We start from the raw sequence: 115,343 nt of genomic DNA, 5'->3' as shown, positions 1-115,343 counted from the left end.
ATGGCAATAATATTCCAGTGCGAATGGCTGGAACTCATAAAGACATTACTAGCCGAAAAATCACAGAAAACGAACTCAAGCTATCATCGCAAGTCTTGTTTAGTATGAACGAAGCCGTTGTCGTTGGTGAACTAGACTATCAAATACGCTCAATCAATCCAGCTTTTAGTCGCATTACTGGCTTTAAACATCGTGATGTTGTCGGTAAGCATTTCTTGTTTTTAACCATGGGAAAGCAGTCGCGCGAGTTTTATAACTCAGTTGAAACCCAGCTATTAAGACACAAACATTGGGCCGGTGAAATTCACATTAGAACTCGCAACCGTCGCGGCATTCTTGCATGGCTAGAAATTAACCAAGTTATCGATAATAAAGGTGAAACGAGTCACTTTGTGGCGGTGTTCACCGATATTACTGCCCGTAAAAAAGCCGAAGAAGATTTACGAGTATTGGCTAACTTTGATCCACTGACCGGACTGCCTAACCGCACTTTATTCCAGGACAGGCTCAACCAAGCCGTGACGAAAGCACACCGTGCCAATAGCATCGTAGCATTGTTATTTTTAGATCTTGACCGATTTAAACATATCAATGACTCAATGGGCCACCACATCGGTGATTTACTGCTTAAAGCCGTCGCGCATCGCCTGCAAAATGCTGTACGAGATGGCGATACCGTTGCACGCTTAGGCGGAGATGAATTTACCATTATTTTAGAAGGTGTTGCCAAAACGAAAGCCGCCACCATTATTGCCGAAAAAGTGTTACATGCTTTTCAAACACCTTTTTTACTTGACGATAAAATACTGACTATATCACCGTCGATTGGTATCAGTTTGTACCCAGAAGATGCAGATGATACCACCTCATTGATTAAGTATGCTGATACCGCCATGTATCACGCAAAATCACTGGGGCGCAATAACTTCCAATTCTATACCGAGCAATTAAACCAATATGCTACACGTCATGTTCAGTTAGAGGCCGGACTTAAAAAAGCGATTCAAGACAATGAGCTATATTTGGTTTATCAACCTAAATACGATGTAAAAACTGAAAAAATTATCGGACTGGAAGCGTTAATGCGCTGGGAAAGCCCAGAACTTGGCTTTATTTCACCGGTTGAGTTTATTCCGCTAGCGGAAGAAACAGGCATCATCAATCAGATTGGTCAATGGGCTATTCAACAAGCCTGTAACCAACTGGCGCAATGGCATCAACAAGGTTTTGAGCATATATCTGTCGCCGTTAACCTTTCAGCCAGACAATTGAAAGCCGATATCATTTCGACCATAGAAGTCGCATTAGCGGTATCTGGATTACCGGCAAGCGCCTTAGAACTCGAATTAACCGAGTCGATGATTATGGGTAACCCACAGGATTCCGTTGCCGTGCTATCGCAACTCAAAGCATTAGGCTTAACCATTGCGATTGATGACTTTGGTACCGGATACTCAAGCTTAAGCTATTTGAAACGCTTCCCAATTGATACCTTGAAGATTGATCGTGAATTTGTACGTGATATAACTGAAGATCCTGACGATGCTGCCATCACTAGCGCCATTATAACCTTGGCACACAGTTTAGAGCTTAACGTTGTTGCTGAAGGTGTTGAAACCCAAGCGCAATTGAATTTCTTACGTGAGGGGGGGTGTGATCAAGTACAGGGCTTCTTGCTCAGTAAACCACTGAGTGCGGTTAATTGCCTTGCATTATTAACGCAAGACAAAGTTAAGATTAGTCATTCATAAGGCAAAATAAAAGCTCCATTTAGGAGCTTTTATGTGTATTTTACTGATTGAATAAACTATAAGCTATAAGCTATAAGCTATAAGCTATAAGCTATAAACTACGGTGCAACACGTTCAACGCGTTTTACCCAGCCTTGCGGTGCAGTAACGTTGCCTTTTTGTAGCTCAGTAAACAGCTTATAAATACGCTGAATATTAGGACCTACCTTACCGTCGCCAACGGTCAAAACCCGACCATCTTCGAAGATATATGAACTGACAGGCGATACCACCGCAGCAGTACCAAATCCACCCGCTTCAATAATTTCACCCGCTTCAATATCAGCAATGAATTTATCTAACATCACCGTTTCTTGTCTCACTTCACAACCCAGCATATCCCCAAGTTCCATAATGGACTGAGAGGTAATGGATTTTAAAATGGTGTCTGTGAATGTCGGAATAATCACAGTGCCATCTTTTAAAATGTGAAAGTGATTCATCGCGCCAGCTTCTTCAATTTGAGTATTAGTTGAATCTAAATACAATACCTGCGATGCGCCATATTCTACAGCGGCTTTACCTGCACGCAGTGAAGCAGCATAGTTACCAGCAGCTTTTGAAGCACCAGTACCACCAGATACTGCACGGTGGTACTTAGTACTGATTAACAAGCGAATACCATTATTAACCCCAGAGGCATAATACGCTCCAGATGGGCTTAGCATGACGCAGAATGTATATTGCTGACTAGGGCTAACAGACAAACGATCTTCTGTTGCAAAAATAAAAGGTCGAATGTATAAACACGCACCTTGTTGCTGTGGGAACCACAAACGGTCAACATCAATAAGGGCATTAATTGCCTTTACTTGCATACTTTCATCGATATTCGGAATACACACGATATCGGCAGAACGGTTCATGCGCTCAGCGTTTTTATTTAAGCGGAAGGTGTAAATCTCGCCATCTTCGTGCATAAAGGCTTTAGCGCCTTCAAAAATTGATTGGCCATAATGCAATGACATTGCACCGGGTGCCATTTCAAACGGGCCGTAAGGAACTATGCGCGGATCGCACCATTGACCATCACGATAATCCATCAAAAACATGTGATCAGTACGAAGCTTACCGAAACCCACATCGCCTTCAGGCTTAAATGGCTCTGTGCGGCGCTCTGACGCTGATTTTAAATTATATTTTATGTCCATTGCATACCACCTTAAAAACTGAGCTTGCAGACTATGGAGGCTAGAGAATAATGTCAAGTCGCAGCCCTAGATCCTAAATCAAAATACGTCAATTGAACGTAACAAGCATCAATATATTTATTCATACTGCAACAGACAAACTGTCAGTGCATATCTCATTCTGTCACTAGCCTAATCACAACGCATCAATCAAGATTAATCAAAGTTATGTCACCAAGAATGATTATCCATTTATGGCTAACTTGCCACTGCTGCAATCACCGAAATTTCAACCAAGTATTCAGGTTCGGCAATCGCTGCTTGTACACAAGCTCTTGCTGGGGCATGCCCTTTGGGTAACCAGTTGTCCCACACTTGATTCATTGCATCGTAATCAGCCATATCTTTAAGGTAAATAGTGGCTGATAAAATATGATCGCGTCGACTACCCGATTGTACGAGCAAGCTTTCGACCTCTTCAAGCATGGTAATAGTTTGGGTATTAATATCGGTGAACTTATCTTTAGCCACCTGGCCGCACAGATAAACGGTATTGTTGTGGATCACAATACTGCTCATGCGAGTGTTAACATCGAGTCGGGTAATTGTCATAAAAAGGTCTTTTACTGTCTTGGTTAGCAGATGAAAATAGCGCGATCTGAGATAAAGCACAATATAGTACGATTTATTGAATATATTTTAGCCACTTAGTTTTAAAGGCTATTCCTATAGGCCTTGTCACTGCTAGAATCGGGTTTCCATCCAGAAACGTATAGGACTCCCCATGAGCCTTGAATTATTGTCCCAACTGGAAACCAAAATCCAGGCAACTCTCGAAAATATTGAGCTACTAAAAATGGAGCTTGATGAAGAGAAGCAAAAGAACGAAGCGTTGCTTTCACAGCAACAAGAATTGACACAAAAAAACCAACAATTGCAGCAAGACCTAAACTCTTGGAGTGATAAGGTCAACGGCCTTGTTGGTTTATTGAATAACGAAATCTAAATGGATTGATACTGCTTTGATTGTATTTCAATCAAGGCATTTAATTCACTGATAGCCTGCTTAACTTTCGGCAGGCTTTTTTTCGTCTGTAAAAAGCGCCCTTTATCAAACTCGAGTAACCCTAAGTCTTTTACCCAAATCACGCCACTCAAAAAGATCCTAGCATGCTTAACTATCAATTTAGGTGCATAAACAGGGAACATTCTCATACGACTTCCTCCAAGAAAATACATGCACAAGGTGCAATGAAATAACGACGATAAGCCATGTATAAGTCGGAAATGTAAATGTTCAAAGCAGATATAAACCACTATTCACTTTCTTGTTAAGCACAACTTCAATGTCATCAAGTTTGACCACATGATGCCGAAAGAGTTTCATTAACATCCTATTTTTTATTGTTCTGATAAATCCCATAAATCTCAAGTGACACTTTAATGCCGCTTGCCAATATTTTGACGCCATGTTAAGATCTTTGATGTTACTCAGGGTAAAAAAGAGTCATTTGACTCATCTCCGTATCGTCTTTTATAGACATACGGTTTTTTTTTGCCTGCGATAAACTTCCATTCCGCGCAATCAACATCCCGCCTAAATCACAGCATCAGCCTCTTGTTTAAAAATATGAGTATTGTTTGATAACCTTTGCTGAAATTTAGACAACAAAAAAGGAGCCGAAGCTCCTTATTTAACAAACATAAGTTGTGTAGATTACTTTTTGTTCATTGATGTTAAGTAAAATGCGATATCAATTAATTCATCATAAGATTTAATCGAGCTGGTTTCGACGCGATATTTGCCGTTAACTACTAATGTTGGTACACCAGAAATTTTAGCATTTTCAGTATCACGCTTCATTTTCGACATCTGTGCGTTAACCATAAATGAACTTGCCGCTGCATCGTAAGCTTTACCATCTACGCCGTTAGCGATAAATACTGCTCTGATATCGTCTGCGCGAGTAAATTGCTGACGCTTGTCGTGGATAGCGCTAAATAAAGCTGCGTCCATTTTTTTCTCGACATTTAACTGCTGAGCAACCGCAAAAGCACGTGACATTTCTACGCCCATTTCACGACCGATAAACTCAACGTGGGACTGATTAAATGTGACACCTTCAGGTAAGTTCGCTTCAATTTTAGGCACTACTGTTTTAGAAAAATTAAAACAATGTGGACAATAGAATGAGAAAAACTCAGTAATTTCTGGCTTGGCAGTTTCAGGGCCGTCATTAATAACCGTGTAATGTACACCTTCTTTATAATCGGCAGCCATCGCAGCCATAGGCGCTAGCAGGAGTGCAGCAGCCATCAGTAATGCTTTTTTCATTTTACTTCCTTCTAAATAGGCAAAAATATAAATACGCTGGCTCTATCATAGTCTAGCGTTAGCCTGTAACTCAATCGCTAGTCAATTGTATTTGTAACTAAATACTATTAGGTAGTGATTATGAAATATTGTTAATTAAAACTAGGTAAACTCAATGGTGGCTCATTAAGCGCAGATAACTGCTCCTTAAACGCCAGAGTTTGTTGTTCCCAATACTTAATATCGCCAAACCATGGAAAATTCATCGGGAATGCAGGGTCATCCCAGCGCTTGGCTAACCACGCATTATAATGCACCATCCGGAAAGCCCTTAACGGCTCAATGAGTGCCAACTGTCTCGCATCAAAATCACAAAACTCTTGATATCCCTCTAATAAAATATCAATTTGTAATAATTGCTGCTGACGATCTCCGGTCAACATCATCCATAAATCTTGTACTGCTGGCCCTTGCCTGGCATCGTCTAAATCAACAAATCCAGGTCCATCTGGTGTCCATAAAATATTACTAGGGTGTAAATCTCCGTGCAAGCGTATAGAGGTAAAATTGTGCTGCTGCCATATCTGCTTGGCTTTCTCTAAAACTTGCTCTACTACGGTGAAAAAAGCTGTCTGCATCGAACTGGCAACAATACCACTTTCGCGTAAATAGCGATAAGACTCATCGCCCAAAATGGCAGGGGTCAGCGATTCACGGTATTTAAAAGGCTGCATTGCGCCATATTGATGAATTCGGCCAATAAAGCGGCCAACCGATTCAAGTTGTTCAAGATTGTCTACTTCAAATGCCCGCCCGCCAATAGACGGAAAAAGACCAAAACGATAACCTTGATACTCAAATAAGGTTTTACCTTCAATAACGACAGGAACGGCAATAGGAATATCTTCTGCCGCCAATGCCAAGGCATAATCGTGCTCTTCTTGAATTTGTTCATTGCTCCAACGATGCGGCCGATAAAACTTCACCACATAACGAATGCCTTGATCGCAGCGGAATTGGTACACCCTATTTTCGTAACTGTTTAATGCTAATAGCCCCGTCTCAGGGAAGACGCCGATGCTTTCGATGGCATCTAAAATGAGATCGGGTCTCAATGCCTGAAAATGAAACTCTGCGCCTGTACCGTTGTCCATGTATACCTTCTTAAGCAGTTTGAATATGTGGGGCAAGTAGCGTTAATAAAAACGCTAATACGTCTAACTCATTTGCGCTATCGGTGGAAATCCAACAAATATCACCATAAAACTCATAATGTAACCATAAAGGGCTGCCTTCAAAGTTGAGTAACCATTGATGACGATCTGCGCCCCATTGGCGCTCTCGAATATCACAATCAAGTGCAGCCGCTAGCGGTTCTGCAAATCGTTCAAATTGCTCAAAATCCACTTCAGCTTGAATAACAATACTCAATGCTGCGGGATCTAATTTGGCTGATAATAATTTCATAATCGACTCAGATAAAATACATCAATTAACTGCTACAAGACATTATTAAGCCTTGTCCCCATTTAGGTGGGCGTTTGGCAAAATCTTCCATCTCGGGTTGTTCGTCAAAAGGACGTTGCAAAAGTTGTTGAAGTTGCAATGATTTACTGTTGTCGCCATTTTCTTCAATCGCGATAATAGCTTCCTGGGCGAGGTAATTGCGCAAAATATATTTAGGGTTGGCACTATTACGATCACTTTGCCATGTATTCACATCCGCCACCTCACCGACTCGGTTTTGGTAAGCTTTATACCAAGTGTCAAAACCAGCAAGGTCGAGCATATCGTCTCGCAAACTAGAATGTGCGCTACTCGGGTCTAGTTGGCCAAAACGGCGTAAACTATTGGTATAATCAAGTTGGTTAGTTTCGAGTAATCCGGTTAATTGCCCCACAAGCTGCAAATCTTTGTTATCGAATTCGGCCTGTTCCTCTGCATTAACAACATTTGGGTTAATATTGGATTGAGAAAGGCCTAACTTAGCGCGCATGAGTAATAAATACTGCTGAACTAATTCAAATTGATACGTATTTAGCGCTGCGATTAAATCATCCGACTCGATAACAGGCGTTAATGTTTGCGCCAAACGCTTGAGGTTCCATAATCCAATTCCTGGTTGCTGGCCAAAGGCATAACGACCTTCGTGATCGGAGTGATTACAGATAAAGTCTTCTTTAAAGGTGTCTAAGAAAGCAAATGGGCCAAAATCGAAGGTATCACCAAGTATCGACATATTGTCGGTATTCATCACCCCGTGAGCAAAACCAACAGACTGCCAATGAGCAATCATTTTAGCGGTAGACTGCACCACCTCATAAAACCATTTTTTGTAACCTGCTGCATCGGTTGATAAATGTGGAAAATGCTGTTGAATGGTAAAATTAACTAATTGAGTCAGTTTGGCTGCATCGCCTTGCTCGCTATGAAAGAAATATTCAAAATGGCCGAACCGAATGTGACTTTTTGCCAAACGTACCGTTATTGCGGCCGTTTCTTGGCTTTCGCGCCATACGGGTAAATCGGAACCAATAACGGCTAACGCACGGCTGGTAGGTACATTTAGCGCAGCAAGCGCTTCGGATACTAAAAACTCTCGTACTGCTGAGCGCATTACCGCCCGACCATCACCTTGGCGAGAATACGGTGTTGGACCGCCGCCTTTTAACGCGACATCCCAAGCCCCATTTGGACCAATAGCTTCACCTAATATAATTGAACGACCATCGCCCAATCTTGGTGTATAGCCACCAAATTGATGGCCACTATAAACTTGAGCGTAATAACAGGCACCAGGAGCGGCATAGTTGGCCGATAATTGCATCAACAGTTCAGTATTGGGTTTTTCTAAACCAATTAATTGAGCCGCGTCATCACTCCAACCCAGCCAATGAGGATTACTGATGGGTAAAGGATAAACTTGCGAATAAAAGCCTTCTAGTTGCTCAAAAAAATCTTGCTTAAACTGCATTATGCTTTGTACCCACGACCTGATTCTCACACTGCAATTGTTGCTTTTCATCTATCTGACACAACTCGCCACATGCAAACGCTTGCTCTGCAGGCACTGACGAGGCTTGCAAGCGTAACATTCCAGCACCTTTAGCTTGGCATTGCTCCAATGAATCGTAAAAACCGGCAATGTGGTCTTGCAGTACTATTTGGGTCGGTATAGGCGTTCTGTCTGCAACATAAAATAGGGTCCATTCAGGTGTACGAATACAACCGGCAAGTAAAACTACTGTGGCAGTAAACAGCAATGTTTTTGTTAATGTACGAGTCATTAATGTCATTTTAAACCTTGAAAGCATTGGATTTGAAGCAACAAAAAAGCGAACCAAGGTCCGCTTTCCTTTTGAATATCATACCTGATATCCATCCAACAGTATTGATTAGCCTATTAGCTCGCTTTGGTTTTGGCCTTTTCTATCCGCTTTATGCGTCCTTCAAAGCCAGTGACAGTGCCGTCGGTTAGCTGGTATTCAAGCGCTTGCTCGCACACCTTAATCGCCTCATCAAACTGACCAACATCATTTAACAATGTCGATAACTGCATAAACGCTGGCGATTTGATTTCATCAGTGCTTTTTTGAGAGACATATTGTTGATGTAATGAGCGATATAACCCTACATAGGTTAATTGTAACGCCGCACCATATTGACAATAATCGCTCTGTTTACGCATTTTATAGCAATGATTAATCACACTGGCTAAGCCATTATGCTGGCTTTGAAGATCGTTAGCGTTATTGGCAGCATCAACCTGTTGCAGAAAACTTTCGCTGGCCCAATCGCCTTCAACACGGTTTAGACTCAAGGACAAGCCTTGATCACTTGGTGCATCAACCTCTGCAGTAGCAGATACTTTAGGCTCGGCATCTGCATTGCTCACGTTAGCATTGTTCTCGCTAGCATTGTTCTCGTTTGCCGTAGCAACATCCTTAGGGGCAACTTCAGGCGCAGAAACCACCTCAGTGACTATACTTTCGGATTTAGGAGTTTTGGGCTTAGTCGGTTCCGGAGCAATTTCGACAGCATCAACTGGCTCACTAAGCAGCTCAACTGGCGCTGTTGGCTTTTCGCTGAACTCGTCAACAGGATCAACATCAACTGAAATAAGTTCATCGGTCTTCACTGTAACCTCAGTTAATACCTCATCTGCTGCCGACTTATCCATAACGACATGCTCAGACTCTGCCATAGTCGTATCGTCTGCTGCCGTTAAAGGTTGATCAACCTCACTGGATGAATGCGATGTGGCATTACGATCGGTTTTATCACGTTCTTGTTTTGCCACCGCTTGAGTACGTCTGTACAAATACAGAGCAATTGCAATCAATATGACAGTTAAAATTACCTTCATTAGGCTTCCACCTTGCTGATTATGTGCCAGAGCACATTGTTTTAACTCACTCACAACAGCATTCATTGTGAGGCAATGTAATGGTTTAATGATACTGCGCTGTTTTTTTAAGCACTAGCCATTATTATTTCAATGTACACTATAAAATCAAGTATTTATCTATTTTAATCTGTAACAAGTCGTAGACCACTCGCCATTTCGCATCAGTTTTAATCATTTTTGCGATCTCAACCTCAAAAAAAGGACATTTTGAGCCAAAGATCAAAGTTAAATAAGCGGAGTTTGTCAGCCACTATTGCCAAGTTTACACTACTAATATCCGACTGTTTTACTAAGGTATTTAATAAGAGATAACACTATGGATGATACAGAACTATTAAGCGGTAAATTACTCTACGAATTTCGAACCATGCAAGCTATGGTCGAAATCTACTGTAAAGCACACCATCCTCTTAAACCCTCCCAGGGTGTATGCCTGCAATGTAGTGAGTTTTTAAGCTATGCCAATACTCGACTCGATCGGTGCCCCTACGGCCAAGACAAACCCACTTGTAATAAATGCCCGGTGCATTGTTACAAACCTCATATGAAACAAAGAGCACGTGAAATCATGATGTATGCAGGGCCAAGAATGCTGTTGCCTCATCCAATTTTTGCCATTAAGCATTTATTGGCAGAACGCAAACCGGCACCAGGCCTGCCGCCAGAAAGAGTTTCAAACAGACATTTACGTAAAGTAAAGCAAAGTTAATAACCGAGAACTACTCGGTTTACACAAAGTAGGTTAGTATTCACTATCGTCAAAGAGAGTGAAAATGAACCAATTTAACGATTTATTCATTCAAACATACTGGTGGCTCTCCTTGCTAGGAGGCATTCATTGTCTTGGAGTAGGCTTGTATGTTCATTATATTTACCAAAGTGCCACCCGCAGCCATAGCCTGTTGGCTGGGATCTTTTTACTTATCGGCTGTTATTTTTTAACCGGTTTACTTACCCCTGAAACCACCCCTATCCCGATACATTTAACCCTTACACTGTTTATCCCTATCTATTTTTTACTAATGCCAATGCTGTATTTATATTGTAAAAGCAGCCTAACAGCACAAGATTACCAACCACTGTTAATCAAACATTTTGGCTTTGCCATTATCATCGCCTTAGTGACCAGTTCAACCATATTATTTCATATTGGTATCGATCCAAAAAATTCCAATAACACCATTGGAACTCTGGGTGAAATAAACAGTATTAATCTATTAGCTGTGGTTTTACCCATCCTATTAATGCTACAAACCTTTGGCTATTTTGGGGCTATTTATCGTTTATTATCCCACTATCGCCCACAATATTTGGCCAATAGGCAGCCTAACTTACAAGTAATACGATTTCGCTGGCTAAGTGTATTAACTATCGGCATTCTCATTAATTGGATACTGCGTATCGTGTTGGTCTATTTACCGTTTTACTTAGGCGACTCCGTTTTATTATTAACCCAAGCGGTAACACGTTTAAGCCTATTATTAACCGTATATGTGTTGGCGTTATATGGCATCCAGCAAGTCACCCGATCGGCCTATTTGCGCGGGTCGCTCAATGCCTCCAACCAAGCTACGCCATCAAGCAAAGAGCCGCACACTGATCCACTGCTGGACGAGGAAGAAATAACTTACTTACATCATTTAATGGTCGATGAGGATGGGCGCGACCCAAACGATAATTCAGCTGTAGAGAGGGATAAAAAAAAGGGTGAGTAAGACAGAAAACTGACTGATTTCCCCGTACACATCACACTGAAAAAATGTTCAACCGTTTACCGATGCTCGCCGAGTATAAATGTTTATTAACTCGCACCCATTAGGGGTTATGCTACTCTATGGCGAGTTTTACCATGACAATTTAGTCACTGAGGTTATTTATGAAACGTTCAATTAGCTTAGTTTTTTCCAGTTTACTCGTGTTATTAAGCTTCGCGTTTTCAGCTCCTAGTTTTGCAAACGAAGATGCTTATAACGATGCCATCACTAATTTTAAAAAGGCCAATGAAAGCCGACATTTATTTAATACGGCTTATGGTTATGCAGTCTTCCCAACAGTAGCCAAAGGCGGTATCGGAATTGGTGCCGCATATGGAAATGGTCGTGTATACCAAAGCGATGCTTATATGGGGGATTCCACATTAACCCAACTATCTATTGGCTTTCAGTTAGGCGGACAAGCCTATAGTGAAATTATCTTCTTTAAAGATGCCAAAGCTTATAATGAGTTCACCAGCGGTAGCTTTGAATTTAGCGCGCAAGCGTCAGCAGTGGCAATTAACGTTGGTGCCAATGCGCAAGTAGGTACCACAGGTAATTCAGCTGGCGCAGGACAAGCAGGCAGTAATCATGCCGCTGCAGCAGCCTATATTAATGGTATGGCGATATTTACCGCCGCAAAGGGTGGGTTAATGTTTGAAGCCGCTCTTGCAGGTCAGTCATTTACCTTTGATGGCAAGTAACCACTGCGAGTCTTAACACTCGTTAAGTACATAACATTCAGGCTGCCATTGGCAGCCTGAATTATTTGGAATAATTGGTTTAATATCGCAGAGTCCAAACAATGGAATGAGCATATGCACAGTGGTCAAATTAACCTTGCTGATATATTTGTGGACAACCTTCTCGTCATCTCGGTAATGCTTTTGAGCCGGGATCTAGGTGTTTGTATTTATGGCCTGCGGCCACTAACGTCGTGGCCTTCGCCCACACCAGACCAAGAAGAAACCAATGGCTGTTCCCTCTTTACTTTTTTAAAAAAAATTAGCCCAACCGCCCCGCAACATTTTCGCTATTGACCAAAACAACAGTAGCGAAAAGGTCGCCATGGGGATTGATCCAGATTTTGACTGCACTTGGCTTCGGCCTCAGCCTTATTCGAAAATGCTAACGCTTCAGATGGTACATCCTGTACCGCGAAAGCTAGCCTGACGCCCTGTCAGGCTCACGCATTCTTTTATAAAGAGTCTTCAACGGTCTCAAGTTCAGAGTTGAATTTAGAAGTTTTGAATCAAAACCTCTAAGTCATTTATGGAAAAAGTGAGTTAGTTTATAGATCTATCCTATGATTCTTTGATTTTGAAGTTAACAGGGTAAAACGATGTTTTTCTTGGTTGGGTATATTTAGGCACTTTAGCCTCTTCAGTGTTATGAGGAGGTGCCCACTAAACTGAGAAGAAGATTACTTTAACACCATATTGATCACTGTGATTTTACAGGTTTTCTGTAAACCATTTGGCAATCTCGTTGTGAGCTTTTGCGGTGTTAGATGAAATGAAGTGATTGTCATCATAAATTACTAATTTATGCTCAATCTCTGTATCTTTTAGTGCTTTTGCAAATGTTTTAGAGTGAAAAACCGAGACTCGGACATCATTTTCGCCATGAATTAATAAAATTGGAACATCAGAAGGGAGTTTATCCACCCAATTGATAACTGACCTTTCAGCGAGTTTTTTGTTTTCGTTTCCTTTGTAATCTGGAATTCGGTGTTCATACACTTTTTCCATTTCAGGTCTCATTGTTAGATCTACATTTAGATCGGCATTTAGTGCAATCGTTGCAACTGCTTTTATATTATTAAGTTGTTTTAGTGCAAGAAATGATTGCATGCCACCTCGACTAGCTCCAAGCATACCTATTTTACTTGTATCAGCTCCGTCAAACTCTCCAATCAGATTAACTAGTTCAACAACATCTTGGACATCAGAACCACCAAATTGATCTTGTTCACCTTTATCTGGTGAGCCAAATGTGCCTCGATACTGGCTACCTACAATCACAAAACCCTTATTGGCTATAGGAAAAAGATTGTTCATCATTGCACCAAATACAACTCCACCGAAATTACCATTCCCGCCCCTATTGTAAACTATTACAGGTAGGTCAGTAGTTGACTCTTTAGGTTTTATGACAAAACCAAGCACATCAGTCCCGTCGACATTGTATGTAAAATTAGTACATGAAAGGTTGTTGCTGTAGGTATTAAATTCATCCTTATCAAATTGCTTCTTGAAGCCATCCATTTTATTTTTTAATAACTCGGGAGTTTTAATCTTTCTAGAAAATTTTCTCTCCATGAAATTTATCCAATTATCATAACTGGTAAATGGTCCTGAGAAACAATCCCTCTCATTGTATATCTTGCCATTTTTCTCAACTTCGTTGGCGCTAAGGGTTGTGCTTATAATTGATAGAAATATCAATGCTAAATATTTCATAAATTTCCTTATATCATGATTATATTCTTAATTTTAAATTTATAGACTCTATCCAATCGCTGTATACCCAACTAATCCAAGTGTTAATTTTGTCTATGAGAATTAAACTTGGACTCCAGTTTTAAAGCTGTACGCTTACTGTGTTTAAGTGGGGGAGTAGTGCGTTAATCTCATCAATTGAATATTTTCTGGGTAATCGTAATACCATTTAATTACGGTGCCTCTTCCTAAGACCTCGTAAACTAAAATATATTGCTCTAGCTTGAATTTTCTTACCTCTTCTTTTAGTAGTCAATAAAATCCGGCCACTATATTAGCCTACCTAACCCATTTATGGACATAAACGAGTTAGTTTTCTTTACTTGGAAATAGACGGGTTCAACTCTGAACTTGAGGACGTTGAAGAAAATGACGTGAGCTGGCCAAGGATGGCCAGCTAGCTTTCGAGGGGAAGGGACGCCCCATCGGAAGCGTTAGCATTTTCGAATAAGACCGAAGAACACTAAAATGAAGTTTAAAGCTGGATTAATTTCCGTCGCGACTTTTTCGCTGCTGTTGTTTGGTTAAAAAGCGAAAATGTTGCCGGAACGGCAGGGGTGATCCAAGAGGGGATTGCTGTTGATCCCCTTTTGGCCCGTACAGGGTGGAACCTTGCGATCTTAATTCAAACGAAGTTTGAAAAGTCTGATATCGGTGAAGCGCCACGACGTTAGTGGCCGCAGGCCATAACAAAACACAAGTAACCTTGCAGGTTACTCATATCCCCAAGGTGCTGGCGGTAATGCTACAGGCTTAGAGAGGTCAAACTCGACTTTAAAATCTCGATCCTCACGACTTAAACGATAAGTAAAAGTATGCGCTTCAATCATCATCTGCCACTCATTAGTGACCGACTGAGTTAAGCCATTTTGTTTAAAATTAGCAATAGAGTCTGCATCAACAGGAAAAGTCTGCATATTTGCGGTACCGGTATCGCGGGTCTCTCCACCATACATGGTCACTTTGTCATCGGAGCCATCTTTATGGCGATGATCATGCTTTAAGCGCAATCCGGTATCAGTTTGAGTTATCACCCAAGTGCGAGAGTGATCATCGCCAACATGAAATGGAATACGCAACTGATGATCGGTGCAATCTCTTACATGCATAATTAATGTTTTGCCACTAAAGCCATCTCCTTCACTGCCACCAGCAGTGATTTTACCGGCAAAAGCTTTGCCACACAGAGCGCTAATCGCTTCAAAAAATTGCTGTTGCTGTACCGAGTTTGCGGCATAAGCAGGATTAACCAACATAGCGCTACCACACAGTAATACACCACTAAGATATGCGCTAAGCCTAATTAATGTTGGCATAATGATCATTCCTTGTTTATCAAACCATTGAGTAATTTAATCAATAAAGTGCAGTTGTGTAACACAACGGCTACTGAGCAGACTAAATTAAAAGACGAAAGTACCGAACAAGATTACCTTGTTATTGAATCTATTGCTGCTAGAAAAACAAAACCCGCAAACGTTAATGCGGGTTTTTATGACAATAAGTTAACGTGTTAGCTTACTTAGCGTATTTAGACTTAGTCGCCCAAGTGGTCGCTTTAGCTGGACGCTTAGCGCCTTGGCTTGTGGGCGCTTGCCCTTTTGCCGCTTGGCCCGAAGCCTTAGCTGGAGACTTTGGTTTCTGCCCTACCGGCTTAGCACTGCCTTTATCCGCTTTAGTGTTACCTTTACGGTCTTCAAACTGATCTGCAGAAAAACGGGTCATGGCTTTTTGGCCGCTTTGTTCTTTCGCTTTAGCCGATGGCTTTTGGCCCCACTTCACTTTAGTTTGCTCGTTACGCGTTTCGGGTGGTACCAAATGATTTGGACCATTACCAATTAACGACTCTTTACCCATAGCAACTAAGGCTTCACGGATCATCGGCCAGCCCATTGGGTCGTGGTAACGCAACAAGAATTTATGCAATTTACGCTGACGACCTTTTTTAGGCACTGTCACTTGTTCACTATCATGCTTAATGTTTTTCAGTGAGTTAAGTTCGGTATGATAAATCGTGGTCGCATTTGCCATCGGAGATGGATAAAAGTTTTGCACCTGGTCGAGCTTAAATTTCTGCCCTTTTAACCATAATGCCAAATTAACCATGTCTTCATCGGTAGTACCAGGATGCGCCGAAATAAAGTACGGAATTAAAAACTGTTCTTTACCCGCTTCTTTAGAAAACTTATCAAACAGTTCTTTAAACTTGTCATAGGTTCCCATACCTGGCTTCATCATTTTACTGAGCGGGCCTTCTTCGGTATGTTCAGGAGCAATTTTTAAATAACCACCCACATGATGTTTAGCTAACTCTCTAATATATTCTGGGTTTTCGATAGCCAAATCGTAACGAACACCCGAAGCAATTAACACCTTTTTAATACCAGGTACTTCACGTGCCGCTTTGTATAAGTCGATGGTGTGTTTATGGTCGGTGCCTAAATGGCCGCAAATAGACGGGAACACACATGATAAACGTCGACAGGTTTTCTCCGCTTTCTCACTGGTACAACCTAAACGGTACATGTTCGCCGTTGGGCCACCCAAGTCAGAAATAACGCCGGTAAAGCCTGGCACTTTTTCTTGAATATCTTTAATTTCTTTGATGATCGACTCTTTCGAGCGACTTTGAATAATGCGTCCTTCATGCTCGGTAATCGAACAGAATGAACAACCACCAAAACAACCACGCATGATATTGATTGACGTCTTAATCATGTCGTAGGCAGGAATTTTTTCTTTGCCGTACACAGGGTGCGGGATGCGTTGATAAGGTAAATCGAATACTGCATCCATTTCGTCGGTGTTTAATGGCCACGCAGGTGGATTTACCCATACACCACGGTTGGCATCATGTGGCTGAAACAGCGCACGAGCACAGCCTGGGTTTTGCTCTTGGTGCAAAATACGCGAGGCATGGGCATACAAATACTTGTCTTCGCTGACCTTGTTATAGGCAGGAAGCAGTACATAGGTTTTTTCCCATGGCTTTGGACGAGGCGGTTGAACGCTAATGGCTTTAGGTGCCTCGTTATCAAAAATCTTTTCGTCTGTTGGACCTGACAAATTACTGCAACCAACATCATCAGCACCATATGGGCTAGGTAATGGCTCAATTTTATGTAATTGGTCAATTTTGCGTGAATCCATGCCACGCCAACCGGGCATAGGCTCTTTACGCATTGTTGCGGTACCACGAACATCGTCAATATCGCCAATGGCCTCACCCGCAGCAATACGGCGTGCAACTTCCATTAATGGTCGTTCAGCATTGCCGTAAATTAAAATATCGGCTTTGGCGTCAAAAATCACACTGCGACGCACTTTATCTGACCAATAATCATAATGGGCAATACGGCGTAGGCTGGCTTCAATGCCACCGATAACAACGGGTACGTCTTTAAAGGCTTCTTTACAACGCTGGGTATACACGGTCACGGCACGATCGGGGCGTTTGCCGCCAATATCACCAGCAGTGTAAGCATCATCATGACGTAACTTACGGTCAGCGGTGTAACGGTTAATCATCGAATCCATGTTGCCAGCGGTTACCCCAAAAAATAGATTTGGGCGACCTAGCTGCATAAAGTCTTCTTTGTTTGACCAATCAGGCTGCGAAATAATACCCACACGGTAACCTTGGGCTTCTAACATTCGCCCAATCACCGCCATACCAAAACTTGGGTGATCAACATACGCGTCGCCAGTCACGACAATAATATCGCAACTATCCCAACCTAAAATATCCATCTCTTTACGAGACATGGGTAAAAAAGGTGCTGTTCCGTAGCATTCAGCCCAAAACTTTGGATAATTAAATAACGTTGACTCAACTTGCATGTATATGACCTACATAAATGGGGAAAACCAGCCTAGCTGATCCGATGACAACATCAGCCTACGGCTGAATTTAACGGACGCGGAGTATAGCAGTAGAGCGACACTAAGTGTGACTAAAAAAACACCAAAAGTGAAATATTTTTATCCTTTTATAACCTTGTAAAACACGTGGGAATATTGCTATTCCCTTATGCTTTCAATGTTATAACCCAATAAAGAAGCCAATATTAGCAACCGCTAAGATTAATAGTATTATCCAAGTAATTAATACACCCCAAAAACGGCCGAAGTGATGGCCGCCTTGACCTTGGTTTAATCCAATAGCATGTAATAAACGCGCAACAATCCAAGCTGTGCCCAAACAGTGTATCAAGTAAACCGGCATGCCATTCAATTCAGCCAGTGCTAACAAAATGAGTACTATGGGTGCATTTTCAATTAAATTGCCATGAGCTCTGATCGCAATGGATAATCCTTGATGGCCACCATCACCGATACCTATTTTATTCACTCGACGAAATTTAACCACTTTGTAAGATAATGCTAAAACCAACAACGCTGTTAGGCCCGCATATAAACCCGATATCATCAATGTCATGTGTTATTCCTTAAGTCGTCTATATTATTGTTATTATACTAATCTTTGATTTGTTGATGTGATCACTACATTTTGAATCAGTTTGGCTGTAAACACACGCCTTAATCGGTTAATATTCGCGCCAAAATAAGCTCAATACCTTAACAAGAGTGACTACTGCCCAGTGGATAATCAGGATTTTTTAGAAAAACGTAGATTTATCATTAAACTAGGTAAGTACCTGCATAAATTTGGTACTCCTGCGTATCGCTTAGAATCCCACTTGCAAACGGTATGTAATACCCTTGGTATTGAAGGATATTTTTTAATATCGCCCACATCGATGACATTTGTACTCCAACATGACACTGAGCAAGAATACAATCACGTTGCACGCGTTAAACCTGGCGACTTAGATTTAGGCTCGTTAGCACGTACCTTTGAATTGGTTGAAGAGCTTAGTTCTGGGCAGCGAACCTTGCAAGAAGCATTAGAACGCTTAGAAGAAATCGCCAATAAACCCAATCCTTATGGCCATAAACTGACGCTGTTAGCTTTTGGATCCAGTGCGGGTGCTTTTGCCATGTTAATGGGTACCGGTTGGCATGACGTTTTTTGGTCAGCTATTTTTGGTTTACTGGTATACAGCTTAGTTTTTTGGGCTGAACGCTCAAAACGTATCGCAGAGATGCTCGAACCCATGGCGGCAGTAGTTTGCGCTATCTTAGCGTCAGGGATTGCGCAATTAGACCCGAGTATCAATTTACCCGTAACCATTTTATCGGGGATTATTATTTTTGTTCCCGGTCTTGCACTCACTCTCGGCTTAGCGGAACTTGCCGCCCGCGATTTAATCTCCGGTACGGCACGTATCATGGATGCTGTGATGCAGTTATTTAAACTGTATTTTGGTGCTGTGCTTGGCATGACCATTGGTAAAGCCATCTTTGGTGAAACTATCTATGTCGAACCAATACCATTACCTCGTTGGGCGATTTGGTCTGCGGTGCCGTTATTGTCGATGTCGTTGGTTATTATCTTTAAAGCACGCTTAAAAGATTCCCCTTGGGGCATATTTGCCGGAATTGTGGCATTTTTCTCTGCCATGTTAGGCGGGATTTATTTAGGTGAGTCTATTGGTATTTTTGTCGGTGCACTAGCCGTGGGCATCTATTCAAATCTGTATGCGCGTTGGATGAAAGCACCTGTGTCGATTGCGTTACTGCAAGGCATCGTTATTCTGGTCCCTGGTAGCAAAACCTATATTGGTCTCAATGCATTAATTTCGGGCGAAACCATGCTCAATCAAGCCCATTTAGGCTCACAAATATTCTTAATTTTTATGTCCTTAATCGCTGGGCTTATTTTTGCTAACGTTATCGTGCCCCCTCGCCGTTCGTTATAAATCTTACAAGTTAACATTACCTTCCTATCGGTATTAAAGGGCAGCTATAAACGCTGCCCTTATTTTTTAACAACTCAAATACCCACATAATTTAAATGGATTAATGAAATATTTATTCAAGCTAAATGCTTGACTATTATGTTATTCAGGTATGATATGAAACAAAGAGGCAACATAAAAAGTTCATATTGAAAACAATAGTTCTATTCTTACAGGCCTCTCAAAAACATAACAATAAAAATAAGGACGAAGCTATGCCAATCATATTTATGGCAGTATTTTTTTTCGTCATCCTGCTTTCTTCGTCTGCTGTTCAAGCAACTATTGCTGACAGTGAAGCACAGTTAAAAGCCAACGATGACTCTGTCACCACGCCCTCTAGTCCGTCGACAACGAATAAACATGATGTCGAAAAAGTCGCGAATATTGTAGTCGTTAGTCATCCTATTTTTGATGAGTCAGCTCCGGATGCTATTTTCCTTCATCGTTGGGCAAACTATCTGCATATCAATACCAAAGAGTCGACTATTCTCAATAGCTTAAGCTTTGAAAAAGGTGAAAAAATCACTCAGAAAGATCTTCAAGAAGCGCAGCGATTATTACGCTATGAACCTTACATTCGTGATGCTGATATCAACATTGCCAGAAAAGATCCACTCGCCGACGACAACGTTGAAGACGTGGTATTAGTCGAAACGTGGGATAACTGGTCATTACTGCCAACGGTCAGTTTGAGTAAAAATGGCGGCGACACTAAATACTCGTTTGGCATGAAGGAAGATAACTTACTGGGATTAGGGGTTAAAACTAAAATAAAATACCAGTCAAGTGCCGACCGCACCGGGTATAAGTTTGCCTTTGATGCTCCAGTAAGATGGATTAAACACGGTAATGTGTCGGTCGATTTTTACGACAACAGTGACGGCCAAGCGTCTGCTATCGCCTTTAATAAGCCCTTTTATACTCTTGATACTCAGAACATGTACGCCCTGTCATGGTTAACGGATACCCGCATCGACACCGTAAGACAAAATGGCCAAGACATTAACGAATTTGAACATGTTATCGATTATGCTAACGTCGGATTTGGTTGGTTAGTCGATAAAACGCCAGATCAATTGCACCGTATTAGCCTAGGGATAACCCAAGACCAACATCAATTCAATAACATCGACGAATACCCCATTTCACCGTTACCTTTTGATCGTGAGTTTGTTTACCCTTGGATCAGCTACGAATACCTGCAAGACCAATACACAGTGCTGAACAATATCCACCTGATTAATAATAACGAAGACTTTAACTTAGGTTGGCATCACACAGTAAGTTTAGGATTGGAAACCAATGACGTTGCCGACAATGCTGCTGTGGGCTATCACATAACGGCTTCAAGCAGTCGCGGTTGGCAGGAAGACAATCAATTATTGCTAATGACCGTTAATGCTCGAACAGATATTCAAACTGGCCAACAAGACTTTTATAATGTCGGTTTAGCCGCTGAATTCTTTCACCAAATCAGCCCTAAGTGGACCGCTTACTCCAAGGCGCGTATCGCAACCTCACACAATAACTATCTTGATCAAACGTTTGCTCTTGGCGACGAAACAGGTGTACGGGGATATCCCAACGACTACCAACATGGTGACAATCAATGGTTGCTCACGAGTGAAATCCGATACTATCCAAACATTAATTTATATCAATTGGCCGAGTTAGGTTGGGCTGTATTTGCCGATATAGGTCAAGCAAGCGGTGGCCCAGATGAACAAAATGAAGTTGATGGCCCTATTGGTAGTATTGGTATTGGCGCACGGATTTACTCTTCTAAATCCAGTTACGGTAACGTAGCCCATGTTGATATTGCCGTCCCGATCACTACGGGCAACGACATCAACGCTTGGGAGTTCAGATTTCAAGTGAAAGACCATTTTTAATTAGGTAAACCGTTCAATTGTTATCGTGTCTAACGAGAACGGCTGGCTAACGTGTGAAAAATGTAGATTAAACGCTAAAAACACACCAAGTGCAGCTGATCTTTAGTGATTACGATTCGCCAACAAAACGGTTTGCTTTATACAGAAATGCGCGACAAGGTTGCATAATCATTATTCACGAATCACTTGTCGTAAACTTTTACTACAAAAATAAGCAAAAACCGCTTAACAGACCTCTTCTAACTGAATTTATAGTTTCTTACTTCTGCGTTATCGCCTACTCCTACAGAGCAACGACATATCACGCGGTCAGATTTTTATATAATGACGACAAGCAGCAGTTAAATTCATTATGAAGATCTGTGGCTTTTAGTTAAGTGAATGATTAATATCTAACTGATTTAATGCAAAAAAGTAAAAAATGTAAATAATGTGTACTTTTTAATGATAATGAATATCATTACCTTTTATTCATTATTTGTTAATCGGTATCTCTATGTTATTCAAACCTAGCCAACTGGCTATTGCGACACATTGTGCATTATTTTTATTAGTACTCCCCGCCACTCATGCCAATGCAGAATCTTCAACACAAGCCACAGAAAACAAAGCCTCAATGGAGCGAATGATTATTACAGGCAGTCGCTCTGCTGAACGGATAGATGAAGTCCCTTCTTCTGTCACACTTATTGAACAACAAACCCTCGAACGAGATATGTTAGTCACCTCGCAGTTACAAAATTTACTCGCATTTCGCGTTCCTGGATTAGCACCAAGTACGGGCACATCAAGTAATTCTGGGCAAAATCTTCGTGGTCGCGCAGCGTTAGTGATGATTGACGGCGTGCCTCAGTCAACGCCATTACGTAATGGTCAATTAGGCATAAGCTCTATCGATGCCGGTGCCATTGAACGTATCGAAGTGATTAAAGGAGCCACCTCTATTTATGGCAATGGTGCCTCTGGTGGCATTATTAACTACATCACTAAGCGTGCCAGCGAAGATAAAGCACGAATTAATGTTGGGGTTTCCAGTAAATTTAGCGCAGTAAAATTACAAGATAGTGCCGGTTATCGAGTCGATACGTCCATAGACGGTACGATTGATGACTTTAGCTATGTATTTAGCGCCATTACTGAAAAAACAGGTTTAGAACGTGATGCCGAAGGCGACGTTATCGGATTGGTCTATGGTTTATCAGAAACTAAATCGAATAATTACTTTACTAAACTCGGCTATCAACTCGACGATGACAAGTCAATTCAACTGACTTATAACTACTACGAAGCCCAACAAGACGCAGACTTAATTGATGTTATTGGCAGTGTTAACTCTGGCGAAAAAACCTACGCCATTGAAAATACTAGCGGCATAGTAAAACCCGGTGTACCTCAAGGGCCGCGCGGTAATCATAACCTAATGTTAAAATACGTCGACCAAGAGATATTTATTAACACCCAATTAACCGTTGATGGTTATATGCAAAAAATAGAAAATATGTTTTTCTTCTCAACTGCGTTAGCTAATCCAAGTGAAGGTTACGAAGGAGGTCAATCAATCATCAAGTCCGAAAAGAAAGGCTTACGGATTAACTTTGCTAGCCAAATTGACTGGGATAACATCGAATCAACCTTTATCTACGGCATTGATGCACTTGAAGATGTTAGCTCACAACCTTTGGAAGATGGTCGAATTTGGGTACCAGAAATGGACATGCGCAACTTAGCGGCCTATTTGCAAACCAAGTTTGTTGTTGCTGATGATTGGGTTTTTAAAGCCGGTATTCGCCAAGACAGTGTCGACTTAAGTGTTGAAGATTATCAAACATTGAAACTATGCAGTACCGCAAGCACTTGCTCAGTACCTTTTGATGTTACAGGCGGCGAGCTTAACTATGACTCCACCACCTATAATGTTGGTTTGCGCTACAATATGAACCCGCTATTTAGCCCTTTTATTAGCTTCTCTCAAGGTGCTGACATATCAGATATCGGTCGCCTGTTACGCTCAGCCACGGTTAATGATATTGCCCTAATCCGCACCGAAGCATCAATTGTCGATAACTACGAAGTTGGCTTTTCAGGTCAGGTCGGTGATGTAACTTATGAAATTGCCGCGTACCGAAGTGAATCAGAACTCGGCACCAGTAATACTTTTGATGCAACTACAGGCGTGTATTTACCGGTTCGTGCACCGCAAAAAATTTGGGGCTACGAAGCACAGCTAGACTACCGTGTACAAGATAATCTGAGTACGGGTTTAAGCTATAGCTGGATTGAAGGTAAAGACACTGAAAATGATACCTATCTTGATGGTAGCACCATATCTGCGCCTAAATTTACTGCTTATGTAAACTGGCAGCCAGTTGAAGATGCGAATGTCGGCATTAATTACATGTATGTCGGTGACCGCAAACGCTTTGAGCAAGTTAATGGCCAATATGTTGGTAGCCAAGGTCCTATAGAACATTATAACGTTGTTAATCTTGCCAGTAGCTATCAGATCAATAACTGGCAATTATCACTTGGAGTAGAAAACTTACTCAATGAAGATTACTTTTCAGCAAGATCACAAGCTTATACTTACGGGGGATACAATACTAAATCTCTGGGCACCACCATTAATGTGGGCGTAAAGACCAGCTTCTAAAGCTGAAAAGTCACCATAAAAAAGGGCGTAAACAATAAATTGTTTACGCCCTTTTTTTAATTCAGCAAGACGTTAATACAACCCCACTAATAATTCGACATTAAAAGTGATGCGATACCTGCAACACCACTTCTCTCGGTGTGCCGGGGAAATGACCATTACGCTCAGAGAATCCGCTCACAGCATATTCTTTATCAAACAGGTTTTTCACATTTAGCTGAAACTGGGTATCTTGCCACGTAGTTGTCCAGCTCATATCAAACACGGTATAGGGTTTAACACGCTGCGCATCAGCACTCATTTGCTCACTGACATAATCTGCACCCAATGCAATAGCAGAATTCAAACTGTCAATGTCATAACGCGTCCACAAGCCCGCTTGATGACGCGGCGCATTAACAAACTTGCTGCCATCGGCATAGGTATCGCCAATATCGCCTTGAGTAACACGAGTATCGTTATAGGCGTAATTAGCCATAACAGTCCAATTAGGTGTTATATCTCCCACCAACGTAAACTCAAGTCCTTTACTTTCAACTTCTCCTAAGCTTACTAACGCAGGAATTCCGTCATCATTGCCCGTGTCAGCAGGATTATCCATGGCGACATCTTTTTTATTAATTTGATACACAGCTAACGTGGTCATCATGCTGCTATTAAACCACTGATTTTTTATCCCTATTTCAACTTGTTCACCCATTTCAGGATCCAAGCTACTGTCTTCACTCGCCGTTTCTTGATCGCCAAGCGAGGTCGGATTAAAACTTTCTGCATAATTAACATAAAACGATGTATCGGTGGAGTATTTATAAACAATACCACCACGCGGTGATACATGATTATCACTAAATTCAAATCCAGTTTCTTTATCAAAATCATTAAAGTGATCGTAACGTAGCCCCACCAATAACAACCATTTCTCGCTTAAACTGATTTGATCTTGAACATATAAACCCGCGCGTTCGGTTTTAGTGCCATCACGATCTTGATCTTGTAAGTTATAAGTCGAAGGATCAGTTTCACCGTAATTAAGATCAAAAATGTTTAGATTAGCGACACCATCAGCCTCATAACGGGCACGCCAATAATCATAATCGCTGTTTACATGATGGTAATCTGCTCCAAATAATAAGGTTTGCTCAATACCAGTATCTAATCGATATACAAAATCTGAAGTCACACTGACTTCTTGGTTAGCGCGATACTGTTTACGATATTCACGTTTAATGGTTTTATCATCAATATTGGCTTCGCCATCACCATTAACGTCAACCCAACTTTGTGATTCGTGATATCCCTGAACACGCTCGTTATCAAGGTAACGCACTGTGGTATTAACACTTAACTCATCGCTAAAATGATGCTGTAAGTCAGCTTGTAATATTGTTGCTTCAAGGTTTTGATAGTCGGATTTTTCATTAGCGTTATAGCTTGGATCAACCAAAAAGTTACCATCATCGTCAACGGGAACGCCACGCAAACGATTACCACCTAAGTCTTGTTTGATATAATCAATCGTTGTTGTGAGTGTAGTGTCATCGTCAAGTTGAAATAATAATCCACCTGTTAACTCAGTATTTTCAGAGTCGGCATTATTTCGAAAACTGTCTTTTTGCTCATAAAAACCGCCTAAACGATAAGCAATTGAATCCGTTAAACCACCTTTAGAATCAATTGACCCGCCCATACGGTCGTTATCGCCTGTGGTTAATGTCACTTCAGTATCTTGGACAAAACTCGGCTTTTTGCTGACATAATTAATCATGCCGCCAGGCTCACCACCACCGTATAACGCAGCTGCTGGACCTTTTAACACTTCAACTCGTTCAATATTAAATAACTGTGGTACACCGAAACCAGAAAAAGGGTCGCCTCTTACACCGTCATAAAACACATTACTGTCATCACGAAAGCCACGAAAGGTCACCCCTGAATAACTATAAGTGCTCACACCCGCAATAGAGCGGTATAAATCGGTGATTTCGCGTGCTGCTTGGTCAACTATTAACTGTTCATTCAACACCTGCACCGATTGCGGTAAATCCATAATATCGGTTTCAACTTTGGCACCCACAGACGTAGAAGATTCACGATAAAAGGTTTGTGCCCGGCCCATTACGGTAATTTTCTCAATCGACTCTGTCGAGTCTAGGTCGGTCGTGTTCTCGTTCGCACTGACACTCAGTACAGGTAGCAGTAGACTTAACATCCCAATATTAATGACGTTCAAATGCATAACAGCTTACTCATCGGCAACAGTAAAATTTGGCCGCAATATAGCACCAAACACTAATGAAAACCATTCTCATCTGATAATTTACATTTGTGCTTGTTTGTTAACGATAAAGTCAGTTTATGTTTAAAGGTTTTGTTGTTGAATGAGTATTTATTATCGACTAGATCAGGAAGAGCGAGGTGCATAGCTAACAATAGAGTTGAACACTCGTGTTAATAAATCATCCATTTGTAAATACTTAGCGTTCCGACGACGTTTACTGAACGGATGTAGTCAACTCCAACAGTAGATCGTCTGTCGCAAGTATTGGATAGTAATGAAGCTAAAACATAGAGAAACAATAACCAACATCAACTCGGGTTGACTATTATAAGGTTGCGACACCAATATTTTCGTACTAACGATAAAAAAAGGCCTCGCATTGCTGCGAGGCCTTTTTTATAAAGAGGTGAGTTGGCCGATAAGCCGGGTCCTGTCGTGGACAGTTATTCATCTAGGCCTGCAATCGCTCACAGGCTCAAGCAACCTACCCGGTTCCAACGCGAGCAGCGCCATGCGGAACCCTATTTGGTCTTGCTTCGGGTAGAGTTTACCTTGCTACGGACTATTGCTAGCCGCACGGTGCGCTCTTACCGCACCCTTTCACCCTTACCATCTTAGCCTAAGCCAAAATGGCGGTTTCCTCTCTGTTGCACTTGTCGTCGGTTCACACCGCCCAGGCGTTACCTGGTACCCCGCTCTTTGAAGCCCGGACTTTCCTCCCCGTACTTGCGTACGCGGCAACTGTCTGGCCAACTCGGCGCGGATTATAGCCTAAGCAGCGCAACAAACCAATGCCAAAGCGAGCGGCTTTTTATAAATCCAGTTCTAAACCGTATTTATATAGGGCATTTTTCTTTAAACCATGAATTTGCCCTGCTATAGCGGCGGCTTTTTTAAGCGGCAACTCTTCACAAAGTAACTTTAGGGTAGCAACGGCAACCGCTGGAATACCTTCTTCATCAGATAATGTAAAGCCATGGCACATAATGACCATTTCGCCTTTTTGCTGATTATCATCAGCTTCAACCAGCGCTAATACCTCTGCAGCGGTGCCAGATAAGAAGGTTTCGAAGGTTTTAGTGACTTCACGTGCCATTACCACTTGCCTATCGGCGCCTAAAACGTCAACAATAGCGGCGAGGCTATAAAGAATACGGTGAGGAGATTCGTAAAATATCAAAGTACGAGGATCTTCTTTAAGAAATTCAAGTTTATCGATACGGGCTTTTTCTTTTGACGGTAAAAAACCTTCAAAACTAAAGCGATCAGACGGTAAGCCTGATGCACTTAAGGCCGTAATCGCTGCACATGCCCCAGGCAAAGGTACGACTCGATGGCCAGCTTGACGAACATGGTTAACTAAATGGTAGCCGGGGTCAGAAATTAACGGCGTCCCAGCGTCAGAAATGAGCGCGATTGATTTGCCTTCATTTAATTGTTCTACTATCCATTGTGCTCGGTCACGTTCATTGTGATCATGTAATGCCGTTTTACGGGTTTCAATACCAAAGTGACTTAGCAGCCTTCCGCTGTGGCGAGTGTCTTCACAGGCGATTAAATCAACCTGTTGCAGCACCTCTATTGCCCGAGCGCTGATGTCGCCAAAATTACCAATTGGGGTGGGAACAATATACAGCGCGACCATTTGGTCCATAATTACCTCGATAATGAATCTACCTGATACTTTCGCCAAGCGTAAGAGCAGGTTAAACTAGTGACAGCATCTTACCAGAGTGAAGCCAAGTGTTAATAAGACTGAATACTACAAAATTCGTGTGCGCGTTGATTTTCTCTGTATTGGTGGTCGGTTGTGCCACCAAAAAACAGCAGGATAATGTTGACGCTAGCGCATCGCTCGTTGCCGCTGAACATCCAGCTAAAATTTATTTGGCTGAGGCAACGAATAGCAGTTTACCAGAAAAGCGTGATCGTTATTTATTACTCGCCGCTCATGCTTATATCAATGATGGTAACTTTAATTCTGCCGCTAATGTATTAACGTCAATGCAGAAGTCGATGGTGAACGTTCCCTCGCTTCAAGCGGAGCATATTTACTTGCGCGCTCGCATTGTCGAAAAAATCAATAGCAGCCAAGCCGCATTAGATATTTTACAGTATCCACCACATTGGCAACTACCACGCTGGCAAATGGCAAGTTATCACCAATTTAAAGCCAAGCTGTACAAAAATACTCAACAACCAATTGATCAGGTTAAGCAGTTAAGTCTATTAAGCAACTACTTACCAAAATCTGAAACCACAGCGATCAATAATGTTATTTGGAAGTTACTACAACCTTTATCCGAAGAAACTGTGCAGTCGTTTATGCGCGATCAATCGAATCCGATTTTTGCTGGTTGGTTACAATTAACCTTTATCGCTAAACATTACGCGGTTGAGCCGACGCAATTGGTGCGTTATTTAGGTGAGTGGCAGCGTAATAATCCTTATCATCCAGGCGCGGTGAAGTTACCTGCTGATTTAGAAAAAGCGCTTAATGCCAAACCGTTTAGACCGCAAAATATAGCAGTATTATTACCGTTAAGTGGCCCACGCGCTGTGGTTGCTGAACCTATTCGTCAAGGTCTTTTATCGAGCTATTTATCTGATTTTGATAGCAATGTCTCACTTAACTTTTATGATACTCAGCAAGGGGTTGCGGCCGCTTATCAACAAGCTGTAGCCAAAGGCGCAGAATTTGTCATTGGGCCATTGTTACCCAATGAAGTTGAAGAACTACAGAAAATTAACGATAAACAAAAGACCACAGTGCCACAGCTGTATTTGAACCAAACAGATACGTTTACGCCACAACCAAACCTGTTTTACTTTTCGTTGTCTCCAGCACAAGAAGCCAGTGACGCTGCACATAAGCTGTATAGCGATGGGGTAAAGTTGCCACTATTATTGGCCAGTAACGATCCGATTGGCAAACGTATGGCAGACAGCTTTAAGCAAACTTGGCAAACCTTAACCAGCAATGATGCCGAAGTGTATTTCTATGATGCTGGCGACCAAATGAAGGTAACAGTTCAAGAAGCATTAGGTGTAAAAGATAGTCAAGCGCGTATTAGCAGAATGCGTGATTTATTGGGTAGCCGCTTAGAATCAGATTTTCGTTCTCGCCAAGATATTGATGCGATTTACATGATTTCGGGTTCACAAGATTTAGCCCTGCTAAAACCCTTTTTAGACGTTAACTTTAGTGTGTTCTCTGAACCCGTAACCTTATATACCACTAGCCGTAGCCGTCTTGAAAGCGAGTCAGCGCAGTCGGCACAAGAGTTAAATAACTTGATCATTAGCGATGTACCTTGGCTAATGCAACCTAGCAGCGAAACACAGCTGGTTTCTGAGCTTTGGAGTGGTTGGAATAATAGCCAAAAACGCCTATATGCAATGGGTTTTGATGCCCTTGAATTGGTTAATCGTTTAGCGCAAATGCGCGCTTTTCCGGGATACCAATTTATTGGCCGCAGTGGTGCATTATCAGTGAAACCTAATGGAGTGATAGATCGTCAACTTTCTTGGGGAAAATATAGCCAAGGACAATTAACACCACTATGAACAGCGGACAATTAGCTGAGCAACGTGCGCGAACTTACCTTGAACAACAAGGTCTAACGTTTGTAGATGCTAATGTTCGATACCCATTTGGTGAAATAGATTTAATTATGCGCCAGCAAGATGTCTGGGTGTTTGTTGAAGTAAAATTTAGGTCGTCAAATCAGTTTGGTGGCGCCTTAAATGCGTTAACAAGTAAGCAAATTACCCGGATAAGATTAGCCGCTGAGCATTATTTACAACGACAAAAATTAAATCCACCTTGTCGCTTTGATGTCATTGCGATGAATATTGATGAAATAAACTGGCTACAAGGCTGTTTTTAAGCGGCAATTGATTACCATAACCTTGATTTATGGCATCATATAGTCAAATTACCGAGTCTGACTGATGAGCGACGATAAAAAAGCTGATCAGAGACATACGTAGACATAATTTAGCGTAAGGATTGTTGCATGTTAGAACGTATTAGAGATAGTTTCACCGAATCGATTCAGACTAAAATTGATGCTGCTGAAGCATTACCTGAGTCTATTGAAAAAGCTGCAGAGATGATGGTGCAATGTCTACTTGGCGGTAATAAAATTCTGTCATGTGGTAATGGCGGCAGTGCTGGCGATGCTCAACATTTCTCTGCTGAATTATTAAACCGTTATGAAATTGAACGTCCACCGCTGCCTGCTATTGCATTAAGCTGTGACACTTCAACGATTACTGCTATCGCCAACGATTATAGCTACGATGAAATCTTCTCGAAGCAGATTTTTGCACTGGGTCAACCAGGCGACATTTTATTGGCTATTTCAACCAGTGGTAACTCTGGCAACATTATTAAAGCCATGGAAGCAGCGTTAAGCCGCGACATGACTATTGTTGCCCTAACCGGTAAAGATGGCGGCGCAATGGCGGGCTTGATGAGCGCAGGAGATGTCGAAATCCGCGTACCGTCAAACGTTACTGCACGTATTCAAGAAGTTCACTTACTGGTTATTCACTGTTTATGCGATAACATCGACCGCACCTTGTTCCCGCAGGATGAACAAGCATGATAAAAAGGTTACTCATCATCTCAGTCCTGGCGATGCTGCAGGGGTGTGCTGGTGCAGTCATGGTTGGTGCCGTTAGCGGTGCCAAGATGGTTAATGATGAGCGCAGCATGGGCACTCAAATCAGCGATACTAATGCAGACTTTGTCATTGCTAGCGCGCTATCAAAACATGATGACCTTAATAATCAAACCAATATCGCCGCGGTTGTGATGAACAATAATGTATTGATGATAGGTCAAGCACCTAACTCAATGCTGCGTGATAAAGCGATTAAAGTGGTGCAAGATTTACAAATTGGCGGCAAAATACATAATCAAATTCGTATTGGCACGCCAACGTCATTTACCACTCGCAGCAACGACACTTGGGTAACAACCAAAGTCAAAGGCCGCATGTTAAATGAAAAATCGCTCGATATTACTCGAGTGAAAGTGATTACCGAAAACGGCGAAGTCTTCTTACTTGGGTTAATTGACCGCAAGCAAGCTGATTTGGCCGTTGATATCGCGCGAAATACTGCAGGCGTTCGCAAAGTGATTAAGGTTTTTGAATACACTGAATCTTAATCCTGCAGTACATTTTTATTATCGCGATTTAGAAATTCATCCTGCATTTTGCTCGATGAATTTTTTTTGGGATCTTTTGGCTTGTATCCACGGGATAATCAGCGACGGCAACACAATAAACCCAGCCCCAACCCAACTTAAACCATCAAGCCATTCATCAAAAAACAACCAACCAAAAAAGACACAAAATAATAGTCCTGTGTATTCAGCCACCACAATTTGACTGGCTTGTGCTTGGCGATAAGCCAACGCGCAAAACCACTGATACGCCAATAAAAACACATTACTCGACACCGCAATAGCCACTAAAGACCCACTGATTGCCTCTATGCCTTGCACCAATGCCATGACCAACACCAAAGGAATACTGAGTAAGTTATATAGCATTAACGTTACAACAGGGCTTTCGGTACTGGGGAGTTTGCGCAATGCCAACTGGTTTATCGCAAACATAAATGCAGAGATGAGTACTGCAATTCCAAACCAATTAATTTCACTTGGTCGTAGCAAAATAATGATGCCCAGAAATCCCAAAATAGCTGCCAGCCAATGTGCAGCAGTGACGCTCTCTTTTAAAAATAGAAATCCCATTAATACAATCATTAATGGCGCCGAATAAAACAACGAGCTTACAGTGGCGATAGGTAGCGCAATTAACCCCATAATTAAGCATACAGCTCCAATAGCGCCAGTATTAGCTCGCACTAAGTGCACCTTTATATGGCGACTGATTGGTTTTTTAGCTACAAACCACAATGGCAGTAACATTAATACTGATGTTAACTGTCTGATTAACAGAAATGTTGCAGCGCTACTGCCCTCTGGAAGCCATTTTATAGACACATCATACATAGCACTAAAAAAGTTACCGACAACTAATAACATCATGCCAATCGCTATTGTGGATTTCATTACACTTACAACCTTAGAACCTTAGAACCAATAATTGGCTGCATCATATAGTTATCAATTAATATCGAATAATGATGTTTTTAATCTATGCATGAGTTAAATTCATACCTCATAAATTTTAATAAAATAAATTCATATTTGAGGTGTATATGCGCAAACTGCCGCCACTGCGGGCACTACAAATATTTGAAGCGGCCGCAAGGCATGCTCACTTTTCTCGGGCGGCAACTGAGATGTGCATTACTCAAAGTGCGGTATCGCACCAAGTAAGACTGCTTGAAGCACATTTTGGCGAACGATTATTTATCCGCGAAGGTAGGCAGCTCTGCTTAACCAGTAAAGGCAATGTGCTTTACCATGAACTGGAGCGAATATTTAATGAGTTGAATGATTTAAGCATGCAAATCACTGGCGATTGTAATGATCAGCTCCGCTTAGCGGTATACAGTTCATTTGCCATTAAGTGGCTGATTCCTCGCTTAAGCGATTTCCATCGCTTACATCCACAGATTAAAATTCGCCTAGATATGATCACCGACGACCCACTGATGAGTGATAGTGTTGCTGATATGTTTATTACTGGTCAAAGTGGACAACCGGGTTATGTGCATCGCATGTTACACCAAGAGAGACTGATCCCAGTGATCTGCCCGGGGCTATTAAATACCGACCACTCGGCGCTGAGTGTATTACGGCAACATGCATTACTCACTGTAGATGAAGGGCCAATATGCTTTGATTGGGAGCGCTGGTTAAAGGTTAACAGCATCAGCATAGAGGCTACGCAACAACAGCATGTATTCAGCCATGTGTTGTTAGCTATTGAAGCGGCAATTGCTGGTCAGGGGATCGCGCTGGCATCAGATTTTATGGTAGAACGAGATATTAGTAAGGGAGCATTAGTCGCACTTGACTTACCCGCTATGTTGACTGGATTTGAATTCAATTTTAGTTGTAAACAGCGACGTTTAAAGGAGCCCGCTATCGCTGCATTTGTACAATGGTTAACCAAAAAATAAGCCAGCACGTTGCTGGCTTATAGATAACATTAGCTGAAATAATACTTACACAATAAGACCAATTTTTTCGTACACTTTTTTAATCGTGACTTCTGCACGAGCTTGAGCTTTTTCAGCACCTTCCGCCATGACTTGGTTTAGATATGCATTATCGGCGCGGTACTCTTTAAAGCGAGCTTGTAATGGCTCAAGCATTCCTACGACAGCTTCACCAGTAGCCACTTTTAAATGACCGTACATTTTGCCTTCAAACTCTGCTTCTAAAGACGCAATCGACTGACCAGTACAACCTGACATTAAGCTGAGTAGATTCGACACACCTGGCTTTTGTTCCATATCAAAACGCACTACTGGTGGCTCTTCGCTGTCGGTCATGGCTTTTTTCACTTTCTTTAAAATCGCTTTAGGATCTTCAAGTAAACCAATGACGTTATTACGATTATCGTCAGACTTAGACATTTTCTTAAGCGGGTCCTGCAATGACATGACCTTAGCGCCGTGTTCAGGAATAAACGGTTCTGGGATAGTAAACGTGTCGCCGTAAGCATTGTTAAAACGGGTTGCGATATCGCGGGTGAGTTCTAAATGTTGCTTTTGGTCTTGCCCAACAGGGATCTCATTGGCTTGATAAAGCAAAATATCTGCAGCCATTAGAACAGGATAACCATATAAGCCAACGTTAATGTTATTGGCATGCTTTAACGATTTATCTTTAAACTGGGTCATGCGGTTTAACTCACCCATTTGGGTGTAACAGTTTAATACCCATCCGAGTTGGGTGTGCTGCGGTACTTGCGATTGAATAAACACGGTGCTTTTTTTAGGATCAACACCGCAAGCAAGGTATAACGCTAGCGTATCTAAACACGCTTCACGCAGTGCTTTAGGATCTTGACGCACGGTAATCGCATGTAAATCAACAACACAATATAGGCAATCATGGCTATCTTGCATGGCAACCCATTGACGAAGTGCGCCCATATAATTACCTATGGTTAATTCGCCTGATGGCTGCGCACCGCTAAGAACTATGGGTTTGGTCATGTGTTTATTGCTCCAGATTATCTTTTTAAAATTCAAATTATTATGAAAGTAAGTATTGCTCTATATCAGCAAAGTTTTCGCATATCGCATGCGGGCTGCTAAGACCGATATCTTCGCCGTAGTTGTATCCGTAGGTCAAGCCAATAGACATAACATTCGCAGCTTTAGCCGCTAAAATATCATTCTTTGAATCACCTATCATCAGTAATTGCGATTCATCCAACTGCCATTGTTTAAGCAAATGTTGTAATGGCATTGGGTCTGGCTTCATTTTGGCCAATGAATCACCACCGAGAACTTCAGAAAATAGGTCATCAAGACCAAAAGCTGTTAGTAACGGCACTGTAAAACGATATGGTTTATTGGTAACGATAGCCAGTTTAAAACCTGCTTGTTTTAACTGCTGTAACGTGTCGACAACTCCCGGATACAAACGGCTATGTTTTTGTAAGTGTTCACCATAATGATGCATAAATTGCGGCATAATTGGCTCAAGCATTACCTGCAGATCAGGAGCATCTTCTGGCATAGCAGACACATAACTTAACGCACGTTGCATTAATACTTGAGCACCATTACCTACCCAGCTACGAACCAATGCTTCAGTCACTGGTTGGTATTGGTTCTGTGCTAATGTGGCGTTTGTGGCCGCTGCCAAATCAGGCACACTGTCGATTAACGTACCATCTAAATCAAAAGCGATTGCGCGAATATTTGACCATTGCATCATGTAAAGTCCCACTGGATATGGATAAAGAAATTATGATATCGAAGCGAGTTCGGCACGCATTTGATCAATCACCACTTTATAATCGGGTTGATTGAAAATTGCCGAACCAGCTACAAACATATCTGCACCCGCGGCCGCTATTTCAGCAATATTATCGACCTTAACGCCACCATCCACTTGTAAGCGAATATCAAAACCACTGGCATCAATAAGCGCGCGAACTTGGCGAAGTTTTTCTAGCGTATGTGGAATAAATGACTGACCACCAAAACCAGGATTAACTGACATCAATAAAATAACATCGAGCTTGTCCATTACATGATCTAAATAATGCAGTGGAGTGCCAGGATTAAAGACTAATCCAGCCTTACAGCCAGATTCTTTAATCAACTGCAGTGTGCGATCAACATGTTCTGACGCTTCTGGATGAAAAGTGATAATTGAAGCACCGGCTTTGGCAAAATCAGGAATAATGCGATCAACGGGTTTAACCATTAAATGTACATCAATATCAGCGGTGATCCCGTAATTACGCAACGCAGTGCATACCATTGGGCCTATTGTTAAATTTGGTACATAGTGATTGTCCATAACGTCGAAATGAACAACATCTGAACCCGCATCTAATACGGCTTTAACATCGTCACCTAAACGGGCGAAATCAGCAGACAAAATCGATGGTGCAATTAAAAATGGGCGCATAATCTTCTCTATTGGCAGATCAAAGTGACGACATTTTACCCTTTGCAGCCGCAAGCCTCTAGTCTAACAAGGGAAATAACCACTATCCTCAATAGAATTTAGTTAAAAACTAGACCATAAGTCGGATTTGCTATCTTTTATACAGAAACCAGTGTTCAATAACTAAGCTATTTTGCTATAATGTAAAAAGTTGTTATCTTAGTGGTCCAACTGAATATTTAATACCTGTTGTAGCATCAATCGAGTTTACACCATGGATAGGGCACCCTTTATGGTAAAGCAATTATTACGCAAGTTTTCTGGTCGTGATGGCAAATTATTGTCAGCACCGGTTTTTGCTGTATTTGCTACGTCTGCATTGGCGTTATTGTTAAGCCAAGTATTGATGGCCAACGAAAGTAATTCGGCCAATAGTAAGGCCTGCGTCTGCAACAGCACCACCAACTACAATGCAAGTTTACCCAGTAGTCACCCTACAAATCGTTGTGCAGAGCAGTCGAATGATGTCAGTTGGGGTAATTGGATTACGGGTAATAGCCGTTCAAGCCAGTTTCACTTTATTGATTTACTTGAGTTAATCCACGGTCACAAAGACAAACCTTTGAATGACATGCCAACCTCAGGCAACCCAACTCAGATATCGCGTTAATGTCTATTTGGCGGGTATTTAGCAGCACTGTAGCGGCCTTTTTTGGCGTGCAGACAGAAAAAAATCGCCAAAAAGATTTTCAAAATCAATCCCCATTACCGTTTATCATTATGGGCATTATCTTAGCCATTGCCTTAGTCATTTCCCTAATACTCATCGTAAACCAAGTATTAAGTTAACGGATAGCTTTCGTTATCCGCTCTTTGCAGCATTACTCTTCTTCACGATAATGATGATCATATAGCGCCATAATTTCATCCACTTTATTGCGTGAACCGCCTTTAGGGCTAATATTACGCTGTACCGAAATCGTTGAACAAGATGCACCACGATATAATTCTCGCGTTAACGGAATATCATGATTACTGATCAATACCGGAATATTTCTCTCATGGGCAATAAGCCGTGAATGACGAGCAAGTAATGCTTGATCATCTAAGCTAAAACCCGGACCTGCATAAGTGGTGAAACTGGCTGTAGTTGATAACGGCGCATAAGGCGGATCACAATAAATAACGTCACCGCTGTTCGCCATATCAAAGGCTTGTTCGTAACTGATACATTTAAAGGTCGCTTTTTGCGCTTTTAATGAAAAATAACGAATTTCAGTTTCTGGAAAATAAGGCTTTTTGTACGAACCAAACGGCACGTTAAAACCACCTTTGCGATTATATCGACATAAGCCATTAAAACCATGGCGATTCATGTACAGAAAATATACCGAACGAATGAAAGGATCGCTACAGAGATTAAATTCAGCACGAATACGGTAATAAGCATCTTTGTCATTCATATGATCGACAAACATGGCCTTTGCCGCTTGAATATATTTATCTGGCTGTTGCTGAACAATTTGATATAAATTGATTAGGTCTTGGTTGATGTCACACAATAAATAGTCATCAAACTGTGTATTGAGGAATACCGAACCTGCCCCAACGAAAGGCTCAATCAGTCTATTTCCAGCTGGAAGGTGTTTTGCTAGCTCATCAACGAGCTTATATTTACCGCCTGCCCACTTTAGAAAGGCTCTATGCTTTTTTATCATGAATAGGAATTATGCCAGCAAAATTAAAGCTGATGATTGTACTCTGTTTAACGACAATTATCATCGGATAAAGTAGATTTATTCGTTGATTTTTCATCCTATTGACTTGGATGCTGCAGAATATGAAGATTGTTAATCTTGTCGCTTATAATCACTTAAGTCAGCCCACTTTCTTACCCAGGGAGCCGCTAATCCATATTGTTTCTGAAGGCTTTTAGCTTTTACGGAGGCTGCCAATGCGGTTTCAAAATCACCCAGCAATATAACGTGGCGTTGTTTGTAACTCATTATGTAAACTTGCGGCTCTTTTGCCAGTTTAACTAAAATCGGTGTAAGTGAATCTTTGTCATTCACGCTGGCAAGTTGCAGCGTAAAACCTTTCACTTTTAGATTCGGGGTATTATCTCGCTCAACAATATCATTCGGCTTACTTACCGTATTAACTTGCGCTTTGGGTAACTTACCTTGGAAAGATAAGCCTTTTAATGATGAATTAACCACTATGTCAGTATGATTATCTGCAGGAATATTTTCTATGAGGTTAGTCTCACCTTGCTCTACTAGCGAACTGTCAGCAATGATTTGCTGCTCTATGATTAAGTGCGCTTGTTCATTGGCTCTCGACTTAGTTAAGGCCAATTGCCTATGGGCAAAATAAGCGCTTAATGAACTGTCGGCATAACCAATGACATATTGAGCTGCTTTAACACGCACAGCGGATTGTTCTGCTGTTAATACTGGCGACAATGATGCCGAAATAGGAGGAGGTAATTGTGTACTTATGCCCCACCAAAGCGACACACCAGCTAATATGGTGACAGAAGCAATCATCATTTTAATAGACGCAGACCAAGATGATTGCTCTGTTTGTGGCTCTTCTAATGCTAACGCTAATAATTGAACCACTTCAGCTGGCGTCCCCTGCTGCTTCTCTAATTGCTTATGGATAATTTCACGTGGAATAAACGGTGTTTGCCGACTCCGCAATAATAAACTTTGATAGAGGCCATCGCGCTCGGGTACAGATAAAGGTTCAATAGTCACAGGCAGTAATCTAGCACGAATATCATCAGTTAATTCAGCTACTAAGGTATGCCAAAAACTGGGGGTAACGGTCACTGTAACTGCAACAGGTTTACCTGCACAATGAATTTGGCTCAGCAGAATACACTCAGCCCAAATATCTTTAGGCAATAAATCGGCATCATCGATGATGATATGTAATGGTTTTTTTAAACTAGATTGGATTCTCAGTACGGTGTCCATCAAAGGACGTTCATCATCAAAAATTGGCGCGGAGATTAATTGAACCAGAATTTTTCGACGAATTTCAGCGCTATCAGCGTGTTGAGGACAAATGATCAATGCTGAATTGTAGTCATCTAGCTCACTGGCTAATGCAGCCGTCAGTGTCGACTTACCTGAACCGTTATCACCACAAATAACCAACAACTGTTCGCTATAACTAGCAATATGCTGTAAACGCTGAATGAGCGCTTCTTGGGTAGGGAGTAGCAATAGTCCTGGAGTCGTCAATGATTCACCACACTATAATTTATAGCTAGCATAGTTATATGCGGAATAATTTATACGCAGCTAATAACCTGTTTCAATAAGTCTTCACTCACATCACTAAAGACATCAGCTTTGCCTATTTCTGTAGGTAATACTAAGCGGATTTTACCACCTAACACTTTTTTATCTCGACGCATATGCTTGATAAACTGTTCAAAACCCATCGACTCTGGAGCCGTTATAGGTAAATCAAACGCTTGCATCAATCGGCAAATACGCTCGACACTTTGCTCATCTAATAGATTGAGCTTACATGCTGTTTGAGCCGCTAAAACGGTACCAGCAGAGACAGCTTCGCCATGTAACCAAACACCGTAGCCCATTTCAGCTTCGATAGCATGCCCGAAGGTATGCCCAAGGTTTAATAACGCTCTTACACCTTGTTCAGTTTCATCTTGTGCGACAACATCTGCTTTAATCTGACAACATTTAGCAATAGCATAATTTAACGCGTCAGTTTGAAGCGATTTTAACGCATCTACATTTGCTTCAAGCCACTGGAAAAAGTCAGCATCCCAAATAATACCGTACTTAATCACTTCAGCCATACCTGCAGCAAACTCATTTGCGGGTAATGTCTGTAAGCAAAGCGTATCGATAATCACTGATTTAGGCTGATAAAATGCACCAATCATATTTTTCCCAAGAGGATGATTAACAGCCGTTTTACCACCAACTGAAGAATCAACTTGGGACAGTAATGTAGTTGGCACTTGAATAAACTCAATTCCACGCTGATAACACGCAGCCGCGAAACCAGTCATATCACCAACAACACCACCACCTAGTGCGACTAATACCGAGTCTCGGGCAAAGTTATGCTCAAGTAATGCGGTAAAAATATAATCTAGATGTTGTAAATCTTTAAATTTTTCGCCATCCGGCAAAATAACCGTTTCAATGCGCGCGCAAGCGCTCATCGCTTGTTGTATCTGTTGAAGATACAACGGAGCAATGGTGTCATTTGAAACAATTAAGGCTTTTTTGTTTGTTAGGTAGCGAGCAAATAGCCCGCTATCATTCATCAAATCCTGGCCAATATAAATGGGGTAACTTCTATCACCTAATTGAACCTGAATCTGTTGCATGTTGTTACCTAAAAGCCAAGTTGCTCGATAATTTGGTTTGCGACGATTTTCGCGCTTTGCTCATCAGTCTTAACGATAACATCCGCAATTTCCTCATATAGAGGGTTGCGAATTTCCGCTAAGCTTTCAAGCACTTCACGTGGATCATCTACTTGTAACAACGGGCGACGCTTATCACGCTGCGTGCGCGCGACTTGTTTGTCGATAGTTGTTTCTAAGTAAACCACTATACCTCGAGCAGAAAGATAGTTGCGGATATCTTTACTCTGAACAGAACCACCACCTGTCGCGAGAACGATACCTTGCCTTTCTGAAAGATCACCGATGACTTGAGCTTCACGTCTACGGAAGCCTTCCTCACCTTCGACGTCAAACACCCAGGCAATATCTGCACCGGTACGTTGTTCAATCTCATGATCTGAATCGTGGAAATCTAAATGCAGCATTTGCGCCAGATGGCGACCAATTGTGCTTTTACCTGCGCCCATAGGGCCTACCAGAAAAATATTGCGTTTTTCAGCCATTTCGTATACGTCTGAATCTTATATGAAAGAATGCCTTATCGACTTAAACTCAAGCCGACCTATAATTTAACCTTGCTCTAATGAGACTTGACGGAGGATTATCTCAGTTAAGGGCTACCGCTTGCAAGTCATCACAGCTATTTATCATGATTTTATTATGTCACTGATGTTTAAAACCTCAAATAAAAGGTAATATTTTCGATTAAGTCTTTGTTAATACAAAGACTATAGGCCGATTAGCACTGCACTATCTAATTAAAGTTAATACCTTAAAACTTTAAGGAAGTTGCCATGATTATCACTAAAACGATAATTTTTTCGATTGGAGTAACGTTTAGTGATGCACTATTTAACGCGTTTAGCCATTACTCCCCCATAAATCACTGTCATAAAAAAGCCAGCAATTAAGTAGCTGGCTTTTTATTATTGCTATAGCGTGTAAAAAAATTAACGTTTGTCAGCAACAATCTTAGGGGTTACAAAAATTAATAGCTCTTGGCGCTCATTTGTGTCGGTTGAATTTCTAAATAAGAAGCCAACTAACGGAATATCACCCAGAACCGGAACTTTGCTTACTCGGCTAATGAGGTTTTGCTGGTAAATACCACCTAACACAATCGTTTCGCCATTATCTACGAGTACCTGAGTACCAATACGCTGAGTATCAATCGCAACCGCTTCACCCGTTGCTGTGGCAACCGTTGTTCCTTGAGAATCTTGGGTAATTTCAAGATCTAGGATCACCCGGTCATCTGGAGTTATTTGTGGAGTCACACGTAGCGATAACACCGCCTTCTTAAAGGTCACTGTTGTTGCGCCGCTTGATGCTGACTCAACGTATGGGATTTCAACACCTTGCTCAATGTATGCCGACTTCTGGTTAGATGTGGTAATACGTGGGCTGGCAATGATCTCACCTTTGTTTTCTTGCTCTAATGCACTTAATTCTAAATCGAGTACTGTACCGTCTGCCAATTTAGCCACATGGAAAGCGATACTGGTCGCCGAGCTTGCTGCTGCCGGTAAATTAACATTGAGGCGATCGTCAATGCTTGGAATAGTACCGTTAGCAATACTCGTTGCTCCTCCAATGGTGCCAGATGTGCCCTTAGAACCTTGTTGATCGGTTATGCCCCAGCGAATCCCGAGATCTTCAGATACGTCGTCTTTCACTGTCACCATACGCGCTTCGATTAGCACTTGTTTAATAGGAATGTCTAATACTTCTATTAAGCGGTGTACGTTTTCTAAAATCTCAGCCGTATCTTTTACCAGTAACGTATTTGTACGTTCATCAACAGCAACACTACCACGAGATGATAATAACGTTGAATCCGTAGTTTTAAGTAACTCGGCAATATCGATCGCTTTAGCATAGTTTATTTGTAAGTATTCAGAATATAGTGGTGCTAACTCTTTTACTTCTTGGCGATTCTTCAGATCGTTACTTTCGCGAATGGCAAGCTCTTCACTCGGTGCCACCATTAAAATATTGCCTTCAATACGCTTGTCGAGACCTTTAGTTTGCAATATAAGATCTAAAGCTTGATCCCAAGGCACATCATCTAAACGTAAGGTAATCTCACCTTCAACGGTATCGCTGGTCACTAGGTTAAAGTTGTTATAATCAGCAATAATTTGCAACACAGTACGCACTGAAATATTTTGGAAGTTTAGTGATAATGAACGACCATTATATTTCTTTGCCTCTTTAGCGACAGAGACACGCTCAACTTTATCGACGCTAACTTTAAACACATTGCCATCTTGGCGATAGTTATAATCATAGTTGCCATCAACATCCACCAAAATACGGGCGGTTAAATCATCTTTAAATGTTTCAAAACTATTTACCGGTGTAGCAAAGTCTTGTACATCCATAACGTAAAGTAAGTCATTGCCAATATCGGTGTTATAAAGTTTTATTTCAAGCTTTGAACCAACTTGTTCTACATTCGCCGCTACAGAACGATTGCTAAGATTGAATAATATTTCTCCACCGCCGGTTTTATTGCGGCGAAAATCAATACTACTAATGCCATTAACAAATGGATTGTTTGCTTCTACCGGACCAGACACATCATCATTAATAGTTAATCTATAACTATTACCAACAATTTTACCTTGATATGGTTTTACGTTAGACATTGCAACAATGATTTGTAAATCGCCACCTTGTTGTTGTGTAGTTAACTCTATTACACCAACAGCGTTTATCGGAATTTTACTTTTATTTAAATTAGAAATAGTGTCTGAGAAATTCAACATAATTTCTGCTGGGTCTGCCGATAAATCCACAGACGGTGACACTATTGATGATTCAAAAATTAACTCTAATTCTAATTGGTGATCAACCATTGAATGATATTTGACGTCCATAAGACGATTAGCAGCTATCGCACTAGGTATTAAACCCATTAATAATACTGCGCCTAAAAACGCTCTAAAAAATAATAACTTTGTTATTGCTTTTTTTATCGCGGCAGAAGATTCCATTATTCTCTCATCCTTCGCACGTTATTTTCCTGATAATTCTAAATTGCTGGATCTTTCTGCCCAACAACCTGAACCATCAGGGATTAATTCTATAATTTCGATAAATTGCGGCGTTACTTTAGCAATTCGGCCATGATAAAGCCCTAAATACTCACCTACACCCATGCGATAAACATTGGCATCACTAGATTCGACTAAAGCCCAAATAGTACTCTCTTCACTCAATGTTCCGCGCATTCTTAAATTGTCTAATGCATAAGTTTCTAAGCGACCTTTGCGACGTTTCAAGTCTGGTTGTAAACAATCTCTAGATGTATCAATCACCTCTTCTGTCAATTCCCTTGATGGTGGAACAAAAGGACTGCGCATTAATTCAGCTTGATAAGCAAAATGTTCAAACTTCGGTGTTTGCTTTAATGGTGGTATACGGGCAACGTGTTGCGCCTTTGTAGTAGTAACAAATAGCTCTAAATCACTGCGTTCGCCAATACAACCACTCAATAAAAACACCATTGATAACAATAAAGGCAAAAATTTCATTATTTCTGCCCCTTATCGGCCTGTTTCGTTAATTCAGCCCCTTCTTTAAAACGATACGTTTTGGCGAGAATATCCATTGATAATCCACCGGCATCGTTCTGCTTGATAGTAAAATCATGCAAACTGACAATTCGAGGTAATTTGGCAACACCACTGACCATATTACCCATTTGATGATAATCACCTACTACTGACATCTTTATCGGAAATTCAATATAGAAATCACGTTCAATTTCATCATCCCAATCTAGGCTATTAATTCTGAGGCCAGCATCAGTTGCAACAAATGTTAAATCATCTAATAAACCTGGCATTTCATTTTCGGATGGTAGCATTTTAAGCAATTCGGCAAACTGCACCTCCATCACGTCTAATTGTTCACGGTATAGCTTAAGATTAGCTGCTAAACGATATTTAGTTTCAAAATCTTCACGAAGTTGAATTTCTTTTTGCTGTTCAGCTTCCATTTGATCGATCGAATCTGAAATAAACAAATAATAACTAGCACCGATAACACACACAGATAAAAATGCAGCAAAGACAATTTTTACCAGCTTGGGCCAACCACCAATATTTTCAAAATCGATATCGTTAAATTGATCTAGGTCGAGATTCATTTTCTCGCTCCTTGGTTCGGATCAACATTAGTGACTTGTGAATCATCACGGATAGTGACACGTAATTTAAACCGCTGTAACTGTCTTAATTCTTCATTTTGCGTCACAATCGATTGCATACTCGGATCGTTAAGATAAGAAGATGTTTTAACTTTTCTCATCATATTCGCGACGTTATTATTTGATTCGCTTCGTCCTTCGATTAATAACACGCTACCTTTTTTCTCTATACTTGAAAGATAAATACCCGGTGGCACTATTCGGACTAATTCATCTAAAACATGAGTAGGTAAATTACGCGACTGCTGTAAGTTGAGAATAATTTCAGTTCGACGTTCAATATCTTTTTTACGTTCGGTAATTTTTCTAATTTCTGCTATTTGGGTATCAAGTAAGGTAATTTCTGATACTAAATATGCATTACGCTGACGCTGATCTTCAGTGACAACCTCTAGAAAACCCAAAAATAAATATACTACAAGTGATGTCACTAAAAAAACTAACGCTAAAATACCGATAAAATCGCGTTTTTGCTTCTCTCTAGCTTCTTCACGCCAAGGTAATAAGTTTATGTTCGCCATTGAGCATAACTCCTTAGCGCAAGACCACATGCCACCATATATTTACTCATATTAGGTTGAAGTTGACTTTTCATAACATCATCTGCATGCAAACACCCCTGAAAAGGATCTGCAACTATGGTATGAGTGCCTAACTCGTTAGTTAGTAATTCAACCATTCCTTCTAGCTTAGCTGTACCACCACACAAAACGATATAGTCAACTTTTTCACGTCCACTGGCAGTACAATATATTTGTAAAGTTCGTTTAATTTGTTGTAACAATTGCATTTGAAACGGAGATAAAACTTCGAACATATAATTACGCGGTAATTGTCCAGTAATCTTAGCGCGTTCAGCCTCATCATGGGGCATCCCATAAAATGACACAATTGACTGAGTGAATAACTCACCGCCAAAAGCTTGCTCACGAATAAACGTCGTGTCACCATTTTCAACCACAGAGAATGTGGTCATATTGGCGCCGATATCAACCATGGCGATTGATTTATCTTTAGCGCCATCAGGTAACTGACCATAAATTAATTCTGCAGAGCGTCCAAGTGCATAAGCTTCCACATCAACAACTTTAACGTCTAGTTCAATGGCATCCAAAGAGTCTACACGTGAATCAATATTTTCTGTGCGGCATGCGCTCAGTAATACGTTAACTTTGGTTGGGTCGGTAATATTCGGGTTAAGCCTTTCAAAATCGATGCTGACTTCATCAAGTGAATAAGGAATAAGATTGTCAGCTTCAATTTCAATTTGAGCTTCCATCTCCTCTTCATTTAACGCTGCATCCATATAAATGACTTTAGTCATAACTGCAGAGCCAGAAACCGCGACAGCTGCAAACTTTAGGGATTTAGGTAAACCCCGTCGAATCTGTCTTAGCGACTCAATTACCGCTTCAGTATCACGAATATCATGATCGACCACAGCTCCCTTTCTAACAGGAACTGACGCATGATTTTGAATTTTATATCCATCCGCAGTCTTGCTCAACAAAATGGCTTTTATTTCATGAGACCCAATATCAATCCCAACCATCTGAGGTGCTTGACGCTTCCACAATTTAGAAAGCATAGTCCGTCATCACAATTCTATTTTTATTTTCTAAGAGATTAGCACATAATCAACTCGTTATAAGTATTTGTATAAAATGTTTCAGCATTTTACAAATTATATTTAGTTATTTCATGTTTTACTTCACCAAAAACTCTCCCGCTTATATACTACCGCTACTATTTTTGATTTATCTGGAATTATTGAGTGAAGTGGTTTAAACGTTTATTAATTGCATTTTTTAGCCTATCACTACTTGGCATTGCTGCTATAGCTGCCGCTTACTTTTATGTGCTACCTGACTTACCCGATGTTAATTCGCTAAAGACGGTCCAATTACAAACTCCGCTGCGTATTTACAGCCGCGATGGCAAACTGATTTCTCAATTTGGTGAGAAACGTCGCATACCTGTCGAGTATGAAGAAGTGCCCTTTCAGTTAATTAATGCCGTACTCGACACTGAAGATGCGCGCTTTTTTGAACATAATGGTATTGATCCGATTGGTATTATCCGCGCGGCAATCATATTAATAACAACAGGTAAGAAAAGCCAAGGTGCAAGTACGATTACACAACAGGTTGCCCGAGGATTTTTCTTATCTAACGAAAAAACATACATTCGTAAAGTAAAAGAAATCTTCCTTGCATTGAAAATTGAAAAGGCGTTATCGAAAAAAGAAATTTTAGCTCTTTATTTAAATCGTTCATTCCTAGGTAACCGCGCTTATGGTGTTGGTGCTGCTGCTCAAGTCTATTATGGTAAAGAACTGAGCCAATTGACACTACCAGAAATGGCAATGATAGCAGGCCTACCACAAGCTCCATCTGCAGCTAATCCAATTAGAAACCAATCACGTGCGATATCTCGTCGTAATTGGGTATTGAGTCGTATGCTAGAGAAACGCAATATTACTCAAGCAGAATATCAAGAGGCTATCAGTAGCCCGTCGACCGCGAAATACCATGGTGCTGAAATTGATTTATACGCTCCGTATGTTTCAGAAATGGCGCGTGATTACATGATCCAGAAATACGGTGAAGAAGCAGCCTATACTAACGGCTACAATGTCTACACCACGATATCATCCGAACTCCAATTGATGGCGCAGGAATCACTAAGAGACAACGTTTTTGCTTATGATCAACGCCATGGATTCCGTGGTCCTGTGACTGAATTATGGACTGATACTCCGCTCGACCATGATGAGATTGTCGCTACGTTAAAACGCACCGACTCAATGCAGGGCATTATGCCCGCTGCAGTTATAAGCGTTCAAGATCAACAAGCACAGGTAATGGATGACAAGGGCGAACTGATTACACTTGAATGGAAAGGCCTAAAATGGGCGCGTAAGTTTATAAGCGATAAACGCCAAAGCTTACCACCAAAACAAGCCAGTGATATTTTGACCGCTGGTCAACAAGTGTGGATCCGTCATAATGGTAAGTATTGGCAATTGTCTCAAATACCACAAGTCTCTAGTGCGACAGTGTCACTTGAACCTCATGACGGTGCGATTAAAACCCTCGTCGGTGGATTTAGCTTTAGTCAAAGTCAATTCAACCGAGTGACTCAAGCTAAACGCCAATTAGGTTCCAATATTAAACCTTTTATTTATGCTGCTGCGTTAGAAAAAGGTTACACACTGGCTACGCTCATCAATAACGCTCCGATTAACAAACCAGATACCCGTCAGGGCACTGCGTGGCGTCCTAAAAACTCACCAGACATTTACGGTGGTCCAACACGTTTACGTGTCGGTTTAGCTCAGTCTATTAACGTTATGTCAGTCAGAGCGATGCGCCACACAGGCTTAGATGACACTATCAAAAAACTAGTACAGTTTGGTTTTGATCCGAGTGATTTACCCCGAAATGAATCGTTAGCATTGGGTTCACCTTCAGTGACACCGTTACAGGTCGCCACTGCATTTAATAGCTTTGCAAATGGTGGTTATTTAGTTGAACCTTACTTTATCGATCGCGTGACCGACTCATACGACAACACGATTGAACAAACCATTCCCGCTATTGCATGTAGCAAACCAGTCCCCTCTGTTGAAGATGATGTGGTTATTGAAGATCCATTTGCTGCGATGGCTGAAGAATTCTCTCAGCAAACTCCAGAAGCATCAGTAGATACATTAGATGGAGAAGTTGAAGCAACGTCCATTACCGCTGAACAAAACATTTGCAGTAATCCACAAGCTCGCTTTGCTAAGCGAGTCGTTTCAGAACAAACTGCATTTTTGATCACTGAAGCGCTAAAGAGCGTAATTTGGGGCGGCGGCGACTGGAGCAAAGGTACTGGTTGGAATGGTACAGCTTGGCGTGCATCTAAATTAATTAAGCGTCATGACATTGCGGGTAAAACAGGTACAACTAACGAATCTCGAGACACTTGGTTCAGTGGTTTTAACCCTACACTTACAGCAACTTTCTGGGTTGGCTTTGATGACCATGGACGTCAGCTAGGACGCTCAAGCTGGATGGCTACCGGCGAACCAGATCAGATATCAGGTGCGGAAGCGGGTGCTAAAACCGCTGGTCCTGGTTGGAATGACTATATGAATAAGGCCCTGTCTGGTACGCCTGAACCTTCTGTTATCCCGCCAAAAGGAATTGTATCTGCACGTATTGATTTAGCGACTGGCAAATTGACTCGCAAGACAGACCACACTACCGAGTTTGAGTATTTTGTTGAAGGTACAGAACCCAAAGAATATGTTACTGAAACACAGCAAAGTGGCGATATTTTTATCGACAATGTTGCTGAAGATTTATTTCAATAATAGGGTTTAAAATAAATTGATTAAAAAAGCCATTCAGTCGAATGGCTTTTTTATTACTGATTTTATAGCGTATTTAATCTTAGACAATGGTGTTGGGTATCAGTAATTGATGCAGTTCAGTTAAATTACGAACCTGATAACTTGGAGAGATATCATCACTTATAGGTTCGTCATGATGATTTAACCAACAAGTGTCGATACCTGCATTGATACCGCCTAAGATGTCAGAATGTAAGTTATCGCCAACCATAAGTACTTGATGCTTCTCCGGCTTTCCCATTAAGCTAAAAGCATGATGAAAAATAGCAACATCTGGCTTTGCTATACCTAGTTGTTCAGAAATAACCACCGGATTAAAAGCATCTTCAAAGCCAGTACGGCTCAAGCGGATATTTTGTAGCTCGGTAAAACCATTAGTAATTATACCAAGGTTAACTTTACCGCTTAGAGAATCAATCAGTTCCCGGGCACCAGGCAATGGCTGACAAATATCGGCCATAGCCGCAAGAAACTGACTGTTTAGATGCTGTGGAGTAACAGATAGTTTGTTCGCCCAGTGATGGAATCGGGTATGTTGTAAATGCGTAGCACTAATTAAACCGTTTTGATACTCGACCCACAATGGTTTATTTACTTGCTGATAAACAGCAAAGTCATCAATATTAAAATCAACTTCAAAGCGCGAAAACATTAATTTCAATCCAGCAAAAGCATCGAAATGAAATAGCGTTTCATCGGCATCAAATAAAATCCATTTATATTTATTGAGCAAATTCGACATCTACGAAGTCCTTCTTTTGTTTAAATGAATAACTAACCTCAGATCAAAATAATGCACATTATTATAAAACTTTTTGTGCTGCTACTTATGGTAATAGGTATGATCTCAAGCTGAAGTGAGTTAACGATGGTGACTACGAGTTAAATAATGACATTAACTGCGCTTCTTGCTGCAGTAGACTTTGATAAATAGTTAACTGATTTATAGCGCGATCAAGATTGTGAGTTGGATACTTGATCCCAAAATATGTATCGCCATTTAAATAATCCGTTAAAAACCGTACCCCAAGCATTAATGGCATCACTTTAGTGCCGAGCCATAAACTACGTTTTTCGAGCGGAGTAATAATGTCAGCTAGAGATTCCATGTACGATGTTGTAGCTGCAATAATAATCTCAGGTCGGGCATATACATTGGTTAAATTAGTTGAGTCCTCTGGCTCTGGAGAGCAAAAAGCGCGCACCATATCACCAAAGTCATACATCAAATATCCTTTCATGCAGGTATCTAAATCAATAATGGCCATGCTGGACATATCTCGCCCATCAAACAGCATATTATTGATTTTAGTATCATTATGACATATTCGAACCGGTAATTCGGCTTCGTATTGTACCAATGTTGCCAGTAAATCTGTCTGTGACAAACACAAATCGACCCAATCTTTACAATGACTTAATCGATTATGAGTGTCAGCTGCCTTTGCATCACGCAATTGAGCGATACGTTGAGGTAAATTCAAAAAATCAGGGATAACATCGACAATGTAACTAGGGTTCAAATCACTTAATGCTGCGGCAAAATGCCCAAAAGCCTCAGCTGCCAACTTAGCTTGAGCTGGTGTATCAACCACTTCAATCGTGTTGCTATGAGGTAAGTAATCTATTGCTCGCCAAAAACCTTGTTCGCCTAAATCCAAATATAGTGCACCTGCTATAGTGGCTATTGGACTAACCACTTGTAATGGATAATGGTGCTGTTGGTGCTTAATCAATAAATGCTGGCTAATATTGGCAGCATTTTGAATGACCACCTTAGGTTCAATAAATACTTGGGTATTAATGCGCTGCAACACCAACGATTTTGATTTATCACTCACCAAGAAGGTTTGATTAATATGGCCATTACCCAATGGATAAAGCGTACTATGCTCACTACTAAAACCAAACTGAGGCAATACATTTTTACGGATAAAATTGACCAATCAAAAACTCCAAATCATGTTCATCAAAGCAAAGATAACCAACACATTTCTTCTGTTTGGTTACCTTAATAATGGTTACTGGCTTAGTATCATTTCAAATTGAGGGTTTTGCATTAATGTTGCTTGGCTGCCCTTTAAACTAAATTCATAACCACACAACTTAAAGCTACCTCTAAGCGCAACATGATTAACAATGGCATCTTTATCCAGTGGCGTAAATCGAGCTTCACTGGCACCATCATCTAGTAGATCAACCGTTATTGGTCGGTAACGGCTACCGTCATTAAATTCAAGGTTGGTACAGGTTTTATCACCTATTGCAGTCGCTAAACGCCATAAATTTTGTTTATCACCACTTTCACCTAACCAACGTACGATAAGGATTTCGCCCTCTAAAGCGAGCCAAAACCCATCAGGCAGTTTGATCATTTGTCGAATGCTGGCTTGTTGTTGATTACTCATATCATCAACATGCTCAGTTTGCTCTGTGCCGTCGCCAGAAAATACACTGATTAAAGTGAAAACCAAATACACAACCACACTAACAGCAATAATAGCCGCAGCAATTTTACCGATTAAAATCAACTTTGTCTGGTGTAACTTAGCCACATTCAGCCAAGACTTTGCAAGTTCAGTAATCGACCCTGACTGCAACGCATCTTGATCAACATAAAGCGGCTGATGACTACGTTCTTGCGACGTCGAAAACGAATTGACCGGATCATCTTCTGCTGCTGTATCGAAATGTTGATCCATGTGCGTGCCAGCTTGCTCGAAACTTGTTTGCGGCACAGCATCATCATTAAATGGATGTTTGTCTCTATCGGCAGAATCTGGATGAGTTACCCCCGTAAACGCTACTTCATCAGCTGGCTCTCTTGATGAAAAAGTGTTATCAGGCTGCTCATGAACAGGCATAACCTGCCCTTTCATTACCGGTTCTTGTCGATGAAAAACCGAGCCCGAAATGGATACTGATACCATGCTTGGTCCATAATATCCTTGCACATAGTTAATTGAATTTTTAGCCGGTAAGAATGCTAGGTAGCCACCACAAGCCAGGCCAAACAAAAACACTCCTGCTAGTGCGCCTAAAGGCGCCATTAAGTAGGTTAATATGCCAAAAACCAATACCGGAACAACACATACCATTGCCAATTTAATCGACTTATTGGCATCATTTAAGCGACGAACAGCCGATAAACCAACAACAGGCATTACTGCTAGCGTCACAATCCAATTAATTACACTTGCCGGAAATACAACAGCAGCGATTATTAGCAACAAAAATGCAGCTAAAATAACTCCCATTAACCTTAAGCCTGTGTCACGACCATCTCGGCACAGTAGGGTTTTTACAGACATCAATCATTCCTATTCATTTACAAAAAAATCAAAAAACAGCTGGCTACATAACAGAATGAGTCGGTGATTATCGTGCGTTATTACAACACAAATGGGTTGTTCTCATCATCAAAATCGACACCCGCTATTAATAGCGCAAAGCCTACAGAATTTATCTTATAAAGCCATACCCAACCTAGCTTTTGCGTTACTTTTTTATTCACTATCGCGTAAGTCACTTTTTATCAATCTACGAGCTGATTTTACTAATCTAATAGCAATAATACACAATACCAATATCTATCATTGCGCTAGCATAACCCTACAGTTAACGAGTATAATATTAAGCTTTCTTAATGAATAATCGGATGAGAAACCCTTTTTATGAGCACTCGTGGAAATCTTTTTATTGTGTCAGCCCCCAGTGGCGCAGGTAAATCATCACTTATATCAGCACTATTAAAAGATAAACCCAGCGATAAACAGGTTTCAGTGTCACATACGACCCGCAAACCTCGTCCAGGCGAAGTCGATGGCCAACATTATCATTTTATTACTGTGGAACAATTTAAAGCACTAATTGCCCAAAATGCCTTTATTGAATGGGCCGAAGTTTTTGGCAATTTTTATGGCACTTCCAAGCTCGTCATCGAACAAACATTAGATAAAGGCATCGATGTATTTCTTGATATTGATTGGCAGGGCGCAGAACAAGTAAAAAAATTAATGGAAACGGCGATTGGAGTGTTTATTTTACCGCCGTCTAAAACTGAGCTTGAACGCCGTTTAACCGGCCGAGGTCAGGATAGTCAGCAAGTAATTGATTCACGCATGGCACAAGCCGTTTCGGAAATGTCACATTATGCACAATACGAATTTATAATTGTAAATGATGATTTTGATAACGCGCTAGCCGATTTAAGCGCCATTATTCGCAGTCAAAGGCTAACCTGTGCTAGTCAGCAGCATGCGCAAAATGATATGATTGTTGATCTCTTGGCAGATTAATTGTCATAGTGTACAATTTTGCGTCATTTTTTCCCATAGATAACACTGGAGTTTCAACACATGGCTCGCGTAACTGTAGAAGACGCCGTAAATAAAATCGGCAACCGTTTTGATATGATCCTGGTTGCAGCGCGTCGTGCACGCCAAATCGCCGTCCAAGGTAAAGAACCTATGGTTGATGAGATGAATGATAAACCAACGGTTGTCGCTTTACGTGAAATCGAATTAGGTTTAGTCACCTCAAACACTTTAGATGCTGATGAGCGCCAAACTGTTCGTGAACGTGAAGCAGCTGAAATTGCCGCTGTCGCAGCCATTGCAGAAGGCCGCGTTTTATAAGGAGTAGCGCCACTTGTATCTGTTTGAAGGTCTAAAAGAGTCAGCATCCAGCTATTTAGAGCCGGATCAAGTAGAATTACTCAAGCAGGCCTATTTGGTTGCGCGTGATGCCCACGAAGGGCAAATGCGCACAAGTGGCGAGCCTTATATTACCCATCCGGTTGCGGTTAGCCGCATCTTGGCAGACATGCGTCTCGATCACGAGTCGCTTATGGCTGCCTTGCTTCATGACACCATCGAAGATACTCCTGTCACCAAAGAAGAACTCACAGAGTTATTTGGTGTGGCGGTTGCAGAACTGGTGGAAGGTGTTTCAAAACTTGATAAAATCAAGTTTCGTGATAGAAAAGAAGCCCAAGCGGAAAATTTCCGTAAAATGATGATGGCAATGACTCAAGATATTCGAGTTATCCTCATCAAGTTGGCTGACCGAACTCACAACATGCGCACACTGGGCTCACTTCGCCCTGATAAACGTCGTCGTATTGCTCGCGAAACCCTAGAAATCTACGCCCCAATAGCTAACCGATTAGGTATTCACAATATCAAAATCGAACTTGAAGACTTAGGTTTTCAAGCCTATTACCCTATGCGACATAGAGTGATACGTGATGTTGTCAAAGCAGCTCGTGGGAATCGTAAAGAATTAATTAACAGTATTGAAGTGGCCATTGAAACACGCCTTGAAGAAGCTGGGATCCCCACTAAAGTCAAAGGTCGTGAAAAAAACCTCTATTCGATTTATCGAAAAATGCGCAGTAAAGAACTTCAATTTCAAGAGGTTATGGATATCTATGCGTTCCGAGTTATCGTTGACTCTATTGATACCTGTTATCGCGTGCTCGGCGCTATGCACGGATTATACAAGCCGCGCCCAGGACGTTTTAAAGATTATATCGCTATTCCCAAAGCCAACGGTTATCAATCATTACACACATCATTATTTGGCCCTCATGCGGTTCCTGTTGAAGTGCAAATTCGCACTGAAGAAATGGATCAAATGGCCGACAAAGGTGTTGCTGCGCATTGGATGTATAAAAACAATACCGATACGGCTCAACAAAGCACTTCTCAAGTTCGTGCTCATAAATGGATGCAAAGTTTGCTTGAGTTACAGCAAAGTGCAAGCAGCTCATTTGAATTTGTTGAAAACGTTAAAACTGAATTATTCCCTGAAGAAATCTACGTATTTACCCCTGAAGGTCGTATCTTAGAATTGCCGGTCAATGCCACTGCCGTCGATTTTGCCTACGAAGTGCATACTGATGTGGGCAATACCTGTGTTGGCGCACGCGTTAATCGTCAAGCATATCCGTTGAGCCAACCATTAATTTCAGGGCAAACAGTCGAAATCATTACCGCAAAAGGTGCTCGCCCTAATGCTGCATGGTTAAACTTTGTCGTAACGGGTAAAGCTCGTGGTAAAATTCGTCAAGTATTAAAGAGTCTTAAAGGCGATAACGCTATCGCATTAGGTAAGCGTTTACTAAACCATGCCTTAGGTGATACTAAGCTTGAGACCATTCCGGCTGAATTACTTGAGAAAGTGATCAAAGAAACCAAACACACATCTTTAGACTCGCTGCTAGCAGATATTGGCTTAGGCAATGCCATGAGCATTGTGATTGCCCAGCGCTTGGTTGGTGAGCAGTTTGATTCGCAAGATAGCAATAAAGAAAAACCACAAATGCCAATTCGCGGTGCTGAAGGTATGTTGGTCACTTACGCTAATTGTTGTCGCCCAATCCCTGGTGATGCCGTCATCGCCCATGTAAGCCCAGGCAAAGGTCTGGTAGTGCACATGGAAAGTTGTGCCAATATTCGCGGCTATCAAGGCGAACCTGATAAGTATATTTCAGTGCATTGGGATAACGTAGAAGGCGCAGAATACCAAGCAAATCTACGCGTTGAAATTGTTAACCATCAAGGTGCATTAGCAAAAATTACTTCTATCATCGCATCTGCTGGATCTAATATTCATAATCTCAGTACCGAAGAACGTGATGGCCGAGTGTATTTGATTAATTTACGTATTTCAGTTAAAGATCGTGTTCACCTTGCAAACGTTATGCGCAGAATACGTGTTTTACCTGAAGTATTACGCACCTCGCGTAACCGCTAGTCACTGATAACCATTAAAGAGAGCACGCACAACATGGCCGAAAAAATTATCATCGCAACCGACAAAGCTCCACAAGCTATTGGCACTTACTCACAAGCAGTTAAAGTCGGCAGTACCGTTTATCTTTCAGGTCAGATTCCGTTAGATCCAAAAACCATGACCATGGTAAGCGATGATTTTGCAGAACAAGTCGTACAAGTGTTCGAAAATTTGACCGCTGTATGTGAAGCAGCAGGTGGAAGAATGAGTGACATCGTTAAGCTCAATATCTTCTTAACCGATTTATCTCATTTTGCCACTGTAAACGAAATTATGAGTCGTTACTTCCAACAACCTTATCCAGCTCGTGCCGCTATTGGCGTCAAAGAGTTACCAAAGGGATCATTGGTAGAAATGGATGGAATAATGGAAATATAAGGACAACTGTATGATATTTTCTTAAGGCGCCTAGGGCGCCTTTTTTATTACCTATGACTTTTTCAAAGTAGAGTATTTGCTCAATATCTATTGTTTATTCAGTAGATTCTGCTAACGTGTTTATAGTGTTATCTTGCACACATACTGTGCAATTGTTTGCGCCAGCGCACAAAAATGGCCATACTAAATTTATAGAGACCCACAATAACAATAAAGAACATGGAAGCGTCGATGGAAAATTTAATTAAAACTCCTGTTGAGATGTTGTCTCATTGGGTAGATACGCAAGGTGACAAAGTTTACCTTCGCCAGCCGATTGACGGTAAATATGTTGATTTCACATGGCGTGAAGTTCAGCAAAAGATGCAACAAATTGCAGGTTCACTGCGTCATTTAGGTTTAGAACGTGGCGATAAAATTGCTGTGTTGTCGAAAAACTGTGCCGAGTGGTTTATTGTCGATTTAGCATTAATGTACGGTGGTTACATTAGTGTGCCTGTTTATCCAACCGCTAATGCAGAAACTATTCGCTATGTACTTGAACATAGCGGCGCTAAAGCCATTTTTACCGGTAAACTCGATCATTGGGCTGAACAAGAAGCCGCTGTTGGCGGTGAAATTCTCCGTTTAGCCATGCCATATGACACCATGCCAGCACAATATCATTGGGATCACTTGTTAAAGCTGGGTCAGCCGCTCGTTGACGAGCCGTTCCCAACTGCAGATCAAGTCATGACCCTGATTTACACCTCTGGTTCAACCGGCAAACCCAAAGGCGCGATTCAAAGCTTTACCAGTTATGGCTGGGCGTGCGAAGCGGTGATTCGTGATTTACAAACCAATACTACTGACCGACTATTATCGTACTTACCACTAGCACACATTACCGAACGTGTGGCTATTGAAGGCTCGTCATTTTATTCAGGAGCAACGGTTTCTTTTGTAGAAAGCCTCGACTCATTTGTTGATGACATTCAACGCTGTCGCCCAACGGTGTTTTTCTCGGTACCGCGTTTATGGACAGTATTCCAATTAAATATCATCAACAAGATTGGTGAGAAAAAACTCAAAACCTTACTCAAACTGCCCATCATTAGCAGTATTGTTAAGCGTAAAATTAAGAAAGGTTTGGGACTCGACCAATCTCGCTTGAACGGCTCAGGCTCAGCACCCATCCCACCATCATTGATTCAATGGTATTACAGCATTGGCATCGATATTTGTGAAGCGTGGGGAATGACCGAAAACTGTGCTTACTCGATAATTAACTTCCCATTCAACGCCAAGAAGATCGGCACGGTTGGCCGGCCAGTTGAAGGCTGCTTAGTACGTCAAACTGAAGAAGGTGAGTTATTAGTTAAAAGCCCAGGCTTGATGAATGGCTATTACTTACAAGAAGAAGCCACCGCCGCAGCATTTACTGAAGATGGCTTTTTCCACACTGGCGATTTGTGCGAAATTGACGCAGACGGTTACATCGACATTACCGGCCGCGTTAAAGACAATTTCAAAACCTCAAAAGGTAAGTATGTTGCTCCAGTGCCGATTGAACGTAAATTAGCTCAGGACACTCATGTAGATTTAATTTGTGTTATCGGTTCAGGTTTACCACATCCGGTCGCGTTAGTGCAGCTTTCAGAAGGTTCAAAACTTCAGCCTCGCGAAGAAGTAAGAACATCGTTAAAAGAGACTCTCGATGGTGTTAATCCACATTTAGAGTCACACGAACATGTTGATGCCATTATCGTTGTTAATGATGAGTGGACCATTGAGAATGACGTGTTAACCCCGACGTTGAAAATTAAACGTCACGTACTTGAAAAAGCGTTTACCGCCAAAGTAGACGGTGTTCGCGGCGCCAAAGTACGTTGGGAAGACGAGTTGTAATAATCAGCTAACGATTATCTATCTTCAAAAAATACACGCAATATGCGTGTATTTTTTTGACATATTCTGTCAATATACCCGCCATTAACTATGCAGCGTTAACACTATCGTTGTACACCATTTATTAGGCAGAAACTCGAATGTTCATTGCGTTATCCATTATCGGCGGTTTTATTATTTTAACCATTGGCGCTGAAGCACTTGTGCGCGGAGCCAGTGCCGTAGCGCTACGTTTGGGCATTGCCCCACTTATTATTGGCTTAACCATTGTGGCATTTGGTACCAGCGCCCCTGAATTAGCCGTTAGTGTTAAATCAGCATTAGCAGGTAATCCAGGTATAGCCTTAGGTAATGTCGTCGGCTCCAACATTGTCAACATTGGTTTAATTCTAGCTATCACCGCTCTTATTCGCCCTATTACAGTGCAATCTCAAATGGTGAAGCGCGACATCCCTATCATGATTGCCGCTTCAGTATTAATGTGGTTTTTACTGCTTGATGGTGAAGTGAGCTTTATCGACGGTGCCATTTTATTCAGCGCACTTGTTGGCTATTTAGTTTTTAGTTATGTTAGTGCCAAAAATAACCCAGAAGATCTGGATGTTGATGCCAGCCCGCAACACCCTGGCTTATCTATCGCATTAATCATTGTTGGTATCGCGATGTTAGTTGGTGGTGGCATATTATTTGTTGATGGTGCCGTAGATTTAGCCAAACAGTTTGGCATTAGCGAAGTCATCATCGGCTTAACCATTGTGGCTATTGGTACCAGTATGCCAGAGCTTGTCACCTCGGTGATGGCAGCTCTTAAAGGTCAAAGCGACATTGCCATCGGTAATGTTGTTGGATCAAATATTTTCAACGTACTCGGTATTTTAGGCGCAACAGCATTAATCCACCCAGTTTCCGCGGCCGGATTTAACGAAATCGATTTTATCGCCATGTTGATCTTCGCCTTCATGGTATTACCGTTTGCTTGGAGTGGCTTACGTATTGGTCGTCGTGAAGGTAGTGTTCTGTTAGCTGGTTACCTTGGCTACACCAGTTATTTAGTGATGCAAGTGGTTTAAGTTATCGGAAAATATTACTCACAATAAAGACCGAATATTGATTCGGTCTTTTCATAAAAAATGCTAAATATTCACTCATATTTAACAAGCTCTACTGAAAATAAATGACATTTGTCATCTTCAATTGATGACCTTTGTATCTAAGAATATCCTTCGTCTATCGCCATACTACACCTATCCCAACAACATCTTGATTGGGGAAACGTAAATGGAGATAGCCATGAAAACCTTATTACTGATCACCAGCTTAACCTTAGTCAGCCACACTAGCTTTGCTAATATTAGCGATATTGATGCTGCAGCTAACACCATGAATATCACTGAACTGAGTCAATACAGTGAACAGGCTATTGATTATGAAAAAGCCTATGCTGATTATCGCCTAGCCATTACAGCCAACATCATCGGCCAACGTCAACTCGCTACAGATTCATTAAACAATGCCCAGCACACATTAGAATCCCTTTTAGTCCAAGATCCATCTGCAGACCAACAAGCTCTTCTTGCTGCGGTATACGGAATGCAAATCTCGTTTGATAATAGCAAAGGTGCTGTATTAGGAATGAAAACAGCGCAATTATTGCAACAAGCAAACGATCTCGAACCTAACAATCCGCGAGTCAGCCTAGTGCGAGCAATTAATGCATTTTATACCCCAAGCGTATTTGGTGGCGGCCTCGATAAGTCACAAACATTAGCAACCCAAGCAATTAGTCAATTTGAGCAGCCTTGTAACGAAATCTGTTGGGGACATGCAGAAGCCTATACTTGGCGCGGACTAGCGAAACAGGAACAAGGCGACTTAAAAGGTGCTTTACAAGATTGGCAAACCGCCACTGAGGTTGACCCTCAGTATGGATGGGCAACATATCTGTTAAACCAACAAACAGTAAAGCAGTAATCGACCAGTTAATTATTACTCGCATAGGTTTTAGTTAGCGCGCAGTTACTCTATGATTAACTGCGCTAGGAGGCACAATGACATCATGTTTATCATCTAATAATGAAAAAAGTTACGAGCAAAAAACCGCTTGGGTTTACCTCATAAACTTAGGTTTTTACTTTATTCCCTTGTATTTCATGGACGGTCAATGGTTAAAGATTACGATTGCGATCGGATTATTAGTGCCCTTTATTATTGGTTATTTCTGGGCTTATAACAGTAGCAAAGAGCAAGCCCTCAAACCCATTGGGTTAATGTTTTTCACAGCAATAGCGTCGTCATTCGTCAGTAGTGGTGCCATATCACTATTCAGTTTTTGCTGCTTCTTTGTTGGTTTTTTCTACTCACTTCGCACTGCTATATTGAGTTTTATCGGACTGAGTATTTTGCTTTTAGTCATCGATATCAGCATGGGTTACTCAGGCTACTTTTTTACTTTTTATGGTATGGGAATTTGCTTAGGTGTCGGAGTTTTTGGTGTGATTGAACAAAATCGCCAACGAATAAAACGCCAGCAACAACGATCAAAAGATGAAGTCGCCAATTTAGCCACCGCATTAGAGCGCGAACGTATTGGCCGCGATTTACATGATGTTATGGGACATCACTTAGCCGCCATCGCCTTAAAAGCAGAACTGGCAGACAAGCTCATTACCTCAGGTAAAATCGACCAAGCGCAGCTGCAAATTCATCAAGTTAGCGTGATAACTCGAGACTGTTTAAGCCAAATTCGCCACACGGTATCGGGTTATAAACATCAAGGGTTAACCCAAACGTTAAACACCTTAGCCAGCACGTTAAGAGATAACGCTATTGCTGTCAGCATAGAAGGCACATTCCCTAAACTCAGTGAACTCATGGAATCGCAAATCAGCTTGCTACTAACTGAGTTGATTAATAACACCATAAAACACAGCCAAGCGACACATTGCACCTTGTGTATTGAAACAAGCCAAGACCGGCTCAAACTCAACTTTATCGAGAATGTGCCGGTTAAAATTATCACCAAAGGCAACGGATTAACAGGCATTCAAGAGCGAGTAAGCTTGCTACATGGCACAATCGACTATCAATTAATTCCCCATTATAAAGTGAGTATCCAATTGCCACTAATTGAGCCCGTTAGATGAAAATTCTATTAGCCGAAGATCAAGCGATGGTAAGAGGCGCCCTCGCCGCGTTGCTCACATTAGCGTGTGATAGCTTAAATGAAATAGAGATTGTCGAAGTCGAAGACGGCGATAAAGCGATGCAACAACTTAAAACAGATTCATTTGACCTGTTGCTCACCGACATTGAAATGCCTGGAAAATCAGGTTTAGAGCTGAGCCAATGGTTACAACAACAGCGCAGCCAGACCAAAGTGATTATTCTGACCACCTTTGGCCGAGCCGGTTATATCAAACGCGCATTAGAATACGGTGTCGGTGGTTTTTTATTAAAAGACGCTCCGTCTGATGACTTAATTAATGCGATTAAACAAGTGATGGCGGGTAAACGGGTTATCGATCCAGAATTAGCTTTTACCGCTATTGGTGAAATAGACCCTCTCAACGACAAAGAGAGGCGTGCATTGCGCCTGGCAAGCGAAGGCTTATCAACCAGCGATATTGCCAGTCAGTTGTTTATTGCAGAAGGCACAGTACGAAACTATTTATCGGAAGCCATCAGCAAACTCAATGCCAGTAACCGAATTGATGCTGCCAGAATCGCTAAGCAAAAGGGTTGGTTGTAATTAACGGCTTAATATTGCCTTGTATTCAAAGTCTGCTAAGATACCTTAAACATCTGTATATAATTACAGTGATTCGAGATTGATAGCTTGAAATCGCTATGGTTTTTACATCTTTGATAATCAATTTAGGTAAGCACAATTTGCTACGACTGGATCTTGTTCCGATCACCGACCTTAAAGGCGTTGCTAAAAAGGTTGCGGAAAAACTGGCTAAGTTAGGTATTAAAACAGTACAAGATGTACTGTTTCATTTACCGCTGCGTTATGAAGACCGTACGCAAATCCATCCTATTGCCGCATTACCTCCTGGCAGTTATGGCACCATCGAAGCAGAAATTCAGTCGACTCAAATCATGCAAGGTCGGCGGCGCATGTTAGTGTGTAATGTCCGTGATCACAGCGGAATGATGAGCCTACGGTTTTTTAATTTCTCGATGGCACAACGTAACGCCATGGAAAATGGTGCCAGCATTCGGGCTTACGGTGAAATACGCCGCGGCAATCATCATAAAGAAATTGTTCACCCAGAATATCAAATTATTCATCCTGGTGAATCGGTCACATTAAGCGACACGCTGACGCCTATTTACCCGACAACTGAAGGGGTAAAACAAGCCAGTTGGATAAAGCTAACAGAGCAAGCCTTGGCGATGTTAGACCAGGGTGGATTACCCGAGTTGCTTCCCAGTAGATTACAACCAAACAATATTAGCCTGCGTGATGCACTGCATATTTTGCACCGTCCCCATAGCTCGGTGTCCCCTTTTGAATTAGAACAAGGTCAACATCCAGCACAACAAAGATTAATCCAAGAAGAACTGCTGGCGCATAATCTGAGCATGTTGCAAATACGCCAGCGCAGTAATCAAGATGCCGCGGTGCCAATGCCTGCTACCGGGCAATTGTTAAGTCCTTTTTTAGCGCAACTGCCCTTTAAGCCAACAGGAGCACAGCAACGAGTTGTTGCCGAAATCAACCAAGATCTTCAGCATCCAACACCCATGATGCGTTTAGTTCAAGGCGACGTGGGTTCAGGTAAAACCTTAGTGGCAGCACTAGCGGCATTACAAGCAATTGAAAACGGTTACCAAGTGGCCATGATGGCACCTACTGAGTTATTGGCTGAACAGCACGCAGCTAATTTTGCAACTTGGTTTGAACCACTTGGACTAAAAATCGGCTGGCTGGCGGGTAAACTCAAAGGTAAAGCCAGAAGCCAATCCCTTGAAGATATTGCCTCTGGTGCGGCACAAATGGTCATCGGTACTCATGCGATATTTCAACAAGCGGTGGTGTTTAACAAGCTGGCATTGATCATTATTGACGAACAACATCGTTTTGGGGTTCATCAACGCTTAGGATTACGAGAAAAAGGCGTCAGCCAAGGTTTTCATCCACACCAGCTAATCATGACGGCCACTCCGATCCCACGAACTTTAGCCATGACAGCTTATGCAGATTTAGACACCTCAGTAATTGACGAGCTTCCTCCAGGACGCACCCCAGTGACAACCGTTGCGATTGCCGATAGCCGCCGTGAACAAGTGATTGAGCGAGTCAAACAAGCTGCATTACACGATAATCGCCAAGCTTATTGGGTATGTACTTTAATTGAAGAATCTGAGGTGCTTGAATGCCAAGCCGCAGAAGACACCGCAGCTGAACTCACCATTGCACTACCTGAGCTCAAAATTGGCTTAATCCATGGCCGAATGAAAAGTGCTGAAAAGCAGGCGATTATGGCGCAATTTAAAGCGGGTGAGTTGAACTTATTAGTCGCGACTACCGTCATAGAAGTCGGTGTAGATGTAGCCAATGCCAGTTTAATGATTATCGAAAACCCTGAACGATTAGGCCTAGCACAGTTGCACCAGTTAAGAGGCCGAGTAGGCCGAGGTGCTGTTGCTAGCCATTGTGTATTACTTTATAAAGCGCCACTGTCACAAACCGCCACTAAACGTTTAGGTGTGCTGCGCAGCAGTAATGATGGCTTTGTAATTGCTCAAAAAGACTTAGAAATCCGAGGGCCAGGTGAAGTGCTTGGCACCAAACAAACCGGTTTGGCAGATCTTAAAATAGCTGATCTAATACGTGATCAACATTTAATTGCCCCAACCCAAAAATTGGCATCACACGTATACCAGCAAGTGCCTCAAAACGTAGATGCTATCATTCAACGCTGGATAGGTGATAGACAGCAATATGTCCAAGCTTAAATAGATCTTAATATATTGTTCATTATCATCAGTTATCACTAGACAAGTCTGCTGAATATTGCAGAATGGTATACTAATCGTATTCGTTATCTGGTCGTGCAGCGGGAATTCAAATGGCTGTAATCAGGGCGAAGGTTTGAAAGCATAGCCATTTTACGTTGAAAGGCTGCAACGCAGAGTTAAGTAATTAGAAACCCGTCCTTCGGAAGCGTTTCAAGCATTCAAGTACTGCATTGCATTAACTTAAAAGGGAACAACCATTCCTATATTAATACGCCTTGAATTGAAAAGCTTGAGACGCTCTGAACGGTTAAGATAACTGATGTGATTGATATTATGCAGTATTTTTCGACTCCACCAAGATATTTATATCGATTAGCAATAACCCCAAGGAATTGAAATGCAAGTTAATGAAGAAGACCGAATTACCCCACAAGCCGCTGAGAAACCAGGGTCTAACATGCTATTAATCGCTATCGCGGTAATCGCCCTGTTAGGCGCGAGCAGTTATTTCTATTTTACCAGTGATGACACTGAAGAATTTGAACCGGTTGTTATCACTCCAGTTGAGCTGCCAGAGTCAGTTCCAGAGACACCAATAGAACAAACGCCTATTGAAGAACCGCAAAACATTACCACCACAGATGATGTAGTACCCACAGGAGACTCTGAAAAATCTACGGAAGCTGTAGTTGCAGAACCACTTCCTGCATTAGCTGAGTCTGATGATTTTGTTGAAGCAAAAACATTAGCTATAGCCAACGGTATGAAAATAGCGCCGATGATCTTGAAAAAAGATATTGCCCGCCAATTTGTGGTGTTTGTTGATAACCTAGCCCAAGGCGATATTGTGCGTAAAGCTAGCCCGTTAAAAGGCCCTGACACGCAATTTACCGTGAGTGAAATAACCAACAAAACATATCTTAATCCAGACGGTTATCATCGCTATGATTTGTATGCTAATTTTATAGCAGGCTTGAGTGAAAAAGACTTAGTGACTACTTACACTGAGTTAAAACCACTATTTGCCGAAGCCTTTACTGAACTCGGTTACAGTGATATTGATTTTGATAAGCGTATGCAACAGGCTTTTAGCATGATTGCTAGCGCGCCCATTATTGAAGACCCTATTGAGTTATCGTCAATCAGTGTTAACTATAAATATGTCGATCCAAACCTTGAAGCATTACCTAATGCTCAAAAATTGTTGATCCGTATGGGGCCAGACAACACGCGAAAAATTAAAGAAGCTGTCAAAAAATTGCAACAAAGCTTTGCGAACAAATAAGCTTTTACATCAAGCGGTAAAGCTATTTTAGTAAGCTATCTGTTATCAGCGCGACGGTTACCGTCGCGCTTTTTTATTTAATGGTCACTTTGTTGAATTAACAATCAGCTATTAGGCTTTTTCGTCCATACAGCTTCTTATCTACATTAACTTAGGTGTACAATTAGCAAGGTTAACGAATATTCATTATTACATAATTATTGTTAACACTTAGAAAAGGATAGCCAAGCCGTTATAGAGGGAATGTAGTGCATTTAGAATTTGAGCTTCTATCATGGGGCGCATGGTCGCCGGACTTTCAGACACCTGAGAGTTGGCTACAATGGCAGCAGCCTAACAGCAACCCGTCACCTAAGTCTGACTCGCCAGCATTGAAGCATATTCCTGCTATGCAACGTCGTCGCTTTAGTCGCTTAACCAAAATGATGCTTACGGCGGCATACCAATGCCAACCACAGAATAATTGCCGCAGTATTTTTTCATCTCGCCATGGAGAGCTCACGCGCACCTTGGGCTTGCTCAAAGATATCACTCAAAAACAGGCGTTATCGCCAATGGCTTTTAGCCAATCCGTGCACAATACTGCCAGTGGAATTTTTGGTATTGTTAATAACAATACCGCTTCGTCTACATCGATTGCCGCTGGAGAACAAACTCTCACTCAAGCACTCATTGAAGCCTACGCGCAATTAGCGCAATCGCCACAACCAGTATTAGTTGTTTTTGGTGATGATCCGGTTCCACCGGTATACAGTGAGTTTACTCACGAAGTCGAGCTGCCCCTGGCCTTAGGTTTGTACCTCGCGCCATTCAATAGCCGTGCCCAACAAGCTAAAAAACAGCTTGCAGACATCATTTTACAACCTGCATCAGCTCAGCGAATAACCCTTAGCGTATCTGATCATCCGCTCGACAATCACAACCAAAACAACATCAGCTTGAGCGAATTGATCCACCATATTGCTAGTAAAAAGCATATCCAAGGTAAATTATGCCATTGGTATTGGTCGCTTGAACATCATGCCTAATCAACAACATACAGCACAAGCTGCTGACACTATTGAGCAAAAAAAAGCCTCAGCCCCAAAACTCAGCGGTTTACGTTATATACCTCGCTGGGTTGGTGGTGTGTGTTGTTATATTGCTTTTGGTTTAGGCGGCTTGTTGAGTTCATTAACTATTTTACCGCTATTACGATTTTGGCCGGGCGAGAAAACAGTGCGCGTAGCTCGGGCCCAAAAAGCCGTCAGCTGGATGTTTAAAGCATTTGTTGCCATGCTCAGTTTTGCTGGAGTGATAGCTGTGAGCACCAAAAATATTGAGGCACTACAGCAAACAAAAGGGAAAGTGGTCATCGCTAATCATCCGACATTAGTGGACGTGGTGGTATTGATTAGTCTTATGCCGAATGCGGGCTGTATTGTAAAACAAAGCTTATGGCGTAATCCGTTTATTCGCGGCGTGCTTGCCAGCGCAGGTTACATCCCTAATCGTGGCGCCGATTGGCTATTACATGACTGCCAGCAAGTGCTGCGCACCGATACTAATCTGATTATTTTCCCCGAGGGTACCCGAACATTAACCGGTAATATTGTTAACTCCTTTGCGCGTGGCGCCGCCAATATTGCCTTGCGCACTAAAACCGATATTTTACCTGTGGTACTGCGTACTGATGTTGCAGGCTTAACTAAGCAACAATCTTGGTACCAAATTCCACGGCAAACCATCAATATGTCAGTAGAAATTGGCACAAGCATGTCATACCTGCTGTATGATGCTAAACAAGGTAATGAAGCCAAAATGGCTCGACAGCTGACGCGCGACTTACAGCAATTTTACCTTGATACACTTAAACAGCCTATCAAGTCACATTGATAGCCATACTTATAAGAAAGACAAAAAATGAACTTACACAATCAAATAAAACAACTGATCATTGATTGCTTAGATCTAGAAGATGTCACTGTCGATGATATAGAAACCGATGCGGCCTTATTTGGCGAAGGTCTGGGCTTAGACTCGATCGACGCACTTGAATTAGGCTTAGCAATTAAGAAAGAGTTTGATGTCAAAATTGAAGCCAACTCTGATGCGACTAAAGCACACTTTTTCAGTGTTGCTAGCTTAGCTAGCTTTATTGAATCTCAACGTGTTTAGGAGTCAGCATGCAAAATCGTGAACAAATCCTTGAGATGCTAAGTGGCATTTTAATTGATGAATTTGAAATAGAGGCAGCAGATATCACGCTTGAAGCTTCTTTGTATGAAGATCTAGATTTAGACAGCATTGATGCGGTAGATTTGGTGATTAAATTGCAACAGCTGACGGGTAAAAAAATTCAGCCAGAAGCATTTAAAACCGTGCGCACAGTCAATGATGTCGTTGATGCCATAGAAGGCTTAATAAAAAGCTAATGCGGTTAATCCTGCAGATTATTACGACCTTGGTGATTATTGCTTACCCTATTGCGGTGTACTTTGGTTTGCAGTATTTACCACCAGGCACAATCGCTTTGCTGCTGTGTTTGTTATTATTGCTACGGTTTATGGTCACTAAGCAGCAAGTAAAATCCATGACATTGCCAATACTGGTGGGCATAGGATTAACCGCAGCCAGTTTCATTACTCAACGTAACGACTGGTTACTGTTTTATCCGGTGGTGATAAATCTGAGCATGTTGGGATTATTCAGTTATTCACTGATTAATGGTCCAAGCATGATTGAGCGCTTGGCACGTTTAAAAGAGCCGGATTTACCAGACTCAGCTATACCTTACTTACAAACCATCACTAAACTTTGGTGTGGGTTATTTGTTGTTAATGGTGCTGTGGCTGCCTATACCGCCATAGCAACAAGCATTGAAATATGGACGCTTTACAACGGACTGATCGCATACCTGCTTATGGGGTTGCTGCTCAGTGGTGAATGGATTTATCGTCGCTTTTGGTTGAAAAAACATGAATAAGCTTTTACTCAATTGGTTATCAACAGGACCTGCCACGCAGCAGTTAATCAGCTTTGACCATCATGACATCATGACGGGATCGTTGTTTTGCGCGCAAGTGGCCCACTTACATGCTCAGCTGATTCAAAGTGATGCTCAGCGCTGGCTGCTTGCTGCAAAGCACAGTGACTTATTTGCCGCTGGTTTATGCGCAGCCTTGTTAGCCGGTAAACAAGTGATATTGCCTGCCAACACCCAAAGCGGCACCTTGAGTGAGCTCAACCATGAGTTTGATGCCATTATTGCCGACACGCCGTTATGTGAGGTGCGTGAGTATATCGCGCTCAAAAAAGAACTCAGTTTACCCGCAGCAACTTGGCCTAAAACCAAGTCATTAGGTGAATTAGTGTTATTCACCTCGGGCAGTAGCGGCCTGCCTAAAGCGATCAAAAAAACACTGCAACAACTGGATGCAGAAGTCAGTATTCTTGAGCAAACATTTGCCGAACATTTGCCTCATTGTTCAGTGGTATCGACGGTTTCACATCAGCATATCTATGGTTTATTGTTTAAAATTTTGTGGCCTTTGGCCGCAAGCCGAGCATTCTTAAGTGAACAAATCGACTTTCCAGAAACCTTAAGCTACTACTTGGCCATCATGCCAAATTTGTGTTTAATCAGTAGTCCAGCTCAATTGACCCGCTTACCTGATGCACTAGATAATCAAAAACAACAACGTATCCCAAGCTTAATTTTCAGCTCTGGTGGTCCGTTAAACTTTGATGCAGCCCAGGCAGTTAAACAATGCTTTAATCAATTACCTATTGAAATATTTGGCAGCACTGAAACGGGCGGTATTGGATATCGACGCCAACAGCAACCCATGCAACCATGGCAAGCATTTACCCAAGTGAATGTCGATATGGACCCGCAAGATGGCGCGCTGATGCTGCAGTCTGTTTATTTAGACAATCCAACTCAATGGTTAAAATGTGATGACAAAATTGAACTGTTAGATGATGGCCAGTTCCGTTTATTGCATCGCCTTGACCGCATTGTAAAAATTGAAGAAAAACGCTTATCGTTAGCGCAAGTGGAGCATTTACTGCAAACTCATCCTTTTGTCAGCGAAGCGGCCGTCACGGTTTTAGAACAACCGCGTACCATGTTAGGTGCTGCAGTCTGTTTAAGTGAATTAGGCCAGCAAACACTCAAAGCGGAAGGGAAATTAGCGGTTAATAATGCCTTAAAAAACCATTTATTGAGCCAGTTTGAGCGCATCACCCTACCACGACGCTGGCGTTACCCGGCACACTTGCCACTCAACAGCCAAGGCAAGCGTACCCAAGCAGAAATTGTCGCTTTATTTAGTCATGATTAAGTCAGAATTACCGCATATTGTTAGCCATGAAGGCGGTAACAATCTCTATCAATGGCGTTTATTTGTCAGTGCAGATTTAGCCTTTTTCGATGGCCATTTTCCTCAGCAAGCCGTATTACCAGGTGTCACCCAATTAGATTGGGCGGTCAAACTTGGCTGTGAGGCGTTTGGTTATTCAGCCCAAGTGGCCACATTAGAAGTGCTTAAATTTCAGCAACTCATTTTGCCCGATACCTATGTTGATTTGATCATTGAACATCAGCCTCAAAAAGCAAAACTGCTCTTTAGCTATCGGGATCAAGATAAACGGTTTGCCTCTGGCCGTATTGTGCTTAAGCCAGCAGTAGTGACTACTGCGCCGACAGTCAATGAGATCGCCTGATGAAACTAGCCTTGGTTATTCCCAATTACAATCATCATATTGCCATTGAACAAACCTTAACTGACTTGGCAAAATTCAATCTGCCTTGTTATTTGGTTGATGATGGTAGCCAAGATGAAACCCGTTATATTTTACAAGCCATGGCAGAAAAATTTAGCTGGGTAACGCTCATTAACCATCCTTTTAATCGTGGTAAAGGTGCGGCAGTAACCAGCGGCCTACGCCAAGCTTACCGCGATGGTTTTAGCCATGTATTACAGGTTGATGCTGATGGACAACATAATTTAGACGATATCCCGTTAATGATATCGACTGCAGAACAACAGCCACAGGCATTAATATCTGGCCAACCGATTTATGATGACTCGGTGCCTAAAGGGCGTTTATACGGGCGTTACATCACCCATTTTTGGGTATGGGTTGAAACCTTAAGTCTCGACATTCAAGATTCTATGTGTGGCTTTCGGGTTTATCCATTAGAGGCAACCGAGCAGTTATTAAGCCAACAAGCTCTGGGCGAACGGATGGACTTTGATATTGAAATCATGGTCAAACTGCACTGGCAAGGCACTCCAGTGGTTCATGTGCCGACCAAAGTCATCTACCCAGAAGACGGTATTAGCCACTTTCAAGGCTTGCAAGACAATGTACGCATTAGCTGGATGCACACTAAGTTATTTTTTGCTATGTTGACTCGCTTGCCACAAATTCTGAATAAAAAAAGCCCCCATCAACATTGGTCATCAATGGGAGAGCGTGGCAGTTATTGGGGCATAAAATTACTGGCAGAATGTTATCGCTTAGGTGGCCACTGGTTGTGCCGAGCCATTATGTATCCGGTGATTGGTTATTTTTTTCTAACCGGTGCTTCTGCTCGTCACGCGTCGATGAATTTTCTTACCCGAGTGCAGCAACAAGTTCCAGATCATCCAGATTTACATCACCCCCCCCAGTGGCGCGACAGTCTAAATCACTTTATTGCTTTTGGTAATGCTGCTCTAGATAGGATCGATGCCTGGTGCGATCGTATCAAACTCAATCAAGTCGATTTTAACGATCGTCATATTCTGGCAAACCAAGTGGCTTCTGGTCGAGGAGCCGTGCTGATTGTGTCGCATTTAGGTAATTTAGAGTTATGCCGTGCGATTTCAATCCACCAGCAGAAAGTAAAAGTCAACGTTATGGTATTGACTCAACACGCCGAAAACTTTAACAAAGTATTACAACAGCTAAACCCACAAAGTAGCCTTAATCTTATTCATGTTAATGAACTTGATCCCAGTACTTCTATGCTGTTACAGCAAAAAATTGATATGGGCGAAATAGTGGTTATTGCAGCCGACCGCACCTCATCAAACAGCCAAGGTCGGGTGGTTTACCTCCCATTTCTCGGTCATGAAGCGCCGTTTCCGCAAGGACCATTTATTCTTGCTAGCTTGTTAAATTGTCCGGTTTACACCATGTTTTGCATTCGCCAACAAGGCCGTTATAAAGTACATGTCGAACACTTAAGTGATAGTTTAAAAGGCCCGCGAGCAGGGCGCATTGCACGCTTAACTGATGCAATGAAATTGTACAGCCAACGCTTAGAGTACTTTGCCAAACAGGCACCATTGCAGTGGTTTAATTTTTACGATTTTTGGCATAAAGACGAATTGATTGATCGTCCGCTGTCGCGCCCCGCTAGTGCTGTCAATACGGGTACAGCACCTAATACTAGTAGTGCACCTAATACTGGTAGTGCACTTAATACAAGTGCTGCGTCAAATACAAATACTGCACCCGCTAACAGCACCACTTCACCTAGTCAGGATAACTAATTCAATGAGCAACACTTCTTCACCGTCATCATCTGCCGAAAAAACGGTGCATTTAGGCCAAAGCTACCTGAGCCTTGAACAAGTGGTCGCAGTCGCCAAAGGCGCAACGGTCAAACTAGCGGATGCTGCAGACTATGTTGAATATATTCAAAAAGGTGCCCGTTTCATCGACAGTTTGCTGCATGAAGAAGGCGTAGTATATGGCGTCACCACAGGTTACGGCGACTCCTGCACAGTCAATGTCAGCTTAGACTTAGTCCATGAATTACCACTGCATTTAACCCGTTTTCATGGTTGTGGTTTAGGTGATGTATTCAGCCCAATGCAAGCCCGCGCGATTATGGCTTGCCGCTTAAACTCATTGGCGGTGGGTAAGTCAGGTGTCAGTTATCTGCTACTGCAGCGCATTGAATGGCTACTCAATAATGATATTACCCCGGTAATTCCTCAAGAAGGTTCGGTTGGCGCCAGCGGCGATTTAACCCCGCTATCTTATCTTGCCGCAGTACTTGTTGGCGAACGTGAGGTGATATACCAAGGTAAACGCCAAGCGACCAAAGATGTTTATCTGAAATTCGGCATAATGCCATTAACCCTGCGCCCTAAAGAAGGCCTCGCGTTAATGAATGGCACCGCGGTGATGACAGCACTCGCCTGTTTAGCCTATGACAGATCGCAGTACTTAACTCGCTTATCAAGCCGTATTACTGCCATGGCATCGTTAACGCTTAAAGGCAACGCAAATCATTTTGATGAAATTTTGTTTGCCGCCAAACCCCACCCAGGACAAAACCAGATTGCCAGTTGGATCCGCGAAGATCTAAACCATCATGCGCATCCACGTAATTCTGACCGCTTACAAGACCGCTATTCTATACGCTGTGCACCGCACATCATTGGCGTACTGCAAGATGCTTTACCCTTTATGCGTCAGTTTATTGAAACCGAACTCAATAGCGCTAACGACAATCCGATTGTCGATGCCGAGGGTGAACATATCCTCCATGGCGGTCACTTTTATGGCGGCCACATTGCCTTTGCCATGGATGCGATGAAAAATGCGGTGGCCAATATCGCCGACTTAATTGATCGTCAAATGGCCTTAGTCATGGACCCTAAATTTAACAATGGTTTACCGGCTAATTTATCTGCCGCAGAAGGCCAACGTCGCGCCATTAACCATGGCTTTAAAGCGGTACAAATCGGTGTTTCAGCTTGGACTGCTGAAGCATTAAAAAATACCATGCCTGCCAGTGTGTTTTCACGCTCAACTGAATGCCACAATCAAGACAAAGTGAGCATGGGCACCATTGCCGCTCGCGACTGCATGCGGATATTACAACTGACTGAACAAGTCGCTGCCGCCGCATTACTGGCCATGAGCCAAGGTATTCAGCTGCGGGTGATACAGAAAGAATTGGACCCTAATTCGCTAACACCTTCACTTGCCACCACACTGGCTCAAGTCAGTGAAGATTTTGAACTGCTAACCGAAGACCGTCCATTAGAAGCAGTACTACGCCAAACAGTAGACAAAATTCAACTGGGTCTGTGGGAGGTGTGTTAAATGAAAGGTTTATTACTCACAGAAATGGAAATGGTGATCCCGTTTCACGATGTCGACTCGATGGGCATTACTTGGCACGGTAATTACTTACGCTATTTTGAGGTTGTGCGTTGTCAATTACTGGATAAACTCGGTTATAACTATCGCACTATGCAAGAGTCCGGTTATGCATGGCCCATTGTCGATGTGCAAGTAAAGTATGTTAAAAGCAGCACCTTTGACCAAAAAATCAAGGTTATTGCCGCCATTGTTGAATGGGAAAACCGCTTACGCATTAACTATCAAATTGTTGATGCCGACACCAACGCACGCATCACCAAGGGCTATACCATTCAAGCTGCAGTTGAGATTGCTACCCAAGAATTATGCTTTGTTACTCCAGAAGTGTTTCAGCAAAAAATTCGCCCATTACTCGATGCGAGCCAAGTGTAATGAGTGCCCGCAGCAGAGTATTTTTGAGCCTATTTACTGGCATATTTATTAGTGTATTGGCGCGAGTAAGCAGCATCATTATGTTGTGTTGCCTGTGTATTGCGGCCACCTCAGCTAACGAACGTCCACCAGCAAGAAATAATCAAACACTTACTCCAGAGCTGACACAGCCAAAGCCTCAAGCTCTGACCAAAGATCAATTAGCAGATATTCAGACTCTGTATACTCAACCAGCCAGCACTGAGGCCCTCAGCGCGCTAGCGCAACGACTGAATCTACAACTTGATACTCGTGGTCAGTTTGTTCAATTACGCCATTTACAGGTGCTTAAAAAGCCCTTACTCAGCCAAGGACAGTTTATATTTAGTCCAACGCAAGGATTGGTATGGCAGCAGCAACGTCCGTTCAACACCTTGATGGTGCTTAAAGATCAGCAGTTGATCCAACAAAACAGCCAAGGCAAAATTCAACACTTTAGTTCTAGGGCTAATGGCAACCCGATTGCACAGCAATTACCGCGTTTATTACAAGCCATTATGGCGGGCGATATTGCTGCTTTAAGTGCCGATTTCAACTTATTTATGCCTGCAACTCAGTTAGCAACTCAGCCCGAAACTCAGCCCGAAAATAGGTCATGGCAACTGGGCCTGCAAGCTAAAGACCCACAAGTGCAATCGTCTATGGGTAACATTACCCTCAGCGGCGATACGCTTATACGTTCATTAATCATGATCAGTAACCAAGCGGATGTTCGCGACTATACCCAAATTCAATTTACCCAGACCCAACAAGGGCAACTGAGTGAAGCTGAACTGGCGCTTTTTAGTCTTGGAAATGAGTCCGCTAAATAATGCAGCCCATATCGCTAACCGCGTTGTTATCTCCTATTGGGCGTTTTGTCTTATGGGTATTATTGCTACTGACAATGTTAGTCACTGGCTTAATACAATGGCAACAGGGCGCGCATATTCAAACTGATATTTTGGCGATGTTGCCGCATTTACAACAAGACAAACTCACTGAAACAGCATTAAACAGAGTTGAACAGCAACTCGCTAACCAAGTGTATATTGCAATAAAAGCCGATGACGACAACCAAGCTATCAGTGCCGCACAGCAACTGATGGATGCACTAGATAAACAGCCACAACAGCCCTTTATTCACATTCGTAGCGGCGCGGATGATCATCTGCAAGACTTGGGTAAAGTGTATTTCGAACATCGCTTTACCCTACTCACTACCGAGCAAGCTAAAGCGATTGAAACAGATAATTGGCGCCAACTGCTTAACGCGGCCCAAAATCAACTTTATAGCGCATTTGGTTTTGCCAACAGCCAGCTGCTCAGCAATGATCCGTTACTGATGTTTCCAGCCAACTTACTGGCGTTATCACCTAATAGTGCGCTGCGTAGCCAACAAGGCATTTTACTCACCGATACTACCGATGGTGTGGCTGCGATTATCATGGCCAAAGGGCGCGACAGTGCTTTTAGCCCGACCGCTCAGCAACAGCAAATTCAAGCATTAGATGCTGCATTTAGCCAAGTGACTCTGCATGTCCCCGATGTCAGTTTCCTTAAAGCTGGTGCGCTTTTTCATGCGATTGCCGCCACCGAATCAGCCAAACAAGAAATCAGCCGAATTGGCTTAATTTCCATGTTAGGGATCATCTTATTAGTCTGGTTGGCCTTTCGGTCGATTATGCCGTTATTTGCCGCACTACTGACGTTAACCACTGGGGTGGTGTTTGCGTTTGTCGCCACCTTAAGTATTTTCGGTGAGTTGCACTTACTCACATTAGTGTTTGGCACCAGCTTAATTGGTGTCGCCATTGATTACAGCTTTCACTTTTATTGTGAAAAACAAGCTCACCCTAATAACAACGCCAGTGACACTTTAAAGCAGATTTTTCCGGCGCTCACTCTCGCACTTGCTACCAGTGCCAGTGCCTTTATCGCCATTGGCTTTACGCCATTCCCGGGAATGCAACAAGTGGCCGTATTTTGTGCTGCTGGGTTAATTGGTGCATACCTAACGTTGTTATTGGTGTTTCCATTACTGGGTAACCATGCGCTTAAACCAACGCCAGGATTAACCCTCGCCCAAGGTTATTTGGCGCTATTACAACGTATTTTCACCCCGAATAAATTGTGGCAAAAAATAGCTATAGCGGCTTTGCTCATTGGTTTGGCAACAATATTGTTTTTCGGTTTGTCACAAACGGATTCTAACGATGATATTCGTCAGCTACAGCAAAGCCCTGAAGCCATCACCACCGAAGAGAACCAACTACGGCAACTGCTCAGCGGCGGCACCGATAACCAATTTATTTTAGTCAGTGGTCCCAATGAACAAGCTTTATTACAAACGTTAGAGCAACTGACACCAGTACTGGATAAAGCCATAACTGATGCTGAGTTAGACCAAGCTATCAGTCTCAGCCGCTTTATGCCCAGCATTGCCAAACAACAACAAAACTATCAGTTACAGCAACAGCTTTATGGGCAACATTTAGACGAGATAATCAGTGAAATGGGTCTCGATGACAATATAAGCACCAGTCTAATGGCACAACTTAATCAAGCCGAATCACAATGGTTAACCCCAACCATGGTACTAGCCCAAGCCAATGATGATTTACAGACGTTATGGCTTGGCGCGATCACAACAACCGATCAAACCCAGCAATTTGGCGCCATAGTATTACTCGGTGGCATCCACTCATTAGCCTCTCTTGAACAACGATTGACTGAGCATGAATGGCCTTTAGGGCAAGTTCGGTTAATCGATAAGGTCGGTGATATATCCCATTTAATGGGCAAGTATCGCCAACTAACATTACAGCTATTGATGTGGGTATTTGCTTTAGCCAGCCTACTGTTTAGCATTAAATACGGTATTAAGTTGGCATTCGCTATCGTCGCTGTCCCCGCTTTATCAGTACTGCTCACGCTAGCTTGTTTAGGGCTTGTCGGCTCGAGCATTAGCTTGTTTCACGCCTTAGCGCTTATTTTGGTGTTAGGCATTGGTATCGATTACAGCCTATTTTTTGCCGAGGCCAAGCACACCAGTCGCGGAGTGATGATGGCAATCTTTATGTCAGCCTGTTCAACACTATTAGCTTTTGGTTTACTGGCGCTGAGTCAAACCCATGCTATTCACTTTTTCGGTTTAACGCTTCTTTTTGGGATCAGTTTTTCATTTTTACTGGCACCGTTTATTTCATTTATTACTAGGAAAACTGTAAATGCCATCTAGTCATTCACATACAGTCAGCAACATGGACGTTGACGTTGCCATCATTGGTGCAGGCCCTTCTGGCGCCATTGCCGCAAGCCTTTTACGCCAACAAGGTCATCAGGTTGTTGTTATTGAAAAACAGCATTTTCCACGTTTTTCGATTGGCGAAAGTTTACTGCCTTGTTGTATGCAATTTCTCGAACAAGCAGGCATGCTGGACGCCGTTAATCAGGCTGGATTTCAATTTAAAAATGGCGCAGCATTTCAACACCTAGGGCGATACACCACCTTCGACTTTACCGATAAATTTACCCCAGGCCCTGGGACTACGTTTCAAGTTCAACGGGCGGATTTTGATAAACTTCTAGCCGACACAGCTATCAGCCAAGGGGTTGAGATCCGTTTTGGTCATCAAGTTGATGCGATTGATTTGACTCATAATCCTCGCTTAACGGTAACGAATGACCGAGGTGCACAATATCAAATGAATGCTAAATTTGTGCTCGATGCTAGTGGTTTTGGCCGAGTATTACCGCGATTACTGAATTTAGAACAACCATCAAATTTACCGCCACGCAGCGCCATTTTCACCCATATTGAAGACAACATTAGCGATCCCCATTTTGATCGTAATAAGATCTTAATCAGTGTTCATCCTCAACATAAGGATATCTGGTACTGGTTAATCCCTTTTAGCAATAACCGTTGCTCAATTGGCGTGGTGGCTGAGCCACATTTACTCGAGCATTTATCCGGTAGCCTTGAACAACAATTGTTAGCGGTGATTAATGAAGAGCCTGAGCTACAGCAGTTGCTGAGTAATGCCAATATTGTTCAGCCTTGTGCCACGCTCAAAGGTTATTCGGCTAATGTCACCACCTTAGCAACCAATCAGTTTGCTTTACTGGGTAATGCTGGCGAGTTCCTTGACCCAGTATTTTCATCAGGGGTGACAATTGCCATGCAGTCAGCATCAATGGCGGTTGCCAGTTTGAATAAACAACTTAATGGCCAAACAGTTGATTGGGATAGCGAATACTCTGCGCCATTAATGCAAGGAGTTAACACCTTTAGAACCTATGTCCAAGCTTGGTATGACGGACGCTTTCAAGATGTCATTTTCTATCAACAAGCTGACAACAAGATTAAACAAATGATCTGCTCAATTTTAGCAGGTTACGCTTGGGACATGAGCAACCCGTTTGTAAAAGAGTCCGAACGACGCCTCAATACCATTGTTGAATTATGTCAGGAGCCAAAGCCCAATGTTGCTTAATCTGCTGGGGCGTTCTGCGGGGATTATATTGCGTCGCGTGGTGGCGCTATTACTGCTAAGCCTATTAAGTGCTTGTAGCCAACAAATCGAGCGGCAAACTTGTGTCCCACTCGCCAGTGAAGCACAATATTGCCTAAGCTCAGCCTCTGCGCTGTTAACAACGTCATCGCAGCAAGACATCAGCTTAAGCCAAATGGTCAGCTTTACCCATGGGCAAGAAAATCATGAGTTATTAACCCAGCTGGAGCTTAATTCACTACAGATGACGTTAGTGGGATTAGCGCCACTTGGGCAAGCATTATTCACGTTGGTGTACGATGGCCAAACCCTGCAAAGTCAGCAAAGCCTGTTATTAGGTGAGCAATTTAAAGCAGAGTATTTAATGGCAATAATGCAGTTGATTTACTGGCCAACGGAGCAAGTTAATCAACATTTAACCGGCGGTGAATTAGTCACTATGGCATGTGATATGCCGTTATGTAAGCAACTTATTGATGCCAGTGGAGCCTTAATCACGATAACGTATAGCGATATCGACCCGTGGTTAGCGCAAGTGAATGTAGACATCGATGCCGCCGATATTCATATGCAAATAAACCCAATTGACTAACTAATTGACTAACTGATTGAATAACAGATTGATAAACAAGTGCTCCAGCATAATCCAATAAACCGAGATAAATAGGCCATCAAACTAAACATGAACAGTCGCATAGCAATAACTCACATCGGATTGTGTACACCTCTTGGCAACTCGCCAGAAGAGGTGCTGCCGCGTCTCATTAGCGGTGATATCAGTGCTATGCAATGGCGCGATAATTTATTGTTCGATGCGCCTACATTAGTCGGTTGCGTCGATGACAAACGGTTAATAGAAATTGCCGATCATCTGAGTTTATTTGCTTGCCGTAATAATCGTTTATTAAACACTGCCGCCCAGCAACTTGTGCCCGCAATAGAGCAAGCTAAGCAGCGTTTTGGTTCCCATCGCATCGGAGTGGTTTTAGGCACCAGCACCTCTGGCATTTCCAAAGGCGAAGCGGCATTAAAGTATCAGCTTGAACATGGCCATTTCCCCCCGAGTTACCATTACTCGCAGCAGGAACTGGGTAGCCCCAGTGATTATTTAAAACAGTTGTTTGAACTGTCAGGCCCTTGTTATACCGTATCTACAGCGTGTTCATCGAGTGCAAAAGTGTTTGCCAGTGCTCAGCGGTTACTCAATGCGAATATGTGCGATATGGTAATTGTGGGGGGTGTAGACAGTTTGTGTCAGTTAACCGTTAATGGCTTTGCCGCATTAGAATCGGTATCCAAAGGCCATTGCAATCCGTTTAGTCGCCATCGTGATGGAATTAATATTGGTGAAGGGGCTGCTTTATTTACTTTAGAGCGTGGCCAAAGTGACGTCATGTTGGCGGGGATCGGCGAGTCTGCCGATGCTCATCATATTTCAGCACCACACCCGCAAGGATTAGGTGCTATTGCCGCTATGCAACAAGCCCTGGCAGAAGCCAACATTGCTGCCGAAAAAATCGATTATCTCAACCTCCACGGTACCGCTACTCCCAAAAATGATGCCATGGAATCGCGTGCGGTCACTGCAGTATTCAGCCATTCATCACCAGCCTGCAGCTCAACCAAGCCGCTCACGGGCCATACTTTAGGCGCAGCTGGCGCGATTGAAGCTGCCTTTTGTTATTTGTTATTAAGCCCACTTAACCATGAAAAGCGTTTGCCGCCGCACATCTGGGATGGGCAGCAAGATACTAATGACCCGAATATCGCTCTCGTTAGTGCCAACAACAATACTGGCCTTAGCCAACTCAACTTTATTATGAGCAATTCATTTGCCTTTGGCGGCAGTAATGCCAGCCTGATTTTTTGTCGAAAGGATGCCTAGTTCCATGTCAATAGTCACTGCAACGCCGGCGATGTTAGCGCAAGATATAAGTACTTTTATTCCGCATCGAGCACCGATGATCTTGATTGATAATGTCTTAGAACATCGCCCAGACTGCTTAATCACCGCAACCCATATTAGCCCTAATAGTGCCTATTTCGACGCTCAACTCAATGGCGTGCCTAATTACGTTGGCATCGAGTATATGGCCCAAAGTATTGCTGCATTAGCGGGTGTTGAAGCCTTACTGTGCGACGATACTATCCGAGTCGGTTTTTTACTCGGCACCCGCAAACTGCAAATGCATATCGACACCTTTACCTTAGGTGAGTCTTATCGCACCCAGGTGACTCGGCTGTACCAGGAAGAGTCTGGATTAGCGGTATTTGACTGCCAAATTTATCATCACCAAACGTTAGTGGCGGCAGCTAATGTCAATGTATTCCAACCACAAGACACCCAAGCCTATATTGATGAAAGCCAAGCTGACGGCTAAGCATGATCAACAAACCTTTTGACACCCCATTGGAGTTCCTCGAATCAATCACGGAGAGACATTTTGAATAATAGAGTATTAGTTACCGGTTCAAGCCGAGGAATAGGCAAAGCCATCGCAATTAAATTAGCCGAGAATGGTTTCGATATTGCGCTGCACTTTCACAGCAATCATGCTGCCGCAGCGCAAGTACAAAAAACCTTATTAGATCTTGGTGTGCAGGTTAGTTTACTGCAATTTGATATTGCCGACCGCCAAGCGGTCAAGCTTGCTATCGAAACGGACATTGCCGAAAATGGTGCCTATTATGGCGTTATTCTTAATGCGGGTATTAATCGCGACACCGCCTTCCCTGCGATGACCGAAGATGAATGGGACAGTGTGATCCACACTAACCTTGATGGTTTTTATAATGTTATCCATCCTACAGTGATGCCAATGGTGCAAGCACGTAAAGGCGGACGTATTATCACCCTAGCCTCAGTGTCAGGCATTGCAGGTAATCGTGGCCAAGTGAACTACAGCGCATCAAAAGCGGGAATTATTGGCGCAACTAAAGCCTTGTCGCTTGAGTTAGCTAAACGAAAAATTACCGTCAATTGTATCGCACCAGGGTTGATTGAAACCGACATGGTCACAGATATTTCAACTGATATTGTCAACCAAATAGTGCCGATGAAACGCATGGGCAAACCCAGTGAAATAGCCGGGCTAGCTAACTTTTTATTATCAGACGATGCCGCCTACATAACTCGTCAAGTGATCTCCGTTAACGGAGGCATGATATGAAGCGTGTAGTCGTTACCGGTATGGGCGGGATTTCCGCATTAGGCCAAGACTGGCAACAAATTAAAGCCAGCCTATTAGCCAAACACAACTGCGTTATTCGTATGGATGAATGGGATCGTTACCCAGGTCTAAATACTCGACTGGCAGCGCCAGTGACTGATTTTTCTTTACCTGCCCATTATTCACGTAAAAAGATCCGCTCTATGGGGCGAGTATCCATGATGGCGACACGAGCCAGTGAATTAGCGCTTGAAGATGCAGGTTTGTTGAACGACCCCATCCTTAATTCCGGTCAAGTTGGCGTTGCTTACGGTTCATCTACAGGCAGTACCGATCCAATTATGGGCTTTGGTGACATGTTAAAAACGGGCGAAATGTCGGGGTTAACCGCCACCAGTTATATCCGCATGATGGCCCACACTACCGCGGTTAATATTGGGGTGTTCTTTGGCCTGCAAGGCCGTATTCACACCACCAGCAGTGCCTGTACCTCTGCCAGTCAAGGCATTGGCTATGCTTATGAAGCGATTAAATATGGCATGCAAACCATTATGCTCGCGGGCGGCGGTGAAGAGCTTTGTCCTACTGAGGCGGTGGTATTTGATACTTTGTATGCCACCAGCACCCAAAATGAAACTCCAGAGCTAACGCCACGCCCATTTGACCAGAGCCGCGATGGTTTGGTTATCGGTGAAGGTGCTTGTACTTTGATATTAGAAGAGCTTGAACATGCTCAAGCCCGTGGTGCAAATATTTATGCTGAGTTGGTTGGTTTTGGCACCAACTCAGATGGCCAACACGTCACTCAACCCAATGCTAATACCATGGAAGTAGCGATTCGTTTAGCCTTAAAAGATGCCCAACTATCGGCACAAGACATCGGTTATATCAGTGCTCATGGCACCGCTACTGATCGCGGTGATATAGCTGAAACTGCCGCGACTCATGCAGTATTTGGCACAGAAACGCCAATATCGTCATTAAAGAGTTATACCGGTCATACCCTAGGAGCCTGTGGTTCATTGGAAGCATGGACTAGTATTAACATGATGAATGAAGGCTGGTTTGCACCAACACTCAATCTTAATCATGTCGACCCAGAATGCGCCCCGCTCGATTACATTAAAAACGATATTCGTCATATCGACACCGACTATATTATGAGTAATAACTTTGCTTTTGGTGGCATTAATACTTCATTGATTTTTAAACGTTGGCGTTAATCATATAAGGGTATAGCTCCTTTGCAGCCATATAATGCAGGCGAAAGCGATGCTTTCGCCTGTGTTTTTACACCTTGTAAGCCGCAGCTTTGGCTTGATAGTCTTGAGTAATCCGTTTCATTTCTACCGCGCCACCAGCCAGCTTTTGAACTTGCGCCGATAAAAGTACAACGGCTTGGGCGTTATCCAAAATCTCCGCACCTATTTGAGTCAATCTATCTGCTTGTTGTTGTGTACCATTTGCCACATTGTGGCTCAAGGTAGCCACTTGACCTATTTGGGCAGAACGTTGCTCAAGTCCTTGAGCAATGCTACTGGTGTGGACTACATTTTGCGTCGTACGTTGCTTGCCTTGATCCATCGACTCAACGGTTTTTAGCATGCTGACATTTAAACGACTCAGTACTTTTTCAATACCATCGGTAGACTGACTGGTACGCTTTGCTAAAGTGCGAACTTCATCTGCCACAACGGCAAAACCACGGCCACTCTCACCCGCTCTAGCCGCTTCAATCGCCGCATTCAACGCAAGTAAGTTAGTTTGATCTGAAATACTGCGAATGGCCTGCAACTGTGTGGTAATAGCACTAACATCAGTGGTTAAATCAGTCATTGATTCAGTTACTTCAGTCATATTAGTTTCTAGCGCCTGCATGTCTTTCATAATGCTTAATGCATTCTGGCGATCGCCAAGACTTGAGGTTGCCCCCTCTCTTGCTTGATCCGCTGAAATTTGGCTGTCATGAGCCATTTGCTGAAAACTGTCAATAACATGTTGAGTCGATTCGGCAATCAATCGCGCTTGGTTATTTTGCTGTTGTACCGCATGTTGAGCTTGATCGCTCAGGCTCATTAAGTTGTCGGAAGTACTTGCCATTTTCACAGCAATATCGCGATAGTCGTTAAACAATTGCGACAACTCTTCCAGCATCAAATTAAAGGACATTTCTGCCTGAGTATCGGCTGAAGGTAACCGAATCGATAAATCTTTATGCTGTGAAATATGTTGAATTGCACCAGCAATACGTTGATTGGCAACTGAGTCTGCACGCATAAATAAGGCAATACGAATTAAAATACCGGTTTCAGTTACGGCAAACAGCGCATGAACAATCATGATGCTCCAGCTACACTCGCCAGCAAAAATCATCACTGGCGTATCAAATAGTTCAACACCTTGTAATTGGATATAAGTCATTAAGACGTGATGTATCGCCACGGTCAACAAAGCGGCCACTAACGGCTGCCAACGCAGGTAAATAAGAAATATCCCCATGGTAGCAAAGATATGAAAGTGCATTTCAATCATGCCCATTTGGCTTTGAACTAATAGCCCCGATACTGTCATCATAATCACAGCTGCCACAATGCCAAACAACTCAGTACCTTTTAGCAAAACATAACTGAGCTGTGATATTACCAATACTGCTATCGCGGCGGTGATACTAAATGTCAGCATTTTAGCGCCGATAAAACCACTCGCTGCTAGCAGTGGAGCCTGCAGCAACAATAATCGATATATATATGAATCATTTTTTTTAAGCAGTGTTACTGTTTGATTATCATTCATACATATCCCTAGTGTTGAGTTGAAATAATATGGTTTAGGTCGATGAGCATTTTGGATGTTGAAAGCTGCTTAGCAGTGTAAATACGCGCGATTTTTCCGTAAAGGTCCAACAAAAATAGATTACCTACATGATTTATAGTTGCGAGTTGTCGATTGATATTGTCAGATAAGCGTAACTCAAGTTGATGTAAATCTGACTCGGACAATGACGCACTGACAAAACGTTTAGATCGTGCATCGATCACCGCTTGGCGCACGGCTAATGTGTCGTTATCAGGATCGATAGTCACAAACATAAATTGAACCTCAGCTTTATTTATCGAAGCATCCTGCTCTATTCGTTGCTCAAGTTGATCTAATTGCTCAATGCGTATTGGACAAATTTCTGAGCACAACAAAAAGCCTAAAAATAAGTAGGTATATGTTCCCGCGGACGCAGGGTACTGGTGAACTTGTTGATTAACGTCTTGCCACCGAAAATGAATCTGTTGGCCGTCATTTCCGGTAATGCCATAAGCCTCTGTATCTGAAGCCCACTGATTGATCAGCATCAATATAGGCATAAGACTCAAAGCGAGCAAGATTAATACTGACGCGATGACAATTTTTCTGAGTTTCATAAAAAATAAATGACAGTATGACGGCTTTTCAACGGTAAACCCGTAGGCTTTTGTTAATGAAACTACATTTTTGAAAAGTAAAATTGGCATCAATCTAGATACTTGTTTTATTAATTATACGCAGTAAATACTTTTTTGGATTAATAAAATAACAACAAAACACAAAATAAAAAAACGCTTAATGAACCTTTAAATGTCAAAGGTTCATTAAGCGTTAACTATACGAATTCGTGGCGTTATCTAAACATCTATAAAATGATTAGAGTGCTATTGCATCAATATCAAGCTTAGCTTGGCTAATACCTGCTTCGGCTGCATCTGGGCCCATATTTAATGATTCAGCATAAATGGTTTCGACGTTGTTAATTCCAATGAAGCCCAACACAGTTGTTAAGTAAGGTACAACATGATCTGTAGACCCGCCTTTATGCGCTCCACCACGAGTCGTCACAATAATGGCACGCTTACCTTTGATTAATCCAACGGGTCCGGTATCGGTGTAAGTAAACGTTACACCGGCACGAGCAATAAAATCGATCCAATTTTTTAACGTTGTCGGTATGCCAAAGTTGTACATCGGCGCTGCGATAACAATGGTGTCATGATCGTTAATTTCAGCGACTAATTCATTCGATAGTGCCACTGCAGATAATTGACGTTCGGAAAGATTATCGCCGCCACGTAAACCAGAAGCTAGCTCACCATCTAACATTGGCAAGGTATTTTTACCTAAATCACGCACTGTCATTTGTGCACCTTTACTGCTCCATTGCTGATTTAAATAATCAACTAATGCTGAAGACTGTGAATAACTGCCTAGAATGCTTGATTTTAAAATTAATACTTTTGCCATTGTTAAGTCTCACCCATATGTTTGTTGGGTCATATGCTATGTGCCTGACCAATGCAGCTAGTATATTGACCTATAAAAAAGAATAATAGCGCAATAATTATGCAATTATATTCGATAAAATCGAAATATATTCACTTGTTCAACGCGAATATGTTAATCAACGCGACCATTTTTTGGCGGTAAAGACACAAATTGGCCGGTAAACGTAGCACACATAATGTCATCACAATATAACGCCACTTCTAAGGTGATTTTGACTCGCCGGCCTCGGTTTAATGGGTTCAAATCAGTATAGGGCCAAATAACTTTGGCATAGGGCTGTTTAGTCACCGGTTTTAAATACCTGACTTTTGCATCAGCTAATACAATATCACCATGGGCTTGTGACAATTGCTGCTGTAACCACACCATTCCCCAGCCTGTTAATGTCATTAAGGTATAAATACTGCCAGCAAACATGGTGTGATGTAAGTTAACGTTGGGCTCTAAAGGTGCAGTGACTTGTAGGCTATCTCCATTAAACAACACTGGTTTAATGGCCATAAATTGACTAACAGGAATCGTACTATGCCAAGTTTCACACAAGGTCTGCAGTAAAGCATTGACCTTGGCATCTGATTGCGCTTCTGTGAATGAAATATCAAACATAACGGCATCCCTCCGATGATGACTGGTTAACCTCTACTGACAATAATAGAATGGTAATAAATTAAGGCCTTATACCTGCAGATTAAAGGTCACTGGGCCATCATTGACCAACTCGACCTGCATATCTGCACCAAATTGTCCTGTCTGTGTCATAACCCCTTGTTGGCGACAATATTCGACAAAAGCCAAATAAAGGCGATCGGCTTGTTCAGGAGTTGCAGCGCTCGAAAAACTGGGTCTTAAGCCTTTGCCGGTATCTGCTGCTAAGGTAAATTGCGACACCACCAATAATTGTCCACCGACTTGAGCCAGATTAAGATTCATTTTTCCGTTTTCATCACTAAACACCCGATAATTAATGACTTTTGTAGCTAACTTAACCATTTTATCAATATTATCTTCGCGCTCTATGCCTAGTAATACTAACAAGCCTTGGTCAATTTTACCGACTATTGTATTGTCGACCGCCACTGACGCGCGTTTAACTCGTTGAATTAATGCAATCATAACTGCCTTAAACTATGCTATTTGATGATGCTTATTGAAGAAAATAAAACAAGCCCAACTGAGAGACCACAGGTAGCAACATAACTTGCTACTTGTGGCCCATACAGACTAGTTGTTACTGAATACATTGGCGTAGAACACCAATGCCACTTAAGATTTATCAGACGACGAAATGGATTTATCGACCACTAGAGGATCGTGCACATTATTCAGATTCTGGCTTTTAGTCTCAGTCTCTGTAAAAATTTCAGCTTTAAGATCATCCGCTATGACCGCTAAACTTTCCAAATACTCTGGCAGTGCGGCAGTAATTTCTGCACCGAGTAATACAATCATCCACGATAAATATACCCATACAAATAAAATCGGCACTACTGCCAGTGCACCATAAATGGCTTCATAACTCGGAAATTGGGTCACATAAAACGCAAAACCCTTTTTGCCTGCTTCAAATAATACCGCTGCTACAATCGCTCCCAATAGAGCATGTAAAAAATGGATTTTCTTGTTAGGCACGACCATATACAGCAGTAATATAGATGCCACAGAAAACAGCAATGGTAGACGCTCAACAATCCACGGGACTAATCCAGACAACTCACTGCCTGTTACCACCTCTAATGAAACAACATAAGAGGTGGCCACTAAACTTGCACCAATGAGTACAGGACCTAGAGTTAACACCATCCAGTACATCGAAAATGACACCACGTAAGAGCGCTTTTCGGTAATTCGCCAAATGTTATTCAATGCTTTATCGATAGCTGAAATCAGCATAATGGCAACAAACACTAACGCAACAATACCGACAAAGGTGCCTTTAGATGCATTAGCGACAAACTCGTTGATATGCACTTGCACCGTATCACCCGCTGCAGGTATAAAATTATTATATATAAAGCCTTCAATATTGCCGCGAATACCTTTAAACACCGGAAAGGCCGATAACATCGACATGGTGACAGCCAACATAGGCACCAATGACAACAAGGTCACATAGGCCAAATGACCTGCTCGTATATTAATTTGGTCTTCAGCAAGCCGTTGTTTGAGATGGAGTAGAAACTGCCAAATCCCACTAAAAAAAGCCGCAATAGGGCTGTAATCAAACTTTTTGGGCATAATAATCCTTATTTCATACCATGTTAGTGGAGATAACATTTGTATTAAGTCACTAACTTCGTACAATGTTATAACATATTAGTCATCGAATAATGGAGCAAATTGATGTCACAACAAGGTTCGGCGGGTAATATACTCGCAGCTGTCGCGAGCTTATTTTTCCCAGGCCTAGGTCAGCTTTTACAAGGGCGTATATTAGCGGCTTTGTTATTCTTCTGCATTACTGCTGTTTGCTATTTCTTTTTTGTGTTGGTCATCCCAGCCATTATCGGTGGTTTATTCCATTTATGGAGCATCATCGACGCAGCAAAATTTAAATCAGGCAGTTAACTCATAAGGTAGTTAACCTCAACGAGGACACTTTTCGCCTCACACAATAAAAGAGACACATTGATGAAAAAATGGATATCACTGGCACTATTAAGTAGCAGTTTACTGTTGAGCGGTTGTCAAAGCGCCTATTACGGTGCAATGGAAAAAGTCGGCTACCACAAACGCGACATTATGGTCGATAGAGTTCAAGAGGCTAAAGAGTCGCAGGAAGAAGCACAAGAGCAATTTAGCTCTGCATTGGAAGAAATGCAGGCGCTTTTGGCATTTGATGGTGGCGATTTAGAAGATGCTTATAATAAAGCGAAAGATGAATATGAGTCTGCTCAATCTGCAGCAGATGAAGTGAGTCATCGCATCGAGAAAGTCGAAGATGTCGCGGATGCATTATTTGACGAATGGCAAACTGAAATCGAAGAAATCAGCAAAGCCAGTTTACGTCGTAACAGCACCAGCAAGCTCAATGAAACCAAGCGTTCATATAAAACGCTAGTGAGAAGCATGCGTCGTGCAGAAGCAAAAATGCCACCCATTCTAACTGCGATGAAAGATAATATGCTGTATTTAAAACATAACCTAAATGCGCAGGCTATTGGTGCAATTAAAGGTGAGTTTGCCAATTTACAGACTGATATCTCTAGCCTGATTAAAGAAATGAACAAATCGATTGCCGAATCGAACAAGTTTATTGCCTCAATGGAACAAGGTTAAACCTTACCTAACCTATCAACTTAACGCCCTTAGCGGTAACCTATGCTGTCATAGTCTATGACGGCCTAGGTGCTGCTTTTGGGTATTTATATGTGCCTATTTGCGTATTTGTGCTTATTCGATCGGTGACTGGTCCACTGGCAATGCCGTACGGCTAAATATTTGCTTCAAAACTACTGTAGTTTCAATGCTGGCGACAAACTTGAGGTTGCCGAGCGATTTTTTGATAAATTGCTCATAAGAAACCAAATCTTTGGCGACTATTTTGAGCATATAATCATAAGATCCAGTTACCACGGCGCATTCCATCACTTGAGGTAATTGTGCCATGGTTGACTCAAATAACGCTGTCGATTGATCAGTATGTTCCGTTAAGCGTATCGATGTATAAACCACAACATTAAGACCCACTTTAAAAGGGTCAACTTGGGCACCATAGCCTAAAATCACTTTATCTTGTTCAAGCTTTTTGACTCGTCGTAAACAAGGAGTATCCGACATATTAACCTTATCGGCTAATTCAGAAACAGCCATCCGGCCCTGACGTTGTAAAATTTCTAATAGCTTGAGGTCTTTCTTATCCATTGAACAAATCGCTTTTTAGTGAGTGATTAACGGTATAAATATCATATTCCTGAGTGAAATCCTCTACAAATTTACGTTAATCACAAATATTTCAAGCAAATGGGAGCCACAAAACAATAAATGCCATAAAGTTAACATGGCATTTGTCTAAAGAGGGTAATTTGAGGTGATACTCGCGAATAACAAGAGCACTTAACACTCGTCAATATCGACGACAACTAAAGGTGACTCTCCTGCAACTTGTGGCTGAGAGTATCTAATTTCACATTTATTCGCAGCATAATCCGCATTAGGACGAATACGTAACCCGCTTCGATTATTAACATCGTATGTTGTGATGTTAAATTCACCACCGCTACCGTTGTCGGCAATGTTAATCATCCTGATGATACCTGCTGAGGTATGACGCGGATATCCGTAAGCTAGAGTCACTGATTGGCCTTGTACTGTAATACTATTGCCCAAACCATTACTGGCTCCAGGGGCCGTTTCATCGCAACTGGCGCTTATCACGCAAGCTGAATAGACCAAAGTTTTACCGCTGTTAATTGCTGCTGCAACACCCTGCATACTGCTCGCGTAAGCATTACTTTTTAAATCGATAAATTTCGGAGCAACCACGACAGCAAGAATGCCTAAAATAATAATCACTACCACAAGTTCTATTAAGCTAAACCCTTGCGGCTTACGCCACGAAAAACAACCATGATTAAATGAGCATGTATGTATCAATTTAGACATCCTGCAGCCAAATAAAAAATAACATTAATCTCTATTCTAAAATATTAATCAGCCAGTATCACCTGACTTTTGCCGGCATGTTTAGCCTGATACATCGCAACATCAGCACGATGGATTAAGCTATCTGTATCGCTATCAACACCATTATAAATGGCAGCGCCAATACATGCACTAATGATTAAAGAATGTGAGCCTATTTGAAAAGGTTGTTTGATCAGTTTAAGAACACTGTTGGCAGTGGCCATAACAGCGTCACTGTCGATATCATTCGGTAAAAGTAATACAAACTCGTCACCACCATAACGCGCAAGAATTTCACTCGGAAACAAATACTTACTTACCTGTTGACCAATTTTGACTAACAAAGCATCGCCAATGCCGTGCCCGTAAGTATCATTAATGACTTTGAATCCATCGAGATCGATAAAAAGGATTGAGAACGGCTGTTTTTTATCCCGTAAACGCTCAGTTGCCTGCCTGTTCGACAACCGATTAGCGAGTCCAGTCACCACATCATGATTGGCTAAATGTAACGCTTTAGTTTTGGCAATAACTAAATCTGCAGTGCGATCTCTGACTCGTTGAGATAACTCTTCACGGCTGTTTATCACCTCTTCTGACATTTGCTGAAAACTATCATTCTCACCTCTTTTGAGCAAAAAAAAACCCGATAATCAATTATCGGGTTTTTTATTGGTTTGCTTGTTTAAGCAATTGTATTCAAGAATTACAAGCTGTAGTACATCTCAAACTCAAGTGGGTGAGTAGTACGTGCAACACGTTCTGCTTCAGCCGTTTTAAGTTGGATATAAGACTGGATAAAGTCTTCGCTGAATACGCCGCCTTTAGTCAAGAACTCATGGTCAGCTTGTAAATGTTCAAGTGCGTTTTCTAATGACGTTGCAACCTGTGGAATTTCAGCAGCTTCTTCAGGAGGTAAGTCATATAAATCTTTATCCATTGCTTCACCTGGGTGGATCTTGTTTTGAATACCATCAAGACCAGCCATAAGTAATGCTGAGAAACCTAAGTATGGGTTTGCATGTGGATCAGGGAAACGCGCTTCGATACGACGGCCTTTAGGGCTTGGTACCACTGGAATACGAATTGAAGCACTGCGGTTACGTGCAGAATATGCAAGCATTACAGGCGCTTCAAAATGTGGCACTAAACGCTTGTAAGAGTTAGTGCTTGGGTTAGTGAACGCATTCAATGCACGAGCATGCTTAATAATGCCGCCAATGTAATAAAGCGCTAAATCACTCAAACCAGCATACTTATCACCTGCGAATAAGTTTACGCCGTCTTTAGCTAAAGACTGATGCACGTGCATGCCGCTACCGTTGTCACCAACGATTGGTTTTGGCATAAATGTCGCTGTCTTACCATAAGCATGCGCCATGTTATGAACAACGTATTTTAGAATTTGAATTTCATCAGCTTTCTTAGTCAACGTGTTGAAACGTGTTGCGATTTCGTTTTGACCCGCTGTTGCTACTTCGTGGTGATGCGCTTCAACTACTTGACCCATTTCTTCAAGTACTAAACACATTGCCGAACGTAAATCTTGTGAAGAATCAACTGGTGCAACTGGGAAATAACCACCTTTCACCATTGGACGGTGACCCGTGTTACCTTCTTCATAGCTCTTAGCCGAGTTCCATGATGCTTCTTTTGCGTCAATCTTAACAAAACAACCTGACATGTCGGTACCAAAACGGACATCGTCAAATAAGAAGAACTCTGGCTCTGGACCAATCAATACTGTGTCAGCAATACCAGTAGAAATTAGGTAAGCTTCAGCTTTTTTAGCAATTGAACGTGGGTCACGATCATAACCTGTCATAGTACCAGGTTCTAAAATATCACAACGAATAAGCGCTGTTGTTTCTTCTGTGAAAGGGTCTAATACGAAAGTGGTTGGATCTGGCATTAGCACCATGTCAGATTCATTAATGCCTTTCCAACCTGTAATTGAAGAGCCATCAAACATTTTACCGTCTTCAAAGAAATCTTCATTTACTTGATGAGAAGGAATAGAAACGTGCTGCTCTTTACCTTTAGTGTCGGTAAAGCGTAAGTCTACAAACTTAACTTCTAACTCTACAAGTTGTTTTAAAACTGATTCAACTGACATTCTCAAGCCTCCGGTAGGGTAAAGGGTTGTCCCTTAAATAATCTTGCTATTCGCCAGATGATGCACCTGGAAAACGAATCTTTTCATAATTATCAGCAATAAAGCGATATTCATGCCAGATCGCTAACTAATTGATTTTATGAAGATGAGAAAGTTTCCAAATCTTCTAAACCATAACCTTGCACCAACCTCGTGCATCACTATGTTTCATCATGGTGCAAAAGTCCATAATGGTGCGTCATGTTAATGTTGCTGTTTTAGCCAATGTCACAGTTTTGTCTTACACCATGGTTATGCTTCATATATATACGTTTTATGCTGTTTATTAATCCATAGCAAGCGATAGATTTACAAGTGTTCAAAAATAATCCTATCTACAAAAGCTGCTGTGAAGTAGAATGGCACGCTTTTTTACAGTAGCTATAATCTATAACTACTGTTAGATCCTTTTTTTTTATTTGCTGGTTTAGAGGTTTATCCGTGCTAGAGAATTTACGTAACATCGCCATTATTGCCCACGTTGACCATGGCAAAACAACCTTGGTTGACAAAATGTTGGCGCAGTCAGGAACCCTTGCATCTCGTGGAGAAGCTACTGAGCGGGTTATGGATTCTAACGATCTTGAAAAAGAACGTGGGATCACCATTCTGGCAAAGAACACTGCCATCCAGTGGAACGACTACCGTATTAATATCGTAGATACTCCTGGCCACGCCGATTTCGGTGGTGAAGTTGAACGCGTTCTATCTATGGTTGACTCAGTATTATTGTTGGTTGATGCAGTTGATGGCCCAATGCCACAAACTCGCTTTGTAACCAAGAAAGCATTCGCTCAAGGCCTTAAGCCAATTGTTGTTATCAACAAAATTGACCGTCCAAGTGCTCGTCCAGATTGGGTTATTGACCAAGTATTCGATTTATTCGTTAACTTAGGTGCCACTGACGAACAACTAGATTTCCCAATCGTTTATGCTTCGGCATTAAATGGTTTTGCAACGTTAGATCCAGATGTAGCAAGCGATGATATGACGCCGCTATTCCAAACTATCGTTGAGAAAGTAGCTTTCCCAGATGCTGATGCAGAAGCTCCATTCCAAATGCAAATTTCTCAAATCGATTATAACTCATACGTGGGTGTTATCGGTATTGGCCGTATTACTCGTGGTAGCGTTAAGACTAACCAACAAGTGACCATTATTGGCGCTGACGGTAAGACACGTAACGGTAAAATGGGCCAAGTATTAGGTTACATGGGTCTTGACCGTACTGAAGTGCCAATTGCAAATGCTGGTGACATCGTTGCTATTACAGGTTTAGGCGAGCTTAAAATCTCTGATACTATCTGTGCAGTGAATGCAGTAGAAGCAATGCCACCGTTAACTGTTGATGAACCAACACTAACGATGACATTCCAAGTAAACACTTCTCCGTTCGCGGGTAAAGAAGGTAAGTATGTTACTTCACGTAACATTCTTGAACGTTTACAGACTGAATTAGTTCACAACGTAGCACTTCGCGTTGAAGAAACAGAAAGTCCAGACCGTTTCCGCGTTTCAGGTCGTGGTGAATTACACTTATCGATTTTAATTGAAAACATGCGTCGTGAAGGTTATGAATTAGCCGTATCTCGTCCAGAAGTTATTCTAAAAACAATCGATGGTGAGCTACATGAACCATACGAAACTGTAACAGTTGACGTTGAAGAAGATCATCAAGGTACCGTAATTGAAAAATTAGGTGTTCGTAAAGGCGAAATGAAAGACATGCAGCTTGATGGTAAAGGTCGTGTACGTATCGACTTCGTTATCCCAAGCCGTGGCTTAATTGGTTTCCAAACCGAATTCTTAACAGCAACATCTGGTACTGGTCTAATTTATCATTCATTTGATCACTACGGTCCACACAAAGGTGGCGATATTGGTCAACGCGCTAACGGCGTATTGATTTCAAACGCAACAGGTAAAGCACTAACATTCGCTCTATTTGCTTTGCAAGACCGTGGTCGTATGTTTATTGGTCACGCTGCTGAAGTGTATGAAGGTCAAGTAGTGGGTATTCATGCTCGCTCTAACGATTTGACAGTAAACTGTTTGAAAGGTAAGCAGCTAACTAACATGCGCGCATCAGGTACTGATGAAGCACAAGTATTGACTACGCCTATCACATTGACTCTTGAGCAAGCTCTTGAATTCATCGATGATGATGAATTAGTTGAAGTAACTCCTAAGAACATCCGTGTTCGTAAGAGATTCTTAACTGAGAATGAGCGTAAGCGTAATAACCGCAGTTAATTACCATCAATGAGTGGCAACGTCTGCCACTCATTGAGACCTAAAAAGCCCAGATGCATGCATCTGGGCTTTTTGTTGTCTAGTCTATACAGGCTAAAAGCGAAAGGCCTAGGACGCTGCGCTGCTAGTACGCTCCGCGGCTAGAGGCTATAAAGTCAACTGCTTAGCAGCGAAGCTTTCTCTATCCCTGAGATGACAAGCGCTGACGAGCGATGACAAGCCAAGAGCCTAGGTGCTAGACTGCACGCAGCGTTCGCTTGTTATCGTTTCTGAAGCTGTCTCTAGCAGCGAAGCGACTCTCGTGATACAACATGAAAACATTTAACTAGATATTTTACGTAAACGCAGATAGATTCAAACCAAGATCATTTTTAGGAAAAATATATGAGTATGTTGCAACAGGTAAGCGTCGCTAAAAAAGCCAATGTGTATTTTAACGGTAAAGTGATAAGCAGAAGCGTAGTATTAGCTGATGGTAGTAAACAAACTTTTGGTGTGGTATTGCCTGGTGAATATGAGTTTTCAACGGCTCAAGGTGAAATAATGCAGGTTATTTCTGGCAAGTTTGACGTGTTATTACCGGGTAAAACTGAGTGGGTTGCATATGCTGAAGCAAGCCAGTTTGAGCTTGCACCAAATGTGAGCTTCAGTATCCGAACAGATCAAATTTCAGAATACTGCTGCCAATACATCTAGTGTTGTTGCACCTAAATAAACAATAGCGGTTTAATATCGCCGCTTCGATTCAGCTTAACTAAACAGTTTAAGCTGATTTTTTTTATAAAAACGTCTACTCTATTAAAACTGTCGTTTTATGGAGTACATCATGCGCCTTATCATACTTATTAGTTTGCTATTATTGAGCGCCCAAAGTGTTGCTACCGTATACCGTTGGGTAGATGAAAATGGCAAAGTTCATTACTCAGATGAACAAAAAAATAATGCCGAAGCTGTTGAATTAAATGAAAACACCCAAAACAACATGACGATTGACACCCCAACAAAAATCAATGTCATCCCAACAACAGAAGCATCAATTAACTACACGATTTCGATTACCTCTCCCCAAGAAGAAGCTACTGTGCGTGACAATAATGGCGCATTTACCGTGTCAGTGAGCGTCACCCCTCAATTACCTCGTGGCGTGCTAATGACATTATTAGTCGATGGTATTATCGCTGCCCCAGCTCAAGCATCGAATATATTCCAATTAACGGGCATTAATAGAGGTGAACACTCGTTGGTTGTTAACGCTGTAACACAAAGCGGCAAAGTCCTTGCATCAAGCTCTCCTAGAAAGATATTCCTTCACCAAGCATCTGTATTTGGACCTGCAAAAAAGTCTAAATGATTAAGATAAAAATCATTTTATTCATTAGCTTATGAAATTTTGCGTGACTATTTATCTTACAAAGTGCTTGTGTGTTCCGGGTTGTGATATGCACCAAAGTGGTGCATTATAATGGTGCAACCCTATACTAGGACGGCTAATGGACACAAATAACCTTCTCAATCACTTAGTCACCGCAGTGCTTGTTATTAATAACGAGCTCAAGCCGAGCTATGCTAATGCCGCGGCCGCACAATTATTGGGAGTAGGTAACCATAAGCTACTCGAGCAAACGCTTCCTGAGCTTTATCAACTGATGGGGGTTGAGCCACAATTACTACGCGATGCCATTAATGCCGGCCAGGGACTCACGGTCAATACCGCCGCATTAATCACCCTAGACGGCCAACATCACACCATTGATATCACCTTGATGCCAATTGAAAATGACAATAACCTCAGCATTTTAGAGTTACGTCAAGTAGACCAACAACGTCGCATTCATCAGCAGCTTAACATGGACGCCCAACAGCAAGCTGCACAGTTTTTGGTACGTAACTTAGCCCATGAAATTAAAAACCCGCTGGGCGGCCTTAGAGGCGCTGCGCAGTTGTTATCGCGAGAGCTCGACTCGCCCGAATTAAAAGAATTTACCAGTCTGATTATCGAACAAGCAGATAGATTACGTAATTTAGTCGACCGTTTACTTGGCCCGCAACGACCAACGCAGCATGCTGAACACAATATCCATCAAGTGATTCAAAAAGTGCTTAAGTTAGTCGAAATGGCACTGCCAGACAATATCTGCTTAAAACGAGATTATGATCCATCGATTCCAGATATTCAGATGGATCCAGATCAAATGCAGCAAGCCGTATTGAATATTGTCCAAAATGCGATACAAGCGTTAGAACATTGTGGTGGCGATATTGTCATTCGCACTCGCACTCAACATCAAGTCACCATTGGAACACAGCGCTATAAAGTGGTACTCGCCTTATCCATTATTGATAACGGCCCCGGTATTCCTGCTGAGTTAATGGATACCCTTTTCTACCCTATGGTCACCGGACGTGACGAAGGTTCAGGGTTAGGATTATCCATTGCGCATAACATTGCCCGATTACACGGCGGTCGCATTGATTGTGTTTCGGCACCAGGGCATACCGAATTTATTATTAACCTGCCATTACAATAACTAGCATGCCCTTTGTAGGCAGAATGAGGTAGTAACATGAACATTAGTGAACAAGTTTGGATCCTCGATGATGATAGTTCGATCCGTTGGGTACTCGAAAAAGCCCTTAAAGGCGCATCACTGTCAACGGCTAGCTTTGCTGCTGCAGAATCCTTGTGGCAAGCTTTAGAAGCATCACAACCTCAAGTCATCGTGTCTGACATCCGCATGCCAGGTACTGATGGCTTAACCTTGCTTGATCGCTTACAACTGCATTATCCACATATTCCAGTGATCATCATGACCGCCCACTCAGACTTAGACAGTGCCGTGAGCGCATATCAAGCAGGTGCATTTGAATACCTACCAAAACCATTTGATATTGATGAAGCCATTAATTTAGTTGAACGCGCACTCACACATGCAACAGAGCAAGCACCACAACCCGTTATTGATACCACCATAAAAACCCCTGAAATTATTGGTGAAGCCCCGGCAATGCAAGAAGTGTTTCGTGCCATAGGCCGATTATCTCGCTCATCTATCAGTGTGCTCATCAATGGCCAATCTGGTACTGGTAAAGAATTAGTCGCTGGTGCATTGCACAAACACAGCCCGCGTAAGGACAAACCCTTTATTGCATTAAATATGGCTGCCATCCCAAAAGATTTGATTGAATCTGAACTCTTTGGCCATGAAAAAGGCGCCTTTACTGGTGCCGCCAACGTGCGCCAAGGTCGTTTTGAACAAGCCAATGGTGGCACGCTATTTTTAGATGAAATCGGTGACATGCCAATCGATGTGCAAACGCGATTATTACGAGTCCTTGCCGACGGCCAGTTCTATCGTGTCGGCGGTCATCAAGCAGTGCAAGTTGATGTACGTATTATTGCTGCGACGCATCAAAATCTTGAGGTGCAGGTGCAAAAAGGCACCTTCCGCGAAGATTTGTTTCATCGCCTCAATGTGATCAGAGTACACTTACCGCCATTATCGCAGCGCCGTGAAGACATTGCCCAACTCGCCAATCACTTTTTAAGCACCGCAGCGAAAGAGATTGGCGTTGAACCCAAAATACTCACTAAAGAAACCGCGGTAAAATTGGCTAACCTTCCTTGGCCGGGTAATGTTCGCCAACTTGAGAATACTTGTCGTTGGTTAACCGTAATGGCGTCCGGACAAGAAATTTTACCGCAAGATTTACCACCAGAATTGCTTAAAGACCCAGTAGCAATCCAGCAGAAACAAGCTGGAGCAAGTGACTGGCAAACCGCATTAACTGATTGGATTGATGAAAAGCTGGCTGCAGGTGAAAGTGATTTACTCACTGAAGTGCAACCTGAATTTGAACGTATTTTACTTGAAACAGCACTAAGACATACTCAAGGCCATAAACAAGAAGCCGCTAAACGTCTAGGTTGGGGTCGTAATACCCTAACGCGTAAATTAAAAGAACTGTCGATGGACTAAAAACGAAACGACGCAGGGGAGCCATAATGATGTAATAACATTATGGCAATGACACTTTTATGAAAATGCTATGATCTTAACAACGGTAAGTGCGAAGATGATCTCATATTACCGAGTTTGCCCAGTTTACACATCACATCAGGGTACAAATAACCAAAAGCGCTAGAATATTTATCGAGCAAAAATGCTACATTAAAATATAACATTCAAACAAGGAACGATTTTGGATTTTGATGCTCATTATGGTGTAGTTATTCATCAAGATTTTATACCACTTTATGCCGATGATAATTATGCAAAAATCTTCGGTTATAATACAGCTCAAGATATTTTAGCGCTAAAGAGTGTTCTAGAGTTAATCGATCCCGAACTACAGGATGTAGCCACACACACTTACTACGCATTAATGAGTGGTATAGAAAAACCTCAGGTACGCAGCTACATTAACCGTAACCGTTTAGGTTTGAAACTCAATATATTAGCTATTGAACACATAGTTGAATGGCAAGGACGATCAGCCCTACAAATCACGATTGTGGATTTAACTGAATCTACAACACTTAAACAAGCTTTAGTACAAAGTGAAAGTCGCTATCAGCAATTAGTCAATGGATCTGTACAAGGCATATTAGTACATCGCAACTTTAGCCCGCTGTATTGCAATCAGACATTAGCACAACTATTCGGTTACCCTAATACCCAAAGTATTATGTCACTCGCCTCAATTTTGGATGTGATTGAACCAAGCTATCAAGAACAGCGCCTAGACGCTAACGCTGCGTTACTCGCGAATAAAGTTAAACCTCATCCTGTTGAAATCAAATGCCTACACCTTAGCGGTCGTATCATATGGGTGAAATTAATTGAGACGGTGATCAGTTGGGAGCAACAACCCGCTATTCAAGTTACCATGATCGATGTCACCGAATCTTATTTATTAAAAGACAAACTCGATAAACAAATCTATGTTGATTACCTCACAAAAGCCCTTAATCGACGAGGCTTAATCCATTTTGGTCAGCAATTAATGACCCATAGCACCCTTGTGCATGAACACCTTTATTGTGTCTTAATGGGTATAGATGACTTAAAGCAAATTAACCATTTGTTTGGCCATGATATGGGTGATAAAGCGTTGATTCACTTTGCTCAGCATTGCCAAAGTAAGCTTGCTGAAACTGACTTAATCGCCCGTTGGAGCGGTGATGAATTTATTGCCATCATTCAAGCTAGCAGCAAAAATATTGCACTAAAAATAGCCGAGAGTATTCGTCATAGTATCGAACATACGGAGCTAATCGAACCAGAAAGCGGTAAGCACATTCGCTTTAGTGCCTGTGTCGGGTTATCTAACTGGCAAGCTGACGACACTATCGACCGCCTTATTTTGCGTGCAGATTCAGCGTTAGAACAAGCCCGATCACAAATCACTAGCCAGCTAGTGTTTGCATAACCTAGAGTCATAAATACACTAAATTAAGCCAATCTTCTGGCTAAAAAATCCGCTATTGCGGCTTTGTTAGTATTAAAACGTCAATTCATCACTGTTAATGATAACCGATTGATATTTAAAACAGTATGCTCAAGATACCAACAATGATAAAAGCTATGGTGCCGAGTAAGGTTTCCATCACTGTCCATGTTTTTAACGTGGTTTTCTCGTCCATTTCCATCAAACGCCCTACCAGCCAAAAACCGGAATCATTAAAGTGCGATAACACCGTTGAACCACCAGCAATGGCAATCACAATAAAACATAAATCAGCAGCGCTTAATCCAGCCGTTGCCGCAACCATGGGCGCAATTAATGCAGCTGTAGTGGTTAATGCCACAGTTGCAGAACCTTGCGCCACCCGCAAACAGGTGGCAATAACAAATGCGGCCACAATTAACGGCATACCGGTATCGGATAATGCATCCGCTAACGCTTGGCCTATACCACTGGCACGTAACACACCACCAAACATGCCACCAGCACCCGTGACTAATATCACCGCACAAATTGGCCCTAATGAATCGCCACACAGTTTTTCAAGCGGTTGCATGCCGTAGTCTTTAGCAAAGACCACCAAACACACTAATAAGGTAATCAGCAATGCGATGGGCGTCTTACCCAGCATTCGCAGTAATTGAACTAATGGCAACTTACCATCAATAACTCCTGCTACCGCTAAGGTATTTAACCCCGTATCCATAAAAATGAGTATCACAGGTAACACCAGAATCGACATCACTGTAGCAAACTTGGGGATCTTGTCGACATCGATAATAGGTGCGGTGCTGAAGAAAACTTTCGATACGGGAATATCAAATTTTTTGCCTGCATATAAACCAAATAAGTAAGCGCCGATATACCATGTAGGGATTGCCACCATCATGCCAACAAATAGCAATAAACCAATGTTGGCGCCAAGTAAGTCTGCAGCCGCTACCGGTCCAGGGTGTGGCGGTACAAAAGCATGCATCACCGCAAATGCACCCGCAGACGGTAAAGCATACTTAAGTGGTGAGTCGCCAAAGCGTTTAGCCACGCTAAAAATAATAGGCATCATTACCATTAAGCCAGCATCAAAAAATATTGGAAAACCAAACAACAGCGAAGCGATACCTAACGCTAGCGGCGCTTTATCTTCACCAAAGCGGCTAATCAAGGTATCGGCAAGCACTTTAGCACCGCCAGTGACCTCTAAAATCTTACCTATCATAGCGCCAAGGCCGACTAATAAGGCAACTGAAGCCAAGGTGCCACCAAAACCCGCCATCATAGTCGGCACTACTTGATCACTGCTAATGCCACTTGCCAGTGCAGTGGCCACGCAGACTAATGTTAACGATACAAAAGCATGCAATTTCATTTTAATAATTAGGATCAATAACGCGATAATGGCGAGTGCAGCTATCATCAACAAGTAGGTCGGGTCTGCGATTTGTACCATTGTGTCCATACTATATTCCAAAGTGATTAATGAGAGTGCTCATTCGAATTCACAAACCTTAATGAGATCAGTAAACTCAAGTTATAAACTGAGTTACGAAAAAATAAGCCTTTAATTATATAAGCTTATATTAAGGAATGGTAATAGAATGACAGGAAAATGCATTATTGTAATGGGTGTGTGCGCATGTGGTAAAAGCAGCGTAGGTGAACTGTTAGCAAAAATGATGAATGCCACTTTTGTAGACGGTGACGATCTTCACCCCCAGGCCAACATAGAAAAAATGGCCCGAGGAGAACCTCTAAATGATGCTGATAGAGCACCTTGGTTATCGCGTATTGGTGATCTAGCTTTAGAATTTAACAACCAAAATAAAACCGTGATTATTGGTTGTTCTGCACTAAAAAAATCCTATCGGGATCTAATTCGGCAAGGTAATCAACAGGTCGGTTTTTTATATTTGCAGGGTAGCTATGAATTGATTTTGGCACGAATAATGGCCAGAAAAGGTCACTTTATGAAACAAAACATGGTCGACAGCCAGTTTGCCACATTAGAAGAACCCACTAATGAGCCATTAGTGGTGACTGTCGATATTAACACCAGTATTACAGACATAGTAAAGCAGGCTTTGGCGCAATTTAACGCTCTGGGATTTTAATCTCCATATCTAACCTGTGTCAGCTTAATCGCACGTATTGCTGAGCTGGCATTTGTCATCCCCATTCATCTCTATCACACCGGGTCTTGGTGAATAATCACTTCAGCATCATCAAACGCCGCTTTAATCGTCATACCCGCTTTATCTGCTATTTCATGAGCATCATGCAAAGACAAGTTACCGGCTAATTCCATGTGCAATTGAATAAATGTGGTTTTACCTGCTTGGCGAGTACGTAAATCGTGAATACCTTGAACCCGAGGGTCTTGCTTGGCCAAGGCTTTAATCTTGTCACGAGTCTCGTTGTCTAACTCGCGGTCAAGTAAACTCTGAATTGAACGATAACCTAAACCGAGTGCTTGATTACCAATAAACAATGCAATAAACACCGCAAACAAACCATCGGCCCACCACCAGCCATATTGCGCTAATATTAGCGCAAACAACACCGCTGCATTCAATAACAAGTCAGACTTATAATGCAATGAATCGGCTTCAACCAAAGAGCTATTGGTTTTTTTCAACGCATGTCGTTGCAGTAAAACGAGTGCAAATGTCAGCACAATGGCAATAATCGACACCACTATGCCACTCATAGCATTGGTGACTGCCACTGGATGAATCAGCTTTTCGCCGCCATACAATAATAATAACGATGCCGAACCTAAAATAAAGGCCGCTTGGGCTAACGTTGCTAATGGTTCAGCTTTGCCATGGCCATAACGATGATCTTTATCCGCGGGAACAATGGCATACCGAATAGCAATAAAGTTAACAATCGAAGCAAGTGCATCTGCAAATGAATCCGTTAATGAGCCCAACATACTGGCCGAGCCAGAGTACAACCAAGCGATTAACTTAATCACAATAAGACACAGCGCAGTAGCCACCGACGCGCGGCTAGCTAATTTGACCCAAAAGTCATATTCAGAAGAGGTACTCATATAAGAATTGTCGGCTCATTTAACTGATGATTTATCTGCTATTACTATAGCAAGTTCATTGCTCGATTAGGATAAAGTTTACTAAAGTCGCTGCTGGTCTTATGCAAAGTGTGACCATTAGCAAACTTGCATGAATAAAAAAGCCATTACCCCAAGGTAATGGCTTTTATCTATTTAACCTGATGTTGTATCAGTTAATCATTAACGGCGCGGTTTGTGGCCTTTGCCTAGCTTAAATTTATCTTGAAACGTTTGTTGCTGTTCAGGCGTTAATAATTGATAAATTTCGTTTTGCATTTTCAAATGCGTCAGCATCTTTTGTAAATGCTTTTGTTGCTGTGCTTCAGCCATTTCAGTTGCTTTTGCTTCGTCAAAACCAGCGGTAGTGATTAACGCTAACATTTCTGTACGGTGCTCAGCGCGCTGCTCTTTTGTTGGGCGCTCAGGACGGTTAGCTTTGTACTTATCGAAGATGGCTTTTACTTGAACTTTTTGGGCATCAGTTAAGTCCAGCTTACGAAGCATTTTATGCATGCCACCTTTGTGACCATGATGTCGGTCACCTTTAGCGGCAACATTTTCAGTTTTTACAGTGTTATCAGCTGCATCAACTGCATATAACTGGCCAGCTAATAAAGCCGAACTTGCCACTAAGGCAACTAAACTCGTTTTGATGATTGATGATGTTTTCATTGTTAAGTACCTCGGTATGAATGGGATTTATTTTCTGCCTTAGCAGATTTGATACTCAGTTTACCGAATGCAATGTCAATGAGGGTTAAGACTGAGTAAACCTATGTAAAGAACGTTTTCATAGCACTTTAGCGCCAGTAATTCATGATCAAGTTGGCATATTGAATGATAAAAATCGCAGTAATGCGAGCCAGTTAACGTAATTCAGACTTGATCCTTACAGTATTCATATTAGGGCATAAAATCTAACTATTAGCGCTTTAATGGAATACATTATGAACCGATTGATTGGCCAATTACTGTTACTTCTTTGTGTACTGATATTGGCACCCAGCTCAATAGCCAGTACCGCGGCCTCAACAGACGACTCACTTTGGTATACTCAGCAAAACCAGCAGCCTGTGGTTAAACTGCATTTCTTTTGGTCTAAAACCTGTCCTCATTGTCGTGAAGCGCATCCTTTTATTGATGCTTTAGGCGAACGTTTTGACTGGATAGAATTACACGACTACGCCATTAGCGAACCCGGCAATGTCGATAAACTCATGGAAATGGGCCAACACACTGGTGTTGAACCTAAATCGGTGCCCTACTTTGCCATTTGTGGCGAGGCCGTTGTTGGCTATAACAGCCATGATGTCACAGGGCGTTACATCCTAGAGCGCTTAGTTAACTGCTATCAACACCAAGGTGGTAAAGCAGATATTGGTAATAAGCTCGATGATTTTTTAGGCGCTACGCCAGTGGTAAGCGCACCATTATTTGAAACCTGTAGTGACACGAGTGACGACCCAGAAGCCGAAGGTTCGTGTGGCATGTCATTTGACCAAGCCAGTGACATTACCCCTATACCAACTGTTCAGCCTGTCGACATTCCACTCATTGGTGCGGTGCACCCTGAAGAAATGTCATTGCCAGTGCTCACCTTAGTACTCGCTGGTGTCGATGCTTTTAATCCTTGCGCATTTTTCGTGTTGCTGTTTTTACTGAGCATCATGGTTAATGCAGGCAGCCGCAAACGTATGTTATTGGTAGGCGGTATTTTTGTATTCTTCTCAGGCTTTATCTACTTTATATTTATGAGCGCCTGGCTTAACTTATTCCAATTACTTGGCGGCGGTGATGGCGGTATCATTATCACTTGTGCGGGGGTATTGGCATTGATTGCGGCCATAGTGAATATAAAAGATTACTTTTACGGCCGTGGCGACGTTAGCCTTTCAATGTCAGTTGAAAATCGTGGCTCGCTGATTAAGCGTATGGGTAAATTATCTAAAGCCAGCTCGTTACCGACAATGATTTTAGGCTCAACGATTCTGGCTATTTTAGCTAACACCTATGAACTGCTTTGCACCGCAGGTTTTCCAATGATTTACACCTCAGTGTTGTCGTTATCAGATCTCGATACCATGCAGCGTTACTTATACCTCATCGCTTATAATGTGGTTTACGTTATTCCACTTGCCGCTATTGTGATTGTATTCTCAATGACCTTAGGTAAACGCAAACTGACCGAAAAAGAAGGCGAAGTACTTAAACTGATGTCAGGTATTATGATGTTAGGTTTAGGCAGCATGTTAGTGTTTAACCCTAACTCACTGCAAAATGCGGTCTTTTCTGTAGGTCTGATTTTGGGGTCTATTGTACTGACCTTTATTATTGCCAGAATTAAACGCTACATAGTGCAAAATAAAGCAGGATAAATGTAAAACTGTGCAATGTTGATATGATTTAATCTTGGCATAAGATAAGCTTAATTGATCGAAAAATCTGTATGTTAGCTTCAACATACAGATTTTCTTTGTGCCAGAGGAAAGTTATGAATCGTATTTTACTGATCGACGATGATATTGGTTTATCCGATCTACTCAGCCAATTACTTGAGTTGGAAGGCTTTGTATTAACCCAAGCTTATGATGGTGAGCAAGGGCTGATGATGGCGCAACAGCAAGACTTCGATTTAATCCTTCTTGACGTGATGCTGCCTAAACTGAATGGTTTTGAAGTCTTGCGTGCTTTACGCCAACGCAAGCAAACACCGGTATTAATGCTAACCGCTCGCGGTGATGAAATTGACCGAGTTGTCGGCCTTGAAATTGGTGCCGATGACTATTTGCCAAAACCCTTTAATGACCGCGAGTTAGTGGCTCGAATTAGAGCCATATTACGTCGAGCACAAACCACTCAGCAAGATAGCCAAGCCAATGAAATGATGCAGTTTGGTGATTTACGTCTCGACCCTACCCGCCAAGAAACCTATTGCAATGAGCAACTAATCATTCTCACTGGCACCGAATTTTCACTGCTGTTTCATTTAATCGAAAAGTCAGGCGAACTGGTCACCAAAGAATCATTAAGCGAAAACGTATTAGGCAAAAAGTTAATGCCATTTGATCGTAGCTTAGATATGCATTTGTCTAACTTACGCAAGAAACTACCAGAGCGCCAAGATGGCCGTCCACGCGTCAAAACCCTGCGCGGTAAAGGTTATATTTGGATACCGTAATGCTAAAGAACAATCCATTTAACGGGCTATTTTTTAAATTATTGTTAGGCTTTTGGCTATGCAGTTCATTGATTATTGCACTGGTGTCTTTATTGCCATTACTGCAACAAAACCATGATCGTTCGCCATTACCTGCCAGCCTTGAGCGAGTGCTTAAAAACGTTGCAGAACGGATACAAGAGCAACCTCAATTGCTCGAAGGTAAAAACCTTCAACGTCTGCACCGTAGCCGCAATAAAGAAGGTGATAGAAACCATAATGGCGGCCCATTGCGTTTATATTTAACTGATGGCGAAGGCCAAGTATTAAATACCAAACGAGTATCGCGTGGATTTAGACGTTTTCAACTCATGGCAGAAGAAGCAGACCAACCGATCAGCCATCAATTTAGAGATGAGCTTATTTTTGGCCCGTATTCTTTTGAGGTCAACAGCAAACCGTATCAATTATTTGGTCGTTTCCCCGATAATCATCCACGGCCGTGGTTCTTCTTCTTTGCCGACAATAAATTACTGACCGCAGGCTTAGCCATATTATTGTCAGGCTTATTATGCGGTTTACTCGCATGGTATTTGGGTAAGCCATTACGTTCGCTAAAACACAGTGCCAATGCCCTCGCTAGAGGTGATTTATCTAGCAGAGTTGATGCAGCTACCGCAAATCGTCGCGATGAAATGGGCCAATTGGCACAGGCTTTCAACGGCATGGCCGATGCCGTACAAACCATGATTAACAATCAGCAACGATTAATGGGCGACATATCTCATGAACTGCGCACACCACTCACTAGGCTGCAATTAGCCTTAGCGTTAGGCCGTAAAAAAGGGCAGCAAAGTGAAGAGCTAGAACGTATCGGCTATGAAGCCTTACAACTCGAAGCGCTAATAAGCGAGTTGCTCACTCTATCTCGGGTAAGCTTGGCCAGTCATGAAAATAAAGTCGTACTCGAATTAGCAGAATCTTTAAGCCAAGTGTTAGATGACGCCGAATTTGAAGCCGAGCAGCAAGGCAAACTATTACAAATTGATATACCAGAGGCGCTGCTATTACCTTTTCACCCAAAGACACTCTCGCGCGCCATAGAAAATCTGCTGCGTAATGCTATTTACTATGCCAATAGTCAGATAACCATTAGTGCAGCCCAAGTTGGCAAGCACATATTGATAACGGTGGAAGACGACGGTCCAGGTATAGAGCCACAAGAACTCGAAGCTATATTTAAACCTTTCTATCGCCCCGACACTGCCAGAGACAGGCAAAGCGGCGGTTGGGGTTTGGGCTTGGCAATCACTCAAGCCGCCATTACGTTACACCAAGGCAGTATAGTGGCAGAAAACCTTATCGGCCCAACAGGAAAGCGCGAAGGCCTTAAGCTCAGTATCAGTTTACCGGTTAGCTAGTCGATATAAAAAGACAAACTTCAACCTCTTATATTCTAATCGAACTGAGTAATGGCATTGTCCATAACCGCTGCATACGCAGGGAAAAAACGAGTATCAATAAACAGCTAGCTCAGCTTAATAGACGACACAGCGTAAAGCACATTATTGATAAACATGTCATTACTAGGTAAAAATTACCCCTAACTGGCAACATTTTCCGATAAATGTGAGCAGCCTGAGCCGCTTCACCATTAGGGATAATCATCTTGGCAGCCACTAGCGCTTAGCAATCACCCATACCGCGTGCACTATCCCAGGAATGTAGCCTAGCAAGGTTAAAATTATATTTAATAATAAGGTCTTACTTAGCCCCACTTGCAGGAAAACCCCAAGAGGTGGCAGTAAGATTGCGATTAAAATACGTAATAAATCCATGATATTCTCCATTTTGAATGAGCCGAGGTTAGTAATTACCCCAGCGTGTATGAACTGATTTGTATTCACTTTCATAATATACAAAGCAATTACCAGACCACTATTTCTAATGTTGCTGTTCTAGATCTTAATCAGCATCGGTTTTTAAGCAACTACACGACCCCATATATTGACCTATTAGTATGCCTTTAGAAGTGAAAACAGCCCTTTTTGCATACTCTAAAAACATTAGCAGATAACACTCACAACCTTTGGTGCCTTTGAAGTTTATTTGCTAATATTGAATAATGACAGGCTAATACCTTGCGGATAATCTTATGATTTGTCGATTTTTTTTAAACCGTTTTTCTCGCTGCAATCAGCGATCATCCCCAAGATTAAGTCGATGGATTCTACTATGGAGTTTAGTCACTGTTGGTTGCCTTACCAACTTTGTGTCTACTGATGCCCAGGCTGCGCCTTCGCCCAACACTGTGAAGCAACTGATACAGATTAACGACCCAAGCAGCGCAATAGACATTGAAATACAAGGTTCTGTCGTCAATCTAAACGGCTCTGCCACGGAGCAAGCGAGTAAAGAGCGCATACTGCAAACTATAGCCGCTTTACCTGGTGTAACTCAGGTTGTCGATAATATTCACTTGCAACCTATTGCGCCCTTATCTTTGGCTCCCCTGAAGCAAGATGCTGAGCAATTTTGGGCCAAAGCCTTACTCTATTTACCGCGTTTGGCTTTAGGGTTATCGATTTTCTTACTCCTATTTTGGCTTTCACATCCTTTAGCTCGCTTATTGATTAGTCCCTTAGCTTGGGTGACAAAAAGTGAGTTGATCCGTTTAGTGATGCAGCGCAGCATCAGCATATTAATCATATTGTTAGGGCTGTATATATTCTTGCGTCTCGCGGGCTTAACGCAGTTTGCGGTCGCGATTATTAGCAGCACTGGTGTCATTGGGCTGATTTTAGGTTTTGCCTTTAAAGACATCGCCGAAAACTTTATTTCCAGCTTATTACTCAGTGTGCAGCGTCCGTTCAAATTAGGTGATGTAATCTCCGTCGAAGGGAATTTGGGAGTGGTAAAGCAAGTCACAGCAAGAGCCACCACGTTAGTCGATTACGACGGAAATCATATCCAAATACCCAATGCCACTATCTATAAAAACGTGATTAAAAACCTTACCGCCAACCCGAGAATGCGTGGCAATTTTGTCATTGGCATTGGCTATGATGCAAGTATCCGTAAGGCTCAGGACATCGCTATGGAGATCATGGCCGATCATCACGGCGTACTCGCAGATCCCGAGCCGCAGGTGCTGATAAAAAACCTTGGTTCATCGACGATTAATCTACAAGTGTATTTTTGGGTCAATGCTGAAACTCACAGTGTTCCAAAAGTGGCTTCAATTTTAATGCGCTTGCTGGTGCGCGCTTATGAAGCGAATCAGATAAGCTTGCCTGACGACGCCCGCGAACGTATTTTCCCTCAAGGGATACAATTAGTCACCAATGGACATCAGCAAGGTGAAACACCTCTGAATACGATACAGAGCACTGAGCACAACAGCAACAAAGCCCAAGAGTCATTAGAAGATGCCCATAATGAAACTAGCGATGACATCAGCAGCGATACCGATGATATACGTCAACAAGCGGCACAATCACGAGATCCTGAAAGTGGCGCCAATATTATCTAAGCTCTTATGTTGGTTGAGGAATAAGCATGGAATTTTTATTTCTCGATATGCGAACTATAGCGCGAAGGCATCAATAAAATAGCCAGTATTTTATCAGGTTGTTATTGCCTATGTGTCAGCGCCCAACCAGCAATTATCATCAGGGCTGTATTGCCCATTTTGATAACGTCAGCGTTTATAACGCCTCGCAGTCAAACCTTGGTTAGGGTATAATTTGCCACTCTTTTTATGCTTCGTACCTAAGGTTGCTATGTTTCATATTGCCCTTTATGAACCCGAAATCGCTCCAAATACCGGAAACATCATTCGTCTATGCGCCAACAATGGCTCGCAGTTACATTTGATTGAGCCGTTAGGTTTTGATCTCGAAGAAAAGAAATTACGTCGCGCGGGACTCGATTATTCGGATCTAACCAGTGTGACTCGCCATAAAAACTATGCCGCTTTTTTAGAGGCCATGGCAGGAAAGCGTATTATTGCTTGCACCACTAAAGGTAGCCGTCCTCATACGCAAATTGCTTTCCAAGAAAATGATGTATTATTATTTGGCCCCGAAACCCGTGGGTTACCAATGGATATTATTGATGCCACGCCACTTGCGCAGCGCTTACGTATCCCAATGACCGCCAATAGCCGTAGCTTAAACTTATCCAATTCAGTTGCCATTATTAGTTATGAAGCATGGCGTCAGCTGGGTTTTGCAGGCGCTGAGTAATGAAAAAGACGCTATCACCTGAAACCCAACAAGATGCTTTAGCCATTGCTAAAGCAACCCAAAAACCTGGGCAAGTTAAAGAACAAACCAAGCTGATTGCTGCGGGCGTTGAAAAGGGGATTGCTGAATACAAAAAACGTGAGAAGGCTAAGGCTCGCGAACGAGATAAAGCCCGTAAACAGCAGCAAAAATCTAAAAGCGCGACAAGCTCAAATGATGACGATTCCGATATGTCTTACATTGAACCAGAGAGTCGATTCAACCCTTTAACGTGGTCGTTGCTGGGGTTACTGCTATTGAGTTGGGCATTGTTTGCCGCTTATTTGTTTTATCGCTAAGTCACTGTGGGTGTTAAAAAGCACTCATTTTATTCTGTCGGCAGAGTATTCTTTGCCGATGGTTTAAGCAGACTAATAGCTCTAATGACTTGATACTGCTCACTGTCGTCATCCAAATAGTGCGCGCTTTGCTGCCATTGCCAACCAGCTGTTGACGGTTTGGTATCACTCATCATGGGGTCGAACTGCAATTGTACTAAGGCCGGACGTTGATTGATTTCCCCCTTGCCTAAAAATGAGTAGCTGCCCGCTTGCTCATAAAGCGTTAACTGTTGCGAAATATCATCGGTAATCCCATTGGCATACACCAATAAAATATGATCTTGTTGTTGCCTAAACCACCAAGTTTCACTGTTCGAAAAGCGACTACCACGGCTAACACTAATGTATAAATTACGTTTATCTGCCGAGCACATCACCGAAGTGCTTACCTGCTTCGGCGCAACATTCGGATTGGCTGCCCTGCCCTGCCACTCACCCGCTAGTTGGCTACAAAACGTATCTAAAGTTACTTTCGCAGCATAAGATGACGTTGAATGTGTCAGTAACAACATCGCCGTTAGCAGTAATATAAATCGGCATGTATGTATCATTAACCATCCTCTTATCGCAATCGCGTTTAACACTTAACGGATCCCAAGCTCAACATAGCAATTTTGCCTGCACCTATCTTGGCTTAGCGAGCTCATTGAATCACTGAGTGACACCATGATATCTAGCCATAAAAAATGGCCCACTTATGTGAGCCATCATACGATACTACAGTGCAATTAACAGACTAAGTCATTAACTGAATAAGTCATTAACTGACTAACCATTCAACTAATTAAGTAATTAACCACTGACAACTACTGACCAAAACCCGTCGCAGTGATATCAACTTTAGTCACTTCACCGTATTGCGCCGCAATATCAGCAATGTTTTCAGCGTTGCCAATCAACACAAACTGTAAGTTTTGTTGTGGGAAATATTGCTTAATCAAACGTTGAGTGTCTGCAAGGGTAAGTCCATCTACTTTAGCTTGAAATTGATTAATAAAATCATCATTAAAGCCATACAGATACATGTCAGACAATAAACCAGCTAACTGTCCACTAGTCTCATATTTAGGTGGGAACTGGCCTTTAACATAGGCTTTAGCAGAATCTAAAGTTGCTTGATCAATGCCCTTTTCCCATAACCGAGCATAGGTTTTTAAGGCTAAATCAATGGCTTCTTTAGTGGTCGATGACTTAGTAAAAGTACTGATTTGGAATACCCCAGATTGAGCATAAGGGCTAAAACCAGAACGGGCACCGTAAGTTAATCCGGCATTGACGCGTAATTCATCATTTAGCCATGAAGTAAAACGACCACCTAAAATGGTGTTCACTACGGTTAACCCAACATAATCAGGATTGTCATAACGGATCCCCACGCCACCAATTAAAAAGGTGGTTTCAATTGCGTCAGGCTTGTCGACCAACAGTACGTGAGGTTGGGTTAATGTTGGTAAATGTTGGCTTAAATCTGGCTGAACCACGGTTTCAGTGGTCTGCCAATCACCAAAGGCTTTATTCAGTTTAGCGGTCATGTCGGCAACATCAAAATCGCCCACCACGTTAATGGTCATGTTGTTTGGTTGATAATAGCCTTTATGAAAAGCACGTAACTCCTCAACAGAAAGTTTATCAATGGTGTCACTATTGCCTGATACCGGATTGGCATAAGGATGATCACCAAAGACTAACTTATTGAAGTAGCGACCAATCACTGCTCGAGGACTTTCTTTTTGCTGTGATAAACCCACAATTTCGCGCTGTTTTAGTTTATCAAATTCAGCGCTATCAAAGTCTGGTTGGCGCAATACGTGGCTAAAAATATCGAGCACGGTATCAACATCTTTGCTCATCATATTGGCACGAATATAACTGCCTTCTAAATCAGCGTTGGTGTCTATGCTGGCACCCATAAAATCTAACTGCTGCTCGATGTCGGCCTTTGATTGACCCGCTGCACCCAACATTATACTTTGTGAGGTAATGTAAGCCATACCAGAGGTAATATCATTGACTGCTCCCGCTCTCACTACGGCATCAATGGTCACTAATGGCACTTCTTTTTGCACCATCAGCTTAACCTTTAAGCCATTGTCTAAGGTAACAGATTGGTAGCTTGGCATAACAAAGCTAGCGACTGCAGGATTGGCCGTGTCGGCAGTGGTTTTCTGAGTGGTCGCACAACCACTTATTCCTAAGCTACACGCTAATGCAATTGCTGATAACGATATCTTAATACGTGTGTGAGTTACGGTTTTCATTTGTCTGACTCCTCAGTAGCAGCGAGCACACCGACAGTTCGATTCGCTTTAATTAAATAGGTTTGCGCCACACGCTGAATATCAGCAGGAGTGACCTTGTTATAGGCTTCTGGGGCGTTAAACAGTTTTGCATAGTCGCCAAAATACAGCTCGTATGTGCCTAAAGTATTGGCTTTACCATTAATGGTTTCCATCGTGCGGTAAAAGTCCATTAACTTAATATTTTTAACTTTTTCAAGTTCTTGCTGAGTCACACCTTGCTCGGAAATTAGATCAATCTGCTCGATGAGAGCTTTTTCTAAAGTCTCGGCACTGACTCCCGCATTCGCTACACCCAAGATATAAAACAAGTTAGGGTCAAACGACATCGGCATGTAAGTGTCGGCAGCGACAGCTAATTGCTTGTCGACTAGCGCTTTATAAAAGCGTGAGCTATTACCTTCGCTTAACATCGACGTTAATAAATCCAATGCATAGTAGTCTGCATGGCTAGTTGCAGGTACATGATAAGCCAACATAATGTTTGGCGTGCTTACCGATTCTTTTTTAACAAATACCCGACGTTCGCCATTTTGTTGCGGTTCAACCGTGCGTACGGCTTTCGGTGGGGCTTGGGCCGGAATTGGCGCAAAATACTGATTAGCCAAGGCTTTCACTTCGGCTAGCTTCACATCACCGGTAATCACCACTAGCGCATTGTTAGGGGCATAGTAGGTTTTATGGTATTGCTGTAAGTCTGCTAATGTCCAAGCTGCAATGTCTGACTCATAACCAATAACCGACCAGCTATAAGGATGCGCCGCAAAGGCGACACTTTTAAGCGCTTCTTGAATCGTACGCCAGTTAGAGTTTTCAAGCCCTGTGGTACGCTCTGACTGCACCACACCGCGCTCACTCTCAACCATTTCAGGGTTTATGTCTAAATTGGCGATGCGGTCTGCTTCTAAATCAAAAATAGTTTCTAGACCATTGGCTGGAAACCAGTCGGTATATACCGTTAAATCTTCACTGGTATAAGCGTTGTTGGCGCCACCAGCAGCTTCCATCGTGCGGTCAAACATTTTAGGGCCAAACTTTTTAGAACCGTTAAACATCATGTGTTCAAAAAAGTGCGAAATACCGGTAATACCAGGTACTTCGTTGCGCGAACCCACTTTCCAAAAAATGTACATATTGGCATTAGGGATAGAACTATCCTCCAACACCATAATCTTCATGCCATTATCTAAGGTAAAACTATTAATATCTTCAGCTTGTGTCGCTGACACATTAGGTGCACTCAGTACACCTAACGTCATCAGCAACGCCATTATCTTGCGGGTCATATCTCGCTCCTTTTGAGCTATCGTCCAATGGTTTATTAAAATTGGTTTTTTAAAAATGGATTATTAAAATTGGTTTTTAAATAGGGCTATTGTGCCGCGCTTAATGCGGTTAAAGCAATTTGGGTCATGGTTTGTACGCCAACCTTAAGGGCACTTTCATCAACATAAAATGCTGGAGAGTGATTACTGGCGACGTTATTGATATCTTGGTCAGCAGGAGTCACTCCTAAGAAAAAGAACATCCCAGGTGTTTCTAATGCGTAATAAGAAAAGTCTTCCGCACCGGTAATCAGTCCTGGCTCAATCAACATATTGTCACCCACTACAGAGGCGATAACCGGGCGCATTTTGCTGACTAATTCTGGGTTGTTAACCGTAACCGGATAACC

At 42.2% G+C, this 115,343-nt stretch carries 110 protein-coding genes and 1 other RNA gene (2 of these 111 running past the window's edge); 61 read left to right on the top strand and 50 right to left on the bottom strand.

The genetic code is table 11. The features are described from left to right. Positions 1-1,751: the 3' end of an EAL domain-containing protein gene (locus AAEY97_RS04150; protein ID WP_101087315.1), read on the top strand. 2,710 nt of this gene lie to the left of the window's left edge; 1,751 of the gene's 4,461 nt are visible here — the last part of the coding sequence; its start codon lies off the left edge, out of view; it ends in the stop codon at positions 1,749-1,751. A 98-nt stretch (positions 1,752-1,849) separates the two neighbouring features. Here AAEY97_RS04150 and AAEY97_RS04145 read toward each other — a convergent pair whose 3' ends face one another. Together AAEY97_RS04145 and AAEY97_RS04140 are read right to left on the bottom strand one after the other, a co-directional pair. Next, positions 1,850-2,941 carry a branched-chain amino acid aminotransferase gene (locus tag AAEY97_RS04145; RefSeq protein ID WP_101087273.1) on the bottom strand — a complete coding sequence of 364 codons (1,092 nt, stop codon included), beginning with the start codon at positions 2,939-2,941 and terminating at the stop codon, positions 1,850-1,852. Positions 2,942-3,178: 237 nt separating this feature from the next. Beyond that, the gene (locus tag AAEY97_RS04140; RefSeq protein WP_162022163.1) at positions 3,179-3,532 is read right to left on the bottom strand and encodes a RidA family protein; all 354 of its coding nucleotides are present in this window, start codon (positions 3,530-3,532) and stop codon (positions 3,179-3,181) included. A gap of 172 nt (positions 3,533-3,704) precedes the next feature. Between AAEY97_RS04140 and AAEY97_RS04135 the strand changes: the two genes are divergently transcribed. Next, positions 3,705-3,926: a cell division protein ZapB gene (locus tag AAEY97_RS04135; protein WP_011635901.1), complete on the top strand. Its 222-nt coding sequence runs from the start codon at positions 3,705-3,707 to the stop codon at positions 3,924-3,926. Here AAEY97_RS04135 and AAEY97_RS04130 read toward each other — a convergent pair. The 7 genes from AAEY97_RS04130 to AAEY97_RS04100 form a co-directional block, all read right to left on the bottom strand. Further along, positions 3,923-4,135, bottom strand: a complete 213-nt coding sequence (locus AAEY97_RS04130; protein WP_101087275.1) for a DUF1107 domain-containing protein — start codon at positions 4,133-4,135, stop codon at positions 3,923-3,925. The genes AAEY97_RS04135 and AAEY97_RS04130 overlap by 4 nt on opposite strands. A gap of 502 nt (positions 4,136-4,637) precedes the next feature. Further along, positions 4,638-5,255, bottom strand: a complete 618-nt coding sequence (locus tag AAEY97_RS04125) for a thiol:disulfide interchange protein DsbA/DsbL (RefSeq protein WP_101087276.1) — start codon at positions 5,253-5,255, stop codon at positions 4,638-4,640. Between the two features lie 131 nt (positions 5,256-5,386). Then, entirely contained in the window at positions 5,387-6,388 is a 1,002-nt protein-coding gene (locus AAEY97_RS04120) for a serine/threonine protein kinase (protein ID WP_162022162.1), read from the bottom strand. A gap of 10 nt (positions 6,389-6,398) precedes the next feature. Continuing rightward, a complete protein-coding gene (locus tag AAEY97_RS04115) occupies positions 6,399-6,701 on the bottom strand; it encodes a DUF3630 family protein (RefSeq protein WP_101087278.1) in 303 nt (100 codons plus the stop codon). A gap of 25 nt (positions 6,702-6,726) precedes the next feature. Further along, on the bottom strand, positions 6,727-8,208 hold the full coding sequence (locus AAEY97_RS04110; RefSeq protein WP_350996775.1) for a protein adenylyltransferase SelO: 1,482 nt from the start codon (positions 8,206-8,208) through the stop codon (positions 6,727-6,729). Continuing rightward, the gene (locus tag AAEY97_RS04105; protein WP_162022160.1) at positions 8,198-8,530 is read right to left on the bottom strand and encodes a hypothetical protein; all 333 of its coding nucleotides are present in this window, start codon (positions 8,528-8,530) and stop codon (positions 8,198-8,200) included. Before AAEY97_RS04105 ends, AAEY97_RS04110 begins: the two co-directional genes overlap by 11 nt. Positions 8,531-8,637: 107 nt before the next feature. Beyond that, the gene (locus AAEY97_RS04100) at positions 8,638-9,600 is read right to left on the bottom strand and encodes a hypothetical protein (RefSeq protein ID WP_350996772.1); all 963 of its coding nucleotides are present in this window, start codon (positions 9,598-9,600) and stop codon (positions 8,638-8,640) included. 358 nt (positions 9,601-9,958) lie between these two features. Between AAEY97_RS04100 and AAEY97_RS04095 the strand changes: the two genes are divergently transcribed. From AAEY97_RS04095 to AAEY97_RS04085, 3 genes are all read left to right on the top strand, one after another. Next, positions 9,959-10,351 carry a nitrous oxide-stimulated promoter family protein gene (locus AAEY97_RS04095; RefSeq protein WP_101087282.1) on the top strand — a complete coding sequence of 131 codons (393 nt, stop codon included), beginning with the start codon at positions 9,959-9,961 and terminating at the stop codon, positions 10,349-10,351. A gap of 64 nt (positions 10,352-10,415) precedes the next feature. After that, on the top strand, positions 10,416-11,357 hold the full coding sequence (locus AAEY97_RS04090) for a hypothetical protein (protein ID WP_350996769.1): 942 nt from the start codon (positions 10,416-10,418) through the stop codon (positions 11,355-11,357). A gap of 161 nt (positions 11,358-11,518) precedes the next feature. After that, on the top strand, positions 11,519-12,100 hold the full coding sequence (locus AAEY97_RS04085; protein WP_101087284.1) for a YSC84-related protein: 582 nt from the start codon (positions 11,519-11,521) through the stop codon (positions 12,098-12,100). Between the two features lie 750 nt (positions 12,101-12,850). On the opposite strand, the gene AAEY97_RS04080 is transcribed toward AAEY97_RS04085, so the two are convergent. Both AAEY97_RS04080 and AAEY97_RS04075 read right to left on the bottom strand, forming a co-directional pair. Beyond that, positions 12,851-13,858, bottom strand: coding sequence for an alpha/beta hydrolase family protein (locus AAEY97_RS04080; protein WP_350996766.1), 1,008 nt, complete (start codon positions 13,856-13,858; stop codon positions 12,851-12,853). A gap of 752 nt (positions 13,859-14,610) precedes the next feature. Further along, on the bottom strand, positions 14,611-15,213 hold the full coding sequence (locus AAEY97_RS04075; RefSeq protein ID WP_502959430.1) for a hypothetical protein: 603 nt from the start codon (positions 15,211-15,213) through the stop codon (positions 14,611-14,613). A 12-nt stretch (positions 15,214-15,225) separates the two neighbouring features. On the opposite strand from AAEY97_RS04075, the gene AAEY97_RS04070 reads away from it, so the two are divergent. Beyond that, positions 15,226-15,414, top strand: coding sequence for a hypothetical protein (locus tag AAEY97_RS04070; RefSeq protein ID WP_182744422.1), 189 nt, complete (start codon positions 15,226-15,228; stop codon positions 15,412-15,414). A gap of 1 nt (position 15,415) precedes the next feature. Here the strand turns inward: AAEY97_RS04070 and AAEY97_RS04065 are convergent, their stop codons facing one another. Next, the gene (locus AAEY97_RS04065; RefSeq protein WP_162022154.1) at positions 15,416-17,737 is read right to left on the bottom strand and encodes a YgiQ family radical SAM protein; all 2,322 of its coding nucleotides are present in this window, start codon (positions 17,735-17,737) and stop codon (positions 15,416-15,418) included. A gap of 202 nt (positions 17,738-17,939) precedes the next feature. Continuing rightward, complete coding sequence (locus tag AAEY97_RS04060; RefSeq protein WP_335692675.1) at positions 17,940-18,335, bottom strand: MAPEG family protein; 396 nt, start codon at positions 18,333-18,335, stop codon at positions 17,940-17,942. Between the two features lie 163 nt (positions 18,336-18,498). On the opposite strand from AAEY97_RS04060, the gene AAEY97_RS04055 reads away from it, so the two are divergent. The 3 genes from AAEY97_RS04055 to AAEY97_RS04045 all read left to right on the top strand — a co-directional run bounded on the left by AAEY97_RS04055 (position 18,499) and on the right by AAEY97_RS04045 (position 24,303). Further along, complete coding sequence (locus AAEY97_RS04055; protein WP_011635884.1) at positions 18,499-19,719, top strand: threonine/serine exporter family protein; 1,221 nt, start codon at positions 18,499-18,501, stop codon at positions 19,717-19,719. Between the two features lie 254 nt (positions 19,720-19,973). After that, entirely contained in the window at positions 19,974-21,653 is a 1,680-nt protein-coding gene (locus tag AAEY97_RS04050) for a ShlB/FhaC/HecB family hemolysin secretion/activation protein (protein ID WP_162022153.1), read from the top strand. 496 nt (positions 21,654-22,149) lie between these two features. Next, a complete protein-coding gene (locus AAEY97_RS04045) occupies positions 22,150-24,303 on the top strand; it encodes a TonB-dependent receptor (RefSeq protein WP_350996760.1) in 2,154 nt (717 codons plus the stop codon). Between the two features lie 100 nt (positions 24,304-24,403). On the opposite strand, the gene AAEY97_RS04040 is transcribed toward AAEY97_RS04045, so the two are convergent. From AAEY97_RS04040 to rsmI, 3 genes are all read right to left on the bottom strand, one after another. Continuing rightward, complete coding sequence (locus AAEY97_RS04040) at positions 24,404-26,539, bottom strand: TonB-dependent siderophore receptor (protein WP_350996757.1); 2,136 nt, start codon at positions 26,537-26,539, stop codon at positions 24,404-24,406. A gap of 445 nt (positions 26,540-26,984) precedes the next feature. Then, positions 26,985-27,338: RNase P RNA component class A (gene rnpB / locus AAEY97_RS04035), an RNA gene on the bottom strand. A gap of 54 nt (positions 27,339-27,392) precedes the next feature. Further along, a complete protein-coding gene (gene rsmI, locus AAEY97_RS04030) occupies positions 27,393-28,235 on the bottom strand; it encodes a 16S rRNA (cytidine(1402)-2'-O)-methyltransferase (protein WP_011635880.1) in 843 nt (280 codons plus the stop codon). Between the two features lie 89 nt (positions 28,236-28,324). Here rsmI and AAEY97_RS04025 point away from each other — a divergent pair, with 89 nt between their 5' ends. The 4 genes from AAEY97_RS04025 to AAEY97_RS04010 all read left to right on the top strand — a co-directional run bounded on the left by AAEY97_RS04025 (position 28,325) and on the right by AAEY97_RS04010 (position 31,760). Continuing rightward, positions 28,325-30,148: a penicillin-binding protein activator gene (locus tag AAEY97_RS04025; RefSeq protein WP_350996754.1), complete on the top strand. Its 1,824-nt coding sequence runs from the start codon at positions 28,325-28,327 to the stop codon at positions 30,146-30,148. After that, the gene (locus AAEY97_RS04020) at positions 30,145-30,471 is read left to right on the top strand and encodes a YraN family protein (protein WP_162022148.1); all 327 of its coding nucleotides are present in this window, start codon (positions 30,145-30,147) and stop codon (positions 30,469-30,471) included. Before AAEY97_RS04025 ends, AAEY97_RS04020 begins: the two co-directional genes overlap by 4 nt. A gap of 129 nt (positions 30,472-30,600) precedes the next feature. Beyond that, complete coding sequence (locus AAEY97_RS04015) at positions 30,601-31,194, top strand: phosphoheptose isomerase (protein ID WP_011635877.1); 594 nt, start codon at positions 30,601-30,603, stop codon at positions 31,192-31,194. Then, positions 31,191-31,760 (top strand): BON domain-containing protein, encoded by a 570-nt coding sequence (locus AAEY97_RS04010; RefSeq protein WP_101087298.1) that lies wholly within the window; start codon positions 31,191-31,193, stop codon positions 31,758-31,760. Before AAEY97_RS04015 ends, AAEY97_RS04010 begins: the two co-directional genes overlap by 4 nt. Before the next feature lie 36 nt (positions 31,761-31,796). On the opposite strand, the gene AAEY97_RS04005 is transcribed toward AAEY97_RS04010, so the two are convergent. After that, positions 31,797-32,672: a DMT family transporter gene (locus tag AAEY97_RS04005; RefSeq protein ID WP_350996751.1), complete on the bottom strand. Its 876-nt coding sequence runs from the start codon at positions 32,670-32,672 to the stop codon at positions 31,797-31,799. Positions 32,673-32,821: 149 nt separating this feature from the next. Between AAEY97_RS04005 and AAEY97_RS04000 the strand changes: the two genes are divergently transcribed. Beyond that, the gene (locus AAEY97_RS04000) at positions 32,822-33,691 is read left to right on the top strand and encodes a LysR substrate-binding domain-containing protein (RefSeq protein ID WP_350996749.1); all 870 of its coding nucleotides are present in this window, start codon (positions 32,822-32,824) and stop codon (positions 33,689-33,691) included. Positions 33,692-33,736: 45 nt separating this feature from the next. Here the strand turns inward: AAEY97_RS04000 and trpS are convergent, their stop codons facing one another. The 3 genes from trpS to rpe are packed head-to-tail and all read right to left on the bottom strand — an operon-like array spanning position 33,737 to position 36,167. Continuing rightward, the gene (gene trpS / locus AAEY97_RS03995; RefSeq protein ID WP_192116368.1) at positions 33,737-34,735 is read right to left on the bottom strand and encodes a tryptophan--tRNA ligase; all 999 of its coding nucleotides are present in this window, start codon (positions 34,733-34,735) and stop codon (positions 33,737-33,739) included. Positions 34,736-34,775: 40 nt separating this feature from the next. Further along, positions 34,776-35,465 carry a phosphoglycolate phosphatase gene (locus AAEY97_RS03990; RefSeq protein ID WP_335692689.1) on the bottom strand — a complete coding sequence of 230 codons (690 nt, stop codon included), beginning with the start codon at positions 35,463-35,465 and terminating at the stop codon, positions 34,776-34,778. Between the two features lie 30 nt (positions 35,466-35,495). After that, the gene (rpe, locus tag AAEY97_RS03985; RefSeq protein WP_101087302.1) at positions 35,496-36,167 is read right to left on the bottom strand and encodes a ribulose-phosphate 3-epimerase; all 672 of its coding nucleotides are present in this window, start codon (positions 36,165-36,167) and stop codon (positions 35,496-35,498) included. 271 nt (positions 36,168-36,438) lie between these two features. Between rpe and AAEY97_RS03980 the strand changes: the two genes are divergently transcribed. Both AAEY97_RS03980 and AAEY97_RS03975 read left to right on the top strand, forming a co-directional pair. Next, entirely contained in the window at positions 36,439-36,816 is a 378-nt protein-coding gene (locus tag AAEY97_RS03980) for a hypothetical protein (RefSeq protein WP_242445156.1), read from the top strand. Next, the gene (locus tag AAEY97_RS03975; protein WP_101087304.1) at positions 36,816-36,995 is read left to right on the top strand and encodes a DUF2970 domain-containing protein; all 180 of its coding nucleotides are present in this window, start codon (positions 36,816-36,818) and stop codon (positions 36,993-36,995) included. The genes AAEY97_RS03980 and AAEY97_RS03975 overlap by 1 nt, the downstream gene beginning before the upstream one ends. Before the next feature lie 32 nt (positions 36,996-37,027). On the opposite strand, the gene AAEY97_RS03970 is transcribed toward AAEY97_RS03975, so the two are convergent. From AAEY97_RS03970 to AAEY97_RS03930, 9 genes are all read right to left on the bottom strand, one after another. After that, on the bottom strand, positions 37,028-37,864 hold the full coding sequence (locus AAEY97_RS03970) for a Dam family site-specific DNA-(adenine-N6)-methyltransferase (RefSeq protein ID WP_101087305.1): 837 nt from the start codon (positions 37,862-37,864) through the stop codon (positions 37,028-37,030). A gap of 132 nt (positions 37,865-37,996) precedes the next feature. Further along, on the bottom strand, positions 37,997-39,400 hold the full coding sequence (locus AAEY97_RS03965; protein WP_350996747.1) for an ATP-binding protein: 1,404 nt from the start codon (positions 39,398-39,400) through the stop codon (positions 37,997-37,999). Between the two features lie 50 nt (positions 39,401-39,450). Next, positions 39,451-40,527, bottom strand: a complete 1,077-nt coding sequence (gene aroB, locus AAEY97_RS03960; protein WP_350996744.1) for a 3-dehydroquinate synthase — start codon at positions 40,525-40,527, stop codon at positions 39,451-39,453. Between the two features lie 8 nt (positions 40,528-40,535). After that, the gene (aroK, locus tag AAEY97_RS03955; protein WP_011635865.1) at positions 40,536-41,051 is read right to left on the bottom strand and encodes a shikimate kinase AroK; all 516 of its coding nucleotides are present in this window, start codon (positions 41,049-41,051) and stop codon (positions 40,536-40,538) included. Between the two features lie 447 nt (positions 41,052-41,498). Continuing rightward, positions 41,499-43,547: a type IV pilus secretin PilQ gene (locus AAEY97_RS03950; protein ID WP_162022141.1), complete on the bottom strand. Its 2,049-nt coding sequence runs from the start codon at positions 43,545-43,547 to the stop codon at positions 41,499-41,501. Positions 43,548-43,568: 21 nt separating this feature from the next. Continuing rightward, positions 43,569-44,087, bottom strand: a complete 519-nt coding sequence (locus AAEY97_RS03945) for a pilus assembly protein PilP (protein WP_101087309.1) — start codon at positions 44,085-44,087, stop codon at positions 43,569-43,571. After that, positions 44,087-44,704, bottom strand: coding sequence for a type IV pilus inner membrane component PilO (locus AAEY97_RS03940; protein WP_101087310.1), 618 nt, complete (start codon positions 44,702-44,704; stop codon positions 44,087-44,089). The genes AAEY97_RS03945 and AAEY97_RS03940 overlap by 1 nt, the downstream gene beginning before the upstream one ends. Then, positions 44,701-45,285: a PilN domain-containing protein gene (locus AAEY97_RS03935; RefSeq protein WP_101087311.1), complete on the bottom strand. Its 585-nt coding sequence runs from the start codon at positions 45,283-45,285 to the stop codon at positions 44,701-44,703. Before AAEY97_RS03935 ends, AAEY97_RS03940 begins: the two co-directional genes overlap by 4 nt. After that, positions 45,273-46,352, bottom strand: coding sequence for a pilus assembly protein PilM (locus AAEY97_RS03930; protein WP_101087312.1), 1,080 nt, complete (start codon positions 46,350-46,352; stop codon positions 45,273-45,275). The genes AAEY97_RS03935 and AAEY97_RS03930 overlap by 13 nt, the downstream gene beginning before the upstream one ends. A 186-nt stretch (positions 46,353-46,538) precedes the next feature. On the opposite strand from AAEY97_RS03930, the gene AAEY97_RS03925 reads away from it, so the two are divergent. Further along, positions 46,539-49,124, top strand: coding sequence for a penicillin-binding protein 1A (locus AAEY97_RS03925; RefSeq protein ID WP_101087313.1), 2,586 nt, complete (start codon positions 46,539-46,541; stop codon positions 49,122-49,124). A gap of 79 nt (positions 49,125-49,203) precedes the next feature. Here the strand turns inward: AAEY97_RS03925 and yjjG are convergent, their stop codons facing one another. The 3 genes from yjjG to AAEY97_RS03910 form a co-directional block, all read right to left on the bottom strand. Then, entirely contained in the window at positions 49,204-49,905 is a 702-nt protein-coding gene (gene yjjG / locus AAEY97_RS03920) for a pyrimidine 5'-nucleotidase (RefSeq protein ID WP_162022138.1), read from the bottom strand. Positions 49,906-50,038: 133 nt separating this feature from the next. Continuing rightward, positions 50,039-51,109, bottom strand: coding sequence for a phosphotransferase enzyme family protein (locus AAEY97_RS03915; protein ID WP_350996739.1), 1,071 nt, complete (start codon positions 51,107-51,109; stop codon positions 50,039-50,041). Positions 51,110-51,184: 75 nt separating this feature from the next. Further along, on the bottom strand, positions 51,185-52,474 hold the full coding sequence (locus tag AAEY97_RS03910; RefSeq protein ID WP_350996737.1) for a DUF805 domain-containing protein: 1,290 nt from the start codon (positions 52,472-52,474) through the stop codon (positions 51,185-51,187). Positions 52,475-52,837: 363 nt separating this feature from the next. Here AAEY97_RS03910 and gmk point away from each other — a divergent pair, with 363 nt between their 5' ends. From gmk to AAEY97_RS03765, 29 genes are all read left to right on the top strand, one after another. Next, entirely contained in the window at positions 52,838-53,461 is a 624-nt protein-coding gene (gmk, locus tag AAEY97_RS03905) for a guanylate kinase (RefSeq protein WP_350996734.1), read from the top strand. A gap of 60 nt (positions 53,462-53,521) precedes the next feature. Next, positions 53,522-53,800 carry a DNA-directed RNA polymerase subunit omega gene (gene rpoZ, locus AAEY97_RS03900; protein WP_011635854.1) on the top strand — a complete coding sequence of 93 codons (279 nt, stop codon included), beginning with the start codon at positions 53,522-53,524 and terminating at the stop codon, positions 53,798-53,800. Between the two features lie 13 nt (positions 53,801-53,813). After that, positions 53,814-55,922, top strand: a complete 2,109-nt coding sequence (spoT, locus tag AAEY97_RS03895) for a bifunctional GTP diphosphokinase/guanosine-3',5'-bis pyrophosphate 3'-pyrophosphohydrolase (RefSeq protein ID WP_011635853.1) — start codon at positions 53,814-53,816, stop codon at positions 55,920-55,922. A gap of 33 nt (positions 55,923-55,955) precedes the next feature. Beyond that, complete coding sequence (gene ridA / locus AAEY97_RS03890; protein WP_011635852.1) at positions 55,956-56,339, top strand: deaminase RidA; 384 nt, start codon at positions 55,956-55,958, stop codon at positions 56,337-56,339. Positions 56,340-56,570: 231 nt separating this feature from the next. Then, complete coding sequence (locus AAEY97_RS03885) at positions 56,571-58,226, top strand: AMP-binding protein (RefSeq protein ID WP_101084973.1); 1,656 nt, start codon at positions 56,571-56,573, stop codon at positions 58,224-58,226. A 140-nt stretch (positions 58,227-58,366) separates the two neighbouring features. Then, positions 58,367-59,296 carry a calcium/sodium antiporter gene (locus AAEY97_RS03880; RefSeq protein ID WP_101084972.1) on the top strand — a complete coding sequence of 310 codons (930 nt, stop codon included), beginning with the start codon at positions 58,367-58,369 and terminating at the stop codon, positions 59,294-59,296. Between the two features lie 220 nt (positions 59,297-59,516). Next, a complete protein-coding gene (locus tag AAEY97_RS03875) occupies positions 59,517-60,197 on the top strand; it encodes a tetratricopeptide repeat protein (protein ID WP_182743270.1) in 681 nt (226 codons plus the stop codon). Positions 60,198-60,274: 77 nt separating this feature from the next. Further along, on the top strand, positions 60,275-61,369 hold the full coding sequence (locus tag AAEY97_RS03870) for a sensor histidine kinase (RefSeq protein ID WP_350996730.1): 1,095 nt from the start codon (positions 60,275-60,277) through the stop codon (positions 61,367-61,369). Continuing rightward, the gene (locus AAEY97_RS03865; RefSeq protein WP_162022132.1) at positions 61,366-61,974 is read left to right on the top strand and encodes a response regulator transcription factor; all 609 of its coding nucleotides are present in this window, start codon (positions 61,366-61,368) and stop codon (positions 61,972-61,974) included. Before AAEY97_RS03870 ends, AAEY97_RS03865 begins: the two co-directional genes overlap by 4 nt. 140 nt (positions 61,975-62,114) lie before the next feature. Next, positions 62,115-64,190, top strand: a complete 2,076-nt coding sequence (gene recG, locus AAEY97_RS03860; protein ID WP_350996727.1) for an ATP-dependent DNA helicase RecG — start codon at positions 62,115-62,117, stop codon at positions 64,188-64,190. Positions 64,191-64,590: 400 nt separating this feature from the next. Further along, a complete protein-coding gene (locus tag AAEY97_RS03855; protein ID WP_350996724.1) occupies positions 64,591-65,478 on the top strand; it encodes a DUF3014 domain-containing protein in 888 nt (295 codons plus the stop codon). 248 nt (positions 65,479-65,726) lie between these two features. Then, positions 65,727-66,506: a beta-ketoacyl synthase chain length factor gene (locus AAEY97_RS03850; RefSeq protein ID WP_350996721.1), complete on the top strand. Its 780-nt coding sequence runs from the start codon at positions 65,727-65,729 to the stop codon at positions 66,504-66,506. Further along, positions 66,499-67,353 carry a lysophospholipid acyltransferase family protein gene (locus AAEY97_RS03845; protein WP_162022129.1) on the top strand — a complete coding sequence of 285 codons (855 nt, stop codon included), beginning with the start codon at positions 66,499-66,501 and terminating at the stop codon, positions 67,351-67,353. Before AAEY97_RS03850 ends, AAEY97_RS03845 begins: the two co-directional genes overlap by 8 nt. A gap of 27 nt (positions 67,354-67,380) precedes the next feature. Next, positions 67,381-67,635 carry a phosphopantetheine-binding protein gene (locus tag AAEY97_RS03840; protein ID WP_101084965.1) on the top strand — a complete coding sequence of 85 codons (255 nt, stop codon included), beginning with the start codon at positions 67,381-67,383 and terminating at the stop codon, positions 67,633-67,635. An 8-nt stretch (positions 67,636-67,643) separates the two neighbouring features. Next, positions 67,644-67,892, top strand: a complete 249-nt coding sequence (locus AAEY97_RS03835) for an acyl carrier protein (RefSeq protein ID WP_101084964.1) — start codon at positions 67,644-67,646, stop codon at positions 67,890-67,892. Next, the gene (locus AAEY97_RS03830) at positions 67,892-68,443 is read left to right on the top strand and encodes a COG4648 family protein (RefSeq protein ID WP_162022128.1); all 552 of its coding nucleotides are present in this window, start codon (positions 67,892-67,894) and stop codon (positions 68,441-68,443) included. The genes AAEY97_RS03835 and AAEY97_RS03830 overlap by 1 nt, the downstream gene beginning before the upstream one ends. After that, positions 68,436-69,803, top strand: a complete 1,368-nt coding sequence (locus AAEY97_RS03825) for an AMP-binding protein (protein WP_192114049.1) — start codon at positions 68,436-68,438, stop codon at positions 69,801-69,803. The genes AAEY97_RS03830 and AAEY97_RS03825 overlap by 8 nt, the downstream gene beginning before the upstream one ends. Beyond that, the gene (locus AAEY97_RS03820; RefSeq protein ID WP_350996718.1) at positions 69,796-70,185 is read left to right on the top strand and encodes an ApeI family dehydratase; all 390 of its coding nucleotides are present in this window, start codon (positions 69,796-69,798) and stop codon (positions 70,183-70,185) included. Before AAEY97_RS03825 ends, AAEY97_RS03820 begins: the two co-directional genes overlap by 8 nt. Next, a complete protein-coding gene (locus AAEY97_RS03815) occupies positions 70,185-72,005 on the top strand; it encodes a glycosyltransferase family 2 protein (RefSeq protein WP_350996715.1) in 1,821 nt (606 codons plus the stop codon). The genes AAEY97_RS03820 and AAEY97_RS03815 overlap by 1 nt, the downstream gene beginning before the upstream one ends. Before the next feature lie 4 nt (positions 72,006-72,009). After that, a complete protein-coding gene (locus AAEY97_RS03810) occupies positions 72,010-73,572 on the top strand; it encodes an HAL/PAL/TAL family ammonia-lyase (protein WP_350996713.1) in 1,563 nt (520 codons plus the stop codon). Beyond that, positions 73,573-74,004 carry an acyl-CoA thioesterase gene (locus AAEY97_RS03805; protein WP_350996711.1) on the top strand — a complete coding sequence of 144 codons (432 nt, stop codon included), beginning with the start codon at positions 73,573-73,575 and terminating at the stop codon, positions 74,002-74,004. Beyond that, a complete protein-coding gene (locus AAEY97_RS03800) occupies positions 74,004-74,855 on the top strand; it encodes an outer membrane lipoprotein carrier protein LolA (RefSeq protein WP_350996709.1) in 852 nt (283 codons plus the stop codon). The genes AAEY97_RS03805 and AAEY97_RS03800 overlap by 1 nt, the downstream gene beginning before the upstream one ends. After that, the gene (locus AAEY97_RS03795; RefSeq protein WP_350996706.1) at positions 74,855-77,263 is read left to right on the top strand and encodes an MMPL family transporter; all 2,409 of its coding nucleotides are present in this window, start codon (positions 74,855-74,857) and stop codon (positions 77,261-77,263) included. Before AAEY97_RS03800 ends, AAEY97_RS03795 begins: the two co-directional genes overlap by 1 nt. Beyond that, the gene (locus AAEY97_RS03790) at positions 77,253-78,521 is read left to right on the top strand and encodes an NAD(P)/FAD-dependent oxidoreductase (protein ID WP_350996703.1); all 1,269 of its coding nucleotides are present in this window, start codon (positions 77,253-77,255) and stop codon (positions 78,519-78,521) included. The genes AAEY97_RS03795 and AAEY97_RS03790 overlap by 11 nt, the downstream gene beginning before the upstream one ends. Further along, entirely contained in the window at positions 78,511-79,131 is a 621-nt protein-coding gene (locus AAEY97_RS03785; protein ID WP_350996700.1) for a DUF3261 domain-containing protein, read from the top strand. Before AAEY97_RS03790 ends, AAEY97_RS03785 begins: the two co-directional genes overlap by 11 nt. Before the next feature lie 90 nt (positions 79,132-79,221). After that, positions 79,222-80,424 (top strand): beta-ketoacyl-[acyl-carrier-protein] synthase family protein, encoded by a 1,203-nt coding sequence (locus AAEY97_RS03780; RefSeq protein WP_350996698.1) that lies wholly within the window; start codon positions 79,222-79,224, stop codon positions 80,422-80,424. 4 nt (positions 80,425-80,428) lie between these two features. Then, positions 80,429-80,920 (top strand): hotdog family protein, encoded by a 492-nt coding sequence (locus AAEY97_RS03775; RefSeq protein ID WP_350996695.1) that lies wholly within the window; start codon positions 80,429-80,431, stop codon positions 80,918-80,920. Between the two features lie 63 nt (positions 80,921-80,983). After that, positions 80,984-81,709 carry a 3-ketoacyl-ACP reductase FabG2 gene (locus tag AAEY97_RS03770; RefSeq protein WP_011635828.1) on the top strand — a complete coding sequence of 242 codons (726 nt, stop codon included), beginning with the start codon at positions 80,984-80,986 and terminating at the stop codon, positions 81,707-81,709. Then, positions 81,706-82,932, top strand: a complete 1,227-nt coding sequence (locus tag AAEY97_RS03765; protein ID WP_350996687.1) for a beta-ketoacyl-ACP synthase — start codon at positions 81,706-81,708, stop codon at positions 82,930-82,932. Before AAEY97_RS03770 ends, AAEY97_RS03765 begins: the two co-directional genes overlap by 4 nt. Positions 82,933-82,999: 67 nt before the next feature. Here AAEY97_RS03765 and AAEY97_RS03760 read toward each other — a convergent pair whose 3' ends face one another. The 6 genes from AAEY97_RS03760 to AAEY97_RS03735 all read right to left on the bottom strand — a co-directional run bounded on the left by AAEY97_RS03760 (position 83,000) and on the right by AAEY97_RS03735 (position 88,252). Then, entirely contained in the window at positions 83,000-84,502 is a 1,503-nt protein-coding gene (locus tag AAEY97_RS03760; RefSeq protein WP_101084950.1) for a methyl-accepting chemotaxis protein, read from the bottom strand. Between the two features lie 8 nt (positions 84,503-84,510). After that, the gene (locus AAEY97_RS03755; RefSeq protein WP_350996683.1) at positions 84,511-85,122 is read right to left on the bottom strand and encodes an SCO family protein; all 612 of its coding nucleotides are present in this window, start codon (positions 85,120-85,122) and stop codon (positions 84,511-84,513) included. A 259-nt stretch (positions 85,123-85,381) separates the two neighbouring features. Next, the gene (locus AAEY97_RS03750) at positions 85,382-85,975 is read right to left on the bottom strand and encodes an FMN-dependent NADH-azoreductase (RefSeq protein ID WP_350996680.1); all 594 of its coding nucleotides are present in this window, start codon (positions 85,973-85,975) and stop codon (positions 85,382-85,384) included. 153 nt (positions 85,976-86,128) lie between these two features. Then, positions 86,129-86,623 (bottom strand): thioesterase domain-containing protein, encoded by a 495-nt coding sequence (locus AAEY97_RS03745; protein WP_335692101.1) that lies wholly within the window; start codon positions 86,621-86,623, stop codon positions 86,129-86,131. A 69-nt stretch (positions 86,624-86,692) separates the two neighbouring features. Continuing rightward, complete coding sequence (dtd, locus tag AAEY97_RS03740; protein ID WP_101084946.1) at positions 86,693-87,130, bottom strand: D-aminoacyl-tRNA deacylase; 438 nt, start codon at positions 87,128-87,130, stop codon at positions 86,693-86,695. Positions 87,131-87,280: 150 nt separating this feature from the next. Then, on the bottom strand, positions 87,281-88,252 hold the full coding sequence (locus AAEY97_RS03735) for a virulence factor BrkB family protein (protein ID WP_101084945.1): 972 nt from the start codon (positions 88,250-88,252) through the stop codon (positions 87,281-87,283). A 105-nt stretch (positions 88,253-88,357) separates the two neighbouring features. Between AAEY97_RS03735 and AAEY97_RS03730 the strand changes: the two genes are divergently transcribed. After that, positions 88,358-88,582 (top strand): hypothetical protein, encoded by a 225-nt coding sequence (locus tag AAEY97_RS03730; protein WP_101084944.1) that lies wholly within the window; start codon positions 88,358-88,360, stop codon positions 88,580-88,582. Between the two features lie 63 nt (positions 88,583-88,645). Then, positions 88,646-89,293: a DUF2959 domain-containing protein gene (locus AAEY97_RS03725; RefSeq protein WP_011635819.1), complete on the top strand. Its 648-nt coding sequence runs from the start codon at positions 88,646-88,648 to the stop codon at positions 89,291-89,293. Between the two features lie 114 nt (positions 89,294-89,407). Here AAEY97_RS03725 and AAEY97_RS03720 read toward each other — a convergent pair whose 3' ends face one another. The 4 genes from AAEY97_RS03720 to glnA all read right to left on the bottom strand — a co-directional run bounded on the left by AAEY97_RS03720 (position 89,408) and on the right by glnA (position 92,756). Next, complete coding sequence (locus AAEY97_RS03720) at positions 89,408-89,878, bottom strand: Lrp/AsnC family transcriptional regulator (protein WP_101084943.1); 471 nt, start codon at positions 89,876-89,878, stop codon at positions 89,408-89,410. Positions 89,879-90,070: 192 nt separating this feature from the next. After that, positions 90,071-90,619: a type II secretion system protein gene (locus AAEY97_RS03715; RefSeq protein WP_162022113.1), complete on the bottom strand. Its 549-nt coding sequence runs from the start codon at positions 90,617-90,619 to the stop codon at positions 90,071-90,073. Positions 90,620-90,663: 44 nt separating this feature from the next. Next, the gene (locus AAEY97_RS03710; protein WP_350996675.1) at positions 90,664-91,278 is read right to left on the bottom strand and encodes a diguanylate cyclase domain-containing protein; all 615 of its coding nucleotides are present in this window, start codon (positions 91,276-91,278) and stop codon (positions 90,664-90,666) included. 68 nt (positions 91,279-91,346) lie between these two features. Further along, positions 91,347-92,756 (bottom strand): glutamate--ammonia ligase, encoded by a 1,410-nt coding sequence (glnA, locus tag AAEY97_RS03705; protein WP_101084941.1) that lies wholly within the window; start codon positions 92,754-92,756, stop codon positions 91,347-91,349. A 480-nt stretch (positions 92,757-93,236) separates the two neighbouring features. Here glnA and typA point away from each other — a divergent pair, with 480 nt between their 5' ends. The 6 genes from typA (at position 93,237) to AAEY97_RS03675 (ending at position 100,478) form a co-directional block, all read left to right on the top strand. Continuing rightward, positions 93,237-95,048, top strand: coding sequence for a translational GTPase TypA (gene typA / locus AAEY97_RS03700; protein WP_101084940.1), 1,812 nt, complete (start codon positions 93,237-93,239; stop codon positions 95,046-95,048). 384 nt (positions 95,049-95,432) lie between these two features. After that, a complete protein-coding gene (gene ppnP, locus AAEY97_RS03695; RefSeq protein ID WP_011635813.1) occupies positions 95,433-95,744 on the top strand; it encodes a pyrimidine/purine nucleoside phosphorylase in 312 nt (103 codons plus the stop codon). Between the two features lie 130 nt (positions 95,745-95,874). Then, a complete protein-coding gene (locus AAEY97_RS03690) occupies positions 95,875-96,399 on the top strand; it encodes a DUF4124 domain-containing protein (protein ID WP_162022110.1) in 525 nt (174 codons plus the stop codon). 139 nt (positions 96,400-96,538) lie between these two features. After that, the gene (gene glnL, locus AAEY97_RS03685; protein ID WP_101084938.1) at positions 96,539-97,576 is read left to right on the top strand and encodes a nitrogen regulation protein NR(II); all 1,038 of its coding nucleotides are present in this window, start codon (positions 96,539-96,541) and stop codon (positions 97,574-97,576) included. A gap of 36 nt (positions 97,577-97,612) precedes the next feature. Continuing rightward, a complete protein-coding gene (gene glnG / locus AAEY97_RS03680; RefSeq protein ID WP_350996672.1) occupies positions 97,613-99,025 on the top strand; it encodes a nitrogen regulation protein NR(I) in 1,413 nt (470 codons plus the stop codon). A gap of 223 nt (positions 99,026-99,248) precedes the next feature. Further along, complete coding sequence (locus AAEY97_RS03675; protein ID WP_350996669.1) at positions 99,249-100,478, top strand: sensor domain-containing diguanylate cyclase; 1,230 nt, start codon at positions 99,249-99,251, stop codon at positions 100,476-100,478. A 115-nt stretch (positions 100,479-100,593) separates the two neighbouring features. Here AAEY97_RS03675 and AAEY97_RS03670 read toward each other — a convergent pair whose 3' ends face one another. Further along, positions 100,594-101,970: a GntP family permease gene (locus AAEY97_RS03670; RefSeq protein WP_162022108.1), complete on the bottom strand. Its 1,377-nt coding sequence runs from the start codon at positions 101,968-101,970 to the stop codon at positions 100,594-100,596. A gap of 139 nt (positions 101,971-102,109) precedes the next feature. Here AAEY97_RS03670 and AAEY97_RS03665 point away from each other — a divergent pair, with 139 nt between their 5' ends. After that, a complete protein-coding gene (locus AAEY97_RS03665) occupies positions 102,110-102,622 on the top strand; it encodes a gluconokinase (protein ID WP_350996666.1) in 513 nt (170 codons plus the stop codon). 74 nt (positions 102,623-102,696) lie between these two features. On the opposite strand, the gene fieF is transcribed toward AAEY97_RS03665, so the two are convergent. Further along, the gene (gene fieF, locus AAEY97_RS03660) at positions 102,697-103,566 is read right to left on the bottom strand and encodes a cation efflux pump FieF (RefSeq protein WP_101084934.1); all 870 of its coding nucleotides are present in this window, start codon (positions 103,564-103,566) and stop codon (positions 102,697-102,699) included. A 201-nt stretch (positions 103,567-103,767) separates the two neighbouring features. Next, positions 103,768-104,259 carry a Spy/CpxP family protein refolding chaperone gene (locus tag AAEY97_RS03655; protein WP_350996663.1) on the bottom strand — a complete coding sequence of 164 codons (492 nt, stop codon included), beginning with the start codon at positions 104,257-104,259 and terminating at the stop codon, positions 103,768-103,770. 275 nt (positions 104,260-104,534) lie between these two features. Here AAEY97_RS03655 and AAEY97_RS03650 point away from each other — a divergent pair, with 275 nt between their 5' ends. The 3 genes from AAEY97_RS03650 (at position 104,535) to AAEY97_RS03640 (ending at position 108,165) form a co-directional block, all read left to right on the top strand. After that, positions 104,535-105,962: a thioredoxin family protein gene (locus AAEY97_RS03650; RefSeq protein WP_350996660.1), complete on the top strand. Its 1,428-nt coding sequence runs from the start codon at positions 104,535-104,537 to the stop codon at positions 105,960-105,962. Between the two features lie 116 nt (positions 105,963-106,078). Continuing rightward, complete coding sequence (locus tag AAEY97_RS03645; RefSeq protein WP_059745835.1) at positions 106,079-106,765, top strand: response regulator; 687 nt, start codon at positions 106,079-106,081, stop codon at positions 106,763-106,765. Further along, on the top strand, positions 106,765-108,165 hold the full coding sequence (locus AAEY97_RS03640) for an ATP-binding protein (RefSeq protein WP_101084931.1): 1,401 nt from the start codon (positions 106,765-106,767) through the stop codon (positions 108,163-108,165). Before AAEY97_RS03645 ends, AAEY97_RS03640 begins: the two co-directional genes overlap by 1 nt. 258 nt (positions 108,166-108,423) lie before the next feature. On the opposite strand, the gene AAEY97_RS03635 is transcribed toward AAEY97_RS03640, so the two are convergent. Then, positions 108,424-108,582, bottom strand: a complete 159-nt coding sequence (locus AAEY97_RS03635) for a YqaE/Pmp3 family membrane protein (RefSeq protein ID WP_011635799.1) — start codon at positions 108,580-108,582, stop codon at positions 108,424-108,426. 317 nt (positions 108,583-108,899) lie between these two features. On the opposite strand from AAEY97_RS03635, the gene AAEY97_RS03630 reads away from it, so the two are divergent. The 3 genes from AAEY97_RS03630 (at position 108,900) to AAEY97_RS03620 (ending at position 111,329) form a co-directional block, all read left to right on the top strand. After that, positions 108,900-110,276, top strand: a complete 1,377-nt coding sequence (locus AAEY97_RS03630; protein ID WP_350996657.1) for a mechanosensitive ion channel domain-containing protein — start codon at positions 108,900-108,902, stop codon at positions 110,274-110,276. 250 nt (positions 110,277-110,526) lie between these two features. Continuing rightward, a complete protein-coding gene (trmL, locus tag AAEY97_RS03625) occupies positions 110,527-110,991 on the top strand; it encodes a tRNA (uridine(34)/cytosine(34)/5-carboxymethylaminomethyluridine(34)-2'-O)-methyltransferase TrmL (protein ID WP_059745837.1) in 465 nt (154 codons plus the stop codon). Continuing rightward, the gene (locus AAEY97_RS03620; RefSeq protein ID WP_101084929.1) at positions 110,991-111,329 is read left to right on the top strand and encodes a DUF2956 domain-containing protein; all 339 of its coding nucleotides are present in this window, start codon (positions 110,991-110,993) and stop codon (positions 111,327-111,329) included. The genes trmL and AAEY97_RS03620 overlap by 1 nt, the downstream gene beginning before the upstream one ends. A 29-nt stretch (positions 111,330-111,358) precedes the next feature. On the opposite strand, the gene AAEY97_RS03615 is transcribed toward AAEY97_RS03620, so the two are convergent. The 4 genes from AAEY97_RS03615 to AAEY97_RS03600 form a co-directional block, all read right to left on the bottom strand. After that, complete coding sequence (locus AAEY97_RS03615; RefSeq protein WP_350996654.1) at positions 111,359-111,922, bottom strand: hypothetical protein; 564 nt, start codon at positions 111,920-111,922, stop codon at positions 111,359-111,361. A 255-nt stretch (positions 111,923-112,177) separates the two neighbouring features. Further along, positions 112,178-113,629 (bottom strand): M16 family metallopeptidase, encoded by a 1,452-nt coding sequence (locus AAEY97_RS03610; protein WP_350996651.1) that lies wholly within the window; start codon positions 113,627-113,629, stop codon positions 112,178-112,180. Beyond that, a complete protein-coding gene (locus tag AAEY97_RS03605) occupies positions 113,626-114,939 on the bottom strand; it encodes a M16 family metallopeptidase (RefSeq protein ID WP_409085803.1) in 1,314 nt (437 codons plus the stop codon). The genes AAEY97_RS03610 and AAEY97_RS03605 overlap by 4 nt, the downstream gene beginning before the upstream one ends. 101 nt (positions 114,940-115,040) lie before the next feature. Beyond that, on the bottom strand, positions 115,041-115,343 hold the 3' end of the coding sequence (locus AAEY97_RS03600) for an amidohydrolase (RefSeq protein WP_182743321.1). 1,005 nt of this gene lie beyond the right edge of the window; 303 of the gene's 1,308 nt are visible here — the last part of the coding sequence; the start codon falls outside the window, past its right edge; its stop codon occupies positions 115,041-115,043.

The sequence above is a fragment of the Shewanella sp. TB7-MNA-CIBAN-0143 genome, assembly GCF_040310065.1.
Classification (GTDB): domain Bacteria; phylum Pseudomonadota; class Gammaproteobacteria; order Enterobacterales; family Shewanellaceae; genus Shewanella.
This window is presented reverse-complemented; position numbering and strand designations above follow the sequence as displayed.

Bases quoted from the DNA above. Each gene is read 5' to 3' on its own strand.
- fieF (WP_101084934.1), bottom strand. From the start codon at position 103,566: ATGAGTACCTCTTCTGAATATGACTTTTGGGTCAAATTAGCTAGCCGC.
- AAEY97_RS03715 (WP_162022113.1), bottom strand. From the start codon at position 90,619: ATGTCTAAATTGATACATACATGCTCATTTAATCATGGTTGTTTTTCG.
- AAEY97_RS04065 (WP_162022154.1), bottom strand. From the start codon at position 17,737: ATGCAAGTTGAGTCAACGTTATTTAATTATCCAAAGTTTTGGGCTGAA.
- AAEY97_RS04100 (WP_350996772.1), bottom strand. From the start codon at position 9,600: ATGAAGGTAATTTTAACTGTCATATTGATTGCAATTGCTCTGTATTTG.
- AAEY97_RS03765 (WP_350996687.1), top strand. From the start codon at position 81,706: ATGAAGCGTGTAGTCGTTACCGGTATGGGCGGGATTTCCGCATTAGGC.
- AAEY97_RS03655 (WP_350996663.1), bottom strand. From the start codon at position 104,259: ATGAAAACATCATCAATCATCAAAACGAGTTTAGTTGCCTTAGTGGCA.
- AAEY97_RS03645 (WP_059745835.1), top strand. From the start codon at position 106,079: ATGAATCGTATTTTACTGATCGACGATGATATTGGTTTATCCGATCTA.
- AAEY97_RS04110 (WP_350996775.1), bottom strand. From the start codon at position 8,208: ATGCAGTTTAAGCAAGATTTTTTTGAGCAACTAGAAGGCTTTTATTCG.
- AAEY97_RS03800 (WP_350996709.1), top strand. From the start codon at position 74,004: ATGAGTGCCCGCAGCAGAGTATTTTTGAGCCTATTTACTGGCATATTT.
- AAEY97_RS03620 (WP_101084929.1), top strand. From the start codon at position 110,991: ATGAAAAAGACGCTATCACCTGAAACCCAACAAGATGCTTTAGCCATT.
- AAEY97_RS03785 (WP_350996700.1), top strand. From the start codon at position 78,511: ATGTTGCTTAATCTGCTGGGGCGTTCTGCGGGGATTATATTGCGTCGC.
- AAEY97_RS03775 (WP_350996695.1), top strand. From the start codon at position 80,429: ATGTCAATAGTCACTGCAACGCCGGCGATGTTAGCGCAAGATATAAGT.
- AAEY97_RS03935 (WP_101087311.1), bottom strand. From the start codon at position 45,285: ATGGCGAACATAAACTTATTACCTTGGCGTGAAGAAGCTAGAGAGAAG.
- AAEY97_RS03990 (WP_335692689.1), bottom strand. From the start codon at position 35,465: ATGATGCAATGGTCAAATATTCGCGCAATCGCTTTTGATTTAGATGGT.
- AAEY97_RS03880 (WP_101084972.1), top strand. From the start codon at position 58,367: ATGTTCATTGCGTTATCCATTATCGGCGGTTTTATTATTTTAACCATT.
- yjjG (WP_162022138.1), bottom strand. From the start codon at position 49,905: ATGTCGAATTTGCTCAATAAATATAAATGGATTTTATTTGATGCCGAT.
- glnG (WP_350996672.1), top strand. From the start codon at position 97,613: ATGAACATTAGTGAACAAGTTTGGATCCTCGATGATGATAGTTCGATC.
- AAEY97_RS03610 (WP_350996651.1), bottom strand. From the start codon at position 113,629: ATGAAAACCGTAACTCACACACGTATTAAGATATCGTTATCAGCAATT.
- AAEY97_RS04000 (WP_350996749.1), top strand. From the start codon at position 32,822: ATGCGCAAACTGCCGCCACTGCGGGCACTACAAATATTTGAAGCGGCC.
- AAEY97_RS04115 (WP_101087278.1), bottom strand. From the start codon at position 6,701: ATGAAATTATTATCAGCCAAATTAGATCCCGCAGCATTGAGTATTGTT.
- AAEY97_RS03810 (WP_350996713.1), top strand. From the start codon at position 72,010: ATGAGCAACACTTCTTCACCGTCATCATCTGCCGAAAAAACGGTGCAT.
- AAEY97_RS03865 (WP_162022132.1), top strand. From the start codon at position 61,366: ATGAAAATTCTATTAGCCGAAGATCAAGCGATGGTAAGAGGCGCCCTC.
- AAEY97_RS03825 (WP_192114049.1), top strand. From the start codon at position 68,436: ATGAATAAGCTTTTACTCAATTGGTTATCAACAGGACCTGCCACGCAG.
- AAEY97_RS03795 (WP_350996706.1), top strand. From the start codon at position 74,855: ATGCAGCCCATATCGCTAACCGCGTTGTTATCTCCTATTGGGCGTTTT.
- AAEY97_RS03940 (WP_101087310.1), bottom strand. From the start codon at position 44,704: ATGAATCTCGACCTAGATCAATTTAACGATATCGATTTTGAAAATATT.
- AAEY97_RS03790 (WP_350996703.1), top strand. From the start codon at position 77,253: ATGCCATCTAGTCATTCACATACAGTCAGCAACATGGACGTTGACGTT.
- AAEY97_RS03815 (WP_350996715.1), top strand. From the start codon at position 70,185: ATGAAACTAGCCTTGGTTATTCCCAATTACAATCATCATATTGCCATT.
- AAEY97_RS03615 (WP_350996654.1), bottom strand. From the start codon at position 111,922: ATGATACATACATGCCGATTTATATTACTGCTAACGGCGATGTTGTTA.
- AAEY97_RS03755 (WP_350996683.1), bottom strand. From the start codon at position 85,122: ATGAAACTCAGAAAAATTGTCATCGCGTCAGTATTAATCTTGCTCGCT.
- AAEY97_RS03870 (WP_350996730.1), top strand. From the start codon at position 60,275: ATGACATCATGTTTATCATCTAATAATGAAAAAAGTTACGAGCAAAAA.
- AAEY97_RS04020 (WP_162022148.1), top strand. From the start codon at position 30,145: ATGAACAGCGGACAATTAGCTGAGCAACGTGCGCGAACTTACCTTGAA.
- AAEY97_RS03640 (WP_101084931.1), top strand. From the start codon at position 106,765: ATGCTAAAGAACAATCCATTTAACGGGCTATTTTTTAAATTATTGTTA.
- AAEY97_RS03650 (WP_350996660.1), top strand. From the start codon at position 104,535: ATGAACCGATTGATTGGCCAATTACTGTTACTTCTTTGTGTACTGATA.
- AAEY97_RS03980 (WP_242445156.1), top strand. From the start codon at position 36,439: ATGGTAAAGCAATTATTACGCAAGTTTTCTGGTCGTGATGGCAAATTA.
- AAEY97_RS03720 (WP_101084943.1), bottom strand. From the start codon at position 89,878: ATGGATAAGAAAGACCTCAAGCTATTAGAAATTTTACAACGTCAGGGC.
- AAEY97_RS04040 (WP_350996757.1), bottom strand. From the start codon at position 26,539: ATGCATTTGAACGTCATTAATATTGGGATGTTAAGTCTACTGCTACCT.
- AAEY97_RS04125 (WP_101087276.1), bottom strand. From the start codon at position 5,255: ATGAAAAAAGCATTACTGATGGCTGCTGCACTCCTGCTAGCGCCTATG.
- AAEY97_RS04140 (WP_162022163.1), bottom strand. From the start codon at position 3,532: ATGACAATTACCCGACTCGATGTTAACACTCGCATGAGCAGTATTGTG.
- AAEY97_RS03930 (WP_101087312.1), bottom strand. From the start codon at position 46,352: ATGCTTTCTAAATTGTGGAAGCGTCAAGCACCTCAGATGGTTGGGATT.
- AAEY97_RS03845 (WP_162022129.1), top strand. From the start codon at position 66,499: ATGCCTAATCAACAACATACAGCACAAGCTGCTGACACTATTGAGCAA.
- AAEY97_RS04120 (WP_162022162.1), bottom strand. From the start codon at position 6,388: ATGGACAACGGTACAGGCGCAGAGTTTCATTTTCAGGCATTGAGACCC.
- glnA (WP_101084941.1), bottom strand. From the start codon at position 92,756: ATGTCAGTTGAATCAGTTTTAAAACAACTTGTAGAGTTAGAAGTTAAG.
- AAEY97_RS03970 (WP_101087305.1), bottom strand. From the start codon at position 37,864: ATGATAAAAAAGCATAGAGCCTTTCTAAAGTGGGCAGGCGGTAAATAT.
- ppnP (WP_011635813.1), top strand. From the start codon at position 95,433: ATGAGTATGTTGCAACAGGTAAGCGTCGCTAAAAAAGCCAATGTGTAT.
- AAEY97_RS03830 (WP_162022128.1), top strand. From the start codon at position 67,892: ATGCGGTTAATCCTGCAGATTATTACGACCTTGGTGATTATTGCTTAC.
- AAEY97_RS04045 (WP_350996760.1), top strand. From the start codon at position 22,150: ATGTTATTCAAACCTAGCCAACTGGCTATTGCGACACATTGTGCATTA.
- AAEY97_RS03635 (WP_011635799.1), bottom strand. From the start codon at position 108,582: ATGGATTTATTACGTATTTTAATCGCAATCTTACTGCCACCTCTTGGG.
- AAEY97_RS04145 (WP_101087273.1), bottom strand. From the start codon at position 2,941: ATGGACATAAAATATAATTTAAAATCAGCGTCAGAGCGCCGCACAGAG.
- trmL (WP_059745837.1), top strand. From the start codon at position 110,527: ATGTTTCATATTGCCCTTTATGAACCCGAAATCGCTCCAAATACCGGA.
- aroK (WP_011635865.1), bottom strand. From the start codon at position 41,051: ATGGCTGAAAAACGCAATATTTTTCTGGTAGGCCCTATGGGCGCAGGT.
- rsmI (WP_011635880.1), bottom strand. From the start codon at position 28,235: ATGGACCAAATGGTCGCGCTGTATATTGTTCCCACCCCAATTGGTAAT.
- AAEY97_RS04095 (WP_101087282.1), top strand. From the start codon at position 9,959: ATGGATGATACAGAACTATTAAGCGGTAAATTACTCTACGAATTTCGA.
- AAEY97_RS03780 (WP_350996698.1), top strand. From the start codon at position 79,222: ATGAACAGTCGCATAGCAATAACTCACATCGGATTGTGTACACCTCTT.
- AAEY97_RS03835 (WP_101084964.1), top strand. From the start codon at position 67,644: ATGCAAAATCGTGAACAAATCCTTGAGATGCTAAGTGGCATTTTAATT.
- AAEY97_RS03950 (WP_162022141.1), bottom strand. From the start codon at position 43,547: ATGGAATCTTCTGCCGCGATAAAAAAAGCAATAACAAAGTTATTATTT.
- gmk (WP_350996734.1), top strand. From the start codon at position 52,838: ATGAGCACTCGTGGAAATCTTTTTATTGTGTCAGCCCCCAGTGGCGCA.
- AAEY97_RS04135 (WP_011635901.1), top strand. From the start codon at position 3,705: ATGAGCCTTGAATTATTGTCCCAACTGGAAACCAAAATCCAGGCAACT.
- AAEY97_RS03885 (WP_101084973.1), top strand. From the start codon at position 56,571: ATGGAAAATTTAATTAAAACTCCTGTTGAGATGTTGTCTCATTGGGTA.
- rpoZ (WP_011635854.1), top strand. From the start codon at position 53,522: ATGGCTCGCGTAACTGTAGAAGACGCCGTAAATAAAATCGGCAACCGT.
- AAEY97_RS03875 (WP_182743270.1), top strand. From the start codon at position 59,517: ATGAAAACCTTATTACTGATCACCAGCTTAACCTTAGTCAGCCACACT.
- AAEY97_RS03730 (WP_101084944.1), top strand. From the start codon at position 88,358: ATGTCACAACAAGGTTCGGCGGGTAATATACTCGCAGCTGTCGCGAGC.
- AAEY97_RS03805 (WP_350996711.1), top strand. From the start codon at position 73,573: ATGAAAGGTTTATTACTCACAGAAATGGAAATGGTGATCCCGTTTCAC.
- glnL (WP_101084938.1), top strand. From the start codon at position 96,539: ATGGACACAAATAACCTTCTCAATCACTTAGTCACCGCAGTGCTTGTT.
- AAEY97_RS04130 (WP_101087275.1), bottom strand. From the start codon at position 4,135: ATGAGAATGTTCCCTGTTTATGCACCTAAATTGATAGTTAAGCATGCT.
- AAEY97_RS04060 (WP_335692675.1), bottom strand. From the start codon at position 18,335: ATGACATTGATGATATCGGGTTTATATGCGGGCCTAACAGCGTTGTTG.
- AAEY97_RS04015 (WP_011635877.1), top strand. From the start codon at position 30,601: ATGTTAGAACGTATTAGAGATAGTTTCACCGAATCGATTCAGACTAAA.
- rpe (WP_101087302.1), bottom strand. From the start codon at position 36,167: ATGCGCCCATTTTTAATTGCACCATCGATTTTGTCTGCTGATTTCGCC.
- AAEY97_RS03840 (WP_101084965.1), top strand. From the start codon at position 67,381: ATGAACTTACACAATCAAATAAAACAACTGATCATTGATTGCTTAGAT.
- AAEY97_RS03910 (WP_350996737.1), bottom strand. From the start codon at position 52,474: ATGTCTGTAAAAACCCTACTGTGCCGAGATGGTCGTGACACAGGCTTA.
- AAEY97_RS03855 (WP_350996724.1), top strand. From the start codon at position 64,591: ATGCAAGTTAATGAAGAAGACCGAATTACCCCACAAGCCGCTGAGAAA.
- AAEY97_RS03725 (WP_011635819.1), top strand. From the start codon at position 88,646: ATGAAAAAATGGATATCACTGGCACTATTAAGTAGCAGTTTACTGTTG.
- AAEY97_RS04080 (WP_350996766.1), bottom strand. From the start codon at position 13,858: ATGAAATATTTAGCATTGATATTTCTATCAATTATAAGCACAACCCTT.
- AAEY97_RS03690 (WP_162022110.1), top strand. From the start codon at position 95,875: ATGCGCCTTATCATACTTATTAGTTTGCTATTATTGAGCGCCCAAAGT.
- dtd (WP_101084946.1), bottom strand. From the start codon at position 87,130: ATGATTGCATTAATTCAACGAGTTAAACGCGCGTCAGTGGCGGTCGAC.
- AAEY97_RS03745 (WP_335692101.1), bottom strand. From the start codon at position 86,623: ATGTTTGATATTTCATTCACAGAAGCGCAATCAGATGCCAAGGTCAAT.
- AAEY97_RS04075 (WP_502959430.1), bottom strand. From the start codon at position 15,213: ATGCCAACATTAATTAGGCTTAGCGCATATCTTAGTGGTGTATTACTG.
- AAEY97_RS03945 (WP_101087309.1), bottom strand. From the start codon at position 44,087: ATGAAATTTTTGCCTTTATTGTTATCAATGGTGTTTTTATTGAGTGGT.
- AAEY97_RS04050 (WP_162022153.1), top strand. From the start codon at position 19,974: ATGCCAATCATATTTATGGCAGTATTTTTTTTCGTCATCCTGCTTTCT.
- AAEY97_RS04105 (WP_162022160.1), bottom strand. From the start codon at position 8,530: ATGACATTAATGACTCGTACATTAACAAAAACATTGCTGTTTACTGCC.
- AAEY97_RS04010 (WP_101087298.1), top strand. From the start codon at position 31,191: ATGATAAAAAGGTTACTCATCATCTCAGTCCTGGCGATGCTGCAGGGG.
- ridA (WP_011635852.1), top strand. From the start codon at position 55,956: ATGGCCGAAAAAATTATCATCGCAACCGACAAAGCTCCACAAGCTATT.
- AAEY97_RS03760 (WP_101084950.1), bottom strand. From the start codon at position 84,502: ATGAATGATAATCAAACAGTAACACTGCTTAAAAAAAATGATTCATAT.
- AAEY97_RS03735 (WP_101084945.1), bottom strand. From the start codon at position 88,252: ATGCCCAAAAAGTTTGATTACAGCCCTATTGCGGCTTTTTTTAGTGGG.
- trpS (WP_192116368.1), bottom strand. From the start codon at position 34,735: ATGACCAAACCCATAGTTCTTAGCGGTGCGCAGCCATCAGGCGAATTA.
- AAEY97_RS04005 (WP_350996751.1), bottom strand. From the start codon at position 32,672: ATGAAATCCACAATAGCGATTGGCATGATGTTATTAGTTGTCGGTAAC.
- AAEY97_RS03605 (WP_409085803.1), bottom strand. From the start codon at position 114,939: ATGGCGTTGCTGATGACGTTAGGTGTACTGAGTGCACCTAATGTGTCA.
- AAEY97_RS03670 (WP_162022108.1), bottom strand. From the start codon at position 101,970: ATGGACACAATGGTACAAATCGCAGACCCGACCTACTTGTTGATGATA.
- AAEY97_RS03975 (WP_101087304.1), top strand. From the start codon at position 36,816: ATGTCTATTTGGCGGGTATTTAGCAGCACTGTAGCGGCCTTTTTTGGC.
- AAEY97_RS04090 (WP_350996769.1), top strand. From the start codon at position 10,416: ATGAACCAATTTAACGATTTATTCATTCAAACATACTGGTGGCTCTCC.
- AAEY97_RS03750 (WP_350996680.1), bottom strand. From the start codon at position 85,975: ATGGCAAAAGTATTAATTTTAAAATCAAGCATTCTAGGCAGTTATTCA.
- AAEY97_RS03665 (WP_350996666.1), top strand. From the start codon at position 102,110: ATGACAGGAAAATGCATTATTGTAATGGGTGTGTGCGCATGTGGTAAA.
- AAEY97_RS03820 (WP_350996718.1), top strand. From the start codon at position 69,796: ATGATTAAGTCAGAATTACCGCATATTGTTAGCCATGAAGGCGGTAAC.
- AAEY97_RS03630 (WP_350996657.1), top strand. From the start codon at position 108,900: ATGATTTGTCGATTTTTTTTAAACCGTTTTTCTCGCTGCAATCAGCGA.
- aroB (WP_350996744.1), bottom strand. From the start codon at position 40,527: ATGCAACAGATTCAGGTTCAATTAGGTGATAGAAGTTACCCCATTTAT.
- AAEY97_RS04085 (WP_101087284.1), top strand. From the start codon at position 11,519: ATGAAACGTTCAATTAGCTTAGTTTTTTCCAGTTTACTCGTGTTATTA.